Consider the following 107,271-nt stretch of genomic DNA (forward strand, 5'->3'; position numbering starts at 1 on the left):
AATGATTTTTTTGAGTTCTTCCGGTGTTTTACCGGTGATTTCGTCTACCTCAACGCCGCGTTCACGGAAAACCGCCGCCGCACGTGGATCCATCTTGTCGGAAATTAACACTCGGGTCATAACAGCATCTCCAGACAACCGTCTTTGCGCTTTTACGCGCAAGACGGGTCAGTATTTATTTTTAGGAAAAATCGGGCCAGTATCAGGGCTTAAAATCAGGCGTGGATTTGTGCCCATGCCCAATCGAGCCATGGCCCCAGCGCTGCAATATCAGACGCTTCTACCGTAGCACCGCACCATACGCGTAATCCCGGAGGCGCATCACGGTGACCTGCAATATCATAAGCCGCATTTTCAGCTTCCAATAAACCTGCCAGCTTTTTAACCAAAGCGGCTTTGGCATTGTCATCTAATCCGCTGACGGCTTTATCTGAAAATTTCAAACAGGGGCTGGTATTGGAACGGATTGCTGGATCAGCGACAAGATGCTCGATCCAGTCTGTTTTTCTAACCCATTCATCAAGGGTCGCTGCATTTTTATTACAGCGCGCCATCAATGCCGAGACACCGCCTAACTCTTCTGCCCATTCTAGTGCCCAGATATAATCTTCTACGGCTAAAAGAGAGGGAGTATTGATTGTGCTGCCCTTAAAAATACTCTCATCAAGTTTGCCGTTTTTCGTGAGACGGAAAATTTTAGGGAGCGGCCATGCAGGCGTATAGCTTTCCAAACGTTCTACTGCCCGCGGGCCAAGGATGATAATGCCATGCGCGGCTTCACCACCCAACACTTTCTGCCAAGAGAAAGTAACAACATCCAATTTTTCAAAAGGCAAAGGCTGTGCAAAACAAGCGGACGTAGCATCTGCAATCATCAGACCTTCATGATCAGGTTTTATCCAGTCCCCATTAGGGACTTTGACGCCTGAAGTCGTACCATTCCAGGTAAAGACTACATCTGTAGACTGATCGACCTTTGAAAGATCAGGCAATTCGCCATAGGGCGCTTTCAAAACTGTTGGATTGATCTTCAACTGTTTGACGGCATCGGTAATCCAGCCGAGACCAAAACTTTCCCATCCCAAGACGGTTGCAGGTCTTGCCCCTAACAGTGACCACATTGCCATTTCTACCGCGCCCGTATCAGAAGCAGGTACGATGCCAATACGGTGGCTATCAGGTACTTCTAAGATTTTACGAGTCAGTTCAATTGCATATTGAAGGCGGCTTTTACCAATACTGCCGCGATGCGAACGTCCTAGTGAACCCAAAGGTAATTTTTCAGGTGCCCAGCCTGGTGGCTTGGCACAAGGACCCGATGAAAATTGAGGGCGGATCGGTTTTACGGTCGGTCGAATAGAATAATCAGTCATAGTCTTTAAGACTCTCCTTACAGAGAGCTCGCGCCGCGTTGGGACGGCGTGGCCCGCTGTCCTTTCTAGGGGCATTTGTTTTCAGGTCAATTGAGATTGCGAAGAGAACCCTCAAAAGGAGAGTGATTTTCTCCGTCATAGAAATCAATTTAATGACTATTAGGGCTGGTGATAGGTTTATTGATGGTAAACAAATTTATATTAAAGATGATGTTTATAATTACCAATAGTTTTTCTTAAAGATGTTTTTTTAAGGCTAGTCTTTCAGCATAAACTGAGGTTAAATTGAAAAGGCTATGTCTTATTCCCGTTTTATTCTCTGTTTTGCTTTCTTTATTTTAGCTTCCTGTTCCGGCTCCTCTTCGGATAAACGAAAAACAGCCAATCATGCTTCTAAGTATGTAAACACGCCAGTTTCTTCTGAGAGTTTTTCTCAGTGCCTAAAGACGCTTAATAGAGAAGGGGTGCATTACCAATTAGCACCCGAACGCCAGTTTAATAATGGCTGTTATATTCATCAGGCCGTTGTAATAAGCGCCGCACAGATACCCATTACCCATTTAGGCCCTTTACAATGTCATGCTGCCGAAGCTTTGGCTTTTTGGGTGGATGATGCAGTACAAAAATCGGCTAAAGTCTGGTTGGGCAGCGCAGTGATCAAAGTAGAAACTTTTGGCAGTTATAATTGTCGCACCCGCAACAGCCAGAGCGGGGCCAAAATATCAGAACATGCCCATGCTAATGCGGTTGATATTGCCGCTTTCGATCTGGCTAATGGCAGACGGATTACGATAAAAAACGACTGGCACGAAGGTGACCATCAGACAAAAGATTTCCTTCATGCTGTTTTTCGTGCCGCATGCCGTCGTTTTTCTGGTGTTATTAGTCCCGATGGGGATAACTATCATCAGGACCATCTGCACATGGATTTAGGCGCCAGCCATTATTGTCACTAAATTTCTTGCGTTAAGAAAGCGCTTGTTCGACACTTTTTTTTATGTCGTAAACATAGGTTTTATTTTTAGAGATTAATATATTCTCATCCTTGCCGGACATTTTGAAAACCAGCGTATATCTAGGATGGTGATCCATGCAAAAAGCGGTACCGCCGAGGATAACAAAAACGATAGCGGTTGTATAATAAGCAAATATTGAAAAGATAACCGCGATTATTACAAATATAATAGACAAATATAATGTTAATTCATTTTTTGTTTTTTCTATAGAAACATGACTGATATTTTTTAATAAATAGGGCGTACTATTTATTTTTATCGTGGATTCGTCTATTTCTATTTCGTCCCTAATGAAATCAAGATCTTTCGTTATAAAATGCACTTTTAATCCTATAATAGTTTTTGGTATTAAAGCTTATAATCATATTTATACGAATTTTATTATATTTTATTGCATTTTGTTCAAAAAATTATGCTCTATAGCGTTTTAATACCCGGTTTTTTAGAGAGAATAATTTTTCTTAATTTTAATAAATAGTTTTTTCTCGAAGAAAAAAGCGCCATCTCCTCACCTTTCGGTATAAGAAAAGTAAGAATATATCCAGGCATGAATACAAGGATAATATAGGCTGTCATTACTAAAAAGGCGATCACTCCCAGAATTTTAATTAATAAAGACGTAAAAACAAATAATATTATAGATAATATTCCAGCAATAACAGCACATTTTATATATTTTGATCTGGGTTGAAGACGGACAGATACCTGCTCTATTTCATTTATAGAATAGGTATGGGCTTTTGTTTTTACTAAATGATCTGTTATTGTAATATTTTTATCCTGAAAAACAATCTCGGTCATAATAATCACCTATGCCTTTTATAAGGTAATATTGACGCTATTATTTTTATTTTGTCATAAAGTTATTCGCTGGTATCAGGCGCGTACCTCAAAATTCAAAAATTTTTAAAAACGCTTTCTCAATTTAAAACGAACAAGTTCGGAAAGGTTTCTATTTTTCTTTTTTGAGGCACCCTTTTTGTCTGACTGTTACTTTAAAGGCATTAGCCATGGCTCAACGTAAAATTACTCCTGACGCCCGCGATGACGCAATCAACGCAAGCCATGTGCGTAAAACACCTCAGACAACGAATCCTTCTTTTCGGCTGGCTTTTCAGGATCCTGATTTCCTGTTGCGAGAGGATTTGCGTCCGGTCAGGTTTCAGCTTGAACTTTTAAAGCCTGACTTAATCCTGAAAGAGGCAGGGATAGAATCCACTTTTGTATTTTATGGCTCCGCCCGCATTCCTTCTCCTGAAGAAACAACCGCAATAATCGCCGCTGCTAAAGATGAAGAATCCTATGGTATTGCCAAGCGGCTGGCAGATCATAGCCGTTATTATAATGAAGCCCGAAAACTAGCCCAACTTGCTAGCCAAATTCCGCAGGATGAGGCGGGTAAGCGTCATTTTGTTGTCTGCTCTGGCGGCGGGCCTTCCATTATGGAAGCTGCGAATAGAGGCGCTGCCGATGTTGATGCGCCCTCCATTGGCTTTGGTATTGTATTACCTTTTGAAACAGCGCCCAATCCTTACATCACCCCTGAGTTCTCATTCCAGTTTCATTATTTTGCGCTCAGAAAAACACATCTGATGTTAAGGGCGCAGGCTTTTGCTATTTTCCCGGGAGGCTTTGGAACATTAGACGAAGTATTTGAACTGTTGACCTTGATTCATACGAAAAGAATCGAACCCGTGCCTATTTTATTTTATGGGCGCGCCTTCTGGGAAAAAATCGTCAATTTTGAAGCCTTGGCAGAAGAAGGGATGATTTCCAAAAAAGATTTGGATTTCTTTCAGTTTGTCGAGACTGCCGAAGAAGGATGGGAAATTATTCGTAATTTTTGGAAAAATGACCAAACGGGCAGGGTTCATTTAACTTTTTAATGCCACCGTGACGGTTGAAGTAGGAAATTTTTACTGAAGATAGAGTCTGAAGAGGTCTTTTTTAGGTCACCTGACAAAATTTTATCGTGCAATTCTATAAATTTCGGCCTTCCCTTACTTGCGATCAGGGAATCCTACGTTTAATCACCAAAAAATGATGGACGATTATTCCCCGTCTGCACAGGCGTTAGTAGCCGAAATGCAGGCTAAAGCGGCGTTGTCACCGGCTAAAGCGATTTCCTTCCAAGGCGCGCCCGGTTGTAACTCGCATCTTGCGATACTTGATCTTTTTCCAGATAGTCTACCGCTTCCTTGTTTTAGTTTTGCGGATGCCTTGGCTGCGGTGAAAGAAGGCCGTGCCGGACGGGCGATGATCCCGATTGAAAATTCCTTGAATGGCCGCGTGGCTGATATGCATTTTTTGCTGCCAGAATCCGGTCTTACCATTCAGGCTGAATATTTCTTACCCATTCACCATTGCTTGTTAGCCCCCAAGGGCGCAGGAAAAATAACGCGTGTTCTCAGTCATCCTCAGGCGTTGGGACAATGTCGTCATTGGCTTCATGCGCATAATATTCGGGCATTGGCACATGCGGATACCGCAGGTGCCGCAGCAGAAGTCGCTGACCTTAATCAACACGGTCTTGCTTCCTTGTCACCGGCTCTTGCTGCTAAACTATATGGTCTTGAAATATTAGAAGAAGGTATCGCCGACGGTGAAGTTAACATTACGCGCTTTGTGGTGTTAGCCGAAGCTGAAGGTTCTTTTTTTCGGGAAGAATTACCGCCTATTTCGCAGCCTTCCTCTGGCAAGATGATGACGAGTCTTCTTTTTACCGTCAAAAATATTCCTTCTGCACTGTTCAATGCCATTCAAGGTTTTGGTGAAAACAAGGTCAATATGACTAAGCTTGAAAGCTATCAGCATGGTGCCAGTTTTGCTGCCACACAATTTTACGCTGATATAGAAGGGCAACCTTCTGAACCCAAGGTGCGTGAGGCTATGACGACCTTGAAAAAGAATAGTTATGATCTCAGAATTTTAGGAATCTATCCACAGGCTAGACCGCGTTTATAGAGGATAAGAGAAGTAACCTCCTGATCAGGAGGTTACCTAATTTTCAGGTTAGGGCTGTCCTTTTAAAATTTGTTTGACGGCTTTTGCAAAAACCGTAGGCAGCCCCGCCGCCTTGATATTGTTTAAAGCCCACCATTCGCCTTTACTTTCTATCTTCTCAATATCTGCTGATAAAATATTCAATTTTAATGAAAAATGAGTAAAGATATGGCCAATATCGCCGCGTTCCTGCCATGAGATCATCTGTAAGGCTTTCTGGATTTCGGGATTAAAATCGCCAAAAGCTTCTTGTTGTGCTTGCGCGATTACGGCCTTTTTATCGTGAGAGTTTATCGCCTCCTTGGGTATCCATGTACCACTTGGCAACGCCCGCATGCCTCCTAATAAACCTTTATCGGGTCGTTTAATTAATAAAATCTGATTCTGATGGCAGAGTGCAAAAACATAGCCGATCCGTTGAGGTCTAATTTTTTTAGGCATTTTTACAGGAAAATGGGCCGGATCTCCGGTTTTTTGTCCACAGCAAAAGGCAAGTAATGGGCAAATGCCACAAGCGGGTTGCCGATTGACACAGATTGTTGCTCCCATATCCATCATCGCCTGTGCAAAATCACCCGCCGCTATATCTGGTGTCAGGAGGTCAGTTTCTTCTGCAATAAGAGGGCGACTAGCGGGAAGAGGCGTTTCTATCGCAAAAAGTCGGCTAACCACCCGTTCTACATTGGCATCCACCACAACCGCTCTTTTCCCAAAAGCAATCGCTGTGATGGCGGCGGCTGTATAGCGTCCAATACCAGGCAGCGCCTGTAAGGCTGGTTCATTATCGGGAAAAACCCCGCCAGCCTCGGCGACATGTTTTGCACAAAGAATAAGATTACGAGCGCGGCTGTAATACCCTAATCCCGCCCATGCTGCCATGACATCGGCTTCGGCAGCTGAAGCTAAATCTTCTACGGTTGGCCAACGCTCTATAAATTTTTGATAATAGGGTACCACATGCGTGGTGGTTGTCTGCTGTAACATCACTTCAGATAACCACACCCGATAAGGATCCATGACGTCATCTCTAGAAGTTGCGCGCCATGGTAAAATACGGGCATGTTGCTGATACCATTCAAGAAGCGTAGCAGTTATTGCAGAATAAATAGTGGATTTTGACATTTCACTCTATCGACGGCTGAGGACGGTTTGTGGCATGACCTGTGTTATGAGCAAAGGCAACCCATCTTTCGGTGCTAATCCTGCTGCAAAGGGAAACGATTCCTCTGCATCAATGGGAAAAAAGCCCGTGCGCAAAAATACAAAAAAGACAACGAAAACAGCGGTAAAAGACAAAAAATCTTTTCAGAAACGATCCTGTTCAGTCAGATCAATTGGTGAAATTTTACCGGATATAGGCGGCCCCATTTTCCGGCGTTTTGGTTTCCTTCATTCCACTATCGTTAGCCGTTGGTCTTATATTGTGGGAGAAAAATATGCGCGTTTTTCTCTACCTGAATCTATTCGTTTTTCCCGTGGAAAAACACTGGATGGGACGCTGAGTATTGTTGCCGAAGGTGGAATTGCTACTCAAATGCAGCATATTAATCCTGCTATTATAGAGCGCGTTAATCGTTTCTTTGGATATTCTGCTGTTGCTCAAGTGAAATTTCGACAAGGGCGTGTCCTTGATCATAAGAACAAAAATAAAAAAAACGTGCCTTCACCCCCGACTGAATTTCTTCAATCTTACCTTGCAGAAGAAGATATTAAGCTAGTTCAGAATGTTCACAATTCTGACTTACAAACGAGTTTGATACGATTAGGCGGTTATGTTTCCCTCGCCTCGAAGATCGCCACTTCTGAAGCCAATGGAGAAAGAGAGAAAGACAAAACATGAATGATCATTCGTCTTCAAAAAGAGGATACCGAGGCTATTCTTTGTTCCCGTTGTTAAGCACAGCTTCTGCTCTGACGATGCTGTTTACTGTCCCTGTCTTCTCGGCATCTCCCATTAAATCTCGACCCTCTCTTCAATTAACGCATAATATACAACCTGATAGGGCTAAGGATTGGGGACAGAGGGTATCTGAAACCAGCTTTGGCAGTTATGTTATTGGTAATCCCGATGCCCCTGTTAAGCTTTTGGAATATCTTTCGTTAACCTGTCCGCATTGTGCTGAACTTACACGGGAAAGCCTTCAGCCCTTAATGCACCACTATATTTCAAAAGGGCTAGTGAGCCTTGAAATACGGCATGCGGTGCGTGATGCTTTTGATGCGACCGCAACTTTGTTAGTTCGCTGTGGTGATCGCCAACATTATATAGACAGAGTAGAACAGATTTTTAATAATCAGAACCGTTGGATGGATAGTGCCATAGAATTTAGCCAGAAACAGGCAAAAGTAAGGGATAATATCTCTTACGAAGCCTTTTTTCAAAAGGCGGCCACTGACACAGGGCTGATTGAGATGATGAAGCCTGTCGGTTTGACCTCTGATCAAAGTCTTCTTTGTCTCAAAGATCCTGTTGCTCTTGATCTTTTGAAGAGACAATCTGTCGAGATTATAGAAAAAAGTAAAATTCCCGGAACGCCTTACTTACTTCTTAATGGTCGTCCCATAACGGATAGTCGCACCAAACCCGACTGGGCTATCATTGACAGCAAAATCAAGGCAGCCCTTCAAAAAAAGAATTAGTCTCCGTGAAAAACGCCACAAAATTAGTAATAGAAAGTTAAAAGATAATGAAAAAAATAAAGGCCGGTCTGGGCATCATGCTTCTGCTTTCAGGTGTTTCCTTCTTTGAATCGGCTTGTCATAAAACCGAGAAGGATAACGCTGAAAGCAGTGCTACAATAGCGCTTCCTCCGGCTATTCCTGCGCCTAATGGAAGCAATTGGACAGAAGTCGTTACCACTTCGCCCGAAGGTGGTTTTGTTATGGGCAATCCTAAGGCTCCCGTGTCATTGGTTGAATATGCGTCTTTCACCTGTCCTCATTGCGCCGAATTCGCCAAAGAGAGTATGCCTAAATTGCGGGACGAATATATTGCCAAGGGCTTGGTAAAATTCGAATTCCGTAATCTGGTCCGTGATCCTTTTGATATTGCGCTTACACTTTTGGCCCGTTGTCGGGGCGCTCAAACTTTTTTCCCGATTTCTGATCAGCTTTTTCAGGAACAAGGCCCTATGTTTGAACGTATTCAAAAGGTTGATAAGACGGAATTACAACGCGTTTCAAGCCTTCCCCAAGATGAACAGATGAAAGCCTATATTCGGTTAACGGGTATGAGTCCTTTTTTTGGTAATCGCGGTTTGCCAGAAGGGGCTCAGGGGAAATGTCTGATTGATCAAACAGCGATCAAAAATCTAATGGATATTCGTACCTTAGCTGATAAGCAAAATGTGACGGGTACGCCTATGTTCGTGATCAATGGCACAGTGTTGGAAATGGGTATGACAAGTCCGATCTGGGACCAGTTGGAACCCGCTTTACGCGGCGCTTTCCACTGATCGGTATTTTATGACAACAGTGATTTTTTAAACAAGCTTGGCAACGTCAATCTCCGAGCGCAAAGCAAAATAGCTGAGAAAAAACCATAAGAATTATTCAAAATGAATAAATCCTATGCGCTATTTTCTCCGGTAAAACGGATTATAGCCGGTTCTAGGAATCGGCTTATTCGATATCAAGAGATAGGAGCCATTTATGGTGCCAGTAGAAAGTGTTGTGCTTAATGACGGCCACAACATGCCTAAAATTGGACAAGGTGTCTATCAGCTTACCTCTGATCAGGCTGAAAGCATGGTCAAATTGGGTTATGACCTTGGATACCGCGCTGTTGATACCGCCGCATGGTATGATAATGAGCAGGGCGTAGGAGACGGCCTAAGGTCCATTCATGCGCGCAGTTTTCTTACGACGAAGTTAATGCCTGTCGATATGGGACGCATAAACAGTTTTGTCGCCCTTGATCGTAGTATCCGCAATTTAGGCGTTACCAATATTGATCTTTACCTGATTCACTGGCCAGGACGGGATCGGAAACGCTATGAGGAGACATGGCAGACTTTCATTGAAATTCGCGCGATTGGTAAAGCCAGTTCTGTCGGAGTTTCCAATTTTACCATCGACAATCTCGATCATATTATTGAGGCTTCAGGCGTTGTGCCCGCGGTTAATCAGATCGAACTTCATCCTTATTTTCAACAAAAAGAGCTTCGGGCCTATCATGCCGAGCGCGGTATTATTACGACCAGTTGGTCCCCTTTAGGAAGAGGGGCTCCCTTAGACGATCCTGTCATTCGTGCTATTGCTTTAAAACATGGACGGACACCAGCACAGGTTGTCTTGAATTGGCACCTGAGGCTAGGTCTTACGGTTATCCCGAAAGCCTCTAGTAAAGCGCGTCTGCAAGAAAATTTAGCGTCTACTGAATTTTCACTTGATGAAGAAGATATGAAGCAAATTGAAGCGCTTGATCGACCTGATGGACGGCAAGGGATGGATCCTGCTGTTTTTGATTTTTAGATATTTCTATTCAGGGTTTTTCGAAGCCGGTATCCTCTTATACCGCCTCCGAAAAACCTGAATATTCCGTATTTATGGCTAATTTTCATCGCCATATTCGGCCTTTTTACGTTGTTCGCGTTCAGCGCGGGCATCCATAATAAATTGATGATAACAGCCGCTTAGGCCATTAGAATTCGACGTGGTGCAACTTGTCGGTAGCCCTATTGAAGTTGTGCGTTCTAAGTCAGCAACCTTAGTGCTCCACGCACCATTCGAAAATTTTTGTTTTTGCTGATCCCGAAATCTTTTGGGGAGACGGTATCGTTCATTTTCAGGCCGTCTTGCACAAATAATAATTTCATCACCCTTGCCCTTAGGGCAAAGATCATTACCATAAATAACCAAGGACTGCACCTTTTCCGGTGAGCCTCCCGCATTCGCAGCCTGTTGTTCTTCTGGGGATAAAGCGTCCCACATCATCGTTTCCTGCGCCACAGCCGGAGCAGCCGATAGAGAACAGCTCACCATTAGCAAGGTTATTACCGGCCATGAAAATGCAGTTGCCTTCATTATTTTTCCCTGATTTCCATCATCCGGTAAAATTATAACAGTGTGTCACCCACCTGATGTAACTTTAAAATAAAATTTATTGGCTTACGCATGGCTGAATAATCCGTCCCTCCCCATTATTGGGGGACGGTTTCTTTATCCCATTGCCTTATTCAACTTTATCACTTTGCTTATTTTAAAGTCTCGGATGCCCATAGCGGCAGAATATTCAACAAAGATTTGGCGTTATGGCCCAAGTTATTGCGGCATGGCGCTATTTTTTAGGCGTTCTTTAGCGGCTCGTCTTTCTGCTACATCATTATGGGCGGCAACCCGTCCACATCCCATTTCTGAACCTGAACCGGAAGTCGTGCAGCTACCCGCACCTTGTGCCCCCGCACCTTGAAAGATTTGCTGCCGCGCAGCCCAACTCTGCTGATCTGGCTTATCTCTTTCTTCATCCCGTAATTCTTCGGGAACGCGATATTTATCGCCTGCTGGTTTGGTAACGCAGATATACCCCGCAGGGCAGGATTCATTCCCATAGACCGTCATCGTAGGCGGTCTAGCTGTTGATGGTGCTAAAAAGGCCAGACCTGTCAGAGAAAAAGCTGCAGCACAAAATAAAGAAATTCGGACACTTATTCTCATCGGGTCATCCACCGGCTATTCAATAATATAATAATATTATTATGACAGAAATTAGAGAATCTGCAAATCACGATTTTATTACTATTTTTCTTATATTTATGGCGTCTATTTATTCGATAGAACAAAAGCGGAATAATTTTTAAAAAGAAATCAATCGCCTTTAAACGGATTATTCATATCGGGTGCCGACAGTAATCCCATATCCTGAACACGTTGCGCCCAACTGCGATGGACACGTTTGTCTTCTTCTTCTTTTATCTGACGATCTTCTTCTCTCATAGCGACTGGAATGCGATAACGTTCACTTTCAGGTAAACGTCGACAGACGATAATAGTCTCTTCATCGGGTGACTTCGGGCAGCTTTCATTCCCGAAAATAACGATTTGTTTCGGCATACCATCGCTTGCCTTGACTGGCGGCATAATAGAAATTGCGACCCCCTTGGGTAAGTCACTCCATTTCCGATTTCCCAGAGCCTCATTTTTATCATGACGGGCATAGACAGAGGTTTCTATACAGGCGGTAAAAGGCAAAATAACTGCCAAAATAACGAAAAATCGTCTGATGCCCCAAAAAGAGGAAAGACCCATAAACATCAAAAGCGCTTCGATAATGCGATGGCGGCTTTGCATCCTAATCGAATAAGGCCATACACTAGAGGATAAGCGGGGATTTGTTCCGCCCCTTCATCAAGGGCATGTTGTCGATGCTCTAGTTCCTCGTCGCGATATTCGGAAATCATCCCTTTTAAGGCATGATCTTCTTGCCCTAACTGATCCATTTGGCTTTTGTAATGCTGATCAATTTCACTTTCGACCGCAGCAGTGCAGGCCATCGCTGTTTTTGGCCCAACAAGAGCGGTTGCTGCGCCTAGAGCAAAACCGGCTATTTTCCAAAGTGGCTGTAATGCGGTAGGTCGGACATGGCGTTCTTGTACTAATTTATCAAAGCCTGCAAAATGCCGTTCTTCTTGTGCCGCCATTTTACTGATCAAGGCCGACAACCGTCCTGTCCGATCGCCCATGATAGCAAGCTGACCGGCATAGATTCGAATGGCGCCATATTCTCCAGCGTGATCGACGCGGATCATGGAATCCCGCTCTTCTTTCGTCAGAGACGGCATTAGCGGCGTTTGGGAAGATAATTTAGACATAAAAGCGTAATAACAACTCCGCCCCCGATCGAAAATATAGCATTAAAACCCGCTAAGGAAATACCAAAAAATGTCCACGCGGGAATATCACAGCGCACAAAAGGCGCTTTCATAATAGCGTTGAACATTTCTTGCGTATTGTTTCCCGAAATCGGCAAGGAACAGGTCGTGATACCCTGCCACCAGTGATATTCTACACCCGCATGAAAGGCACCGATCACCCCACTTACAGCGATTGAAAAGGCCGCTAACAAGGTAAAAATTTTTTTGGAAGGCGTTATATAAGGCCGTAAAGACTCTTTTTTTGAAAAGACAAAAGATAAAGCGAAAGAAAACAGCATCAACCCAATGGCAATATAATGGGGTTTTCGCTGCCACAAACACATTTCACAAGGGTAAAGATGACCGATATACTCTGATCCCAAAGCGCTTATCATCGAAATAGTTGGGTATAAAAAGGCAATCCAACGGGCAAAGGTCAATCTTTGCTGAGCCGTTGTATTAAGTGCCCAATCTTTTAATTCTATCCATAAAGGCTTTTTAGTAGCGGGCGCGGTGCTGGGTGCCATAATCCGGTCCTTATGTATAAAAATTTACAGTCGCGGTCAGAGAATACATCCTGAAATATATTCTCAATTTATAGCGTCATTTTTTATTTTGAAGAGGATGCCTGGATACGGTCGCGATAGATTTATTATCCTGCACCGTTTTATCGGACGGCATAGCGATTCGCCTAAGCGTTTTTATCGCATAATCCAGTTGGAAATCGGTTATATGCGCTTTTTTCAGGCTTTCAGGCGTTTCGGTAAACTGAGGATCAGTTTTTCCGTTATCATCCTCTAATAAACTGTTATCTGTATTAGACTGATTTATCAAATGGCGCAACAAATCCGCTTCGCGCAAATGGGGACGATTTTTGTAATCAGGATCAGATAATTGCGGTACAATAATATCCGGTTGAATACCGCCTTCCTGAACCGAACGACCTGAAGGTGTATAATAGCGCGCTGTTGTCAGTCTAAGAGCTGTATCATCCCCCAAAGGTAACAAGGTCTGAACCGATCCTTTTCCGAAGCTCTGGGTGCCCATAATCAAGGCACGATGCTGATCTTGCAAAGCCCCTGCTACGATTTCAGAAGCTGAAGCGGATCCCCCGTCCACCAAAACGATAACGGGCAGCCCATGCGCCAGATCACCCGATTTAGCGAAATAGCGCCGAATATCTGTTTTTTCTCGGCCTCTTTCAGAGACCACTTCGCCATGATCCAAGAAAATATCGCTTAATGCGACGGCTTGATCTAACAGACCGCCCGGGTTGGAGCGTAAATCGACGATGTAACCTAAAGGTTCTCCTTTATTCTGTTTTTCTATATCCGCGATAGCCTTGATAACATCGGGGCCGACATTATGGGAAAAAGAACTCACTGTTATGATGCCAATGTGGTCTTTAACTTCCCATTTTACCGACTGAACCTGAATGATTTCCCGTGTAATAGTAACATCAAATTCCTTGTCCCGTCCCGGGCGGACAATCGTCAATTTTACAGAGGTGCCAGGTGTGCCCCGCATCCGTGACACCGCATCATCCATGTTTGAACCATAGATAAATTGCCCATTTATATGGGTGATGTAATCTCCGGCTTTAATGCCAGCCTTCCATGAAGGGGTGTCCTTCATCGGACTAATGACTTTTAAAATACCATCTTGCGCCATAACCGTTAGACCCAAGCCACCGTAATTACCATCGGCCTGTGTTTTCAGATTAGCGAATTGATGAGCGTTCATATAAGAACTGTGGGGGTCAAGGCTGGACAACATTCCGTCGATAGCCCCTTGAATCAGTTTTTGATCGTCAACCTTGTCGACATAACTGCTTCTGACCTGTTCAAAAACCCGCATAAACTGGTCAAGCTGATGATAGGTATCCGTATTCTGACTATCGACCGCGGCCATAGAAGAGGTCAGGACAGGAATCAGCATGCCCGTGCTGACAAGGGCAATGAGGAGGGGCATCCGTAATTTTTTTATTTTCATCAGTCTTTACTTTGTCCATCCATGACAGGCACCACAGATTTTTACCCGTTTTTGCCTTGTAAACGCCGGGGCGATAGTAAAAATGAGCGTTATCTTATTTCAAAAACAGAAATTTCCAGCCATTATTAAAAGGTATAAGCCTTGCCATTTACAAGGCCTTTATTAGGAGGTTCTTTTCTGATTATAGTTTTCTTGTGGGGGTTCATTTATAAAATTGCAAGATAATCGGGAATTCCCCTGGTGAGAGAACTGATTTTTTGACGGCATTGCGACGGTTTCATCATTATGGCGAATCTGAAAACCTATCTCTGAATATCCCGTACCTACATAGCCTAAAGGTTGGTCTATTCTAACAGAGTCATTCGTTTTTACGATCAGTTTTGTAAGGCCTGTCAGCAAGGATGAAAAACCATTCTCATGGCGTAGGATAACGATTTGGCCATAACTTCTAAAATTACCGGCATAGAGGACGATCCCCGCTTTAGGGGGCATGATAACCATACCTTTTTCTGTTATAATCCGTAACTCGTTTTGGTCAGAGCTGGGGGCAAGATAGCCCTTGGCGGGAAGCTGCCAGCCGACAAAAGGTAGCTCGCAAACGGGCACTAAATCCTTGGGATTTTGACTATTTCTCAGCTTTTCGCGCGCCTCTTCCATGACAGCTATGGCTTTATCCTCTTGATACATGGCTTGGGATAATAAGGTATCGACCTGCTGTTGATCTTCATGGGCTAAATTAACGAAATACTGATGTTTTTGGTCTAATAACTGTTGCTCTTGTCTGATTTTATCAAGTTCTTGCTGTCTCATTTGATAGAGCAAATTTAGGGTATGAAGTCTGTTCATGCTTTCTATAGAACGCTGCCGAATGACAGGCGTCAGTGCTTTTATAACGCCTCTTATATGAACAATATCTGTCATAATATCGGGTTTCAGAATGGACAGGATCGAGAAATAATGGGATCTCTGTTCTAAGGCGGCAGCCATGCGGGTTAGGGGTTGTTTTTGTCTCGCTAACTCAGCCCTCTCATTGCGGCGCATAGTATCAATTTGAAGGAGATAGTGGCGTTCTATATCGATTTTTGTTTGCAATTTTTCAATATCAGCAGCGACATGCGCTGCCTCAATAAGCGCTTTTTGGGCTCTTTCTTTAATAAAAGCCGCATCCTTCTCTAATATTTTGGCCTTATTGCGCGATAAGGTAGCCTGTTGTTGCGCTTTTGTAAAAATAAAGGATTTTGGGGAATAATTTGGTTTTTCACTAGGAACCGCTGCAAAGCCATGATGCGATAGAAGGATTGATAACCATAAAAGCGTCAAAAATCGAATAATAGGGTATATTAATCCCTTATCTATTCCCAACATTAGCCTTCACGGTGATAGGGGTGGCGCGTTAAAATAGCGCTTGCTCGCCATAATTGTTCGGCTAGCATGGCACGCGCTAACATATGAGGCCAAGTAGCAGGCCCAAATGCAAAATACATATCAGCGGCTTTTCGTTCTTCTTCCCTCAAACCATCGGCGGCACCGATGAGGAAGCGAATTTCGGAACGCCCTTCATCCTGCCATTCGCCCATTTTGCGGGCAAAATCCAAGGAACGCCATGCTTTCCCCGTTTCATCCAAGGCAATGGTCATGGCATGAGAAGGTGCAGGCGGCAGAGACGCTGCACTTTCACGGTCAGGCAATTCTGTAATACGATAAGGCCATGAAAGCCGCTTCATATAACGTTCTACCAATTCACCTTCAGGTGAACGGCCGATACGTCCTCTAGCAATGATGTGAATCTTCATGGCCTTTTTTGACCACCTTATATTTAAACGCTGATACCCTGTTTTTAAAAGTCAGCGTTGGTTTTTAAGACACGACAGATTGTAAAACAGGGCTATCATTCTCGTCTCCAAATCCCCACATTCTTTCCAGATTGTAGAAACTCCGCACTTCTGGGCGGAAAAGATGAACAATAATATCACCAGCATCCAGAAGCACCCAATCCGCCGAAGGCAGACCTTCAATTCTGGTAATATGGCCAGTCGCAACCTTAATCCGTTCTGCCAATTTTTGGGCCATTGCGGTTACCTGACGCGAAGAACGTCCGCTGGCAATGACCATATAATCAGCTATGCTGGACTTTCCGGCTAAAGGTATAGAGATAATCTCAAGGGCTTGATCGTCATCAAGCGACTGCATGACCAGCTTTAAAAGCATTTCGGGATCAATTTCGACTTGGCCCTTACGGGTAGAAGAAGGGGCAGGCAATTTACCTCCTAGCTGATTGGTCGCCATGTTACAGCATCTCGTAACCCCCGACCTGAATATGTCTTGTGCCAGTCGGGTTGACGGGCACGCGTGACAGTCGCAGAAGAAGGGTCGGGACGAAAGCGCAACAGCACAAGCGCTGGCGGCCTCCAATCTGTCCAATAAAGTGACCGGCTTGCAGGTCGGACAAAACGCCGCAGCCAGCTCATCGCCCTCACGGCGTGAACTTTGTTATCATAACTCGGACGCGCAATGACCGCAATCACAACCATACGCGCAATTTGTTGCCAATTCTTCCATTGTTGAAATTGTTTCAGGTTATCCATCCCCATTAACCAAACAAAACGCCGGTTAGGATAACGCCGGATCAACCGTCGCAATGTATCAACGGTAAAGCGACAATGGAGATCTCTTTCAATGGCCGTTACCTTAATCGGGCTGTAACGGGTCATTCTACGCGCAGAGGCAAAACGCTGAGATAAGGAAGCCATATCCTTGGCTTGAGATTTTAAAGGGTTTCCGGGAGAAACCATCCACCATATTTCATCTAAGCCTAATGCTTTTTTTGCCAATAAAGAAATATGACGGTGCCCTTGATGCGCCGGATTAAAAGATCCCCCCAGTAAACCCGTTAATTTTTTCATAAAGGAATCAGCCTGTTTCCAAGGGCTTGTCCTATCATTTTTTTCTCTTTACTCTCTCGGTTCAAGGTCAAATACTGCGTCAGTAAAATTTCTATTTTACTTATAAAGGTCTTATCTGTCCTGTTCCGCGCACCTGCCATTTGTAGCTTGTCAAACCTTCCAGCGCGACGGGGCCTCGCGCATGAATCCGTCCGGTTGCGATTCCAATTTCTGCCCCCAAGCCGAATTCTCCACCATCGGAAAACTGTGTGGAAGCGTTCCACATAACAATAGCCGAGTCCACCTGGGCCAAGAAGGCTTCTGCAACGGTCTTATCTTCTGTAATAATCGCATCCGTATGCTGGGAACTATGGCGTGCAATATGCTCTAACGCTTGTTCTTCATTGTCAACAAAGCGTGCTGAGACGATAGAATCCAAATATTCAGTATCCCAGTCGGCTTCTTCCACCGACTCGACAGCCGCATCCAGAGCTTTGATTTCTTCTGTGCCGCGAACTGTACAATTTGCTGCTAACAAAGCCTGAATAAGTGCTTTTGCCGCTGGATAACGACGATCAATCAATAAGGTTTCGGTCGCCCCACAAATACCTGTTCGACGCATTTTAGCATTAACAACCACTTTTTCGACCATTTCGGGATCGGCCGCCGCATGCACATAGCTGTGATTGATACCATCAAGATGCGCTAAGACGGGGACACGGGCTTCTTGCTGCACCCGCGCCACCAAGGATTTACCGCCGCGCGGAATAACTAGATCAATCAAACCATTGGCTGACAGCATAGCGCCTACCAAGGCGCGATCTGTTGTCGGAATGAGTTGGGTTGCTGTTTCCGGCAATTCAGCATCTCTTAAGCCCTGTTGCATTGCCTGATAAAGTGCTTGATTACTATGTATAGCTTCTGACCCACCCCGCAAGATGGCAGCATTACCCGACATTAGGGTAAGGGCCGCGGCATCAATGGTGACGTTGGGACGGCTTTCATAGATAATGCCAATAACGCCAATCGGTACGCGGATACGTGTCAGATCCAACCCATTAGGACGTGTGCGTTTATCAATAATCTGACCCACCGGATCTTCTAAAACCGCAATAGCCTCCAATGCCTTGATCATACCTTCTAAACGCGCAGGGGTCAGGCGTAATCGATCAATCATGGCAGGTGTTAGATGACGGGCTTCCGCGGTCGCGATATCTTGCGCATTGGCAGCCAAAATATCGGTCGAATTTTCACGGAGTGCAGCAGCTGTTCCTAACAACGCTTTTGCTTTTTGCTGTGTCGGTGCTTGGGCTAAAATCGCGCTCGTCAAGCGCGCCTTTTTTGCCATAGCCTCAATTATCGTTGCCGGATCAACGGCATTATTGGTATTATTATCAGTCATGACCCGTCACCTGCTATGGTCTTAGCTTAGAAAAACATCCGTTTTTATAGCTAAAATGAAACGAAGAAAGCATTTTAGTGATTTTTAGAAAGAAGCAATAACATTATTACGGCATGGATAGCGGCTATTCATACCTTTGATATAAGCATCAATAACCGTGGTATTATTTCTATCTTTAGGCGGAATGGCTTTTAGAAAACCCATAAATTCGTCATCACCGATAGAAATATCTGTTGAGGGAGGGCAAGCTGGTTTTGGCTTTTTTGCAAGCTGTGCTTTCCATGCCTTATCAGACATTCTGCCGATGTCACTCAATAAATCATAATCTGGCGAAACGAGAGCAAAAGGCCCCTTACGCTTCAAGCTTTTCGCTTTATTAATAAATTCTTGGACGCTCATATTCTGCTGCGGTGCATCAGCCATTACCGGAGAAGTCAGAAAAAGAGCAGTTGCCATTATCGGCATACAAAAAAGAGAACGATACATAGTGGGTCTTTATATACCAAAGATTATGAAGAAATTACGGTCAAAATAGACTTTTATAAAAAAAAGCCCACTTTTTAATAAAGCAGGCTTTTAGTCATAAAATTTATAGAGATAAAAGCTAAGACCTAAGCGCCTTGAGGTGCTGCATTACCCCATCCGCCAAAAGGGGAACTTTTGGGAACACCAGAAGCGCCACCCGCTAAAGGAATGGTCACTTGAGGTTTCACATCCTGTATCGCGATAGTTTCACCCGCAATAGCGCGTTTGGCTTCAGCCCCCGTCAGACTCTCATATTCGATTAAAGCATTAGCAAGGCGATGCAATTCCTCGATATGTTCGGTTAAAACCTGACGCGCTCGTGCTTCCCCTTCTTCGACCAAAACCCGAACTTCCTGATCAATCAGTTTCGCGGTTTCTTCAGAAATATTCTGTGAACGTGAAACACTATGGCCTAAAAATACTTCATCCTGATTTTCACGATAGCGAAGCCATCCCAGACGCGGCGACATACCATATTCTGTCACCATGGCGCGCGCCATATCGGTCGCTTGCTGAATATCGTTAGAAGCCCCCGTATTAAGAGAATCTTCGCCATAGATAAGCTGTTCTGCAATGCGTCCACCAAAGCACAAAGCTAATCTTGCCTTCATCTGCTTCATATTAACCGAAAGCTGATCGCGTTCAGGCAAATTCCACGTTACACCCAAAGCACGACCACGGGGAATAACGGTCACTTTATGCAATGGATCACAACCTGGGACATGCAAAGAAACCAAGGCATGACCCGCTTCATGATAAGCCGTCGAGCGCTTTTCTTCTTCAGTCATGATAACCGAACGCCGTTCCGCGCCCATCATAACTTTGTCTTTGGCTTCTTCAAATTCACTCATCGCAACCAAACGTTTGCCTTTTCGTGCGGCTAAAAGTGCCGCCTCATTGACAATATTGGCAAGGTCAGCTCCGGAAAATCCTGGCGTACCTCTGGCAATGGTTCTGACATCAACATCCGGTGCCAACGGGGTTTTCTTCATGTGTACCTGAAGAATTTTCAGACGGCCTTCAATGTCTGGACGCGGCACAATAACCTGCCGATCGAAACGACCGGGGCGAAGAAGGGCCGGATCTAAAACATCTGGACGATTGGTCGCTGCAACAATGATGATCCCTTCGTTGGCTTCGAAACCATCCATTTCTACCAGTAACTGGTTTAAGGTCTGTTCCCGTTCATCGTTACCGTTACCAAGCCCAGCACCCCGATGCCGTCCGACAGCATCGATTTCATCAATGAAAATAATGCAAGGGGCATTCTTCTTCGCTTGTTCAAACATGTCACGGACACGGCTGGCACCGACACCGACGAACATTTCGACAAAGTCAGAACCCGAAATCGCAAAAAAAGGCACGCCCGCTTCTCCAGCGATAGCACGTGCTAACAGGGTTTTCCCCGTTCCCGGAGGCCCCACCAACAAAGCCCCTTTAGGAATTTTACCGCCTAAGCGCGAAAAACGGGTCGGGTCTTTTAGAAAATCGACAATTTCTTCTAACTCTTCGCGGGCTTCTTCAATACCGGCAATATCGTTAAAAGTGACACGCCCTTGCTTTTCAGTCAAAAGACGCGCGCGTGACTTTCCAAAGCCCATAGCGCCGCCGCCGCCACTTTTTTGCATCTGGCGGACGAAGAGAAAGCCCAACCCCAAAAACAGAATGAAAGGCAATAAAAATTGTGACAGAAGAATTTGCCAAAAGCTAACCGTATCCTCTGGCAAAGCGCGGAAAGTAATATTTTTACTCTGTAAACGCTGAATCAATTGCGGGTCACTGGGCGCTACTGTCTTAAACGCGCTGTTATCGCTGAAATGGCCCGTTAATTCATCATGCCCAATAATGACATCTTTTACCGTATTGTTATCAACACGGTTCAAGAATTCAGAATAAGCTACATTACTGACGCTGCGTTCATGTCCGCTGCCGTCAAATAAGGTCACAGCAAAGGCAAGGGCGGCAATAACCGCACCACCAATAAGGATAGTTTTCATCCATGCATTGGTCTGTGGCCCTTGGGGTTTCTTATTATTGTCGTTCATAGCCATATACTATAGTAAGCCTTTCATCGGACATTTTGTCCGGCAGGGAAGTCCCTGTTAAAGGATCATGCAACAGCACTTTTTCTTAAGGACTGAAGACGACCGACGCCTCTAAATATATCCAACATAGGGGTTGATACGCTGATAACAATGACTGATTAGTTTATCTAATGTCATATCTGCTTATTTTTTCGAGGTGGTGCAGGATAAAAACGCCATAATACCCCACCTTCTCCGATAATTTCTGATAAACTGGCCTTTTTGCCTTGCTGCAAAAAACCAATAAAACGCGTAAGGTCTGTCCCACGGACTTGTTTTTTTTCACCTACGCGTTGAAGACACAATACTACTAAGCGCCGTAAAATTTCTATTGGTAAATCCTCTGGATCAAAGCGCACTCCTTTGCCCTGTAATCGAATCCTCGCCGCCGCCTCTTTTTGGGTAATCCAGTCCAATGCTTCTTCTGATTGCTGACAATATCGGGCAGTGTTAGCTAACTTTCGTCGGTCAATCCAAGGCGCTGCAATAAGTAAGCGTCGAAAATGAGTGCGGTCATAATGGGGGTTGTCATTGGATGGATCACTAACCGCTTTTAACCCTGCCTTTTCAACAATAGTGGCTAATTCCAGTCGTGAAAAATCGAGCAGGGGACGCAACAATCTTATAGTTTGTCCTTCTGCTGAAAAGAGGACATTAGGTCGGATAGCGGCAAGCCCCGCAATACCGCTGCCGTGTGCCGCCCGCATTAACAAAGTTTCAGCCTGATCATCCGCATGATGGGCGGTCATCAAAGCAGTAACCTGTCTTTCTTTGGCCCATTGTGCCATAAGCGCATAACGCCGAATACGTGCGGCGGCTTGAATACCTTCGCCTGTTGCTTCGATCTGGGTTGTCAAGATTTGATGCGGGATAGCAAGCTGCTGGCAAATCTGGGCGACAAAACGCGCTTCTTCAGCCGATTCCTGCCGTAAACTATGATCGACTGTTACGGCTTCAACGTCAAAACCACTGACATATCCCAATAACAGCAGCGCAAGGCTATCTCCACCACCCGAAACAGCAATGCCCAATTTCCCTAATTCAGAAACTGAGGCTGCATGCTGTAAAGCTAGATGAAAGCGATGGGCCTCTGTTTCAAGAAGGGTTTTTAAATTATTTTTCATGAAAACAGACTAAAAGATTACAGTTTAAAGCATAAGATAGAAACGACCTAGCACCCTAAATTAACGGCATTTGGCTTGGTCCTGCCCCTTTGTAATACGATCTTTCAAAGAATCGCCTAGCTTGTCACTGTAAACATCCAATAATTCGGCATATACTTTACATGCATCTTTAGGGCGGGGCGGTTTTAAAGCCATCAAGGATTGGCCTAAGAAATAGAGACTGTCGGGCGCACGTGCCCCCTGAGGAAGAGTCTGGTAATTAGCATAAAAAATTTCTGCAGCTTGGGCTGGTTGCCCAGAATCCAAATAAGCCCGTCCCATCAAATTACGGGCATAGCTGGCACGATGGTGATCTGGATATTTTGTAATAACTGATTTTAAAACCGTTTCCGCTTCTGGATAGCGCTTATCCATCCATAATTTATATCCCGCAAGATAGGCTTGTTCTGCCGGATCGCTATTAGAATCAGCATTTTCAGCGATCAAAGCTGTTACCGATTTATCGGCTGTGGTTTTTGTTGCGGGCCCTATAGGGGCAGGGGACGACGTTACTGTTTTTTTTGTATCCGTCATTTTATTAACAGATGATTTTACTGTATTATCGGCCTGATTTTTATCAGAGGTTGCCTTGGTAACAGGTGCTACCGTCGCTATCCCTTTTACGTCATCGCTCTTACTGACAAGCGGTGTATTATTTTTTATATTAGAGGCATTATTGGGCTTGGTCATATTATTTTGAACCGTATTGGATTGCCCATTATTGCTTGACTGTGGGGGCATATTTACCGGATCAGTATCACCGGTTACACCCGCTTCAGCCGGCGCTGTCAGTCGTGACTGCATTTCTGTTTTGAAATTTTCAAACTGCTGTTCCATTTGGCGCAGCCGATGACCATTTTCTTCTGTCTGTGCCGTCAACTGAGTCATTGATTGCTCAAGAGAATCCACCCGCGCACTTAATACAGTAAGAAGGGACGTATCAGGTTGATTAGGGGCCGCTTCTGTAGCGACAGGTGCCGTAATTTCTGGACTCACAATTTCATGATTTTTGCCATCCGGGAAAATTTTACGCTGAACAGCCCGCATTTGCCTTTGAAGCTGATCGACCTGTTGATTAAGCGTATCAGAGGTTGGCGTTGCTCCCCAAAGAGGAGCGCTTATAAAAGTGGACGATAAGCAGATAAGAAGCAGTTTGCGGTGTAATTTCATTTTCAATTCCATACTAGCCATGCATAAAAACCGCCTTCAACGGTACAAACCCCGACTATTGATAGCAGTCAGGGTATGACAGACGATGAACAGGCCAAAAAAGAAAAATGTCGTGTCGGGTTTTCTCTTTGATATTTTTATAGACTAGAGCACTAAGCAGAAAACAGGTCAATGTTTACCATTTCCCGCTTTATAATTCCTGTTTTAACAAAAAAATCATTCACTGCGGCTTCTTCGAAGATATATTCAAAGCTGTTTTCGTTATACCCATTCTAATTGCTACTTCCTGCTTGACTGGATGGGCTAATAGGTGCCGCCGTTAAAAGGCTATCTGGCTTTAGACTGAAATCTTTGACCTTTTTGGAGGGTAAAATAGAAGGGGGTAAATTTCTTGTCGCCACCATGACGGTAAGGGCTTCTGGGTGATTGGTTCTTAATAGAGGATCTTTTGCGGTGGCAGGAATTTCGAAATGATCACCCGTGTTTAAGGTCTTTTCAAATAAAACTGGGCCAGATTTTCCATCATAAACGCGTAACCATACCGGTTTTAAAGCGACTAAATTTACGGCAGCTTTGGGGGTATTTTCGATCGTCGCATCTGTAGCATTAGCTAAAAATGTATTTGTCATTGATGGCGAATAAATCGCCTGATTCTCGACTGCCGCAATAGCCGAGTTTTCCGTCTCGGCATTGATATTACTATTGTCATTGACATTACTACTGTCAGTTACAGTAGACAAATTTTGCGCATAAGGTACCGACGGCGTAGAGTGATGATTATTCCACAAAATACCGCCACCGATTATAATTACGCCTGCAATGACACAAGGCACGATTAACCGCCAAGGCGGCACGCGGGCCGGATCAGTCGGGGCATAGGGTTCAATAATGGGCTGTTGTTTTGTAGCTTCGCCCATAGTCTGACGGAAACGAGCCGCTAATGCCACTCCGTCTAATCCCAAGAGATTGGCATAAGTTTTGACAAAACCCGCACTATAGGTCGTAGCGGGTAACCCCTTACTAGACCCTTCTTCAATAGCTTCTAAATGACGAACAGGAATACGGGTCTGGCGAGAAACTTCATCCAGCGTCAGCTTTTGAGCGATACGGGTGCGCTGTAAAATTTCACCTACTTTTTCAGACATTTCCGAACGGTTATCCGTTGAGGTTGTCGGTTGGTCCTCTTTATTGCCCTTCATTATATCCCCGATCTCCTGTCATGAGCCTCAAGTTTATTTTGAGTAAAAAAATTGTGGTCAAAAGGCTCATTGTTTAATTGATATTGATTAGAACGAATGTTTATTAAATTTATATCCTACATTGCTTAAATATAATTGAATTATTTAAAATAAGACCCTTGAGGCCACTACCTCAATAAATCTGTACTGTTAGCTTAATGATATATTTACCGCTTGATTTTCTGGTTTTTTTGCCAATTTTTAATGACTTCCAGCGCTTTTATCATGTGACTGTCGGTATCTGAAGAAACATAAGTCAATAATATGCGGCGATCGGGTGCAATGACATAGGTCGTATTATTCTGAGGTGATAACGGGTTATTAAGAGCATAAAGGCGCGTTACGCTAGTATCAGCAATAGCCACGGGTAAACGGGATCGACATCCGGTCGTAAAGGGCATCGAATTTTTTATGACAGAAAAAGCGATTAGAAAAGCTCCATAGAGCCGTAGTTCAGAGGCTGATTTTATGAGGGGTTCTGCTTCCCTACTACAGGCGAAATCAGGGGATTCAGATGAAAAATAAAGCACAACAGGGCCATTTTTAAGCATCTGATCAAGGTCGAAATGAAAAGGCTGACCCATCGTTATGCCTGATACTTTAAAGGGAGGGGCATGAAAACCGCTCGATAAAGTGGCTTTGGCAGAAGACGGCCGTAAGGCTATGTTTGCTAACCCCAAGGTTAATAATGCGGCAATAATTTTAGATTTCAGAATGAATTTTTTTGAAAGAGCCATAGGGTTATACTTTTTTAAAAGAGCATTTATTCTAAGGGTATTAAGCGTATAAATTAAATATTATAGCAAAATAACATTTATAGTTTTGCGTTATTTTTTTGTGCTGTTAACAAATAATCGACAGCTTTATTTTCCGTTAAGATAAAGCCCCGTATGGGCGACCATATCAAACCCATAATATGGGTGATCCTAAGGCCTGCATTTTCCATAAAATGTTGGGTCTCTTCCGGTTTTAAAAAACGATTCCAGTCGTGGGTACCTGTAGGAATACCGCCCAAAGTTTCCCCAATATCAATAATCATCAAACGGGATAGTAAAGTGCGGTTAGGCGTAGATAGGATCAGCAAGCCATCTTCTTTTAATTTATCGGCTATCTCATTGATAAATTCTTGAGGGTCTGCGACATGTTCCAACACTTCCATCGCTGTAATAAGATCGAATCGTTCTCTGCCGAGTGATTCCATCCCTCCTGTAAGGTAATTTATTTTTAAATTCTGTTGATCTGCATGTTGCTTTGCGACCGCAATATTTTCAGCTGCCGCGTCCATTCCTGTCACATCAGCCCCTAATCGTGTCAAAGGTTCAGCTAACAATCCCGCCCCACAGCCAATATCGAGCGCTTTTTTCCCTGATAAAGGCTTAATATTGTCTATTACCCTTGAAAAATGCCGGTCAACAGCGCTTCTTATATAAGAAAGTCTAGCCGGATTCATTCTATGCAGCATGGCTGAACTGCCAAAAGGATTCCACCATTCCTCCGCCATTTTGCCAAAATGTTCCGCTTGATGACGATCAATAGTGGACATGCCTTCTTCATTTTTTTTATCGGTTAGTTGACCAACTGATGATAATGAATCTGACGCAGCGCTTGCTTTCATTATAATACATCCCTACAAAATCGCTTTTGCGTCTGCAAAGCTGGTTTTCTGCTACAATTTTTGAGCGTTTCTTTATGGCCCGTATCGTGATGAAGTTTGGTGGCACGTCGGTTGCAGGATTGGAAAGAATCCGCAATGTGGCCCGTCGTGTCCAAAAAGAGGTGGAGGCCGGCAACGAAGTTGCTGTCGTTGTTTCCGCAATGTCCGGAGAAACAGACCGTCTGGTTGGTTTCTGTCGTGAAGCGGCTCCCCTTTATGATCCCGCAGAATATGATGCGGTAGTTTCCTCTGGTGAACAAGTAACCAGTGGTCTTTTAGCTATTGTGCTAAAATCGATGGGATTAAAAGCCCGTAGCTGGTTTGGTTGGCAAATTCCGATCCACACAACCGATGCTTATGCGAATAGCCGCATTGAATCGATTGATACTGAACGCTTGACCAAGGCGATGAGTTCCGGAGAAGTGGCTGTTGTAGCTGGTTTTCAGGGTGTCAGTGATGAAGGTCGGGTAACAACCCTCGGCCGTGGCGGTTCCGATACCTCGGCGGTTGCCTTGGCGGCGGCTTTGGAAGCTGACCGTTGCGACATTTATACAGATGTCGATGGGGTTTATACCACAGATCCTCGCATTGTCTCTCGTGCCCGTCGCTTAGATCGGGTCACCTATGAGGAAATGTTGGAATTGGCTAGTGTTGGTGCCAAAGTCCTTCAGACGCGGTCTGTCGGTCTTGCGATGAAAGCACGAACCCGTCTTCGGGTGCTTTCATCCTTTGGAGATCCCGATTTACCACCAGACGGTGGAACCTTGATTGTTTCGGAAGACGAAATCAGAGAAAGCGATATGGAACGTCAGATCATTACCGGCATTGCTTATGATAAATCTGAAGCGAAAGTAACCTTAATGGGGGTACCGGATAAGCCCGGCGCCGTTGCTCAGATTTTTTCTCTATTAGCTACCGCCCATATCCATGTTGATATGATTGTGCAGAATGTTACCTATGATTCGCACACAACCGATGTCACTTTCACTGTGCCTAAAGCGCAGCTTTCTCATGTTCTTGATATTTTAGAGAAGGCAAAGTCCGAAATCGGTTTCGATCGCGTCATGAAAAATGACAATGTCTGTAAAGTCAGCATTGTCGGTGTGGGTATGCGCAGTCACCCGGGTGTTGCGGCGACCATGTTTAATTCTTTGGCCGATCGTGGCATAAACATTTTAGCAATCACGACTTCTGAAATTAAGGTTAGCGTTTTAATTGACGATGCCTACACTGAATTAGCCGTGCGGGTTTTACACACCGCTTATGGTTTGGATGCGGATATGCGTCCTGTCAATGAAGAGGCCGTTGCATGATAAATAGCGTCAGCAAGCAAGCTCAGGTTCTTCCTCAAGCCGATAATGATGATAAGTTGATACGAGGTCATAAGCTGCTTGAAAAGCTTATGACGAGGGGCGCAGATTTTTTAAATTGTCGCTATGCTATTATGGGCGGCGCGATGAGTTGGGTCAGCGAACGTCATCTTGTATCTGCTTTATCGAATGCGGGTGGGTTCGGGGTTCTTGCTTGCGGGGCTATGCCACCTGCTCTTTTAGATGAAGAAATTACCGCTACAAAACAGCTAACAGATCAATCTTTTGGCATCAATTTAATTACCATGCATCCGCAATTGGATCAACTGATTGATGTCTGCCTTAACCAGCATGTAAGCCATGTGGTTTTGGCAGGGGGATTGCCGACGACCGCCGCCATTGAAAAGCTGAAAAAGGGGGGCATAAAAGTTATTTGTTTTGCCCCTGCGCTTGTTCTTGGGCGTAAACTTCTAAGAGCGGGTGTTGATGCCTTAGTTATTGAAGGTATGGAAGCCGGTGGTCATATCGGGCCCGTCACTACGACGGTACTAGCACAGGAAATCTTGCCGACATTGTCCAAAAAGATTCCGGTTTTTGTCGCAGGCGGTATTGGCCGTGGTGAATCTATCGCGGCTTTTCTGGAAATGGGGGCTGCGGGCGTCCAGCTGGGAACCCGTTTTGTCTGTGCAACAGAATCTATTGCTCATCCACGCTTTAAACAAGCTTTTATTCGAGCATCAGCGCGTGATGCAATTACTTCGGTACAGATAGATTCGCGTTTACCTGTCATACCTGTCCGAGCTTTAAAAAATGCTACAACAGAAAATTTTATTGCTAAACAGCGTGAAGTAGCCAAAGCTTTGGATGATGGTGAATTAGCTTTGCCCGAAGCTCAGCTTATGATTGAGCATTATTGGGCAGGATCGTTACGACGCGCTGTCATTGAGGGTGATATTGAAAATGGGTCTGTCATGGCTGGACAATCGGTTGGCATGGTAAAGCAAGAAGAACCCGCAAGTGATATTATAAATCATTTGGTGGATGAAGCGGCTTTAGCACTCGCAGCCCGTGCTTTGGCTTGCTAATAACAGGATTATGTCTCCTTCCCAGCAGATAGCAACGATAGCAGCGCGTGAAATTTTAACGCGATTGCATGATGTTATGGCCTCCCGTTCTAATGCGCAGTCAAAATTAGATCAGGTCGTCCGGATTATCAGTACCGCTTTATGCAGCGACGTGTGTTCCATCTATTTACTGCGCGATGGGGTATTAGAACTTTTTGCAACCTATGGTTTAAAACAAGAAGCTGTCCATGTCACCAAGTTGGCATTAGGGCAGGGGCTTGTGGGCACAATCGCCCGTGACATGGCTATTCTCAATTTAAGTGAAGCTACTAGTCATCCAGATTTTGTGCACAACCCTGAAACGGGTGAAGATTTATTCCACAGTTTTGCGGGGGTTCCCATTGTCAGACGGGAACAATCCGTTGGGGTACTAGCTGTTCAAACTACGGATCCTCGTCGTTTCGCCGATATCGAAGTTGAGGCCTTACAGACGGTCGCTATGGTATTAGCTGAGCTGATATTTAGTGCCGGATTGATTGATGAAAATAGTCTGTCTAGTGGCGGTGTAAAAGACCAAGGATCTTTACGGTATAATGGTCTGAAACTGGTGGAAGGGATGGGACGTGGCTATGCTGTTTTCCATCAGCCCCGTATCACCATTGAATTCACCGTTGCTGAAGATGTGGAAGCAGAACGCCAAAGACTCAATGCGGCTTTCTCGCAGATGCGAGAACAGATCGAGAGGATGGCGCAGGATGTCGAGTTTTTTGGTAGTTCCAATGATCATCGGGAAGTTCTCGCTACTTATCGTATGTTTGCCTATGATGAGGGTTGGCGTCGCCGGATTGATGAAGCCATTGATAGTGGCCTGACAGCGGAAGCAGCTATTGAGCGGGTACAACAGCATAACCGAATGCGGATGCGGGAAATCGGCGATCCGTTGCTAGCTGAACGTTTGCATGATCTGGAAGATTTATCTAACCGCTTGCTGCGCTTGGTTTCCGGTCAACTTGGTACAGCCGCTCGATTAGGTCTTCATAGTGATGCTATTCTTATTGCCCGTAATATGGGGCCCGCTGAACTTTTAGAATATGATCGCCGTCGACTAAAAGGCATTGTACTAGAAGAAGGCTCATTGACCTCTCATGTGACTATTGTCGCCAAGGCCATGGGTATTCCCGTTTTGGGGCGGGTTAAGGAAATCCATCAGGGTGTTCGTGAAGGAGATCTCTTGCTGGTGGACAGCAATCAGGGGGCCGTATTTATTCGCCCAACCCCTGAAATTGAGGAAGCCTTTGCAACCCGTTTTGCACTCAGTCGTAAAAGACGGGCTGAATTTGCAGCGATGCGGGATTTACCCGCTATCACGCGAGACAATCATCGTATTGAATTAATGATTAATGCCGGATTGCGTGATGATGTGGCCGCATTGGATGCAACCGGTGCCGATGGTATTGGTCTTTTTAGAACAGAATTTGAATTTTTGGTTTCTTCTACCCTGCCCCAAAGAGAAAGGCAGCTTCGTCTCTATCGCGATGTCTTAGATGCCGCAGGTAATCGACCTGTTATCTTTCGAACAGTGGATATTGGTAATGATAAAACATTACCCTATATCAACAACAGTGAAGATGAAAACGAAGAAAATCCAGCCCTCGGCTGGCGTGCTATTCGTTTAGCGCTCGAAAGAAAAGCGCTTTTGAAAGTGCAGGCGCGGGCGCTTATCGAGGGCGCTGCAGATCGTCATCTTTACGTGATGTTTCCGATGATCGCAGAGCCATGGGAATATGATCAAGCACAGACGCTGTTTGAAAGTCAGAATAAATGGCTGATTAAACATAACAAGCCACGAGCTAAAGTCATTCACTATGGCTCAATGCTGGAAGTACCTTCTTTGGCCGAGAGTCTTGATATTCTGTTGCCGAAGCTCGATTTTTTATCGATTGGCACAAATGATCTCATTCAGTTCTTTTTTGCCGCAGATCGTGCGCATCCCAAGCTGGCAGAAAGATATGACTGGTTATCTCCGGCTTTATTGCGCTTTTTAGCGCGTATTATTGATCAGGCTAATGCTGCCGGTTGTAAAGTAGGATTATGTGGTGAGATGGGCGGTCGATCGCTGACAGCCATGGCCTTGATCGGATTAGGGCTAAAACGCCTCTCTATTACACCTGTTGCCATCGGGCCTATTAAGGCAATGATCCGATCTTTGGATCGTGATGCTTTTGCACCTTTTTTGCGCGATTTATTAGCCCGTGGAGTCAGTAATATTGGCGAGCATTTGGAAAAATGGGCTGATAAACATGGAGTGATTATCAACTAATCAATTCACTTTGAATATTTTTTGATCTTATTCAGATGAGGAGAAGGGAAAGTTTTTTGCGTGTTTAAAAGACACTCTTAGGCTTTCCCTTTTTTAACTATCCAGATGCTGGTAAATAGCTTCTGTGATCTGTTGTGGTAATTGTCCTGCCATGCCTTCAAAGGTCGTATTGGTTAATATAACAGCGGTTATACTCTGTTGACGATCAATAAACCATCTATGCCCATAAACACCACCCCATTGTAGGGTGTTTTTTGATTGACCTGTCCCTACAATTTGGGGGTCTATAATGAGAGACCCCCCATAGCCAAAACCAAAACCGGGTTTTTGGGAGGCCATTTTTGCCCCGACATGATTGGTAAACATACGGTCTACACTACTCTTTTTCAGCAAGCTGTCCCCGTTCAAACGAATTATTTCTAAAAAACGCAGAATATCGGGTGCATTACCTACCATGCCGGCACCCCCTGAAGGGTAGGCTGTTTTTTCTTCGGCACGCCTGGGTGAAAAGATGATTGCCCCTTTCTCATCAGGTGAGAGAATCTCTTCAATGCGCATTCTTTTAGGCATAGGGTCGGCATTATAATAAGGGGTCGCCAAAACGTCTGATGTCCCCCAAAATCGGCATGATTCGAGCCCTAAAGGCGCAGTAATATATTTCTCGATAATATTGGGTAAGGGGCGGTCACAGATATTTTCAAGCATGGCGCCGACAACATCAATAGCTAAAGAATAATCCCATTTCTCTTCGGGTGAATAGAATAAAGGCGCTAACGCCAGTCGTCGCATGTTTTCATCTAAAGTAAGCGTTGGGCAGTAATCAATACCATCAGAAATGCCTAAACGATGATAGATAGAATCTTTGGGTAAGGCGAATCCGTAACTTAAACCAGCCTGATGGGTTAGCAAATGGTGCAGGGTAATAACCGGATGTTCCCCTGTTTCGGGTAAGGTCGGTTTGAAATAAGGGAGCCAACGCGTTACGGGCGTATCAAGGGAGATAACGCCTTGTTCTACCAATTTTAAAGCAGCCACTGTTACAAAAGGCTTGGTCACTGAAGAGAGACGAAAGGCTGTCTCTAGATGCATAGCCTTTTGTGCTTCACGATCTTTCCATCCAACAGCTTTTTCATAAATCAGACGGCCTTTATGGGCAATCAGAATAACCCCGCCCACTAAACGCTGATTTGCTAAAGACTGCGCAATGACTTTATCAAGCGTTTCTGACAAATTGGTTGCCATAAGGCTGTCTTTCTCTTCAACAAAACCCGTATATTAGAACCAATAAGCACAAAAATAACGCATTGCCTAGAAATCTATTTTATTGTTGAAAGAAAATTAAACTGACAAAGTTAATCGACAATGGAAAGAATATTCTCCTTTCATCAAGGATAAAAGCTGATTATTTTTAGAAATTTTTTAAATAAAAGGGATAATAACCTTTAAAAAATTTCTAAAAACAATCAGCTCTGTTTTTTTAATTAAAAAGTATTCAGATCTAGATTAAGCGATTTTGCCTTTGGGCATCCTCTTCTAATACATCGCTTTGATAATCAGATCTGTTACTTCTATCTTGCATCTTCTATCTGGCTAGCTTGTTGCTCTTATTCCAGACAGATAATTCCACGTTTTTAACCAAAAGTTTTGGTACGGACGCGCAAGATATTATGACATGCCGAGATGAAAAGCGTTTGACCCTGTTCACCAAAGCAGCAATTTGAAAGCGCCTGCCCTGGTTCGCCAGCGATCAACCCTAAACATTCACCATCGGGGGCAAAGATATAAAGACCGCCCGAAGCAGAAGCAAAAAGATTGCCTTGTTTATCGATGTTCATACCATCAGGTAAACCCGGGAGACCCTGATCAAAATATTCTTTACGGAAATTGCGCAAAAGCGTGCGACCCGTTGGTAAACCGTCGGTACCCATGGAATAAACCCAGATATTAGGGCTGGCACGATCAGAATTCGAAACGTAAAGCTTGGTTTCATCTGGTGAGAGCGCTAATCCGTTCGGACGGCTAAGACCGGCTTCGATGAGATCAAGTTTCCCATCTGGGGAAAGGCGGAATACACCGTTATAGTTCATTTCCTTGATGTCAGATTCATCAAGATTGGTCAGACCATATGGCGGATCGGTGAAGTAAACCGCACCTGATTTAGAAATAATAAGATCATTCGGGCTATTGAAACGCTTGCCCTTATAATTATCAACCACCACGGTACGCTGACGTGTTACCGGATCGAGTTTCATAATTGCACGGGAGCCACTATCTGCAATCCAGACTTTACCGTCAGGGCCAACTTTCATGCCATTTGAGCCCGGTTCGCGGAATTGACCAGCGGGAACAGGTTCAACATGCCCTGAAGGCTTTAGAAAGATACTGGTACCGCCATCAGCCGTCCATTTACGCATGATGTTAGCGGGGGGGTCGCTGAACAGCAGATAGCTGCCATTTTTGATCCAGACAGGTCCTTCAGACCATTGAATATTGGAAGAAATTACCTCGATAGGGGTTGAAACATCCAAAATGGAGTCAAGACGAGGTGAAAATTTAGTAATTTTACCGATAATTGATCCGTTCATAACATTTTTTGCAGCCTGGGCTGCCCCTGTAATTGAAGCTGTTACTGTCATAGCGGCAATAGGTACCACAACAGCTGCGGAAAGGCATTCACGACGAGACATACGACCAGTGGTCATTTAACGACTCCTGCAACTAATCGGGTCTTTATTCAAAAAAGGTCACAAAAAGTCTTGTTATTTCTCTGAAAAATTTAAGAAAAAATCCTGATAGAACGCGCTCTAAAAAATACGTTTGAAATAAAATTCATTTATCGCTACTAATAAAAGCAATTCCATACGCCATGGTAAACGTTGTCATAAATGATGCGTATTTTATTTTTCCCAAAATATTAATTTTATTCCATCTATAATAAAGAAACGTTTTCTCGCTACTAGCAATAATATGTCATAATTTTTTTGAAGATAGCCTGAAACATATCAGGCGTCAGGCGTTTTGTATTCTGATTATAACGGGAACAATGATAACTATCGATCAGACGTAATCCTGAAGGTAGTGGATATTCAGCACCATGTTTAAAAGGCATTTCTGCCAAACGAATATTAAAATGCCGCAAAATAGTCTGATGGGCGATCTGTCCCAGCGCTAAAATTATCTTTAAATGAGAAAAATTCTGAAGTGTAGCCTGCAAAAAAGGGCGGCAGGTTGTTATTTCAAGAGGTGTCGGCTTGTTAGCGGGGGGCAAACATCGGACTGCATTAAGAACTGAAACCCCTTTTAACTGAAGACTATCATCAATTTTTTCTTCGTAAGTGCCGGTGGCCAATCCGAAATGAATAAGGGTTTCATAAAGAAGGATACCGGCGAAATCGCCTGTAAAAGGGCGACCTGTTCGATTGGCACCTCGCATCCCCGGAGCCAGTCCGATAATGGCCAACCATGGATCGGGATCACCAAAAGGCGGAACCGGTGCATTAAACCAAGCTGGATGAGATAACTGTAGCGCATGTCGAAAATCAGCCAAACGGGGACATAGCGGACAATCAGGGTCAGGACGCAAGGGAGAATTTGAAAAAATCGGTGTTTTTAAAGCGGGTAAAGGGTTCCTTTTTTTATGAGGACTTAATTTTTTTGTCTTTGATATAGGCCGAGAGATAGTCATGGAAAAGCGATAGAATATTTTTGAAAAAGGATAAACTGCTGACATATCTTCAGAAAGAATTCCCTTTTCGTTAAAAAAACGTGTTTTAGATTTTTAAAAAGAGCATTTGATTTTTTTCTTTTTTAAAGCTTCCCGGCCAGTTTCCATTGCCTCATTTTCGTTTCAGGATATATAATAATGTTATACGCGCTCGCATTAGGGTCTAATCGGTGGCATGGCCGCTATGGAGCACCAAAAGCGGTTATAGACGCCGCTATTGCCGATTTAAGCGCCCAAGGGCTTACTATCAAAGCACAAGCCACTATCTTTGAAACACAGGCTGTAGGGCCAGCAGGGCGACGTTTCGCCAATACGGCTATTATTGTTCAAACTACGTTGTTGCCCCTATCTTTATTGGCGCTTTGTAAAAAAACGGAACAGCTCTTTGGAAGACGGGCAGGGCGGCGATGGGGCGCCCGTGTTCTTGATATTGATATTCTGCTATGGGAAAAAGGGCGTTGGCCACAAAAAAAACAACCTCTATTACGGTATCGCCCCGGCCTAACGTCGAATAAACCGCCTGCCTTATGGCCAACACTGCATATTCCCCATCTAGAAATTAGCCGCCGTGATTTTGTGCTAAAACCTTTAACCGAGATAGCTGGAAATTGGCGTGTTTTTGAAAAAAATAGGTTTTTTACCGTTAAACAGCTTTATTTTCGTTATAAGTGCTTGACCCCTAAGCAATAAGTCCCTAGGGAAGCACTCCCAGACGGGGAGTTGATTCAACGTCTTTCAAAAATTAGGTCTTCATGAATATTTTATAATATTTCTGATGATAGACCTTGGTTGGGTCCGTAGCTCAGTTGGTAGAGCAAGCGACTTTTAATCGAGAGGTCCCGGGTTCGAATCCCGGCGGACCCACCACCTCTCTCCTTATTTTTATCGCCAAAAATGACAAAGCCGGATGGCTGTTACCGCCGTTACGGGAAGTCGACTTTTTTTAAAGCCTGCGTCAGAGTATTTCTGTCTTTCCCCTATCAAAAAAGCTAAAAGCTATTCCCGAAAGACTTCGGTAATTTTGTCTTTCTAAAAGAATAGCTTTTAGTAGGGCGTTATCCGGCCAAGGCGACTTTCGCTAATCCTCGAGAAAGTTGTACTAATCCGTTTAATCTTGATTTTTGGTCAGGCCAGTTGCGCTGGATAACCAGTTTTTGATCTGGTCTTAATTTAGCGGTGCCTTTTAATTTCTGAATGTAATTCAGTAATCCGGTTACATTCGGAAAATTATCGTTGTTAAAAGAGATTAACGCACCTCGGGGGCCGCCATCTAAGCGGATAATATGCGCTTGCCGACAATTCGTTTTGATTTCGATAATAGCCATCAGATTTTTCGTTTCCTGAGGCAAAGAACCAAAACGATCAATCAATTCAGCCGCAAACGCATCAATATCTTCCCGATTTTTAATGTCACTCATCCGGCGATAAAGCGCCATACGTAAATTGAGATCGGGGACATAACTTTCAGGAATTAAAATCGGGGCATCAATTGTTATTTGCGGTGAAAATTCATCCTGTTCTTTTGCGGCTGTAAGATCCCCTGATTTTGCTTCTAAAATCGCATCTTCCAGCATGGATTGATAAAGCTCAAAGCCTACTTCCTTGATATGTCCGGATTGTTCATCCCCTAAAAGATTACCGGCACCACGAATATCAAGATCATGACTGGCTAATTGGAAACCTGCCCCCAAAGAATCCAAGGTTGACAGAATATGCAATCTTTTTTCAGCCGTTTCACTGATAGCGTGATTGATGGGGGTCGTCATATACGCATAAGCACGGGTTTTGGACCGCCCTACGCGTCCTCTAATTTGATAAAGCTGTGACAAGCCAAAGCGATCGGCACGATAGACAATCATCGTATTAGCACTTGGAATATCAAGACCCGATTCAACAATTGTGGTGGACAGTAATACATCAAAACGTTTGTCGTAAAAGGCGGCCATGCGTTCTTCAACTTCTGATGCCGCCATTTGTCCATGGGCTATAACAAAACGGACTTCTGGCACTTGATCGGTCAAGAATTTTTCAAGATCAACCAAGTCAGAAATACGCGGCACCACAATGAAGCTTTGTCCGCCCCGATAATGTTCACGCAGCAAGGCTTCCCGAATAGCAACGGGGTCCCAAGGCATGACATAACTACGAACAGCCAGTCTATCGATAGGCGGCGTCTGGATAACCGATAATTCACGCAAACCAGACATTGCCATCTGTAAAGTGCGGGGAATAGGTGTTGCGGTCAGGGTTAATTGATGAACATCATTTTTTAAGGCTTTCAATCTTTCTTTGTGGACAACGCCGAAATGCTGTTCCTCATCGACGATGACCAACCCTAATCGTTTAAATTGGATAGTTTTTGATAAAACTGCATGGGTGCCAATAACTATATCCATCGTCCCTTCGGCCAATTCCTGACGACAAATTTTTGCTTCTTTAGCGGGTACCAGCCTTGAAAGACGGCCAATTTTTAAAGGAAAACCTTCAAAACGTTCTATAAAATTGCTGTAGTGCTGACGGGCTAGCAATGTCGTCGGGCATACCAAAACAACCTGAAAACCAGCCATTGCGGCTATAAAAGCGGCCCGTAAGGCCACCTCTGTTTTACCAAAACCGACATCGCCACAGATCAGACGATCCATCGGTTTACCCTTGGCCAGATCTTCGATAACGTCGCTGATCGCCCGTTCTTGATCATCTGTTTCTTGATAGGGGAAACGATCAACAAAAAGCGGGTAACTAGCTGGATCGGCCAAGGCAACCGGCCCAGAGCGTAGAACTCTTTGCGCGGCTGTTGCCATTAACTGACCAGCAATAGCGCGGATGCGCTCTTTCATTTTTGATTTGCGGGTCTGCCATGCGACGCCGCCTAATTTATCAAGAACGGTATTTTCATGGGCATTGCCATACCGACTGAGCGTATCAATATTTTCAACCGGCACATAAAGTTTATCGCCGCCCTGATAGCTTAACGCAACACAGTCATGCGGCGCACTGCCGACAGGGATGGACGTTAACCCTTCATAACAACCTATTCCATGATCGCTGTGAACGACCAGATCACCGGGGGTCAGACTCGCCAGTTCAGCCATGAAAGCATCGGCTGATTTTCTCCTTTTGGCGCGTCTGACCAGACGATCCCCTAAAATATCCTGTTCGCTTAAAAGGGCGATGTCCGTTGTAAGAAAACCATGATCAATCGGTAACACCATCAAAGCGGCACCAGAAATCTTTGATCGACTAATATCGGCGGCACCCAGTGCTTCTTGCCATGTGTCTGCTTCTATAACGCGTTTCAGACCATGATCGGATAAAAGCCCCGCTAATCTTTCGCGTGAGCCTTTAGAATAGCTTGCCAGAATAACGCGCTTGTTCTGATTATTGAGTGCACCAATATAATCCACGACCGCTTCATAAATATTACCGCCTTGACTACGTTCAGGTGCGAAATCACGCGGGGCGGCAATTTCCAGATCAATAACATGCGGGGCAGGGGGATGATGAAAAGCGGTAATCTGATGCGCTGGCCAGCTTTCCAGATTTTGCAGCCAGTTTTCCCGATTCAAATAAAGCATATCCGGTTTTAACGGTCGGTAACTTCCGGCATCCTGACTTTGATGATCTTTGCGATGGCCGTAATAATCAAGGATAGCTTCAAAACGTTGTTCGGCGGCCTTGATGCAACCCTGATCATAAAAAATGGCATCATCGGTGGAGAGATGATCAAATACGGTTACCAATTTTTCTTCAAACAGGGGTAACCAATGCTCCATACCGGACAGGCGGCGGCCTTCTGATATAGCCTGATAAAGGGGATCAGTCGTCGCTGTTGCGCCGAATAAATCGCGATAACCACTTCGAAAACGTTTGATATTGTCGGGATCTAACAACGCTTCCGAGGCAGGTAATAAGGTAAAACTTTCAATATTGCTGATGCTACGTTGGTCTACCGGATCAAATTGGCGTAGACTTTCAATTTCATCACCGAAAAAATCAAGCCGCAAAGCATAGGGCAAGCCTGATGGCCATAAATCGATCAGGCCGCCCCGAATGGCATAATCACCGGCATGGCTAACCGTATCGCTTTGTTGATAGCCATGGGCCCGTAATAAAGTGACCAGTTGATCTCGATCAATACGCGCATTGGGGGCTAAATACTGGCTCAGCTGACGCAACCGGAACGGCGTTAAAACCCGTTGTGTCGCGGCCTCAATTGTCGTCACGACTAGTTGCGCTGTTTTAGGGCACCTCTGAAGGTCATAAAGTGTAGCAATACGATTTGCTGAAACGGAGAGTGACGGCGATGCCCGATCATAAGGGAGACAATCCCATGCCGGAAAAAATAAGGTTTCTAACTCAGGCGTGAAATAAGGGGCTGTCTCAATAATTGCACGCGCAGCCTGATCATCAGGGGCTATATAAAATAATCGGCCCCCTTTTCCTTTGCGAACGAAGGCACGGGCAATATCGCCTAGCAATAAAGGCTGGAAGCCATTTTCTACGCCTGCCAGAGTCAGGGGCTGCGCCGCTTTTAAAATCTGACTAAGGTCTAAAAACATGCTCGTCCTTTTACGCTCAATATGTATAGTGGTACCCAGCTTGATCCGGTCTGCCACTTGTTCACTATAGAATCTAATCTCGGCAGACAGCCCATTGTTGTTCCATAACAGTTGAAAAATGGATTATCCTGTCTGAAGGATCGGAAGGCCTTTTTACAGATTTCTACCTACAAAAAAATAACAACCGTGTATTGAACTCTGTTTTTGACAGGCTATGCCTTATAAATATGCGTCCTGAAATTCTGAACCCGCTATTTGCTGAAACGGAATCCCTAAAGGGGATTGGCCCAGCGCTTGCAAAACCTTTAAAAAAACTAAATCTGACCCGCATCAGGGATTTGCTTTTCTATCTTCCCTCCGGCCAGTTGACCCGTATTAAAACTGATCATGCCACCGCAAAAGACGTCGGGGCTTCGGTTATTTTGACCTTAACAGCGCGGGAATATCGTTCTTCAACTGGACGAGGGCCTTTTCGTGTTATCGCCACTGATGGTCAGAATGGGGTTATTCATCTGTTATGGTTTGGTAACAATAGTAGTTGGGCCAGAAAGCTGATGCCCCTTGGTGAAACCCGCATAGTCACAGGTAAGCTTGATATTTATCAAGATCAGCTTCAAATTGTCCATCCTACGGAAATTCTGCCGCTTTCTGAAGGGAATAGTATTCCAATAAAGGAAACCCTGTACCCGTTATCAGACGGGTTAACCCATCGCCGACTTTCCCACCTCATTCAACAAGGAATGGAACGCGCACCGGATTTACCGGAATGGATTGAACCCACTTTATTACAAAAAAATCAATGGCCCTCATGGCGTCAGGCAATCGAAAGATTGCATAAAAACCCTGATGATCGTGACGCAAAAATGCGGATTAGTTATGATGAGCTTTTTGCCAATCAATTGGCTTTAAAACTTATTCGTGCTGCCAATCGCAAAAAGCGGGGCTTTCCCTTAAAAGGCAATGGGCATTTACGCGATGCTTTGACTTTACCTTTTAAACCGACAGGAGCACAAAGCCGCGCCATGTTGGAAATCGAAGGGGATATGCAGCAATCTTCTCCCATGCTGCGGTTGTTACAAGGGGATGTTGGATCAGGTAAGACGTTAGTAGCACTGAATAGTCTTTTGATTGCGGTCGAGGCCGGTTATCAGGCGGCTTTTTTGGCCCCTACTGAAATCTTGGCGCGGCAGCATTTTGAAACGCTTAGCCAGCAATTAGCGGGCCTTCCTGTTAATATCGCCCTTTTGACCGGGCGCGATAAAGGTAAATTACGGGAATCTATCCTGATGGGATTGGCTGATGGTTCTATCCATATCTTGGTTGGCACCCACGCCATCTTTCAGGAAAAGGTCAGCTATAAAAATTTGGGGCTGGCCGTCATTGATGAACAGCATCGTTTTGGGGTAGCACAACGTATGATGCTGGCTGAAAAAGCAGAACATACGCCTCATCTGCTTGTTATGACGGCCACGCCTATTCCACGTAGTCTGATGCTGACAGCGCATGGTGAAATGGATGTCAGCCGCTTGGATGAAATGCCCCCCGGTCGTCAACCCATTGAAACGCGCGTTATTGCTGTGCAAAGAATAGCCGATGTTATCGCTTCTCTTGGTCGTCATATCGCGCAAGGCGGCCAAGCCTATTGGGTATGCCCGTTAGTGGGTGAATCTGAAAACGATCTCGATTTTTCTTCTGAAATAGCCTCTGCCGAGCAGCGCTATACGTTATTACAGCAATATTTCGGCGATAAAGTCGGTTTAGTGCATGGTCGAATGAAAGGCCCGGAAAAAGATAAAGTGATGACAGCTTTTTCCAAAGGGGAAATCGCTGTGCTTGTGGCTACCACGGTTATTGAAGTCGGCGTTAATGTGCCTAATGCAACATTAATGATTATTGATCATGCCGAACGGTTCGGGTTAGCACAGCTTCATCAATTAAGAGGCCGTGTAGGACGGGGAAGTGACCGTTCAGTTTGTTTATTGTTGCGTGGTTCTGAATTGAGCCATGTTGCTCGTGAAAGACTAGCCCTTATTCGTGGCTGTCATGACGGTTTTCGTTTGGCTGAGGAAGATTTGCGTCTACGCGGCAGCGGTGAAATTTTAGGCACGCGTCAATCTGGCGAAAATGGTTTTCAATTGGCTTCTCCCGAAGATATTTCAGCCCTTTTGCCTATCGCTAATGATGACGCCCGTTTACTGGTAGATCGTGATGGTGGCCTTTCAGCAGAACGAGGGCAAGCTGCCCGTAATGCGCTTTATCTTTTTGAACGGGATGCCGCTGTCAGTTTTCTTCGTTCTGGCTGACATCCACTCCGTCCCAAAGGCGCGAATAATAGCAGACTTATCCTTCACTCTATCTTTCAAGCGCTTCAATAGGTTTAGTCTGTTTCTCCATATTTTTTGTATGATAGTTTTAAATCTTCCTCTCAATAACAAAACAGACCCTTTAACGCCTTCACTCCAACCCTAAACGAGGGCGTTTTCAGCTTATGATTTTGATAAAGTCATAGAAGCTGTAAAATGGCCTTAACAAAAGAAAGCCTCAGAAAATGATTCTGAGGCTTCCTGGCCTTGAATAGAGGGGCTCTATCCGAAAAGATTATCTTTCTAGTTGTAAGACGCCATGGGCTTTTTTACCCGCAGAAATACGCACAGCTTCTGCTCCTACTGTGATGATCGCTTTTTCATCCAAAGCTTTTTCACCATCAATGCGCGCACCGCCGCCGCGTATCATGCGGCGGGCTTCGGCTTTGGAAGAAACCAGATTTAATCCGACCAAAGCATCAATCAGGCTAATTTCTGTTTTACTTATTGTCATAACAGGTAAGGCATCGCCTGCCACACCTTCTTCAAAGGTACGTTTAGCCGTTTCGGCAGCTTCAAGTGCTGCCTTTTCACCATGCGCCATTTTGGTCGCTTCATTAGCCAGAATTTTTTTCGCCTCGTTAATCTCGCTGCCTTCAAGGGCGGATAATTTTGCGATTTCATCTAAGGATAAATCAGTAAACAGCTTTAAGAATCGTTCAACATCTGCATCATGGGTATTACGCCAAAATTGCCAGTAATCATAAGGCGAACACATATCACCATTAAGCCAGACAGCGCCTCCAACGGTCTTTCCCATTTTGACGCCGTCGGCTGTGGTCATTAAGGGGCTGGTCAGTCCAAAGACTTCTTTACTGTCCATACGGCGCGCTAATTCAATACCGTTGACAATATTACCCCATTGATCTGATCCGCCTAATTGTAGGGTGACGTCCAATCGACGGGACAGTTCAAGAAAATCATAGGCCTGTAAAATCATATAATTGAATTCGAGGAAGCTTAATGACTGCTCCCGATCCAACCGCAATTTGACTGAATCAAAACTTAACATTCGGTTGACTGAAAAATGGCGTCCTACATCGCGTAAAAAAGGAATATACTCAAGCCGGTCTAACCATTCAGCATTATTCACCATGACAGCATCTGTCGGTCCATTGCCAAAATGCAAGAAATGCTCAAAAACACGCCGAATAGAGGCGACATTGTTTTTGATGGTATCATCATTCAGTAATTGACGGGCTTCGTCTTTAAAGGAAGGATCACCGATTTTACCTGTTCCGCCTCCCATCAAAACAACCGGCTTATGACCGCTTTGCTGAAGCCGCCGCAACATCATAATCTGTAATAAACTGCCAACATGCAGCGAAGGCGCGGTAGGATCAAAGCCTATATAGGCTGTAATAATGCCTTCTGATGCGCGTTTATCTAACGCTTCTGCATCGGTAATCTGATGAATATACCCTCGTGTCTCAAGCAAACGCAGAAAGTCAGAACGGAATTGTGCCATAATGTGCCTATTATGAATAATCGCTGTAAAAACCAACAGCCGTTAAGAAATGCAGATTGCTGTTTAAGGGATTAAAGGATTAAAGTCGAATAAACAGCTTCCTATGGTTTTCAGCTTATGATGAAAAGAGCAAAGGGCTGGAAAATAAGATCGAGGAAAAACGGATGCTGGCAATCGGACTCATGTCCGGCACGTCTTTAGATGGTGTGGATGTTGCTTTAATTGAAACCAACGGCGAAAAACGGGTGCGCCCTTTAGATTTTTCTTTCTACCCTTATAGCGAGGCTGATAAGGATTGTCTGCGCGCGGCTGCTAGATATGCGCTTACGCTTGCTGCCCCTTGTCCGGTACAGGATAAGGCGATTCTTCATCAGGCGGAAGTAATCGTAACCCAACGTCATATCGAAGCTGTTGAGGATTTCTTAAAAAAACATAAAGTTGAAGCTACAGCTGTAAAAGTCATTGGTTTCCATGGTCAGACTATTGCGCATCGGCCCGATTTAGGATGGACGTGGCAAATTGGAAATGGTGCTGCTTTAGCGCAAGCCACTAGAATCAGCGTTGTTGATGATTTTCGGTCCCATGACGTGCAAGCAGGCGGAGAGGGCGCACCACTTATTCCGATTTATCATTGGGCTCTGTTTGCTAACGCACCCCATCCTTTAGCTGTTTTGAATTTAGGCGGAATCGCTAATATCACATGGATAGGGGATAATGAAAATGATTTGATCGCCTGTGACACAGGTCCGGCTAATGGGCTTATTGATGATTGGGTTAAGGCTAAGGCCAATCTTCATTATGATAAAGATGGTGCTATTGCAGCCCGAGGTAAGGTACATCAAAATATTATTGATGCCATGATGCATAATGATTTCTTTTTGCTGCCGCCTCCTAAATCATTGGATAGAGAAGATTTTTCAATATCTCCCGTAGCGCGTTTATCCCTTGAGGATGGCGCTGCTACATTAACAGCCTTTACGGCTGAAACGGTAGCGTATGCATTAAGATTTTTTCCCAAAAAACCACAACGTATTATTGTCGCAGGGGGCGGACGGCACAATAAGACTATGATAGCTATGCTTAAAGCAAGCTGTGATCTGCCTATCGAAATGATTGATGACTGGCACTTTAACGGCGATGCTACCGAAGCTGAAGGCTTTGCTTATCTTGCCGTGAGAAGAGTTTTCAATCGTCCTATCAGTTTTCCTAAAACAACAGGGGTTTCTCAGCCGATGACGGGAGGGCGTATTCACTATATTTGAGGCCATAGAGCAAACATAGAAACAAAATTGCTACAAAGTCTAGATTTGACTTATTAATTAGATACTACTGTCGAACGACAGCCCGTATTTTTGTCCATAGGGCTGTCGTTTATAAGACATCGCAATATTAGGCCTATTCTTGAACCTTGCAATATTGAATAAGCACAATAATATTATCTCATTAAAGTGCGTTAATAGTTTTTTATATCGAATTTTTATTGTGATACTTCTTCATAAAGAGGTAGAACTTTTCTACTATAGGCAGAGATAGCTTCAAAAGAAGAGTTCCTCTCGGCAATTTTAAAACGATATCCATCTTTGATTAAATCGTTAAGATAAAGCCTGTTGTAGATAAAAGGCCAGACCAAGCAGGATAAACCAAGCGTCGCTATCGCAGTGAGAAACATCAAAAGTGCAAATTTCCAACTACCTCTAAAAATAGCAGGCCATATTCCAAAAAAGAAAGTGGTCCATGAAAATCCAATAGGCGCATAACGCGTTTTACCATTGTATGGATTAGCCATGACTAAACGATCAAAGGCCATTATTCCCCCTGTAATATTTATTATTATTTTTAATCTATAAAATAATATTAAGGGGAAAATAAACCTTATATTTTATTTTAGAATAAATTGAATGTGCGTTAGCTTATCAATAATTTTAGCTATTATTTTTCACGCTTCCGTCTCAGAATAACATATAAAGCACCGGCCCCTCCATGTTTGGGATGGGCATTTCTAACCGCTGCAATATGGCTGGCATAAGGGGAAAAACTAAGCCAGTCCCCAATAGCGCCTCTAATTAATCCTCTTGTGATAATTCCTTGATCATTTCGACGGGGAGGACGGCCCGTGATAATCAATAACACCCTAATACCCTGCATAATCGCTTTTGAAAGCGCCATCTCCAAGACGCGATGGGCGCTAGTCATCGTATAACCGTGAAGATCAATGCTTCGTTCGGGTTCGACACTGCCTTTACTCAGGCGGCGATCCCATGAACCATCAAGCGTATCTGGGTTATTTTTCGATGAGGCGAGCGGCGTTGGGGGTGGCGACAGCATTTTTTGTCGCTCACGCATCCGTTTTGTAACGGCCGCTATCGAAGGTATTTTCTGGGGTAATCGAATATCTTCAACAAGAAGATCTTCAAAAGATTGATAACGATCCAGATCAAGCGGCTTTACAGTAGAAGCTACTTTTCGCCATAAGATCAAATCTTCAGAAGAAAGCCGGTCTCGGTTGAATTTAAGCGTAGCAAGAGAGGAGGGGGAATCCTGAAAATCTCCCCTTTTATTTTTTATCTGATCCGGTGCTACCGGATATTTTAGTCCCCTCTTGCGCTTTGTCATGTTTTTCAGAGCCGATTCGCGCGGCTACCCCTTTTGGTAATAAAAGCCATGCAGAACCATGGCTTGCAAGACCACCGGCGATATGCTCCGCTTTGGCTCCATATCCCCAATAGCTATCAAAACGATTAAGCCCTTTAATAGCGCCTCCTTTGTCTTGTGCAATCCAAACACCATTAACAAATGGAGAATCACCTCCATGCTTGGTATCGAGCATCAAAACAACGGGGGCACCCAGAGGAATATAGGCGGGATCAACGGCTAAAGAGGTCTCTGCTATGACAGGAATACCTATGGCACCCAGCGGATTTCGATCACCTCGCTCGCGAAAGAAGACATAGCTGGGATTGTTTTCCATGATACCGACGGCTTCAGTCGGATGAGAATGCAACCAATCCGTAATACCTGACATGGTTGCTTGGCTGTTTTCAAGCGCGCCTTTTTGTACCAGAAGGCGTCCTATAGCTTTATAATCATGCCCGTTCTGTCCATCATATTCGACAGGGATAACACGGCCATCCTCTAAAGCAAGACGACCAGACCCTTGAATTTGCAAAAAGAATAAAGCCACCGGATCGGCTGCCCAGGCTATTTCAAGATGACGGTTGCTCAAAGCCCCTTTATCAATAGCTGCCCGATCAAAATAAGGTACAAGCTGACCTTTTTCTACTCTGCCGCGTACGGATCGGCCTTTAAGGGTGCTTTGGAAATCGCCTAGATGCACTTCAATTAAATCGGCAGGACGACGATAAATAGGCGTATTATAGTTGGTTTTGGGTTGTGAAGAGGCCAAAATTTGAGGTTCGTAATAGCCAGTAACAAAAGCTTTTCCGTCCCCCACTACGACGGGTTCAAAGTAGCGGTCAAAAAATGCTATCGCCTGCCCACTGCTGTTATTGCCTGTCATAGCTTGTGCGGCACTGCAAGGCGTCGACCAATCCTCTTTCTCTGTCAGTCCACTTTTATCGGTATGCGATATTAAAAACGGACAGGATTGCTGGAAAGCCGCTAAAGCGGAGGCAGCTTTCTCATTCGTCATGCCAACCCAGCTGACTGAAAAATTCTGTGGGCGAATACCCGCTTGTTTCGCATTTTCTGGCTGTTTATTGTTATTGGAAGGCGCCACCGGCTTGTTTTTTTCCGCTGATGGCGGTGCTGGCTGGGGTGCCGGTTCTATATGCGGGGGATGAAGCGTCGAACAAGCCGATAAGCTTAACCCAAGACTAAGGAATACAGCGGATAACCGCCTTGCTGAAAAACTGGTATCTTTTTTAAACACAACAGAATTCACATAATCTTAAGAAGCGGCCAATGTTTCCACTAAAAGCCAACTTGTTTTCGGTTCTTGGCGGATATTACGACTAAAAGTCCATACATCATGCGTGGGAAGCGCATCTGCCGAAGAGCCTGCTACCATGATACCCTCTTGATTACGGACTATAGTCGAAATCCATGCATCATAACTGACCGTAATGATAGCATTATCGCCATCAACACCCGCTTTTTGCACTACCGCTTTATCAATATTAATCAAGCGATTTTCAAGACTATGCCCTTCTGTCTCACGGTTTTTTATAACATGTTCAAAAGCTTCCATGACATCCTTGCTGATCATGTCAGAAAGTTTAAGACGATCACCCTGCCAAAAAGCATCTAGGATTTTACCGTAAGCCGTTTTTGCCCCTTCGATAAAGGCGGTAAGATCAAAATGGGAATCGCGACTGACAATACGACGGATGCCGTCCCATGCCTCAGGCAATACGATTTCATCGCGTTTTTTTTCTTCAGAAGCAGGCCGCTCAAGCTGTCCACTTGGCTGTGCGACAACAGCGGGTGATGCTTCTACCGGTTTTGTAAAACTCTGTTCATGGCCGGTACGGCTTCCAAGGACATTGTAAAGCCACACGCAAAGCATAGCAGCCACTACCACCAGAACTACAATTTCGACCACCATGCCTCCAAATGCAAAAAGCAACAGAATTCTATTTCTGTTGAAGTATTTTATCCTCTATATATAGGCAAGATATATTAGGCTTTCAAACGCCATATATCTAATCTTTATAGGATGGTTCTTTTTTTACGAAAATAAAAATAAGAAATACGGTAAAAATATGGAAATTAAACTATATTTTCACTGAAAAAATCAGAAAATTATCTCTTTCCTTATCAAAGACAGACTTTTGATGTTGGATTTTATCTGAAAAATAATTCCCAGCTAAAATAGCGGCTTGGATATATTTTGTATCTTCAATAGCTATAGCATAATAAATTTGATATCGATTGGTATTATTCTTTATAATGAAGCATTTATACCTTTGGCATCCTATTTCTGTTTCGTGTGTTTTAACTTTTAATATATCCCTTAAAAGAGGGTATCTTTTTCATAAGCAGACAATAACATCTTAATTTCAAAGGCTGTTGTTAAACCTAGCTAAAGGAGGCTTTTATGTCTGGAAACAAATTTAATTCTGCCCAAGACAATAATGATAATAACGTGCCCCAAGTGAATATTCTTGCCCAGTATATCAAGGATCTCTCTTTTGAGAATCCTAATGCACCGGCGGTTTATCAATGGCAGACACAGCCCCATATTGAAGTGCAATTTAATATTGGTACGCAAGCCATGGCACAGGATGTCTATGAAGTTGCCTTAAAAATAGATGTCTCTGCCAAAACCGACGATGGTATCGTTTTTCATATTGAATTAGTTTACAGTGGCTTGTTTGCGATCAAGAACGTTCCTGCTGATCAGATTCAACCTTTCCTTTATATTGAAGCACCACGGATTCTTTTCCCCTTCGTTCGTCGTATTTTAGCCGATTGTGTCCGTGACGGTAATTTCCCGCCTTTAATGTTAGAACCCCTCGATTTTGCAGCCCTTTATATGCAGCAAGCCGAACAGCAGGACATGCTTTCCAATGCGGAACCAGCAGGTCAGGCCTAAAAATTAAGCGCTATTTTATAGCCAAAGACAAGGAAAGCCGCTTACAAGCGGCTTTCTTTATATTGTTTATATTATCCAGATCGCGATATGACGAAAACACCGCAGAGCCTGCCTGGGAAAGTCCATCTTTTAAAAGCTACCGCTACGATCGGTGGTCTAACGTTAATCAGTCGTATTTTAGGTTTTGTCCGCGATACTCTTGGTGCGCAATATCTGGGAGCAGGGCCTGCTAATGATGCTTTTTTAATCGCTTGGCGACTTCCTAATCTATTTCGGGCTCTTTTTGCAGAAGGGGCCTTTGCCTCTGCTTTTGTGCCAATGTTTAATCGCACCATTAGTGAAGCGGAAAAAAAAGGTCAGGATGGCATGGCGGCAGGGCTACGCTTTGCCAGTGATGTTTTATCGGTGTTATTGCCGTTGTTACTTTTTTTTGAAGTCGGGATGATAGCGGCTGCTGAGCCTATTGTGGAAATTATGACAGGTGGCTTTCCGGCAGGAACCGCCGGTGAATTCCAGTTAGCCGTTTTTTTAACCCGCCTTACGATGCCTTATCTGGCTCTGATTTCTATTGTTACCCTTTTAGGCGGAATTCTTAACTCGCTTCATCGTTTTTGGGTGAATGCCGCCGCCCCCATTCTTTTGAATGTCGGCTTGATTATCGGTTTGATCTTTTTTCGAAGTTCTAACTCTTTTATGACCGCTCAAACGCAAGCCTTAGCCGTCAGCCTATCGGGTGTTTTACAACTAGGCTGGTTGTTATGGGCTTGTCATCAAGCTGGTATCCATCTTTATCCCCATTGGCCTAAGTTCACCCCTGCGGTAAAAAAAATGCTGAGTATTACATGGCCCGCAGCCCTAGGAGCTGGCGCCGTTCAGTTTAATCTTTTGATCTCTACCGCCTTAGCTGCGCGTTATCTTCCCGAAGGGGCGGTTTCTTATCTCTATTATGCCGATCGCCTTAATCAACTGCCTTTAGGCTTGGTCGGTATCGGCATCGGGACGGCGATTCTGCCTGCTCTATCTCGTCAGCTGGCGACCAATGATAAGGATGCGGCTATTCACACTCAAAATCGTGCGATTGAATTAGCGCTTTTTTTGACATTACCGGCGACTTTTGGGCTGATAGTTACGGCAGGCCCTTTAATTCGGGCTTTATTGCAGCATGGCGCTTTTTCCGCCGTAGATAGTCTTAATTCCGCCCGTGCCTTATCCGCGTTTTCGCTAGGATTACCGGCTTATGTGCTGATCAAGATTCTGACGCCTGGTTTTCACGCACGTACAGATACGCGCACGCCTGTTCGGATCGCTATCCTTGCCATGCTTCTTAATTTAATACTTAATCTTCTTTTACTTCATCCGTTAGGGCATGTCGGGTTAGCTCTTTCGACGGCGATTTCTGCATGGGCCAATGTTGTCATGCTGTATATTTTACTACGCCGCCGTCGTCATTTCTACTGTGATGGGCCATTACTTCGCCGTAGTCCACGCATGGTAATCGCCGGTGGGATTATGGCCCTTGGATTATGGCCTTTCATCGGATGGTTTAATCAGCTAGCCATCGGCCATATTATGCACAGAATAACAGCGCTTATCTTATTATTATTGTTAGGATCAGTTTTATATTTTGGTTCGGCCGTCTTAATCGGTGCATTTCCATGGAAAGAAGTCCGCCGTTTTTTACGCCGTCGTTAAAAGTAGCCTTTTGAATAGGTAACAGGAAAATTATGACTGACAAGAAACGTATCGTCTCCGGTATTCAGCCGACTGGCAATCTTCACCTTGGTAACTATCTTGGGGCTATTCGTAATTGGGTAGACATGCAAAATGCTATGGCTGCCGGTGACAGCTGCATCTTTTTTCTTGCTGATTTACACGCCGTCACCATGCCTCAGGAACCGGATATATTGGCCGCTAATATACGGTCTATGGCAGCAACCTTATTGGCCGCTGGCGTTGATCCAGAGCGTTCTGTTTTATTTGCTCAGTCCGATGTTGCTGCCCATTCCGAATTAAGCTGGTTGCTCAATTGTGTTGCCCGCATTGGCTGGCTTAACCGCATGACTCAGTTTAAAGAAAAATCAGGCAAGAACCGTGAAGGTGCCTCAGTTGGTCTCTATACCTACCCTGTTTTACAGGCAGCGGATGTCATGCTGTATCAGGCCACGCATGTTCCTGTTGGCGAAGATCAAAAACAGCATTTAGAATTAGCGCGTGATATCGCTACAAAATTTAATAACGATTATCAAAGCGAGGTTTTTACTTTACCCCAACCTATTATCCAAAAGACAGCTGCTCGTGTAATGTCATTGCGCAACGGTAGCGCAAAAATGTCCAAATCTGATCCTTCTGATCTCAGCCGGATTAACCTTACCGATAGTAATGATGACATCACCCAAAAAATCCGCAAAGCCAAGACGGATCCAGATCCTATTCCAGATAACGAGGCTGCGCTTACAGAGCGTCCAGAAGCGCGCAATTTATTAACTATTTATAGTGCTTTAAGTGGGAAAGCGGTTCCAGAAATCTTGAATCAGTTTGCGGGGCAAGGTTTTGGACAGTTTAAACCTATTCTTTCTGATCTAATGATTAGTATTATTGGGCCCATACGTGATAGACTATTTTCCTTCCAAAGTGATCCGGCTGAAATTGATCGTTTATTATTGCAAGGCGCTAAAAAGGCAGAAACGCTGGCTGCTGTAACTTTAGAAAAAGCTTACTATGCAATGGGATTACGGCGACGGAATTAATGATTTCATTCATCTTTGGTTCAATCAGAATAGACAAATTTTATTATAATGGGCATGTCTTATTTTTTCGGAAATATCAGGCATAAATATTAAACGGGAAAGGGTACAGGCATGCGACAGAGTATAACTATAAAGATAGTCTTATCGTCTTTGTCCATTATTTCTCTGTCCGCCTGTGAATCGCCTTTTCGGGCCGATGTTGCACGGTTCCAGATGATGCCAGCACCAGCTGGTCAAACTTTTACTATTGAAGCTATAGATCCTCAGGATAAAGGCGGTCTCGAATTTGGACATTACGCCAATATAGTTGCTCATGAATTATATGCTCAAGGGTATCAACCTGCGCCTTCTGAAGGTACGGCGACGCTGATCGTTAAGCTGGATTACGGCATTGATAATGGTCAGCAGAAAGTCACTTCCACTTCTTATGGATATGGTGGTTGGGGCGGCCCATGGGGTGGTTGGGGCGGCTGGGGCGGTGGCTGGGGCGGCTGGGGTGGATACGGCGGTTGGGGCGGCCCATGGGGTGGCGGCTGGGGCGGCGGCTGGGGCGGCACAGACGTTTACAGCTACACCGTTTACAGCCCCTTCTTTAAAATGGAAATTGATCGTGTCAGCGATGGACAGCGTGTCTTTGAAGGTCGCGCCCGTGCTCATGTTACAACCGATAACATGACACAATTAGTGCCGGATTTAATCCGTGCCATGTTTGTTAATTTCCCTGGTCATTCAGGGGAAAATATTGAAATTAAATTGACAGACGATAAGAAGAAACAGAAATAAAGCCCAAAACGCCCTCTCCGATGATATTATTGTCACCGGAGAGAACGCACTATCTGAATAGAAGTATCGATTAGCCTTTAAATCGGCGCTTTTTTTCCAGAAGATATTTTGAGCATTTTTAGCCCAAAAAAGCTTTAATAATATCCTCATCAATACGGCTTAATTGTTGAATATCGGCTACTGCGGCTTGCTCATCGACCTTATGCATCGTAGCATTGACTAAACCAAATTCAATTACTGGACAAATATGCGTCAAGAAACGGGCATCCGACGTCCCGCCGCTTGTAGAAAGGGTAGGGGTGATTCCGGTATTTTTAGCTACTGCAGCACTTACTTTTTTAGTAAGGACCCCTTCTTCTGTAACAAAGGCTTCCCCAGAAATAGTAGCCTTCAATCGGGCATCAGGCGCAATAGCGTTCACCCGATTTCGGACAGTTTCTATTAACTGAGCACCTTTTTGTAATGCATTAAAGCGAATATTAAGTTGGGCTTTTGCTATAGAAGGGATAACATTCGTTGCCTTGTTATCGCATTCAATGGCTGTAATTTCGAGATTGGAAGGCTGAAACCATTGGTCCCCTTCATCAATAATCCAGTTTTCTAAATCCTCGATTATGCGCGCCAAAATCGGAATCGGGTTTTTTGCTCGGTCGGGATAGGCGACATGGCCTTGTATGCCTGGTACCTCGATCCACATATTAACTGAACCGCGCCGACCATTTTTGATAGTATCCCCTAGGGTATCAATAGAGGTAGGCTCGCCCACAACACAGTAATCCAATTTAATATCATGTTCCAGCAACCATGCAATGATGGCCGGTGTGCCATAGGTGGCGGGGCCTTCCTCGTCGCCTGTAATCAAAAAAGACAAGGTACCTTTGTGATGGCGATAGCGGGCTGCGGCGGCAATAAAGGCCGCGACAGAACTTTTCATATCGACTGCCCCACGTCCGACCAAATAGCCGTCCTTTAAGGTGGGTGTAAAGGGATCTGAAGACCATCCCTGACCGGCTGGGACTACATCACTATGCCCTGCAAAGGCTAAATGGGGATGACCTTCGCCCCGAAAAGCTATTAAATTGGTGACAGGGCCATCAGGGGCTTGACCTTGCGTTAATAAATGAACTTTGAAACCAGCGGCTTTCAAAGCGTCGCCCATCACGCTCATGGCACCATCATCAGTCGGCGTTACTGATTTGCAGGCAATCAAGCGGGCAGCAAGTTCAACAGCGTCAGGGGCAGCAGTCATTCAATCACCAGAAATAAGAGAAGGAAAAATATCCAGCTAAAAACCGGAACATTCAATAAAAGTATCTGTGTTATCTTATAATAGGACGATAAGAAGCTTGTCAGCTATCTAAATAATTAAAACAACCGTATTTTTACTATCGTAACGATGTTTAAAGGCGTTCAACCGCGGTAAGAGATTGCACTTAAACAGCCGTTTTTATGGTCAAATATTTGTAAAAATACTTCTAATTTAATATAGAGAGGCCATAGGCCTTTGCACAAAATTAGACCAAGCCTCTTTGGAAGCGGTCCTATCAACGCCTTTATCGATTATGGGGACTAAACAGAATAATCATCGCGCCTACCAGACAGATGGATGCCCCTAAAATATCCCAATGATCGGGCTTTTTACCTTCGACGACGCCCATCCAGACCAAGGACATGACAATATAAATACCGCCATAAGTAGCGAAACTACGACCTGCATCATCGGGGCTCGTTTTTGTTAACAGATAAGCAAAAAGCGCTAAGGATACTGCCCCTGGGAATAACCAAAGAGGTGATTTATTTAATTTTAACCATGCCCAAAATGAGAAGCAGCCACCAATTTCAGCCAAAGCCGCGGGCACATAGAATAAAAAATCTCTCATAAATTTTTGTACCATAATTATGAAATTATGGAATTAAACTTATTTTTTCTACTATTGAACCACTAAATAAGGCGGGGGGATAAATTGCTCCCCCGAAAAAGAATAAGATCTTTTTGCGCTGCCCTAAAAAATATTAGATAATCGCATCATAAACAGCCGCTCTTAATTCAGGAAGGCCAGTATTTTTTTCACTAGAAGTAATAATGATTTCTGGAAAAGCGGCTGGATGCTGCCGTATTTCTGTTGTGATAGCGTCGGTGACCTTCTTTAATGCTTCGGCTTTGATTTTATCAGATTTCGTTAGCACCATGCGATAAGAGATGGCAGCGTCATCCAACATTTTCATTAATTCACGGTCAACATCTTTCAGACCATGCCGACTATCCACTAAAATCAGGGTACGCCGTAAAACAGCCCGTCCCCGTAGATAATCATTGATAAGCCATTTCCAACGTTTCACCATATCTTTGGGCGCTTTGGCAAAGCCATAACCCGGCATGTCAACCAGCCGCATTTGTAACGGCTCACCAACATCGAAAAAATTCAGTTCTTGCGTCCGCCCCGGTGTAGTGGACGCCCGCGCCAGGCTGTTTCGATTAGTCAAGGCGTTGATCAGTGAAGATTTACCAACATTTGATCGCCCTGCAAAGGCTACTTCCGGCACTGAGGCATCGGGTAAAAACTCAAGGGCGGGGGCGGATTTTAAAAAATTAACCGCCCCTGCAAAAAGTTTTCGTCCCGCTTCCATTCTGGCGTCTTTTTCAGGGGTCATAGCGTCTTATTTGGCTTTCTTTTTAGAAAGGCGTTTCTTTTCCGCCCTGTCTTGCCGTTCTTCTGGTGTCGCATGGCGATGCTGAAGCCATGTCATCTGTGCCAAGGAAACAAGGTTATTAAAGATATAATATACCTGTAAACCTGCGGCTAAAGGCGCCATGAAAATCACCGAAACCAACGGCAAGAAACTCATGATTTGCTGTTGCGTAGGATCAAGTTGCTGTGGACTTGCCCGAAACTGGAGCCACATCGTAATCCCCAGAATAATAGGCAGTACCCCAATCATCAAGAAATGCGGTGGCGTGAAAGGCAACAATCCAAAGAGATTGAAGGGGGTTAAAGGATCGGGTGCCGATAAATCTTTGATCCAACCGATAAAGGGTTGATGGCGGCTTTCAATCGTTACCAACAAGGTTTTATAAAGCGCAATAAAAATGGGAAACTGAATAAACATCGGAAGACAACCCGCAAAAGGATTGACCTTTTCCTTCTGATATAAGGTAACCAGTTCCTGACGCATTTTTGCATCATCATTTTTATAACGTTCGCGTACAGCCTGCATTTTAGGCTGTAAACGCCGCATGGAAGCCATCGAAGCATATTGCTTATTGGCAATAGGAAAGATCAAGGCACGGATGGTAAACACCATCAAAATAATGGCTAGCCCATAGTTACCAACATGCAAGAATAACCAATCGAGATAATAGAAAAATACTTTCTCGATGATAGCAAACCAACCCCAGTCAATCGCTTTATCAAAATGCGGCAAACGCAGATGATCACGATAGCGGTCAAGAATGCGCACTTCCTTGGCCCCCGCGAATACGTCAACACTCAGACTGGCGGTTTTTCCTGCGGGGACAACCACAGGGGCAACTGTGAAATCAGCCTGATAATGCTGGTTAGCGCCGCTACGGAAATTAGTATCAATCGCCATATTTTGATTATGGGGCGCTAAAGCGGATAACCAATATTTATCCGAAAAACCGATCCAGCCGCCTTGCGTGTTATTTTGAAGTCCATTGCCATTGGCTTTATCGAGATCGGAAAAAGCAATATGATAGTTAACCGAACCATTAAACACACCGATTGGGCCCGTGTGTAAAGTCCATGAACTGGGGGTTTTAAAGACGCCTTGGCGATTGGTCAGCACATAGGGACGGATAATAATCGGATTATTGCTGTGGTTAATCACACTTTCTGTTGCATTGAACATATAGTCATGATCGACCGATAAAGTGAGGCGGAAAATCTGACCTTGATGGTTATCCCAATAAAAATTAACCGGATGTTCCGAGGTCAATTTATCGCTATCGGCCTTCCAAAGGCTATCAGCCCCCGGCAAAGTAACATTTTCACCGCTCCAGCCAAAACCCGTAAACCAAGCATCTTGGGTGCCGGCGGGTGAAAAAAGACGAACGGCCGGTGAATTACGGGCCAAGGTTTCACGATGCCGAATCAAGGTCAGATCATCGAGCCTTAAGCCTTTTAAATTAATAGAACCTTCAAGGCTTGCGGTTGAAATGGGCAGACGAGGGGTTTCTGCCAGCACCTGATTAACAGGTCTTAAAACAGTATCGGCTGCGACATCAGGTGCCAATTCCGATTTTGGTTGCGGTTTTGCCTGATGGGTTGGTGGGGGTGTGGTGGGTAACCAATACTTCGTAATGAAGCTCCAACCAAACAACACAACTGCCGAGAGAATCGTAACAATAATCAGGTTACGCTGCTGGTGCTGATCACCCATGTCTTTGAATTACCCTTTCAAGGCACCGGGTCATGACCGCAACCTCCCCAAGGATGGCAACGGGCCAGACGTTTTATAGCAAGCCAACTTCCTTTAATCGCCCCATAACGTCGCCATGCTGTGATAGCATAAGCCGAACAGCTAGGCGTAAAACGACAGGAAGGCGGCATAAAGCGGGACGGGCCCCATTGCCACAGGCGCGCTAAAAAAACGAGCGTATGGACGATCATCGTCGCATACGCGCTAAAGCTTTTGACAACTGACGCATAAGATCGTCATAATTGCCATTATAGGCAGCACGCCGACCAATCAATATATGATCAGCGCCTGCAATACCACCCTTAGGCAGCAGCGACCGAACTAAAGCCCGAAAGCGCCGCTTGATCCGGTTGCGAACAACCGCATTACCCGTTTTTTTTGTTACCGTATAACCAACGCGCATGGCAGAGTTGCCATCATTGCGGGCATAAACCAACAGAATAAAACCGGGCATCGGCACGCGTTTTCCGCGATTTGCCGCAAGAAAATCAGCGCGGCGCTTAAGAACGCTTATGCAGACAGTTTCTTGCGGCTGCGAGCCCGACGGGCTGCCAGAATTTTGCGGCCACCCGGGGTCGCAGACCGGGTACGAAATCCGTGCCGGCGTTTGCGCACGAGATTGCTCGGCTGAAAGGTGCGCTTCATCGCTCATTCCTCAACAATATTTCTTGATTGTTAAAAAAGGCCGCCGAACGCACGGCAGCCATATCTAAAGGGCGTGAATAGGGAATAAAGAACGAAAAGTCAACGCTGCTTAAAAAGCAATTTCAAGCATCTAGCTTGCCTTTCTAGAAAATAAAAGAATATCTTGTTTTTAAGTTATTTTAGCCAATAATAAAATATTTCTTTTAGCTTCTATCTTTTTTGTGCCATGAACAGCCTCATGATCATTAGAATAACAAAATTATAATATTAGTAACAAGGCATGTATTATTATGGTTACTTGTGTTGCCAGTCTCGCTTTTTTAGGGCTGGAAGCACGTCCTATTGAAGTTCAGGTACAACTTTCTTCGGGGGTGCCTGCTTTTACCATTGTAGGATTACCCGATAAAGCCGTTTCAGAGAGTCGCGAAAGGGTAAGATCAGCCCTTTCGGCTATTGGGCTGGCACTTCCGCCCAAGCGAATTACGGTGAATCTCTCCCCAGCTGATCTTCCCAAGGAAGGTTCTCATTACGATTTGCCGATTGCATTGGGGCTATTGGGGGCTATGGGCGTCTTGGATAACGAAAGCTTAAGTCAATATCTGGTACTGGGGGAATTAGGATTAGATGGGCGTCTTATGGCCTCACCGGGGGCTTTACCGGCAGCCATCCATGCGTCATCTTGTCATTTGGGGTTAATCTGTGCTCAACTTCTGGGGGCAGAAGCCGCATGGTCAGATCTTGATGAGATTATAGCGGCACCTGATCTTTTGATGCTGATTCAGCATTTAAAAGGTAAAATGACCTTACCTCAGCCACAACGAAGCCCCTTTAATGATCCTATTTCCGGGCCAGATTTATCAGCTGTAAAAGGACAGGAACAGGCTAGACGCGCTTTGGAAATAGCTGCCGCCGGAGGGCATAATATGCTGATGTGCGGCCCGCCTGGTGCTGGTAAATCGCTACTTGCCGCTTGTTTACCGAGTATCCTGCCGCCCTTGGATGCGCGTGAAGCCCTAGAAGTTTCTATGATCGCTTCAGTCGCCGGTATGCTTGATCAGGGGCGTCTTATTCAACAGCGCCCTTTTCGTGCACCTCACCATTCTGCCTCTATGGCGGCCTTAGTGGGCGGCGGGTATCATATAAAACCGGGTGAAGTAAGTTTAGCCCATTTGGGTGTGTTGTTTTTAGATGAGTTGCCGGAATTTAAAAGGCCAGCCTTGGACTCGCTTAGACAGCCTTTGGAAAGTGGTGAAGTTTCTATCGCCCGTGCTAATGGTCATGTTCATTTTCCGGCCAGAGTGCAACTTATTGCCGCGATGAATCCTTGTCGTTGTGGTCATCTTGACGATGCTGCTTTAGCCTGTTCACGTGCACCGAAATGCGCTGTAGAATATCAAAATCGTATTTCCGGCCCTTTACTTGATCGTATCGACATTCACCTTGATATGCCGCCGGTAGGGGCAAGAGAATTGTTGTTACCGGCTGGTGAAAATTCAGCCGCGGTCAAACAACGCGTCATAGCTGCGCGTGCCCTTCAACAGGCCCGTTATAAATCTTATAAAAATGGCACGATCCGTTGCAATGCAGAAGCCGATGGTGCGCTTATTGAAAAGCTGGCCCCTATGGATGATGCGGGTCAAAAGCTTTTGATAGAAGCCGTTGAAAAAATGCATCTTTCAGCGCGCAGCTATTATCGCCTTTTAAAAATAGCCCGTACTATTGCCGATATGGCAGGATCAGAAAATCTTACACGCCTCCATATAGCGGAAGCGCTCAGTTATCGTCGTCGTCTTCCTGTTGCATAAGGCGTGATAGATATTACGCATGAGATAATGAATATTTTATCTATTTTAGATACGCATGGTAAACATAAAATATTTTAATGTGGAAGGCTATGTAGGCCATAGTCTGACCTATGAAAATATTACGCCGATCGCAAGGGATGCCAGAAATTGCAGAATTGATTTCGACTATTAGAGAAACTCTATACTAGGCAGATAAAAGGGTTTTTGCCTAGGTCATTCTGCTAGAAGAACGGGATGTTTTTAATGGCGACTAAAAATATTACTGTAACACCTATTGGGCATGTGCGTTCACTACGGAAGGACATCACGGACGATAACTGGGGTGGGGTTATCTCTACAATAGTCATTGATTCTGAAGTATTACCCTGTGAAGCCCTTCTAGGATTAGACCAGTTTAGTCATATCGAGGTTATATTTTACTTCGATCGTGTTCCCCTTCAAAAGATTCAGTATGGGACGCGCCGTCCACGCGGCCGTTCTGACTGGCCCGAAGTAGGGATTCTAGCGCAACGAGGAAAAGGTAGGCCGAACCTTATGGGTGTATCCCGTTGCCAATTGCTATCAGTTGAAGCGTTTAGCCTCAAAGTACGTGGGCTAGATGCCATAGATGGTACACCCATCATTGATATTAAACCTTACATGGCAGAGTTCGGTCCTATTGGAACGGTGATACAACCCGAATGGAGTCATGAAGTAATGAAAGACTATTATCTTACTATACCCGAATAGCGAGGGTTGTTTTATACAGTCGCAGCAATGCCAGAAAGCACAGAGTTAAATATCAGTCATTTTCTTATAGGTAAGGCCGTTTTTGTCAAATTATCAATATTAAACGGATACGTTATTTATCAGCATTTATCCGCCGATTTTTAATAATTTTTGCTTCATACAAAAAAGGCGTCCTCATTAAAAGAACGCCTTTTTACTTTAAAATGTTTAAATTCTAGTGGTCAAGAAAACTCCGCATCTTCCGTGAACGGGAAGGATGCTTCAATTTCCGCAAAGCTTTTGCTTCAATCTGTCGAATACGTTCACGCGTCACCGAGAATTGTTGACCCACTTCTTCCAACGTATGATCTGTATTCATACCGATACCAAAACGCATCCGCAAAACGCGTTCTTCACGAGGCGTCAAGCTGGCAAGAACACGGGTTACCGTTTCCTTCAGATTGGCCTGAATGGCAGCATCAACCGGAATAATAGCATTCTTGTCTTCGATAAAGTCACCAAGATGGCTATCTTCTTCGTCACCAATCGGGGTTTCAAGACTGATCGGCTCTTTGGCAATTTTCATCACTTTGCGCACTTTTTCAAGCGGCATCGATAGACGTTCTGCCAATTCTTCCGGCGTGGGTTCACGACCGATTTCATGTAGAATCTGACGACTGGTGCGCACCAGTTTATTGATAGTCTCGATCATATGCACCGGAATACGGATGGTTCTTGCCTGATCTGCAATAGAACGGGTAATCGCCTGCCGAATCCACCATGTGGCATAGGTTGAAAATTTATAACCGCGCCGATATTCGAATTTATCGACTGCCTTCATCAAACCGATGTTACCTTCCTGAATAAGATCCAGAAATTGCAAACCGCGGTTGGTGTATTTTTTGGCAATCGAGATCACAAGACGAAGATTGGCTTCCACCATTTCGGTTTTTGCGATACGCGCTTCTCTTTCGCCTTTTTGCACCATAGTGACAATCCGGCGCAGTTCTTTCAGCGTCATACCGGTTATTTGGGCAATATCAGCGACTTCAGAACGTATCTGTTCGATATGTTCTACTTCATTGGCGGTAAAATTAGCCCATTTCTTGTCAATTTTTGTGACCCGATCAATCCAGCCTTCTTCCATTTCATGGCCAAGATAGGCATTCAAGAAAGAATCACGGGGCACTTTATAGCGTTCAGCCAAACGAAGCATTTGACCGTTCAAGGTGCGTAAACGGCTGTTGAAGGTATAGAGCTGTTCCACCAAAAATTCGATTTTGGCATTATGGAATTTAACGCTTTCGACCTCAGCCGTTAATTCTTCCCTTAACTGCTGATAAGCATTTTCTTTATCGGTGGGGAAATCCTCATTCACGCTAAGCGCCTTCATGCGCTCGCTTTGTAAGGTAGAAAACTGGCGATAAAGATCCGTAATTTTTGAGAATTTTTCTAAAGAGGCAGGCTTTAGCTGTTCTTCCATCTGCGCAAGAGATAAGGTATTTTCATCCTCATCATCTATCGATTCACGGTGAATACGCTGACCGTTTTCGTCTAATTCGCCTTCTTCTTCATCCTCATCATCTTCTTTAAAGGTGGGGCCTGCGTTACGTTCAGAAATTTCATTATCGTTATCATCGTCCTCATCCTCGAATTGTTCAGGAGAAGGTCCTTGAGACAACATGGCATCAAGATCGATAATCTCGCGGAGTTGAAGGGTGCCTTCATTCAAGGCATCAGACCACTCAATAATGGCATCAAAGGTAATCGGGCTTTCACATAGTCCCAAGATCATCGTATCGCGACCGGCTTCAATCCGTTTGGCAATCGCAATTTCGCCTTCACGGCTTAATAACTCAACCGCGCCCATTTCGCGAAGATACATACGGACAGGATCATCCGTGCGATCACTGGTTTCCTTTTTGACTACGGTTGCAGGGGCAGGTGTACCTTCATCCCCCTGTAGTTCTTCGGCACCTTCTTCTTCAGACTGACCATCTTCACCGGCGTCTTCATTTTCAACAATATTAACGCCCATTTCGGAAAGCGCCGACATAATGTCTTCAATCTGCTCCGAAGACATCTGATCCTGTGGAAGAGCCTCGTTTAGCTGATCATAAGTAACATAGCCTCGTTTTTTCGCCTGTGTTACGAATTTACGGATCGATGCTTCATTCAAATCGATCAGCGGCGCATCACTGGCATTCTTTTTTGCTTCAGCCGTAGTCGTCTCTGCCATCTAGCCTTCATCCACCCTTGTTCTAAGCTCGAACTGCACGCCGAGCATATAACGTCGTTCCTGATAATCAGCACGCCGCTTGCGTAGCGAAGCGGCGACTGCCTCTAATTTTTCATAATCAGCCAGCAGACATTTTCCTGAAAACGCCTGTTTAAGCTGCCTTTCCTCGGTCGCCAAATCCTGTTCTTCGATCATAAGATCAATTAGGGCGACCAAACTTTCGACTGCTAATGCTGGTTCAATACCTGGCCGCATAAAGGGAAAGCGTATATCTTTCGCTATATCCCAACTATCCGCCGGAAAGCCGTGATCTTTTCTCAATATGGCCTTGATCGCGGCGCTATCAAGATCTGGTTGATCAAGGATGACGGTTATTAATAATTCGCGCCATCTTGTTAGAACAGGATCTTTGATAGAGAGCTTACTCAGCCTTTCGAGGCGCTCTGTAACGGCTTTTGGGTAAAAAGTCAGCCCGATTAGCATTTGCCGCAGATATTGATATTCGAGATCAATCTCTGCGGTCGAAATCTGTGATACAAGAACAGGAGGAGGAGATATCTCATGTCTTTTTTTTCCCTTCCATCCAAAATTGTCAAAGAAGAAGTTCCGTAAACTCTGGCGATATTCACGAGCGATAGCCGTATTACGGCAAGAGGCCGCTAGACTGTCCAGTCTTTCTAACAATCCCACGCGTGCTTCTGGCGCATTCGGATCTATTTTTGCTGCTTCATGTCGATACAGCAACGCACCTAGAGAAAACGGGTTTTTTATTAAGGCTTCAAAGCCATCCTTACCTTTTTCCTTTACTATATCATCCGGATCCTGACCGGCGGGTAAGGTAACAAAGGCCAGCGTTTTTCCGGGACGCGCTTGAATAAGAGCCCGCTCAGCTGCTCTTACCGCCGCTTTTTGACCCGCCTGATCTCCATCAAAGCAGAGCAGGGGGTGGTCATCCATCCGCCAAAGTCTTTCAATTTGGGCTTCCGTTAGTGCGGTTCCCAGAGGGGCAACGGCTTCATAAATGCCCGCTTCTGCTAATCCGATAACATCTAAATATCCTTCCACGACAATCAAACGTTGTTGCTGACGAGAAGACTGGCTAGCCATATCCAAATTGTAAAGGGTATGTCCCTTATCAAAAAGGGATGTTTCCGGTGAGTTAAGATATTTTGGGCCTGCATCCGGTGAGATATTCAAGCCGCTTAAACCCTCTAACCGTCGCCCTCCAAAGGCAATTGTCCGAGAACGTTGATCCCGGATAGGAATCATTAAGCGTCCTCTGAAACGGTCATAAGGTTCGCGCCCTTCCACCGAGATCAAGAGACCTGTTTCAATCAGTTTTTCAAGGCCGTGGTGGGCTAAAGCATTTTTTAACCGCCCCCGAGCATTAGGGGCAAAGCCCAATCCAAAACGGGCAGCGGTCGCCGGAGATATGCCGCGTTCCTGTAAATAAGCCCTGACAGGCGTACCTTCAATACCGTGAAGCTGTGCTGTAAACCATTCGGCGGCTTCTGCCATCACATCATAAAGGGTAGCTGCCCGTTTTGCTTGTTGAATCGCTCTTGGATCGGGTTCGGGAATATCCATCCCCACTTGCGCTGCTAATTCTTTTACCGCTTCTATGAAGGGTAAGCCACGCGTTTCGGTCAGAAATCGGATAGCATCGCCATGGGCACCGCACCCGAAGCAATGATAAAATCCTTTTTCATCATTGACATAGAAACTTGGGGTTTTTTCGTTATGGAAAGGGCAACAAGCGCGAAATTCTCTTCCGGCGCGCGTCAGCTTGACGCTGCGGCCGATTAGAGTAGACAACGTTATCCGTTGACGTAACTCGTCTAGAAATTCAGGTGGAAGAAAGTGACCAGTGGTCATTACTATCCCATCAGACCCTAAAGCAGAAAAACGGATAATGCGGGGGAAATTATCGTTGCCGACAGCCCACAAATTCAGAACTTTTTGTAAGATATGGGTATGATTGCTGACCCATTTTAGCATCAGGAAAATATTGGCCTGATGCGTATCCTATCTAACGATACCGTCCCGGACAAAAGGGATAGAATTAGGATATAAAAAAACGGGTAGAAGCAAAATACCGAATCACCCCGTAATTATACCCCTCTATCAGAAGAAAAATTATTTTTCTAGATGAAAAGATGGTTCAAAGCTTATCAGATATATCCCAAAAATAAGGGAAATCTTAATATCTCAAAGGGTAAAGATAGGGCCTTTTCGACAGCCTATTTTCAGATCCTTATCCTAAAAAATGAGAAATAAGAACAAGCGTTCCTAACGAGATAGCTGTTGTCAGAACTATGGCTCGAGAGCAAATTGTATCATCTGCGCCGTATTCTAACGCCAATAAGGCGGTAATATTGCCGACCGGCATAGCGATCATAAGGATAATCAGCTTAGATACCCTATCATTCCAGCCTATTATTCTAAAAATACCTAGTAATAGAAGCGGTAATACAATCATTTTCAGGAGAGAAAATGTTAAAATTCGACGATTAGTGATAATATCAAGAAGGCGATGCTGAGCAATAGATACCCCGATTAAAAACATGGCTAGCACAACTGCGCAACGCCCCATTTCTAAGGTCATATTATTTATAAATTTGGGTAATTTGATACCTGTGGCCAAGACAAGAATAAGTGCGAGACAGGCCATAAATCCGGGATTGAGCAGCTTTTTTAAAGTGGCAAGATTTAAATGCGTAACCGTCTGATCGCTGGCCGATTGAACGATATAGACGCCATAGGTATAAATCAGGATATTATAAACAAGGATATAAATTGAGACATCAATAACAATGGATGGCCCAAAAATAGATTGCGCTACGGGAATGCCCATAAAACCGACATTGGGGAATACAGTGAGCAAAGCGTAAAGGGGCCGTTGATCTTTCAAAGTACGGGAAATATTGTTATAAAGATAGGCGACAAAGATTAAGCCTATAAACACTAGTGAAGCGATGACAAAGTTAAGGATAATGCCATCTAAATTAGTTTCTTTGGCCGCATACCCTGCACCCGATAGAATAAGGGCCGGATTAAATACATTGACGACAAGGCGCGAAAGTTCTGCCGCGCCTTTATGGGATATCCAACTAATCCGATGGCATATTGCGCCTAAAGTGATAATGGCCGCTAATACGAGCATTTGATCTAACATTTTATGCGCTCGCTAGCCCAAAATATTTAAGATTTATAATCGGAGTAAACGGTACAATTTCTTTTAAAAAAGAATTATTCTTAAAATAAGACATATGTTGTATGACATTATATTGAATCATAGATAATAATATCTTTTAATGTAAAAATATTGAAATAAAAAGGCAGATAGTTACGCTCTATCTGCCTTTTTATTTATAGTTTATTGGTATGTGAATTTAATTATTATTTAATAATGATTTTACTAAAGGACCTGCTTTGCTCATATCCATTTCGCTAGCATAGCGCTCTTTTATAAGTGCCATCACTTTACCCATATCTTTGATAGAGCTCGCTGAAGTTTCCGCAATCAAACCCGTAATAGCGACTTTGGCTTCTTCTTCGCTCATTTGTTTGGGTAAAAAGCTATTAATCGTTTTTAATTCGGCCTCTTCTTTAGCTGCCAATTCTGGCCGACCGCCTTTTTCATACATATCAATTGATTCGCGGCGTTGCTTAGCCATTTTTAACAATACTTCGATAACAAGCTTATCATCATCAATGGTATCATTGCCGGTGCGTTCTTCAATATCACGATACCGGATAGCCGCCTGAATCAGGCGAAGCGCGGCGGTGGTTTCGCTATCGCGCGCTTTCATAGCCGTAATTAATGCGGCTTTGACATCATCTCTTATCATAAAAACTGCCTTTATTTTGGGAATTAGGGGGATTCATCTCTGTTATTGGGTAAAAAAACAACCATATATAAAACGGATATCAGACCGGGAAACAGGGTAATTATCCGAGAAATAAACGGGGGAAAGAAAGAAAGCGGGTAAAATAGCGCATATTTGTTCATTTTAATAGATTGACCAGATAAACCGCCCCCCTTACTGATGCGCCGTTTATCTATTTCCCGCCAGCATGAAAAGGAGCTCCATAGGTGGCCGATCCCATATCTGCACGCCCCCCGGAAGGCGCAACCGGGGTTTTGGTCTTAGCCGACGGTAAAATGATATGGGGCCGTGGTTTTGGTGCTACCGGCGCAAAAGTAGGCGAAGTCTGTTTCCATACCGCTATGACCGGTTATGAAGAAATCATGACGGACCCTAGTTTTGCCAGCCAGATCATCAATTTCACTTTTCCCCATATCGGTAATGTCGGTGCTAATAGAGAGGATGTCGAAGCAAATACCCTGCATGCTCTTGGTTGTGTAGTCCGGGATGATGTCACAGCGCCTTCTAACTTTCGTAGTTTATGGCGTTTTGATACGTGGTTAAAAAATCACGATCGCATCGGCCTATCCGGAGTAGATACCCGTGCCTTAACTAGTTTATTGCGTATGGGTGGGGCTCAAAATGCTGTCATCGCCCATAATCCAGAGGGTATCTTTGACATTGCCGCGCTAATTGAAACCGCACGTTCATGGCCTGGTTTAAAGGGTATGGATCTTGCAAAAGAGGTCTCTACCCATCAGAGCTATCAGTGGGATGAGGGGGTATGGTCCTTACAAGAAGGCTATGCTTCACATGTCCAAAATGCTGGTGGCCCCCATGTTGTGGCAATTGATTATGGATTAAAATATAATATCCTTCGAAATTTAGTCAGTGCTGGCGCGCGGGTTACTGTTGTCAAAGCGACGGCTAACTTTGATGAGGTCATGGCTTATAAGCCCGATGGCGTTTTCCTCTCGAATGGACCGGGTGATCCGGCGGCAACCGCAGAATATGCAGTGCCGTTGATTAAGCAGTTGTTAGATATTAAAATGCCGTTATTTGGTATCTGCTTGGGTCATCAACTTCTGGCGTTAGCTGTTGGCGCTTCTACCTACAAAATGCATCAGGGACATCGCGGCGCTAATCATCCCGTCAAAAGATTAGGGGATGGTAAAGTCGAAATTACCTCTATGAATCATGGTTTTGCGGTAGATACAAAAAGTTTACCATCCTGTGCCCGCCAGACGCATGTTTCGCTCTTTGATGGTTCTCTTGCCGGTATCGAGCTAACAGATCGGCCTGCTTTTTCGGTGCAATATCACCCTGAGGCCAGCCCTGGCCCACAAGACAGTCATTATCTGTTTTCTAAATTCGTCGATCTTATTAAGAGGGAACAATAAAATGCGGGTTCTCCGCATTTCCTCTTCGTTTCTTTTCCTTTCTTCTTTCCCGCTAAGGTTTTTGTGATGCCTAAAAGAACCGATCTTCAATCGATTATGATTATCGGCGCTGGCCCGATCGTCATTGGTCAGGCCTGTGAGTTCGATTATTCCGGTACACAGGCGTGTAAAGCCCTGCGGGAAGAGGGCTATCGGGTTATTCTGGTCAATTCCAATCCGGCCACCATTATGACCGATCCCGATATGGCGGATGCAACCTACATCGAACCCATTACACCCGAAGTTGTTGCCCGTATTATTGAAAAAGAACGCCCCGATGCGTTGTTGCCTACCATGGGGGGGCAGACCGCTTTAAATACCGCTTTAGCCTTGGCGCGTGATGGGACGTTAGAGAAGTACGGCTGTGAAATGATAGGCGCGGATGCGACTGCCATTGATAAGGCAGAAGACCGCTTAAAATTTCGTCAGGCGATGGATAAAATTGGACTTGAAAGTCCGCGTTCTTCTGTCGCGCATTCATTGGAAGAGGCCTTGGATGGCCTTGCCCATGTGGGTTTACCTACCATTATTCGGCCTTCTTTTACTATGGGCGGAACGGGTGGCGGGGTCGCCTATAATAAAGAAGAATTTATCGATATTGTTTCCGGCGGTTTAGCGGCTTCTCCCACGCGTGAAGTGCTGATCGAAGAATCAGTCATTGGTTGGAAAGAATACGAAATGGAGGTCGTTCGCGACCGCCATGATAACTGTATCATCATTTGTTCGATTGAAAATATCGACCCTATGGGGGTGCATACCGGAGATTCTATCACAGTTGCGCCTGCATTAACCATGACTGATAAAGAATATCAGATTATGCGAAATGCCGCGATCGCAGTATTACGGGAAATCGGGGTTGAAACGGGTGGCTCAAATGTGCAGTTTGCCTTAAATCCTGAAAATGGCCGACTAGTGGTGATCGAGATGAATCCACGGGTTAGCCGTTCTTCTGCGCTTGCCTCCAAAGCAACGGGATTTCCTATTGCCAAAGTGGCTACTAAATTAGCCGTAGGCTATACCCTTGATGAAATTACTAATGATATAACGGGGGCAACGCCGGCTAGTTTTGAGCCGACAATTGACTATATCGTTACAAAAATACCGCGTTTCGCCTTTGAAAAATTTAAAAATGCAAAACCCTTACTGACAACCGCTATGAAGTCGGTTGGCGAAGTGATGGCGATTGGTCGTTCCTTCCCTGAAAGTCTGCAAAAGGCGTTACGGGGACTTGAAAGCGGTCTTTCGGGTCTCGATCCGGTTGAAAATTTAGTAGGCGCCAATCACTCTGTTATTGAGGCTGAATTAGCCAAGCCGACGCCTGATCGCTTATTAGTAGCCGCGCAAGCCTTACGGGAAGGCATGACCGTTGCTGAAATCTGCCATATTACGGCTTATGATCCATGGTTTATCGAAAGATTAGCCGAAATCATTACTGCTGAAAATCAGATTATCAAAAATGGCCTGCCTTTGGATGCGGAAGCCTTTCGTCAGTTGAAATCGCTCGGCTTCTCTGACCAACGCCTTGCTAAACTGGCGCTCGAATCCTCGAATATCCGTGGATTGGGGCAGGCGCAGGCGGCGGGCTCGGGTATTGTTCACGACGCTCTGACGGCCATGACAGGCGGTATTACAGAACAAGAAGTGCGTGCACTCCGTCACAGTCTGAATATCCGACCCGTCTTTAAGCGTATTGATAGTTGCGCTGCCGAATTTGAAGCCAAAACGCCCTATATGTATTCCACTTATGAAGCGCCTTTCTTTGGCGAAGCGATATGCGAATCGCAACCGACAGATAGAAAGAAGGTCGTTATTTTGGGGGGCGGTCCCAACCGAATTGGGCAGGGCTTAGAATTTGATTATTGCTGTTGTCATGCCTGTTTTGCCTTGGAAGCGGTGGGTTATGAGACAATCATGATCAACTGTAATCCAGAAACGGTTTCAACTGATTACGACACCTCCGACCGCTTGTACTTTGAGCCATTAACGGGCGAAGATGTGCTAGAAATCCTGTATAAAGAACAGCAAAAAGGTACCCTTGCTGGTGTTATTGTGCAGTTTGGAGGCCAGACGCCTTTGAAATTGGCGGCTGAAATCGAAAAGGCCGGTATTACTATCTTGGGCACTAGCCCTGATGCGATTGATCTGGCCGAAGATCGTGAACGCTTTTCAGCCTTGGTAACTCAGTTAGGGCTGTTACAACCTGCCAATGGCATCGCGCGGAGCCGTGATGAAGCGATTACGGTTGCTGAACGTATCGGTTATCCGATTTTAATCCGACCTTCCTATGTTTTAGGGGGGCGCGCGATGGAAATCATTGATAGCCCTCGTCAGCTTGACGACTACATTCATACAGCGGTTAAGGTATCGGGAGAATCTCCGGTACTTATTGATCAATATCTTCGCGATGCTATCGAAGTTGATGTTGATGCTATTGCTGACGGGGATGATGTCGTTGTCGCAGGCATTCTTCAACATATTGAAGAAGCGGGTATCCATTCAGGCGATAGCGCCTGTTCTATTCCGCCTTATAGCCTGCCTGAAAATATTATTGCCGAGATTAAAACTCAAACTGATAAGTTAGCGCGCGCTTTAAAGGTGCAAGGGCTAATGAATGTTCAATTTGCAGTTAAGGATGGTCAGGTTTACCTTATCGAGGTTAATCCCCGAGCCAGCCGTACGGTACCTTTTGTTGCGAAAGCCGATGGCCGACCTGTTGCACAGGTGGCTGCACGGGTCATGGCAGGTGAGAAATTACGCAATTTGCCGGAAATCAGTTGGCCCAAAGGCTATACCGCCGTCAAAGAAGCGGTTTTCCCTTGGGCGCGTTTCCCTGGGGTTGATCCTGTATTATCCCCGGAAATGAAATCCACGGGTGAAGTCATGGGAATCGATATAGATTTCCCGATGGCTTTTGCCAAAGCACAGCTGGCTGCCGGTAATGCTTTACCACGCTCAGGAACTTTCTTTATTTCAGTAAAAGATAGTGACAAAGCCCAGATTGTGGAATCTTTACGGGCTTTAACCGATTTGGGTATTAAATTGGTTGCTACTGATGGCACAGCCAACTACCTAAAAGAGCAGGGTGTTCCCGTAGATCGGGTTAATAAAGTACGGCAAGGTAGACCCCATATTGTGGATCTTATCAAAGATGGTGCTATTGCTTTAGTGGTCAATACAACAGAAGGATGGCAGTCGCTTCAGGATTCGGCCTCTATCCGCTCTTCGGTTGTTTTAGCACCTGTGCCTTATTTCACGACAGCCGCTGCGGCTGTGATCGCCGCTGAAGCTATTGTCGCAATTAAAGCGCGAAAGCTTGAAGTCCGCTCTTTACAATCCTATCATGCCTTGATGCACGTCTGATCCCAGCCATTTGTTGAGTGCTAATGGGGTTATATTTAGCCCTTTATGGGATTTACTTTTATCGTTTAGGGGATATTGCCTATGGCAGCCCAAGAAAAAATACCAATGCTTATTGAAGGTCATCATATGTTGACCGAGGAGCTGGCTCGATTACAGGCTGAAAGGCCTAAAATCATCGACGCGATCGAAGAAGCGCGCGCGCATGGTGACTTGTCTGAAAATGCAGAATATCATGCTGCCAAAGAACGGCAAGGACAAGTCGAAGCGATGGTTGCCGATATTGAAGGCAAACTGAGTCGCGCACTTATCATCGATCCCAAGACGCTATCAGGTGATAAAGTCATCTTCGGGGCGACCGTGCATCTCTTAGATGAAGATGATAAACCGGTTAAATATCAAATCGTCGGTCAGACCGAAGCAAACGCCAAAAGTGGTCGAATTTCTTATAATTCACCCCTTGGACGCGCTTTAATTGGCCGTAAAGTTGATGATGAAATCGAGGTGACTGTACCTTCAGGTGACCGCTATTATCTGATTTCCAAAATTGAATTTATTTAAGCTTGGATTTTAGGGCGTGAGGCTGCCTCCTGCTCGCGCAACCATTGGATTGGTTATTATAACCTCTGGTTTTTGGCTTGCGTCGATACTGACTCATCATCAGGATTTATGGGCTATGGCGGCTGGTTTTATACCAGCTCGTCTAAATGGCTGGCATTCTGGTATCCCTTCATTGCCGTTTTGGCTGACACCCCTTTCAGCTACGGTGGTACATGAAGGGATATTGCATCTTGGTTTCAACATGTTGATGCTGGCTTTTTGTGGCCGCTATGTTGAAATGGTAATTGGCAGCGGCAATTTTGTTTTTCTTTATATCGTCGGCGCTTATGTCTCGGCCTTTTCGCAATATTGGATTAACCCAACCAGTTATTATCCAATGATAGGGGCTAGTGGGGCTATATCGGCTTTATTTGGGGCATATGCGCTTTTATTTGGCCAAGAGCGCCAGTTTTTTTCTTATCGTTGGTTAAACCATCTTATTCATATTTTCTGGTTGGCTAGTGCTTGGATTATTATTCAAACCCTGATCGGTTTTAGCGAAAGCAATGATATTTCGATTGCGACTCCTGCTCATATCGGGGGATTTTTAATTGGTCTTCTTCTCATTCGTCCGTTGCTACGTTTCCATTATCATAAAAGATTTATTAATTTTTAAAAATTGGATCTTTATAAAAAAGACCAAAAACGGCGACGGCGATTAGTCCTTATTTTTTAACCTACACATATTTTATTCAGCACGCGCCTGAAGCATGGCTACTAATGCATCAAAACCTTTATGTTCTACCACTGAATCAAAATCTGCACGTTGTGTTATCAAAAGATTAATACCAGCTACCGTCATATTGCTGACTTTATAGCCGTCCGCTGTTTTATCCAGCGTCCAAATGACATTGACGGGCTGTGCCCCTGTTTTAGTGACTTGGGATAAAACCGCCGCCCCATCACCAGCCGGAATAATACGAATAATTTTAACTTTGGCAGAAGTATAATCCGAGATGCGATTCGCATAAGTGTTAATAATAAAATTAGGTAAGGCCTTTTGATACGCTGCTAGTTGCTCTGAGGTTATCTGGGGTTTCCAGCGCCGAATCAGACTATCGCCGATTTGGTCAACTTCAAAATATTGTCCTAATAAAGTTCTGAATTTTTGGCGCGCATGGGATTGATCATTGGATTTTGCAATGGTCAAACCTTCATCTATCAGCCCATTGATTAAACCCGAAGGCGTCTGGCTATCAATAGCCGCTACTACTGGTGCTGCCATGGAAACAAAAATAGCGGGAATAGTAAAGTTTTTCAGGATGCTTTTCATAATTCTCCTTTCTCGGACTAATGTCGGAGAAGTCGGTTTTCAAAGCGGAAGCCATATTTTGGCATCTTGCTGATTCGACCGATGTTCAGAAGTAAGGAGAATGACCTGTGGGAGCCCAGATATTTCTCTACGGTTATTTCGGGCGAATCAATAATACTAGTCAGTACAAAAAATATACTATGGCGTATATATAAAATCATACTGACCAGTACAGCCTACAAATCGTTATCTGAACCGTGATTGAATTCTTTTCTTTTTAGGAAGGGTTGGGCTCATTCTTCTTAAAGAAAGAAAAGATAAGTCGGATAACCATTCCTCCAAGAGAGGAACGCCACAGGAAGAAAAAACCAAGACCACTAGCGGCGGCTACGGCCACAATAGGACGTTGCTGGGCTTCTTGATTAAGGCGATTAACCGTTTTTTTTCCGGTTTTTACGACTGATTTGACAAGACTACGCGCAATTGATCCTGGACGTAGATGATTGGTAACATCATCCAGCGAAACCATAAGCTTCATACGCGCTTGTTCTGCCTCAGCTTTTTTTCGATTAATTTTAGAAGTATGGAGCATCATATCCTTGCCTTGTTTCAGGCAGTTTCCTTTCAGAATCACAGCCTTTGGGTGAAACGGAAACCTATTGCGATGGATTCACAAGCCAATGACGCGCTACCAATACTAAAACCACCGCAACCGGTAAGGCGACACCAGCATAAATCAGACCTGCTCCCAAAGCCCCAACAACGTGGATAAGAGCAATGAAAATACCTACCAGAAGACCAATCAAACCCACTATCGCTAAAGCCACGGCTAATACCAATGCAGCAGCAGCCTTAGCGATACGTTTGACGCGTACGACGATAATCTCGCGACAAAGGTCTATTTCACGATCGAAAAAGTCTCTTCCTGCCTGAATTAAATTTTGGAAGGACTGAAAAATACCTGTATCTTCATAGATCAAATCATTTTCATCAGCCGCTTCTTGTTCTAATTCATCTTCCTCTAAATTCGCTTCTGCGCGTGCAACCGCTGCTTCGTCATCCTCTAATCCCATAGCGACTTTTTCTGCCGCTACGGGATCAATTTCAGCATGAGACAAAGCCGTAGCAATATCTTCGGAAGTTTGAAGGTCTTTTTCGCTTGGGTTATGAAGCGTCAATGTTAGGAATCCTGCTGGCTACTGTCAGAAGAAGGGGCACTGCTTTCCTGATGATTACAGTGGTGATTTTCTTCACATTTACGCTTTCTGTGGCTGACAAAGCGATAAAGAGCGTATCCCATGGCAGCCGCGACACCCGCTGAGACAACAGGATTACGGCGGATGATACCGTGGCCGCCTTTTGTCAGATCAGCTAATTTTTTATTTTTAATGGTTTGCGACAATTTTCCGATATGCTTTGAAGCTTTATGCATATAATCGCCATAAGAACTACCAAAGTTTTCAGCAACTAATTCTGCTGTCTGATCGACAATTTTGGCGACATTGTTAACAGCCTCAATGGCTTTATGACGACCATCTTCGCCAATTTCATGAAGTTTACCATTCGTAAAATGGTGATCATGCAACAAATGATGAAGCTTACTTTCTTTTTTTTCAGTATGATCTTTAGCATCGGATAAGTGTGACATCACCTTACCTGCAACATGAGAAGCCGATTTTGCTAAGGGATGACCTGTCTCATGAGCCTGTTCTTTAACGGCCTTAACGCCCTTTTCTGCCTGATTTTCGGCATTTTTTGCAGATGATTCTACATCTGACGTGGTTTTATTTTCGGCCATTGTCTATCTCCAGTCACTCAATACGGAAAAAATAATCACTCTCTTCTGATTATAGAATCGCATGAGAAGCGATAACGTTTCACCATAAGCAATATAATCATTGCAACAGTACAATTGCCATATGCGCCAAGGAAGGATAGATCATTCGCGGACAGGGTTCAAAAGAGACTCGTCTAAAGAATTTAAGAAAGGTTTCGATATGACAGCTATTGTCAATATCCATGGACGTCAGATTGTCGACAGCCGTGGTAACCCAACCGTTGAAGTTGATGTTACGCTTGAAGATGGCAGCTTTGGCCGCGCCGCTGTACCGTCAGGTGCTTCCACCGGTGTTCACGAAGCTGTTGAACTTCGTGATGGTGATAAAACCCGTTGGGGTGGTAAAGGCGTAACGAAAGCCGTTCACGCTGTTAACAACGAAATCGCAAAAGCCATTGTTGGTCTTGATGCTGAAGATCAGGAACTGATCGACCAGACGATGATCAAGCTCGATGGTACCCCGAACAAGGGTAAATTCGGCGCTAACGCTATCCTCGGTGTCAGCTTGGCTGTTGCTCAGGCTGCTGCTGATGCACGTGGCCTTCCGCTTTACCGTTATGTTGGTGGTACGGCTGCTCACGTTCTTCCGGTTCCGATGATGAACATCGTAAACGGTGGTATGCATGCCGATAACCCCATCGATTTTCAGGAATTCATGATTGCGCCGGTTGGTGCAAGCTCGATTCATGAAGCGGTTCGTATCGGTACGGAAGTTTTCCATACCCTGAAAAAAGAGCTGGCTGCCAAGGGCATGAACACCAACGTCGGTGACGAAGGTGGTTTCGCTCCTAGCTTGGACAGTGCCTCTTCAGCGCTTGACTTCATCGTCGATTCCATCTCCAAAGCTGGTTACAAGCCAGGTGAAGATGTATTCATCGCTCTTGATGCTGCTTCTTCCGAGTTCTACAACAAAGAAAAGAACATCTACGATCTTAAGGGTGAAGGCCGCGTCCTGACCTCTGCACAGCTCGTCGATTATTATGTCGAACTTTGTGGTAAATATCCGATCTATTCCATCGAAGATGGTTTGGCCGAAGATGACTTCGAAGGCTGGAAGGTTCTTACCGAAAAGCTCGGTAACAAGATCCAGTTGGTCGGCGATGATCTGTTCGTGACCAACGTGAAGCGTCTTGCTGATGGTATCGAACGCGGTATTGCTAATTCACTGCTCGTGAAGTTCAACCAGATCGGTTCTCTGTCTGAAACGCTCGCTGCTGTTAACATGGCAAACGACGCTTCTTACACGGCTGTTATGTCTCACCGTTCTGGTGAAACCGAAGACACCACGATTGCTGATCTTGCAGTTGCCACCAACTGTGGCCAGATTAAGACTGGTAGCCTTTGCCGTTCAGAACGTATCGCTAAATACAACCAGCTGATGCGGATTGAAGAAGAATTAGGTTCGGTCGCAAAATATGCAGGTCGTTCTGTTCTTAAAAAAGCAAAGTAAGAATCGCAGCTAGAATCGGTTTTTAAACGGCTCTAACTGAATGGGGACATTGAGCCTTGATTTATCGCTTAAAGCGGTAATTATAGGCTTCATGTCCCTGATTCGTTCAAAAAATAGCCTTTTTCGTGCCGCGATTGGTCCCGCCCTTATGTTGCTTGTGCTGGGGGTTTTTATCGGTAATGCCCTTGTCGGGGTAAATGGTCTGTTTTCTCTTGATGGATATCGTCAGAAGCTTGCTATCCGAAAAACGGAATTAGCGGCTTTGGAAGCACAGAAAAACCAGCTTGCCAATCGAATTGCGCTCCTTAATCCTAAGGCTACTGATCCTGATTATGCTGATGAATTAGTCCGCAAAGAAACCCGTCAAATTAGACCTGATGAGGTTTTGATTCTGGATAATCAGAAGTAATTTTTACGATTTCTTGCTATTTTTATAAAAAATCAGGGTATTTTTCACCTTAGAAAAAAATACCCTGTGCCTTTCAGTATAATTTCATTCTAAATAGACAATTTTTTCTGTTCTATGGGCGGAATCTATTTTGATTAGAAAATATTCTGTCCATTTTGTTTTTAGCAGATTTAGTTCTTTATTTCTCCGAAATGTCCGCTGTTAAAATCACGGACAGCTTGCTTTATTTCTTCTTGGCTGTTCATTACAAAGGGGCCATAGCCAACGACCTCTTCTTTGATAGGCTCACCACTTAATAACAAGAAGGTGCTCTCTTCTTCGGCAGTTATGCTGAGACTATCGCCTTCTGCGCTCGCTGTGACAACATCCGCTTGTCGTAAGGTAGTTTCGCTATTTACTCGCAGCAGCCCCTTTACAGCGATTAAATGTGTTGTCCGCCCTTCTTTTAGCGGTAGTTTAACGGTTTTCCCTTGATGAATATGGACGTCCCAAACATCCATCGGGGTGAACGTTTTGGCTGCCCCCTTCTGTCCCTCATAATCACCTGCGATAATTCTTAATGCGCCGCTGTTTTCTGGCAAAGATACTGTGGGTATTTTTTCCTTCACAATCGCCTGATAATGAGGGGATGTCATTTTATCTTTAGCAGGTAGATTTACCCACAGTTGAATCATCTGAAGCCGACCCCCTTTTTTTGTGAAAGCCTCAGAATGAAATTCTTCGTGTAAAATACCAGAACCCGCAGTCATCCATTGAACATCGCCGACCCCGATAACCCCGCCTTTGCCACTTGAATCGCGATGAGCGACTTCTCCTTCATAGACAATAGTAACGGTTTCAAAACCCCGATGGGGATGTTGGCCAACACCTCTTTGATGCTGACTTGGTTCAAAATCCACAGGCCCCGCAAAATCCAGCAATAAAAAAGGACTAAACTGAGCATTATGATCACGATAGGAAAATAATGTCTGTACGGGAAAACCATCCCCGACCCAATGACTATCCGTTTTGCTCGTAAAATTTAAAAGCTTTTTCATAACAAGGCCTTTTCAGCGCTTTGATGCTTATGACAGAGAAGGTAATAAAAGCTTATTGTTTCAGTAGCCGTCTTTTTTGACTTCACTGTTCTATTATAAGAACAATACACGCAGTCTTTTTGTTGCCTTTTATAAATTGATTATGAAAATAGTCCGTTATGGCAATGTATAATTTAAACGATATTTATTACTATGTTCAGGTGGTCGAACATGGCGGATTTACACAGGCCAGCCGTGCAACAGGTATTCCCAAATCAAAACTAAGCCGAAGAATAACCGAGCTTGAAAACCGCCTCGGCGTCCGATTATTACAACGCTCCACCCGTCATTTTTCGGTAACGGAGATTGGAAGAATTTATTTTGATCATTGTCAAACGGTTATTTTTGAAGCCGAAAATGCTGAAAAAGCTATTGAAGAAACGCATCAAGAACCTTGCGGTTTAGTGCGGCTTTCTTGTCCTATTGCCCTGCTTCACGCAACGCTTAGTCCGATATTAGCGGCATTTTTGGCGCGTTATCCTAAAGTAAAACTACAAATGGAAGCTACGAATCGTTCTGTAAATCCTATCAGCGATGCTATCGACCTTGCTATCCGTGTTCGTCCCCTGCCTTTTGAAGATAGCGACTTGACCATGCGTCAGTTAACAAGCCGAAAACAGATACTCGTGGCTAGTCCTAATTTGATTAGGCAATATGCCCCCTTAGAAAAGCCAGAAGATCTTAGTCATTGGCCTGCTTTTGCGAATGCCACGCTCCTTAAAAGTTATAGCTGGCAGTTATTTGGTCCCAGCGATGAAATTGTTACCATCAACTATGAGCCCCGCTTCGTCACAACTGATATGTTTGCTTTACAAGAAGCCGCTATAGCGGGTCTGGGTGTGGTTCATTTGCCTTTTATGATAGTTCGTCAGGCTTTGGAACGAGGACAATTGATAGAATTACTTCCAAACTGGTCATTAAAGCCCGAAATTATTCATGTCGTCTATCCTACGCGGCGCGGTTTATTACCTTCTGTTCGGGCGTTGCTTAATATGTTGATTGAACATTTTAAAAATTTGAATGACGAGTAAATTAGTCATTTTTCTTTTTAAGGTTATCCCATCGGGCTTTATCTTTTTTATTTCTGTTATCTTAAAGATAGGCTGATCGTTTCAATTCAGTATAATAATAGGAATAGTTTATCGTAAAAATAATTTATCTGCATAAAGGATAGTCAGATCGCTTGTTGTCACCAAGATATTCTATTACCTTAAAAATTATTAAGAGAAGAATTTCGGCTGCTATCAAATCTTCAAAACTTCTATAGAAAATTCCTTTCTTATAAAAGCAGGCTATGATTTATAGATTATAAGAGACAGAAGGGCTGATATTGGCTAAGCCCAAAACCCACTTTTCATAGAACCCGCGCTGTCAGGGCAGGGGTAAGACCCAAATACTGCTTTATCCTGTCCGTCAGAGCTTTTAGTCTTTTTTGACAGGAGGCCTCACTTCATGGCCAGAGCAACTCAGGATTCTGGTAAGCATCCAAAAAACGATGCGGTACCCACTATTCCCAATCATGATCTGCCACCGATTCCCGGTCGCTATCAGGCTGACCGTGAGGAGATGCTCGAATTTTACCGGCGAATGCTCCTTATCCGTCGCTTTGAAGAGCGTTGTGGACAGCTATATGGCCTTGGTCTCATTGCTGGTTTTTGTCATCTATATATTGGGCAAGAGGCGGTTGCTGTGGGTTTACAGGCAGCCTTAAAGCCCGGTCGAGATAGTGTTATTACAGGCTATCGTGAACATGGCCATATGCTGGCTTATGGCATTGATCCCAAAATTGTCATGGCAGAATTAACTGGCCGTGCTGCCGGCATCTCGCATGGTAAGGGGGGCTCCATGCACATGTTTTCCACAGAACATAAATTTTTTGGTGGAAATGGTATTGTCGGGGCACAGGTTCCCTTAGGGGCAGGTTTGGCCTTTGCTCATAAATACCGCGATGATGGGGGATGCGCCGCCGCCTATTTTGGTGACGGTTCAGCTAATCAAGGGCAGGTTTACGAAGCTTTTAATATGGCGGCCTTGTGGAAATTGCCGGTTATCTTTGTCATTGAAAATAATGGCTATGCTATGGGAACCAGTATCCAACGCGCTAATGCCCACACGGCTTTATCGGAACGGGGACAGGGTTTTGGTATTCCGGCCCTTGTCGTTGATGGCATGGATGTGCTGGACGTACGGGGTGCCTCAGAGGTTGCTGTTAACTGGGTACAATCTGGAAAAGGCCCCATTATTGTTGAAATGAAAACCTATCGGTATCGGGGCCATTCAATGTCTGATCCGGCGCGTTATCGCAGCCGTGAAGAAGTGAATGAAATGAAAGACTATCATGACCCGATAGAGGCCTTGAAAAAAGACCTCCTTAAGGCGGGTGTGGAAGAAAATACGCTGACCCAAATTGATGATGACATCCGTCAACAGGTTAAAGACGCAGCTGAATTTGCAGAAAAGGCACCGTTACCGGAGCCTGAAGAATTATATACCGATATTTTGGTAGGGAAATACTGATATGGCCATAGAGCTTAAGATGCCTGCTCTGTCCCCCACTATGGAAGAGGGAACGCTTACCAAATGGCTGGTTAAAGAAGGGGACGCTATTAAAGCAGGTGATATCCTTGCTGAAATTGAAACAGACAAGGCCATTATGGAATTTGAGGCTGTGGATGAAGGCATCCTCACTAAAATTTTGGTCCCAGAAGGGAGCACAGATGTAAAAGTCGGTACGCCTATCGCTTATTTAGGGCAAGATGCCCAAGATGTTCATATATCTGCTTCTGATAAACCGTCTTTGGCTTCTGATACAGTGTCGGAAACTACATCTGTGGCGATAGATAAAACGGTCACGCTTCCTTCTGAACAAGTTGAAAAACAACGCACAGTAGGTGCGGAAATACCTGAAGGTACTCAATTTTTTCAACAGACGCTTCGAGAAGCACTACGTGACGCCATGGCTGAGGAAATGCGGCGCGATGATCGCGTTTTTGTCATGGGTGAAGAAGTCGCAGAATACCAAGGCGCTTATAAGGTAACACAGGGCTTGCTTGATGAATTCGGCCCTAGACGCGTGGTTGATACGCCTATTTCGGAATATGGTTTTACCGGTATTGGTGTCGGGGCCGCAATGGAAGGCTTGCGTCCTATTATCGAATTTATGACCATGAATTTTTCGATGCAAGCTATCGACCATATCATCAATTCGGCGGCTAAAACGCATTATATGTCCGGTGGCCAAGTACGCTGTCCCATCGTTTTTCGTGGGCCGAATGGCGCTGCGCCACGCGTGGGGGCACAGCATACTCAAAATTTTGGGCCATGGTATGCTGCTGTTCCCGGGCTTATCGTGCTGGCACCTTATGATGCGATTGATGCCAAAGGCTTGTTAAAAGCCGCTATCCGTTCAGAAGATCCGGTGGTCTTTTTAGAATGTGAATTACTTTATGGTAAAAGCTTTGATGTCCCTGAAATAGAGGATTTTGTGCTTCCTATCGGAAAGGCGCGTATTATCCGGGAAGGAAAAGACGTCACAATTGTCAGCTATTCTATCGGTGTTTCTTTTGCCTTGGAAGCGGCTGAAAAATTAGCGCAAGAAGGTATTAATGCCGAAGTAATCGATTTGCGGACATTGCGGCCTCTCGATAAAGAAGCCATTCTAAAAAGTTTGGCTAAAACTAATCGGATGGTAACTGTGGAAGATGGTTGGCCCACCTGTTCTATTTCTTCTGAAATTGCAGCCATTGCCATGGATGAAGGCTTTGATAACCTTGATGCGCCCGTTTTAAGGGTTACCAATGCGGATACGCCAACACCTTACGCCGTTAATCTTGAAAAAATGGCGTTGGTCAGTGCTGAGGCTGTCATAAAAGCTGTACATAAGGTTTGCTATCGCAAATAACCGTTGGTTTTTGGGATATAAGGATTGCAGCATGGCAGCAAAAGATTACAGGAAAATTCAATTTAATCCTATTATTTCAGCTATTTTTTGTATTCTTTTGCTTTTTATCCTGTCGGTTCCAGCCTTTTTATCCGACAGGGCCGTAGCGGCTTCTTCGTATCCTAAAAACAAAACACCGCTTATTCTGATTTCAATTGATGGTTTTCGTGCTGATTATATCAAAAGAGGGGTGACGCCTCATCTGTTAGCCTTAGCGAATAACGGTACTTATGCCAAAATTATGCACCCCTCTTTTCCATCTATTACCTTTCCCAATCATTATACCTTGGTAACGGGACTTTATCCCGATCATCATGGCATCGTGGGAAATACAATGGATGATATGGCCATTAAACCAGATGATCATTTTAAAATGTCCGACCATCAAGCAGTCGTAGATCATCGATGGTGGGATGAAGCCGAACCTTTATGGGTGACCGCTGAGAAACAAGGTATTGTCTCGGCTACTATGTTCTGGCCAGGCTCCGAAGCGGATATTCATGGTATCCGACCTGAAATGTGGCGCCGTTTTAATGGGCATGTACCTTTTTCAGAAAGAGTAGATCAGGTTATCTCCTGGCTTGACTATCCCTCTTCTCATCGTCCTCAATTCGTTACACTCTATTTTGAAAATGTTGATCATATAGGCCATGTCTATGGCCCAGACTCACCAGAAATGAATGAAAATCTGACTAAAGTCGATCAGGCTATTGGTCAGTTGGTACAAGAATTAACCCATCGCCATATTAATGCTAATTTAGTGATTGTTTCCGATCATGGTATGGCAGCAACGGCCTCTGATCGAGCGATTATCTTGAATAAGGTTATTCCATCAAGCCGTTATCGCCTTATTACTAGTGGCGCTTATGCTGGGATCGAACCCGCCGCGGGACAAGATATTTCTGCTTTATTCCGTCATCATGATCACATGCAATGCTGGCCTAAAAACCAAATTCCGCCTTATCTTCATTATGGGCATAATCCACGCGTGCCGAGTGTAATTTGTATAGCGGATGTCGGCTGGTCTATTATTGGCAGTGAAAATGCTATGGGGCATATTCATCGTGGTAATCATGGTTACGATAATATGACCCCAGAAATGGGGGCTTTATTTATAGCTAATGGCCCCGCTTTCAAAAGACATGCCGTTATTGATACTATGGATAATATTGATGTTCAGCCTTTGGTAGCCCATGTTTTAGGGGTGAAAATTGCGAAAGGGGACAGCAATATCACTCCTAAGGACATGGATGCCCGCTTTCTTATTCACTGAAGATTTTTTTTAATGCCTAACTCTATTCAGGTAAATATTTTAAGGGGCGGCCTCTGAAAAAAGGCTGTCTTTTGATTGGATAATTTATTTATGGGTTTTTGCCAAATTGTCGACCATCGGCATAATGGGGGTTAAATCATATCCTGCATTGGCTGCCTCGGCAAAGATAACATCCGGTTCTGATTCTCCTAAAGCCGCCGTCGATAAGGCCCATAAAAAAGCAGAACGGGTACCCGTTCGACAATAGGCTAGGATCGGCCCTTCTGCTTGTTGCAAAGCTTCTGTCATCGCGACCAAGGCAGATTCATCTAGCCCGCCCGGTTTCACCGGAATAGCGGTATATCCCAAGCCAGCCGCTTTCGCTGCCGCTTCGATTGTTCGGCCTTTTGGTTGGCCGGATTCTTCCCCGTCAGGGCGATTATTGATGATATGGCGGAACCCGTCACGGGCAGCTTCTTCTACATCGGTAACGGTTATCTGCGCACTAAGCGCCATGGTATGATTTAAACGCTTAAACTGAGCCATAGCTTTTCCTGTCTTTTATGATGCTCTCTATCATGCCATGAAAGCGTCCCGACGAGAGACCAAAAAAACGATAACAATAAATGACAAGGCCAATTAACAAGGCCACTTAAGACCCTTTTCATAAATCTTTTGGCTATCTTAGCGGTCAGATTATAAAGGGATATTATCTCTATAATAAGGCCTAATCCAAACGACGATAAAGGGAAGGGGCAGATCACCTTCGCCTTACAGGAAAACAATATGACAGTAACAACCCTTGATCCTAAAACAGCGCTTATTCTTATTGATCTTCAAAAAGGCATTCTTTCCTATCCTACTGTGCATCCGACAGAAGAAGTCGTTAAGCGTTCTCGCGCTTTGGCCGAGGCCTTCCGCCGTCACAACCTTCCCGTTGTCCTTGTTAATGTCGCAGGTGTTTCGCCCGTTCGAACGGAGCAGTCTTTTAAGCAAGATCCATTACCTGAAGGTTGGACAGAATTAACGCCCGAGCTCAATGGGCAGCCTAGTGACTACAGAGTGACTAAATATACATGGGGTGCCTTCACTCATACAGATTTGGAAGCTTATCTTAGAAAATATGGGATTACCCAAGTAGTGATTGCAGGGGTTGCAACCAGTTTTGGTGTCGAATCCACAGCGCGTTCCGCCTATGAATTAGGTTTTAATATTACCCTAGCGATTGATGCGATGACAGATATGACGTTAGAGGCGCATAACAATAGTCTTACGCGGATATTTCCAAGACTAGGGGAAACAGGCCAGACGACAGAAATAATCGCTTTGCTCGACAAGAGACTGAAACAAGCGTGATATTTCTGAGAGTTATAGCCCTGATTGCTGGAGGAAAAGTGTTGTTTTCTTAGCTATCAGGAGCACAAGATAACGGTGATATGGCGTTTGTTAGAATGCACTTATACGCAAAATTATAATAGTGTCTGGACGCTAATTTAAAGGCCACTATAGGAGTGGCCTTCTTTAAATTTTCATAGCTATCGCTGCATCGCTGGCAAGTTGATCCGCGCGTTCATTGTCAGGATGACCAGCGTGACCTTTAACCCATTTCCATTTGATTTCGTGGTCTTTTGTGGCTTCCAGTAATTGTTTCCACAGTTCAGCATTTTTGACTGGCTTTTTGGCCGCAGTTTTCCAACCGTTCTTTTGCCAGCCATGAATCCAGCGTGTCAGGCCATCCATCACATATTTGCTATCGATGGATAATTCTATCCTACAAGGCCGTTTCAGACAAGCTAGGGCTTCGATGACAGCTTGCAATTCCATACGATTATTGGTTGTAGGATTTTCACCGCCTGAAAGCTCTTTTTCATGGCCTTTACACCGTAATAGCGCCCCCCAGCCACCCGGGCCGGGGTTTCCTTTACAAGCGCCATCTGTTGCGATCATAACAAAAGGGCGATCTTCGTTGATTTCTGACATTGGAAATCAAAAACCTAGTGCCGTTAAATCAGCCTGACGATAATGAAGCATCCGTTTAAAGAAATCACGAGGATCTTTCGGTACGACTAAAGCCTCTTTTGGGGTATTGAGCCAATCCCACGCGCGCGTCAGCAAAAACCGTAAAGCAGCCCCACGTAACAAGACTGGAAAAGCAGCCCGTTCTTCTTCTGAAAGGGTGAAAGTCTGATGATAGCCTTTTATCAAAGCATGAGCATGCTCTGGTAAAAAGCGATTATCGCTATCAAAACACCAAGCGCTATAGGTGATGGCTAAATCCCACGCCCGAATTTCGGTGCAGGCAAAATAGAAATCAATAACGCCCTTTAGTCTTTCACCTTCAAATAAAACATTATCTGGAAATAAATCAGCATGGATAACGGAATGAGGCAGATCTTTCGGCCAGAATTGATCGAGATAGGCCAATTCTTGCTTAACCTCGTCACCCATTCCCGCCTCAATGCTATTAAGCGCTTCAATACCACAGCGGTGAAACAATTCGTGCCAGCTCGGTAAATCAAGGCTGTTTTTACGATTGAGATTAAAATGCGCCAAACTGTTATGCATTTTGCCCAGCATTTCGCCGGTAGCCTGAGTCTGGGCAGGCGAAGGCGAAGGCGTCCAGCGGCCTTGTAAAAATTCGATTAAACAAGCAGGGCGACCCGCTAAAGTCTGAATCTGTTTACCGTCTCGACTGCGCCATGCTTTGGGTACAGGCAAATTTTCAGCCGCTAAATGATCTGTTAGCGCCATGAAAAAAGGTAACTCTTCTGGATTAACCCGTTTTTCATATAGCGTCAGAATATAAGCGCGACGATCTGTCGTAATCAGATAATTGCTGTTTTCTACACCCTCCGTAATGCCTTTTACGGAAAGTAACCGGCCAGATTCCGGATAGAGCGCCAAAAATGAAGAGACTTCATCATTACTGACCGAAGTATACACAGCCATGCAATCTTTATTCCTGCTTTGTCGGCGGGATAAAATACCGAAAACCTTGATTTTGGTTTTTTCCCGCTAAAATCAGATTGGGTATTTTTAGATACCCGCCTTTATCCGACCCTTGTTACGCCTAGCCTGTTTTTTATCAAGACAGGCGATGACGCTATTTGCCGATAAGCAAGGCTATAATTGGGCAAATCAGATAAAAATTATATTTTTTTAAGCCTTATCAGTAGGTTTCGACGCTTCCTTTGCTTTGTTTTCTTTGCTGCCTAATAAGGCAGGTTCAAAAATCAGTGCACAAATCAAGGTCCAGACTAAAGACAGCATAAGGATTTTTCCCATACTGGCTGTCCCTGGATGGGAGGATAACCACAGACTACCAAAAGCCGTTCCGGTTGCCATGGCAGAGAAGAAAACGGCATGGGCCAAGCTGGATTGTAAAAGGTTTCTTTCTCCATGACGCCAAGCCATCACGAAATAGATATGAAAAGCGACGCCTACCCCGAATAATAAAGGAAACGCGATAATATTGGCAAAGTTGATTGGCTGCCTAATCAAAACACAGCTGGCAAGCGTAAGGAAAATAGAAAGAATAATCGGCGCTAAGGTAAAGGCCACTTCACGAATGTTGCGGAGCACCAGAAAGAGCAGCAAACAGACCGTGATGAAGGCTAAAATACCAGCCTGAATAAAGGCTTTTGCGATAGTATAGGCAGCGGCTTGGGTAGAAATGGGCATACCCGAGGCGCTGGGAACAATCTGTTGGACGGCCTTTGCAAAGCGGATTAAATTTTTGTTATCGTTGCTATCACCTGATGGAAATACTTCGATGCGGATGCGACCATCTTTTGCAATCCAGTCATTCTTTAAATTTTGTGGCAGGCCCTCTCTATCTACGGCTTCAGCCTGTAACATCGCCCGCATTTGGTTAAGCATGACCTCCAAAGGCATGCTAAAAAGCTGATTAGCCGCTTGGCGCATATCGGGTGAACTGGCTGCTAATCTATCCAGGGAATCAGCTAAATGGCGCGCATCCGTGGCGGCCTCAGCCGTACCCGTTCCTGCGGCTTCCCGTAAAGAAGTTGCTGTCTGACGTAAAGATAATGTGACTTCGGCATCGCTAGGTGCTGGCAGTGTTTCAATCGGATTAATAGTCGAATCCAAAATTATACTGGCATCAGAAATAACCGCTAATTTAGGGGCCTGATCTTGAGGAACAAAGCTATCAATTGTAACCGCTTGCGCCACTTCCGGTAATTTCGACAGGCGACTGACCCAATCCGCCGCCGTTTTGGTATCCGGGGCGACAATATCAATAGTATTCGGGGTTTGATTGGGGTCTTTCATCAAAGAAAGTAAGGTTGCCATCGCTTCTCCCTTGGGATTTCTGAGATGAAGCGGATTAAAGTCAAACTGAACCCAGGGCAGGGATATAATACTAATCAGGGTTAATCCCAGAAAACTACCAATAACCCAGCGCCGTTCTCTGACCAAAAAGCGATCGACGGGGGCCAGATTGCGCCAGCCGACATGATGTCGCGGGGGTTTCGGGCGAAACAACATTAAAAGAGCGGGCATCATAGTGATCGAGAACAATAATGCGATCAAGATGCCAACACCGGCAATTAAACCTAATTCCGAAATACCGATATAAGCCGTCGGTAAAAAAGATAAGAAACCAAGGCATACCGCGCCAGCGGCTAACAAAAGGGAATGACCTAACGCATTAGCTGCATTGATTAAGGCTTTCTGGGGATTGGGTTCGGTTTCCAATTCCGCAAGAAAGCGAACAGAAAGCTGAATCCCAAAATCGACCCCTAATCCGACAAACAACGGAATAAAGGCAACTGATATAAGGTTAAAGCGCCCGACGGTTATTAACCCTACCGCTGCGGTAACAATTAATCCGGCAATCGTCGTCATCATAATAGCCGCAACAATCGCCGGTGATCGTACAGCTAACCAAAGGGTAATCAGCATAGCGCCAATCATGGCACCCGCTACTAACCATATTTTATCAGCCAGCGAGGCAAATTCTTCGTCGGATAGTGGGACTGCGCCGGTTAAACGGATATTAACACCATGGGCGGCATCTAATTGTAAATCAGCCGCAGCTTTATGGATGGCTTCACTCGCCTCAAGGCCGGGCATAAGCGCGCTTAGATTCAAAATGGGACGTGCCAAAATTAAGCGTTTTAAGGGCGGCTGCATGCTCGGATTATGGGCAGAAAACAGGCGTTGCCATGAAAACCATGTTGGTTTCCCATTCATCTGATCGGTAAGGGCCGCATTTATCGAACGGATGGGAGTTTGGAGTTGATCAAGCGATGCCATATTGCGCGTAATACCCATCAGCATTGTATTCAGCGCATTATCAATACCCCGTAAAGATGGATCGGATGCCAACGGCCCAAGAAAGGGCTGAGCAGAAATCATCTGCTTAGTGGTATCTTGCACATCCTCTAATTTACCAAAAAGAATCCCTTCACGGGCAAAAAAATCACCTCCATCGGGGCGGGAAACGTCCACAAAATGTTTTTTATCCTGTGCCAATCGTTCGGCTAATTTGGCAGCCCCCGCTTCTGCTAATTCTGGCGTCTGACCTTCTACAACGACTAAGGTCGCGTCTCCAGCCGAAGGAAACGCCTCTGCAAATTTGTCTTCATTAACACGATACGTCACTTTTGGTGAAATCAGCGTCGCTGTATCCGTCGTAATTTGAAAATGGGTCGCAGCAAAACCCGTCGCCATTACCGTGACAAGAAGGGTAAGCGCTAAAACAGTACGGGGAAAGCGGCAGCTTATGTCCGCCAGACGCGTTACGAAAAAGCGATGCATGATGTATCCGATGTCATGATATCAGTCCGCATAATGAACTACTGTTTAAATTCAGTAGTTATAGCGGGATAATCCAGGAAAAAAGTAACCTTTTTCATAAGGTCATATCTTCTGCTACTTTTGCTGTAATCTCAACGAGTTCGACAGGTTTAGCATTGCGATGTAATGCAGAGATAACGGCGGCGACAATACCATCGGCATCAAGACCGGCTTCGGCATATTGGATTTCGGGTTTATCCTGAGGTTGGAAGCGATCAGGTAACCGCAGGGTTCTGATTTTAAGGCCTTCATCCATCAAACCTTCATCGGAAGCCATAGTGAGGACTTGGGTAGCGAAGCCGCCAAGAGCGCCCTCTTCAACTGTAACGATGACCTTATGGGTTTTCAGGAGATGACGGGTAAGGGTTTCATCCAAGGGTTTGGCAAAGCGCATATCTGCAACAGAGGTAGAAAGGCCTTGTGCATCAAGGCGATCAGCCGCTTTCAAAGATTCTTCAAGACGGGTGCCCAAGGATAAGATGGCGACCGTTTTACCGCGACGGAGCAGACGTCCCTTACCAATGGTAAGCGTTTCTGGATTTTCCGGTAAGGTCACCCCGATACCGTTTCCGCGCGGGTAACGAACAGAGATGGGGCCTTTGTCATATTGTGCCATGGTATGAACCATACTGGAAAGTTCGGCTTCATCGGAAGGGGCCATTACCACCATATTGGGAAGATTGACCATAAAGGCGAGATCAAAACTTCCGGCATGGGTCGCGCCATCAGCCCCAACCAAGCCCGCCCGATCCACCGCAAAGCGCACTGGGAGGTTCTGGATCGCTACGTCATGCACCAGCTGATCATAACCCCGTTGCAGGAAGGTCGAATACAAACAACAAAAAGGCTTATAATGGGCAGCCGCCAGACCGGCCGCAAAGGTGACGGCATGTTGTTCGGCAATACCGACATCAAACATCCGTTCGGGGAAATATTGTTGGAAGCGATCGAGACCCGTGCCGGTTGGCATCGCAGCCGTGATAGCTACAATCTTATCATCTGCTTGGGCTTCTTTGATAAGGCGTTCTGCAAACACTGAAGTATAGCTGGGAGGCCCCGGAGGCGCCTTGGCCTGCTTACCGGAAACGACATCCAACCGTTGCACCGCATGATATTTATCTTCGGCGGCTTCCGCTGGCGCATAACCTTGCCCTTTTCTTGTCACGACATGGACTAAAATAGGGCCATCCTTGGCATCGCGCACATTTTCAAGAACCGGAATAAGCTGATCCAGATTATGACCATCTACCGGCCCAACATAATAAAAACCTAGCTCTTCAAACAGGGTGCCGCCGGTTGCCATACCCCGCGCGTATTCATCCGCTTTACGGGCGGCTATCGCCAGCCCTTTCGGCATCCGGTTCACCACCCCTCGCATAATATCCCGCAGGTTCATAAAGGGACGAGAGGAAATCAAACGGCTTAAATAAGAAGAAAGCGCACCAACGGGCGGGGAAATCGACATCTCATTGTCGTTCAAAATGACAATCAGACGCTCTCCGGCTGCCTTGGCGTTATTCATCGCCTCATACGCCATGCCCGCTGTCATCGAACCATCACCGATGATCGCAACCGCTTTATCCTTTTTATGGGATAACTTGCTGGCCATCGCAAAACCTAACGCCGCAGAAATAGAGGTCGAACTATGCGCGGCCCCAAACGCATCATATTCGCTTTCTGCCCGCTGCGTGAAACCCGATAACCCGTCCCGTTGCCTCAGCGTGCGTATGCGATCCCGACGCCCTGTCAGTATCTTATGCGGATATGTCTGATGACCCACATCCCATACTAAAGCATCTTTGGGCGTATCAAAAACATAATGCAGCGCTATCGTCAGTTCGATAACACCCAAGCCTGAACCCAAATGTCCACCCGTTACACCGACAGCGGATATTGTTTCTTTCCTTAACTCATCCGCCAATTGCCTCAGCTCCATGCGCTCTAAATGACGCAAGTCTGAAGGCGTCTTTATGGTATCAAGCAATGGCGTTTTTTTGTTTGGAAACATAGGCCTGAAACAAACTCTACATTACGCGCTCACCACTTTTTTAAACATGGAATGTTTTAGGGTGGTAGGGCTCATCTGAAAATCTTTTTGTTGCCGGATAGGCAAACGCGGCTTTGCTGTACACTTCCGAGGCTTGATTGTAAAAATAATAAAGCAACCCAGAAATCATTCATTTTTGATTTAGGCAGTCGAAAGCCCTTGCGTATTAGCGCATTTTTTCTAGCTTATTCTATATAAAGCTTATGTTTACAGGTTATTTATGACGGTAAGCTTAATAACATTTAAAAACATATGAATAAAAATAGCCGTTTGTAACAAAATTTTTTACAAAAAAATCAGCTTAAAAAACAAAAGTCCCCCGTTTTAAAACGGGAGACCTCTGTTTAAAGCTTGCAATCAGATAAAGATTTATCTGTTTTGCAAAAAGAATTAGAAAGCGCTCAAGAAGAGTTCTTCAACTTCTTTCTGACTACCCTGACGTGGGTTGGTCAGAGCACAAGCGTCTTTCAGGGCGTGATCGGCGAGAATCGGAACATCTTCCTTCTTCGCACCCAGTTCGGTCAGATTGGCAGGAATACCAATAGAAGCGGCCAGATCACGAACAGCCTGAATGGTCACTTTTGCGCCTTCATCATCGCTTAATTTAGCGACATCAAGACCCATAGCCGCACCAACGTCTTTCAGACGACCTGCAACGACCTTGGCGTTATAAGCCAGAACATGCGGCAACAGAACAGCGTTACAGACACCATGCGGCAGATTGTAATAACCGCCCAACTGATGGGCCATAGCATGCACATAACCAAGGGAGGCGTTATTGAATGCCATACCAGCCAAGAATTCAGCATAGGCCATTCCCTCACGGGCAGCCATGTCTTTGCCGTTTGCACAAGCTGCAGGCAGGCTCTTGGAGATCAATTCAGCTGCTTTTAAAGCACAAGCATCGGTGATCGGAGTAGCCGCCGTTGAAGAATAAGCTTCAAAAGCATGCGTCAGAGCATCCATACCGGTTGCAGCGGTCAGGCCTTTTGGCATACCAACCATCAATAACGGATCATTGACGGAAACCATCGGGGTGACGTGGCGATCAACAATAGCCATTTTGACGTGACGGACTTCATCGGTAATGATGCAGAAACGCGTCATTTCAGAAGCCGTACCAGCCGTGGTATTGATAGAAATCAAAGGCAGCGCAGGTTTTTTCGACTTATCGATACCTTCGTAATCTTTGATTTCGCCGCCATTGGAAGCGACCAGAGCAATAGCCTTCGCACAGTCATGGGGTGAACCACCACCAAGCGATACGACGAGGTCGGATTTGTGCTGTTTCAGGATGTCGAGACCGGCCAGAACTGCGCTAACAGTCGGGTTCGGCATAACGCCATCATAAACCGAAGAAGCAATACCCTGTGCTGACAACAGGTCAGCAACCTGCTTTACAACACCGGACTTGTTCATGAAAGCATCAGAAACGATAAGAGCGTGTTTGAAACCGCTACCGTTAAGATCTTTGATTGCTTTTTCAAGCGAACCTTCGCCCATTTCGTTGACGAAAGGAATGTAAAAAGTCGAAGAAGCCATAGCTACACTTAACCCTGCATATTAGTTAAAGTAGTTCGCGAAAATATTATTTTTACGACTACTTTCTATTACTTTTGCGTTCTTTTGGCTCTATTCTTAAGGTCCTTAAAAAGGATCTTTGATGTTGAGGAATATAAGATATTAATCTTATATTCCTTCAATAACCGGAAGCCGCAATAGCAATATGTCTATCAGTTTTATCAGATCAAGAGGGCTCACTTTAAATTTTCAGCATAAAGCTATTCTAGTGAAGCTTACTCTGTCTCTGAACAAGCCAACATTTCCCTACTCGTCCTAATGGCTGTCGGCAAGGCGGTTAGCTATTTATAAATATGCATTTTTTATATCAATACTTATGCAAATTATGAAAAAGTTTGTTTTCTTTTATTAAGATTATTTAAACAATAGGAAGGGAATTCTTTTCTATTGATAAAGTTACAAATCGCTCTCTTTGTAATAATATTTTAATTTTTATAATAATTTAAAGTTTTTAATTATAATTAAATTTTTCAAAAAGATTGTTTTAAAACAGAAAGGTTTTCTACCTTTCTCACCAAGGCGAAATTACAGAAAATTTTTTCTCCATAACGGTTCTAAGTCAACAAGACTTTTTTAGGATATTGCCCTTAAGATTAATCCCATAAGATTTTGGTTTTATACCGGTTCCGTTTTTCTAATGAAGGGCACAATTATCCCTTAATCCTTAATTTTAGGGCAGATTGAAGGCTATAGAATTGGGTAAGATAATGAACTGACATTACGGTTATTAAATTTTGATACCGTTTAACGGTCAGTTTGAAACATTACTTTTATATTAAAGGGAAGATGCGGGGTAGCGGTAGCTTGAGGAGGAGGGGGGGAAGTGCTACCGCCACCCGCTCTGTCGAAATAGGCATATTCCGCTCTAATAAAAATAGAAAAATAAGAAAATTATCGTTTCCATTTTTGATATGATAATTTTTTATGGTCTCGAAAAAATAATTTTATATTTTTTGTTTTTTGCATGATAGTAAAAAAAAATTTGTAAAAATTTTTCTTTATTTTTTCATATGCTGAAAAATAAATCGCTACATTCAGATAAAAACAAATAATTAATCAAATATCGCGCTTTTATCATAGATTTATATCTAATCCCCCATTACGATTTTTGAGGAAGGCTATTTTTTGACAACACAAAAACGCTCAAAAAATAGTATTGTTTTGGAAACAATGATCCAACAGGGGGGATCCGTTTTTATGAAATATCATCTGTCACTTTTAGCAATAGCAACGGTACTTGCGGGGCACGTTCAAGCCGCCCCGGCAACTAATAGTGCGCCGCAACCTACCGCGATTGTAGACACTATCCCATCCCCGATTGATAAGCCCTATCTCGGCGTCATTAATCTTAATGTCGATGCAATAGATACGCATCGGGGTATTTTTCGAGTGACGGAAACTTTGCCAGTCCAGACGGGTCCCTTGACTTTACTTTATCCAGAATGGCTGCCGGGGCATCATAGCCCATCAGGCCCGATTGAAATGTTAGCGGGTTTAGTCGTTATCGCTCATAATCAGGTCATTCCATGGCAGCGTGATCCAGTGGATGTCTATGCTTTCCATTTGAATATTCCTGAAGGCGTTACCCAGATTACGGCAGAGTATCAATATCTTTCCCCGACGGCTCAAAATCAAGGTCGGATTCAGTCCACGCCAGAAATGGCTAACCTCCAATGGAATACGCTTGCGCTTTATCCTGCGGGTTATTTTACGCGTCAGATACAGTTTCAGGCTACCGTTACTTATCCGACGGGCTGGAAGACCGCGAGCGCTTTGGAAATCAAAGGCCTTACGCCTGATGGGCAGTCGCCTAATATTATCCAATATCAGCCCACGGATCTGGATACCTTGATTGATTCCCCTGTTATGGCAGGGCGTTACACCCATACTGAAACCCTTGCGCCCGGTGTGCGTCTCAATCTTATTGCGGATAAGCCTGAAGATATGGCGATAACCGATAAGCAATTAGCGGCTCATCGCAATTTGATAACCCAAGCGGTCAAACTTTACGGGGCGCAACATTATAGCCATTATGATTTTTTACTGGCTTTGTCTGACAAGCTTGGGGGCATCGGCCTTGAACATCATCAGTCTTCAGAAGATGGGGAAGGACCGGATTATTTCACTAAATGGGATAAATCGGCGGTTGGTCGGGATTTACTTGCGCATGAATATAATCACAGTTGGAATGGTAAATTCCGGCGTCCGGCTGATCTTTGGACACCAGATTATAGAACCCCCATGCGTGATAGTCTGCTTTGGGTCTATGAAGGACAGACTCAATTCTGGGGTTATGTTCTTGCCGCGCGCTCTGGCTTATGGCAGCAAAAAGATGCCTTGGAAGCGTTGGCGTTAGTCGCTGCGACCTATGATAATCGCGCTGGTCGACGTTGGCGTCCTGTAGAAGATACAACCAATGATCCGATCATCTCGCAACGCCGCCCTAAAGCGTGGTTAAGCTGGCAACGTTCAGAGGATTACTATAGCGAAGGCCAGTTAATTTGGTTGGATGTTGATAGCCTGCTTCGCCAGCAAACGCATGGCAAACATTCTCTTGATGATTTCGCCAAAGCTTTTTTCGGTATGCGTGATCGTGACTGGGGCCAATTAACCTATAATTTTGATGATGTCGTCAAGACCCTGAATGATATTATGCCCTATGATTGGGCTTCCTTCTTTAATCATCGTTTAAACGAGCGTTCTACTCATGCACCCTTAGATTGGATCGCACGGGGTGGGTATCAATTAGTCTATAAGGATGAAGCGACAGATTGGATAAAGGGGGTCGAAAGTGCTCGTCATGCCACCGACTTATCTTTTTCGTTGGGTCTGACCGCTTCGGATAAAGGTAAAATATCGGGCGTGATGTGGGATAGTCCAGCCTTTAACGCAGGCCTTACTGTCGGCAGTGAATTAGTAGCGGTAGATGAACACGCTTTTTCAGCGGATCTTTTAAAAACCGCGATTAAAAATGCTAAGTCAACAAAAACCCCTATCAAATTGCTGGTTAAACAGGATGACAATTATCGGGAGGTTTCTATCCCTTATTATGAAGGTTTACGTTATCCTCATCTTGAGAAAATCGGTAAAGGCGATAGCAGTCTAGAGGCTCTGTTAGCGCCTAAAGCCTGATCGCGGCATAAATATCGGTATTTTAAAATAAAAGGCAGTTAGGCAAAACAGCGTTATTCCGATGCTTGCCTGACTGCTTTTTCAGTCTTATTAAAATGATGTGAATGGCTCTTCTTCTCTTCGTCTGTATTTAGACATTTCCGCATTAGTCGGTAACTGGAATGTCCTTAACCGGATAACAGCTGGTGCTTGTGGTGCCGCTATTAAGGCCAACGGATATGGTCTGGGTGCCCAATCTGTTAAAACATATTTAGCGCAAGCCGGTTGTCGTGATTTTTTCGTTTCTAGTTGGGATGAAGTCCGCAGACTGGGGTCATTGGACTCTGGACTTTCTCTATCCGTTCTTCATGGTCTGCGGGAAGAAGATTTAAGCTACGCTTTATCTGTCAATGCACGTCCTGTTTTATGTAGCCCTTCTATGATTCAGCGTTGGAAAAACTATGCCGCAGATCGTCCCTGCGATGTCATGGTTGATACGGGCATGAATCGGTTGGGTTTGACCATGGAACAAGCCGCTTCAGGCCTATTGGAAGGTTTGAAAATTGAAAATATGCTTAGCCATCTGGCCTGTGCTGACGAACCCGATCACCCGCTTAATCAGAAGCAATTAATCCAGTTTCAGATTCTTTTCACCAAAAAGCAGGCTAAGCGCTATAGTCTGGCTAATTCAGCCGGTCTTTTTTTAGATTCAGCTTATCATTTTGATTTAGCCCGTCCGGGTCTTGCGCTTTATGGTGGTATCCCGTCTCCCAAAGCCGAGGGCGTCATAAAGCCGGTCGTCAGTTTGTCAGCGCAAGTTATTCAGGTTAAAGACGTAACAAAAGGCGACAGTATCGGATATGGGGCTTGTTTCACCGCTTCTGAAAAGATGCGCGTTGCGATTTTACATATTGGCTATGCTGATGGTTATTGGCGGGCTTTTTTTCAAAAAGGACAAGCTGTAAAAGAGGGGGTTCCTTGTCCAGTTGTAGGGCGGATTTCAATGGATATGATTACTGTAGCGCTCCCCGAAGGTCTGGCTGTACAAGAAGGGGACTGGTTCTCAGTCGATTTTGCCCTACAAAAGGCCGCTGAACAAACTGGTCTATCGCAATATGAATTGCTGACTAGCCTCGGTGATCGTTATCAATCTATTTGGCACCACCCATGACGCTGGAAACAGAAAATATACCCGTCCCTTCAAGGAGAAGAACAGCGTTGCTTTTTCCCATTCAAAGCCTTGCCGCCATTGGACGATTTTTTATCGGTCTTTTAGCAACTGTTGGGCGGGTAACCTACTTTGCTATCACCATCATTTTACGGGGATTATTGCCGCCCTATTATCCGGGCCGTTTTTTAAGCGAATTTTTTGAGATCGGTTGGAATTCTTTACCTGTTGTCGCTCTAACCGCTGTTTTTACCGGATCAGCCTTGGCACAACAGGTTTATTCTGCCGCTAGCCGTTTTTCTGCCCAATCCACCGTTCCGGCGGCAGTCGTCATTGGTATGGTTCGGGAATTAGGCCCTGTATTGGTAGGTTTAATGGTAGTAGGTCGGGTGACCTCTGCCATAGCCGCAGAAATAGGGGCCATGCGTGTTACTGAACAGATTGACGCGATGGAAACGCTTCACACCGATCCTTATCGTTATCTGTTAGCCCCTCGCTTATATGCTGCTGTTATTGCGCTTCCTTTTTTAGTGATGTTGGCGAATATCATTGGTATTTTTGGCGGCTATTTGTTGTCTATCGGCAAATTGGGATTCAATCCTGAAAATTATCTGAAGGTAACCCGTAATTTTCTAAAAGCCGAAGATATTCATATGGCGTTGGTCAAAGCCGCCGTATTCGGTTTTTTAATGGCCTTACTGGGATGCTATAACGGCTTTTTTGCGCGTGGTGGTGCTGTCGGGGTTGGACGGGCGACGACAAGAGCTGTGGTCAGTGCCTTTATTATGATCCTGTTTTCTAACCTTATGATTACCCTGTTCTTTTTCGGATAATAATTTTTATGGATAACGCACATCCCCTGATCCGAATTCGTGGACTGAAGAAAGCTTTTGGTGATCATGCAGTGTTGCGAGGGATAGATCTTGACGTAGAAGCTCGTCAGTCCGTTGCCATTATCGGCCAGTCAGGCAGCGGAAAATCCGTAATGCTCAAAAATATATTGGGCTTGCTTACCCCTGACAGTGGTTCGATCGAGATTGCTGGGCAAGAAATTCAAAATATGTCCCCGCGTCAGCTTTCCGAAATGCGGTCGCGGATTGGGATGCTCTTTCAAGGGGGTGCATTATTTGATTCCTTACCTGTCTGGCGCAATATTACTTTTGCTATTACACGCGGGCATTGGCGAGAAACGGCCAAAATGCAAAAATTGGCCGCCAGCTATCTAGAACGCGTGGGGCTGGATGATCGAATTTTGAACTTGCGTTCTGGTGAATTATCGGGGGGAATGCAAAAACGGGTTGCTATTGCGCGGGCTATAGCTTCCAAGCCAGAAATTTTGCTTTTTGATGAGCCGACTTCAGGCCTTGATCCGATCCGATCTGATGTGATTGATGATCTTACCCTCAGCCTGGTAAAAGAAAATGGTATGACTGCCGTTACGATTACCCATGATATGGCATCAGTTTGTAAAATTGCTGATAAAGTGGCGTTCTTACATGAAGGGCGTATAATCTGGATGGGGACAACACAAGATTTACGGACAACGAGTAATCCCTATGTCCGTCAGTTTTTTGATCGTAAAGCCGAAGGGCCTTTACACTAAACCCCTTAAAAACGTCATAGGCTTGCCCTTAAAGCTATTTTGAAAATACCTTACATTAAGGACAAGCCTTTTGCGGTTAGGCTTTTACTAGCATGCGTTTTAAATATCGTCCGGTATAGCTTCGGGATTCTTGGGCTACTTTTTCAGGTGTGCCCACCGCTACAATTTCACCCCCGCCGGTGCCGCCTTCCGGCCCAAGGTCGATCAACCAATCGGCGGTCTTGATGACATCTAAATTATGCTCAATTACGACAACACTATTGCCTTGGTCGACCAAGGCATTCAGCACTTCCAGTAATTTTCGGACATCTTCAAAATGAAGACCTGTGGTCGGTTCATCTAGAATATAAAGCGTGCGTCCGGTCGCGCGTTTCGATAATTCTTTGGCTAGTTTTACGCGCTGGGCTTCCCCCCCTGAAAGGGTTGTCGCTTGCTGCCCTACTTTAATATAACCAAGTCCCACCCGTGCTAACATCGCCATTTTGTCACGGATAGCAGGCACTGCATCAAAGAATTCGACCGCCTGATCTACTGTCATGTCAAGCACATCCGCAATAGATTTGCCTTTAAATTTAATCTCTTGGGTTTCGCGGTTATAGCGCGCGCCATGGCACACATCACAAGTAACATAGACATCTGGCAGAAAATGCATTTCGATTTTCTTGACACCATCCCCTTGGCAGGCCTCGCACCGCCCGCCTTTAACATTAAAGCTAAAGCGACCCGGCTTATAACCGCGTGCCTGCGCTTCGGGCAGATGGGCAAACCATTCCCGAATAGATGTAAACGCACCCGTATAGGTCGCCGGATTAGAGCGGGGCGTGCGCCCGATTGGGGATTGATCAATATCAATAACCTTATCGAGCTGATCTAACCCTGTGATTCCTTTGTAAGGGCCGCTAACTAACCGGGCGCCGTTCAATTCACGCGCCGCCGCGGTATAGAGTGTATCCAACGTCAGACTGGATTTTCCTGATCCAGAAACCCCTGTAATGCAGGTAAAGGTTCCCAGAGGAATAGCGGCAGTCACATTCTGAAGGTTATTGGCAGTTGCACCCTTAATGGTCAATTTATGCCCATTACCCTTACGCCGTTTTTCCGGTACGGCGATTTCGCGCCGACCTGATAAATAAGCCCCTGTTAGACTGCGTTTACACTCGATAATATCTTGTGGCGTTCCGGCGGCAATAATATCCCCACCATGTTCACCGGCACCCGGCCCCATATCAACCACATAGTCCGCCAGACGGATCGCATCTTCGTCATGTTCGACCACTACAACCGAGTTTCCGAGATCGCGTAGTCTTTTTAAGGTTTCCAGCAAGCGGTCATTATCGCGTTGATGTAACCCGATTGAAGGTTCATCTAAGACATACAGCACACCCGAAAGGCCGGAACCGATCTGGCTCGCCAGACGAATACGCTGGCTTTCTCCGCCAGATAAAGTGCCAGAAGCACGATCAAGACTTAGATAATCGAGCCCGACGTTATCTAAAAATCCTAACCGCTCAATAATTTCTTTTAAAATGCGTTCTGCAATTTGGTTTTGGGAAGCGGTTAACTTTTCGGGTAATTGCCGGAAAAAATCTAACGCCGGTTTGACCGTCAATCGAGTGACGTCATAAATATTATGCCGATCAATCAGCACCGCGAGGGCTTCGGGACGCAACCTTGCCCCATGACAGACTTCACAAGGGGCCGCTGATTGATAACGGCTGATATCCTCGCGCACGCTTTCACTGTCGGTTGAGGCAATCCGTTTTTCTAAATGACGAATAACCCCATCAAACGGCTTATTAATTTCATAAAGCTGTGTGCCTTCCATAAAACGCAATTTAACAGCTTCACCTTCACTGCCGTAAAGGATGATATTTTGCACTTTCTCGGGCAGATTTTTCCAAGGTGTATCCAGCGAGAAATTATAATGCCGAGCTAAGCTGGCTAAGATTTCCATGTAATAAGGGCTGGGCGGTGTGCTTCTTGCCCAAGGCATAATTGCGCCTTTTTTGAGAGACAAGGATTCATTTGGAACGATCAACCGCACATCAAAATAAGGTTTTTCACCTAAACCGTCACAAGCCGGACAAGCGCCTTGCGGGGAATTAAAAGAAAAGAGGCGTGGTTCTATCTCGGGGATTGTAAAGCCGGAAACGGGGCAAGAAAAATGCTCTGAAAATAACAAAGCTTCAAAACCACCCCCGTCCGCCGGTTCAATAACAGCAATACCGTCTGCTAGTTTTAAAGCCGTTTCTAAAGATTGAGCCAAGCGCGTTTCAAGGCCTTCCCGTATAACTAAACGATCAACAACGACGTCTAGGCTGTGCTTGCGCTTCTTATCAAGTTTTGGAGTCTCTTCGATCAGATAATATTCACCATCAATGCGAAGCCGCGTAAAACCGGATTTTTGCCATTCGGCAATTTCTTTACGGTATTCTCCTTTCCGTCCTCGAATAACGGGGGCCAGCAAATGCAACCGGCTTCCTTCGGGTAAAGCCATTACACGATCAACCATCTGACTGACGGTTTGGGCGGTGATCGGTAATCCTGTGGTGGGGGAATGGGGAATCCCAACTCGCGCCCATAACAAGCGCATATAATCATAAATTTCAGTGACGGTTGCGACTGTAGAACGCGGATTTTTGCTGGTCGTTTTTTGTTCAATAGAAATGGCAGGGGATAAGCCTTCGATGTGATCGACATCAGGCTTTTGCATCATTTCCAGAAACTGGCGAGCATAAGCGGACAGCGATTCTACATAACGCCGCTGCCCTTCAGCATAAATCGTATCAAAGGCTAAACTAGATTTCCCAGATCCTGAAAGACCTGTCATGACTACTAGTTTATTCCGTGGAATATCAATCGAGATATTTTTGAGGTTATGTTCGCGGGCGCCACGAATAGAAATAGTAGAGAGCATGACGGGCAATGATCCTATGGTTTAAGGAATCCTGTCCGGTAATACCGGTATAAATCAGGCATGGGAAAAGAAGAAATGGATATTCACCCTTTGTTCTACAAGAGGCATTCTTTATTCAACAGAAGCTATAGAGAAGAGATAAATCCAGAGTGAAATTTTATTCCAAATATTAAAAAGGAAAGACTTTATCTGGGGGTATATTGGTTTCTATTGGCAGAATAAGAATGCCAAGGATAAGACGGATAGAAAAACTGTTTATCTAAATGATTGTAATCATGATTATATCGGAAGGGGTTATGATTATACGGATTATAGCCATGGTTATAGCCGGTATAACTATAATGCGGTGTATAGCCTGATCGGTTATAATGAGAACTATATCCAGAACGGCTATAACCGCGTACATAGCCGGAAGAGGCATAGTTACGCATGATACCCGATCTTCTATAGCGGTAAGAAGAATGGGCAGACGCCTCAATCTGAAAAGAAGTGATCATAGCGGCAATCAGTGAAATGCCGGACACCCATATTTTAAGCATTTCATCTTCTTATTTTTGATTCTTTTTTTTGATAAAAACAGGGATTAAGCGGCACTTAAATACTTGTTTAAAAGCTTTTAATAGAGCCGTTTAATCCCTATATTTATAATTAAGCCGGATCGGAATTAAGCTGAATATAGCGATCAAGCCCCATAAGTTTAATCAAATTCAGTTGTGTTTTGAGGAAATCGATATGATTTTCTTCGGAAACCAGAATTTTTAGGAATAAGTCACGTGAGACAAAATCCTGAATGGTTTCAGCATAAGAAATAGCTTCCCGTAGATCGCTGACAGCTTTTTCTTCCATTTTTAGGTCATTTTGTAAAACAGCTTCGACCGTATCGCTGACAAAAATGGTGTCATAACGCTGTAAATTAGGTATGCCTTCCAGATAAAAGATACGCTCGATTAACCAGTCTGCGTGGGTTCTTTCTTCGACTGATTCTTCAGCTTCTTTTCTGGCTAATACCGAAACGCCCCAATGCTCTAAGGTGCGTGCATGCAGAAAATACTGATTGATGACCGTTAATTCATTCGTCAGCTGGCGATTAAGATAATCGATAATTTTAGGATCTGTAGCCATAGACTTTGCCTTCCTTAAACTTATTTATTAAACAATAGAGTTTGGTTAGCTTATTATATTAATATTTTTTTGGAAATATTATTATTTTATACTTTTAGTGATCTCTGTAACGGTCAGGATTTCTGAAACTTTTTAGGATTTTAGGTGATTATATCCCGTCTTTCTCTTACTAATTTCCGATCTCACGCGCATACAACGGTCGAAATGGGTGCCGGATTAGTCATTCTGACAGGCGAAAACGGGGCTGGAAAAACCAATATTCTGGAGGCTATTTCTTTGCTGTCACCGGGACGAGGTTTGCGGGGAAGTGCCCTTTCTGATCTTATCCGTCGGGAAGGGGATGGCGGATTTGCTATATCGGCCCACATCCAAAGCGAAACGTCTGCCTTGACCACAGAACCTATTACTATAGGGGTTGGATTACCCACAGAATTACCTCAAAACCGCCGTATCAGAATCAATGGTGTGCCGACTTCGGCTAATCGTTTATCGGAATGGCTGGGGATATTATGGCTTACTCCTGCTATGGATAGGCTTTTGGTCGAGGGCGCTTCAGGACGTCGTCGTTTTCTGGATCGATTAACCCTTACCCTTTTTCCGGCTCATGCGCGTTCCTATACACGGTATGAAGCGGCCATGCGTCAACGTAATCGTCTGTTAGCGGATGAAAAAGGCTATGACCCGTTATGGCTTGACGGATTAGAGCTGGCCATGGCCGAGCCGGCTGCCGCTATTATAGAAGCCCGTCACCGATGGATGACGGAGTTGACAGAAAAAATAGCCACACAACAAAGCGGGCCCTTTGCACGCGCCTTATTAACGCTACAGCATGGATTACCAGAGGAAGCTGGGCTTGAAAATGAAGGTTTTTTTGAAAATAAGGCTGACTTAACGGCTTACTTACAAAAGATATGGCAACAAAGTCGGGCCCGTGATGCCACTATAGGACGCAGCTTCTATGGCCCCCATCGGGCAGAAATGATCGTTACACATCATGCCAAAAATATGCCCGCTTCTCAAACATCAACTGGGGAACAAAAGGCATTATTAATTGGGCTTATTTTGGCACAAACCGCGCTGGTAACTGAAAAAAACGGTCAGCCGCCGATATTGCTGTTAGATGAGGTCGCTGCTCATCTTGATCCTTCACGCCGAGAAATCTTATTTGATCGTCTAAGGGATATTGGCGGCCAAGTATGGATGAGCGGAACCGAATCATCTCTTTTTGAAAAGGCAGGTAACACAGCTCATTATTTTCATCTGACAGGACAGAATATTATCACACGGTAAAGTCGGATAAACACGGCGACCTTCCCGAAAGTATAGCTGTTTTTGTTTAGGCTTTTATAAAACAGCCTTTTCCCTTTAAAAACAGCTGGCTTTTGCTTGGGTTATTAACAACGGACAGCTATAAGAAGATATGGCAACATCAACACAGAATAACGATTATGATGCAGGCTCTATCAAGATTCTGCGTGGGCTCGATGCCGTCCGCAAACGGCCCGGTATGTATATTGGCGATACTGACGACGGATCAGGCTTGCACCACATGGTGTTTGAAGTATCCGATAATGCTATAGATGAGGCATTAGCCGATTATTGTGATTTGATAAAAATCACTATTTATAATGACGGTTCCGTATCGGTTGAAGATAATGGACGGGGCATTCCAACAGGTATTCATCCAGAAGAGGGCGTTTCGGCGGCGGAAGTCATTATGACCCAACTTCATGCCGGTGGTAAATTCGATAACAATACCAATAGTAATGCCTATAAAGTGTCGGGCGGTCTCCATGGGGTCGGGGTTTCCGTTGTTAATGCGCTTAGTGAATATCTTGAATTAACGGTTTGGCGGGATGGTTTTGAGCATAGTATGCGTTTTGAGCATGGTGTGGCTGTCAAACCCTTGGAAATTGTTGGCGAAGCAGCCGGTAAACGGGGCACTAAGGTGCGTTTTTTACCTTCACCTGCGACCTTTAAAATTACCGAATTTGATTTCAGTAAATTAGAGCATCGTTATCGGGAACTTGCCTTTTTGAACTCGGGTGTTCGGTTACAACTGACCGATACGAGACCAGAAGAGCCTAAGACAGTCGAGCTTTTCTATGAAGGCGGTATCGCCGCTTTTGTGAAATGGTTGGATCGGGCAAAAACAGCTTTAATTCCTGAACCTGTCGCTATTCAAGGTGACCGTGACGATGTCGGTATCGAAGTTGCCCTTGAATGGAACGACAGTTATTACGAACAAGTGCTGTGCTTCACTAATAACATCCCCCAGCGGGACGGCGGTACGCATCTTGCCGCTTTCCGTGCAGCGTTAACCCGCACTTTGAATAACTATGCTGAAAAATCGGGCTTTTTGAAAAAAGAGAAGGTTCAGCTGACCGGCGACGACATGCGGGAAGGGCTGACGGCTATTATTTCGGTCAAGTTACCCGATCCGAAATTTTCTAGCCAAACGAAGGATAAGTTGGTTTCTTCCGAAGTCCGTCAACCGCTTGAAAGTTTGATGGCGGATAAGCTGGCCGAATGGTTGGAAGAAAATCCGGCCCATGCCAAAACGATCGTGCAAAAGATCATTGATGCCGCGGCGGCGCGTGAGGCGGCCAAGCGTGCCCGTGAATTAACGCGTCGTAAAGGGGTTATGGATATTGCATCCTTACCCGGAAAATTGGCAGATTGTCAGGAACGCGATCCGACAAAATCAGAATTATTTATTGTGGAAGGGGATTCGGCAGGCGGTTCCGCTAAACAAGGCCGTAACCGTCACAATCAGGCGATTTTACCATTAAAAGGTAAAATTCTGAATACGGAACGCTCCCGTCTCGATCGTATGTTGTCTTCTAAAGAAGTCGGCACGCTTATTCAGGCGCTTGGAACGGGTATTCGAGATGAATTTAATCTTGAAAAGCTCCGCTATCATAAAATCGTCATTATGACGGATGCCGATGTTGATGGGGCGCATATCCGAACCTTGTTGTTGACCTTTTTCTATCGTCACATGGCACCCATTATTGAAAATGGTCATCTTTATATCGCGCAACCTCCACTCTTTAAGGTAGCCCGTGGTCGTTCTGAAGTTTATCTGAAGGATGAGGCTGCGCTTGATAGCTATCTGATGGAAGGTGGCATCAGCAGTATGATGCTTCACACTGGTGAAGGTGACCGTTCTGGAAATGATCTTCAAAAGCTGGTCGAACATGCGCGCCGGATGCGATTATTAATGGGATACGTCTCCAATCGCTATGATACGACGGTTGTCGAAATGGCCGCTTTATCGGATGCGCTCAATCCGGCTCTTTCTGAAGATGCTCGCACCGAAGCGATGCAGAAAACAGCAACCCTGCTTGAACGAAGCGATGCTGAAGGTCGGGAATCTCGCTGGTCAGTAGAGGCTATTCCAGAAGGTTACTTGTTCCGGCGTTTATGGCGTGGTGTTACCGATGCGCATCTTTTGGATTGGAATTTCATTCATTCCTCCGAAGCCATAAAAATGCATGGTCTAGCTTTGGAACAAGCCGAAACCTATGCAAAGCCAGCCCGCTTGGTCGCGTTAACAGCGCAAACTGATCCATTGGCTGGACGGGACATCTTCCGCCCTTCTCAACTTTTTGATGCTATCTTGGCGATTGGCCGTAAAGGTCTGACGATTTCCCGTTATAAAGGGCTGGGCGAAATGAATGCCGAGCAATTATGGGAAACCACGTTAGATCCTGCCAACCGTTCGATGTTAAAGGTTGAGGTCGCACAGGCCGATGTCGCGGATGAAATTTTCTCGCGGTTGATGGGGGATGTTGTCGAACCTCGCCGAGATTTTATTCAGCAAAATGCGCTCTCAGTGGCTAACCTCGACGTTTAAAATCAGATAATTTTTCAAATGTGAAAAGCCGATCTCACACCAGATCGGCTTTTTTTATTATTTCGCTTTTATGGCAATGAGATGAAACATGAATTTATCCTCTGATCCATTATTAAGCTGTTTTGTGCCCGTTATTGATGCCGAAACCGAATTGTTGATTTTGGGTAGTTTACCGGGAGAAGCCTCCCTAAAACGGGGGCAATATTATGGTCATCCTCGCAATCAATTCTGGCGCTTAACAGGCGACATCCTCGGTTGTAACTTGGTTGATCTTCCTTATGAGGCGCGCTTAATGACGCTTCTTAAACATCATATCGGTCTTTGGGACGTTATTGCGACGGCTAAAAGACAGGGTAGTCTTGATGGTGCCATTCGGGAAGCTACCCCCAATCCTTTGGTCTCGCTTATAGAACGCTTACCACAGCTTAAACTTATTGCGTTTAATGGTCAGAAAGCCGCTTCTCTGGGACAAAAGACATTGCAAAAAGCCAATATGGCAGCGCTGCCTTGCAGTGTTCTTCCCTCTAGCAGTCCTGCCCATGCCATCGCCTATGAACGTAAAAAAGAAGTATGGCTAAGGGCCGGTGCTTTCGTTTTTGATCGGGGAAAACAAAAAGGCAGCATCTGAATGAAAATGCTGCCTTTTTTATAGAGATTTTCGAGAGTGCGCTTTAAGCTAAACTTTTTTCTGTAAGACATTCTAAGAAGACAACGTCCAGACCATCGCTGATCGGCTCAAGATCATGAACCAGCTTTTGGAAATGGGGAGTCGCACCATGTTCACCAATCGCAGCGTTGTTAGCCCAACGTTCGATAAAGACGAAATGACCTTTATGTTGAAGGTCTTTGTGAACGTCATATTTCACATTACCCGCCTCAGCACGAGAAGGGGGTACCGCCGCCTTCATGATTTTTTCGACCTCGGCCTCATGGCCTTCTTTCGCCTGCACGGAAGCAACAATATCTATTGCATTTGTCATCGTATTTTCCTTCAATAACAAGGACGCTTTACCATAAAAGCTGTCCTAAACTCTAAACTTTATTGTAAATAAGGCGCTAATAAAGACAAATCAGCAGGCGACAAACGGTCTTTAGCGGTTTTTGCCTGATGCCAGAAAGGATAGGGCAATGGCTGTTGACTGACCTTATCCAAGCAAGCCTTTTCGTCATTAGAAAGCTTTACCTCAGCCGCTTTTAAATTAGAGTTTAACTGCTCATCCGTTCTTGCGCCAATAATGACAGAAGTCACCGCAGGATTAGATAACAACCATGCCAAGGAAATTTCAGCGGGTGAAAGCTTCCGTTCTTCTGCAATTTTTACCAATACTTCGACGATGTCGTACAATTTTTCCTGATCATATACCGGCGGCTCACCCCATTTGGTCAGTTGGCGGCTACCTTCAGGCGGCTTTTGGTCTCGACGGTATTTTCCGCTTAAAAGCCCTCCAGCTAGTGGGCTCCAGATCAATAAGCCTAAACC

Annotated in this window: 96 protein-coding genes and 1 tRNA gene (2 of these 97 running past the window's edge); 38 read left to right on the forward strand and 59 right to left on the reverse strand. The window is 44.8% G+C overall.

Going from position 1 to position 107,271, the window contains the following annotated elements:
- Positions 1 to 120, reverse strand: the 5' end (the start) of a protein-coding gene (gene serA, locus ZYMOP_RS07430) for a phosphoglycerate dehydrogenase (RefSeq protein ID WP_013934710.1). The gene continues 1,464 nt to the left of window position 1, outside the view; only the first 120 of its 1,584 coding nucleotides appear in the window; its start codon is at positions 118 to 120; its stop codon lies off the left edge, out of view.
- 95 nt (positions 121 to 215) lie between these two features.
- Positions 216 to 1,373, reverse strand: coding sequence for a phosphoserine transaminase (locus ZYMOP_RS07435; protein WP_013934711.1), 1,158 nt, complete (start codon positions 1,371 to 1,373; stop codon positions 216 to 218).
- Between the two features lie 296 nt (positions 1,374 to 1,669).
- Here ZYMOP_RS07435 and ZYMOP_RS07440 point away from each other — a divergent pair, with 296 nt between their 5' ends.
- Positions 1,670 to 2,329 carry an extensin-like domain-containing protein gene (locus tag ZYMOP_RS07440; RefSeq protein WP_013934712.1) on the forward strand — a complete coding sequence of 220 codons (660 nt, stop codon included), beginning with the start codon at positions 1,670 to 1,672 and terminating at the stop codon, positions 2,327 to 2,329.
- A 10-nt stretch (positions 2,330 to 2,339) separates the two neighbouring features.
- Here ZYMOP_RS07440 and ZYMOP_RS07445 read toward each other — a convergent pair whose 3' ends face one another.
- Both ZYMOP_RS07445 and ZYMOP_RS07450 read right to left on the reverse strand, forming a co-directional pair.
- Positions 2,340 to 2,711, reverse strand: coding sequence for a DUF6232 family protein (locus ZYMOP_RS07445; RefSeq protein WP_013934713.1), 372 nt, complete (start codon positions 2,709 to 2,711; stop codon positions 2,340 to 2,342).
- A gap of 95 nt (positions 2,712 to 2,806) precedes the next feature.
- Entirely contained in the window at positions 2,807 to 3,190 is a 384-nt protein-coding gene (locus ZYMOP_RS07450) for a DUF6232 family protein (RefSeq protein ID WP_013934714.1), read from the reverse strand.
- Positions 3,191 to 3,399: 209 nt separating this feature from the next.
- Here ZYMOP_RS07450 and ZYMOP_RS07455 point away from each other — a divergent pair, with 209 nt between their 5' ends.
- Entirely contained in the window at positions 3,400 to 4,275 is an 876-nt protein-coding gene (locus ZYMOP_RS07455) for an LOG family protein (protein WP_013934715.1), read from the forward strand.
- 157 nt (positions 4,276 to 4,432) lie between these two features.
- Positions 4,433 to 5,353 carry a prephenate dehydratase gene (locus ZYMOP_RS07460; RefSeq protein WP_041582151.1) on the forward strand — a complete coding sequence of 307 codons (921 nt, stop codon included), beginning with the start codon at positions 4,433 to 4,435 and terminating at the stop codon, positions 5,351 to 5,353.
- Between the two features lie 48 nt (positions 5,354 to 5,401).
- Here the strand turns inward: ZYMOP_RS07460 and mutY are convergent, their stop codons facing one another.
- Complete coding sequence (gene mutY, locus ZYMOP_RS07465; RefSeq protein ID WP_013934717.1) at positions 5,402 to 6,514, reverse strand: A/G-specific adenine glycosylase; 1,113 nt, start codon at positions 6,512 to 6,514, stop codon at positions 5,402 to 5,404.
- A 34-nt stretch (positions 6,515 to 6,548) separates the two neighbouring features.
- On the opposite strand from mutY, the gene ZYMOP_RS09240 reads away from it, so the two are divergent.
- The 4 genes from ZYMOP_RS09240 (at position 6,549) to ZYMOP_RS07485 (ending at position 9,865) form a co-directional block, all read left to right on the forward strand.
- Positions 6,549 to 7,232 (forward strand): DUF721 domain-containing protein, encoded by a 684-nt coding sequence (locus ZYMOP_RS09240; RefSeq protein WP_013934718.1) that lies wholly within the window; start codon positions 6,549 to 6,551, stop codon positions 7,230 to 7,232.
- Positions 7,229 to 8,032, forward strand: coding sequence for a DsbA family protein (locus ZYMOP_RS09245; protein ID WP_013934719.1), 804 nt, complete (start codon positions 7,229 to 7,231; stop codon positions 8,030 to 8,032). Before ZYMOP_RS09240 ends, ZYMOP_RS09245 begins: the two co-directional genes overlap by 4 nt.
- Before the next feature lie 47 nt (positions 8,033 to 8,079).
- Entirely contained in the window at positions 8,080 to 8,847 is a 768-nt protein-coding gene (locus ZYMOP_RS07480) for a thioredoxin domain-containing protein (RefSeq protein WP_013934720.1), read from the forward strand.
- 196 nt (positions 8,848 to 9,043) lie between these two features.
- The gene (locus ZYMOP_RS07485; RefSeq protein ID WP_013934721.1) at positions 9,044 to 9,865 is read left to right on the forward strand and encodes an aldo/keto reductase; all 822 of its coding nucleotides are present in this window, start codon (positions 9,044 to 9,046) and stop codon (positions 9,863 to 9,865) included.
- 78 nt (positions 9,866 to 9,943) lie between these two features.
- Here ZYMOP_RS07485 and ZYMOP_RS07490 read toward each other — a convergent pair whose 3' ends face one another.
- From ZYMOP_RS07490 to ubiG, 18 genes are all read right to left on the reverse strand, one after another.
- Positions 9,944 to 10,417, reverse strand: coding sequence for a hypothetical protein (locus ZYMOP_RS07490; RefSeq protein ID WP_013934722.1), 474 nt, complete (start codon positions 10,415 to 10,417; stop codon positions 9,944 to 9,946).
- 237 nt (positions 10,418 to 10,654) lie between these two features.
- A complete protein-coding gene (locus tag ZYMOP_RS07495) occupies positions 10,655 to 11,047 on the reverse strand; it encodes a hypothetical protein (protein WP_013934723.1) in 393 nt (130 codons plus the stop codon).
- A gap of 150 nt (positions 11,048 to 11,197) precedes the next feature.
- Positions 11,198 to 11,680: a hypothetical protein gene (locus tag ZYMOP_RS07500; protein WP_252507413.1), complete on the reverse strand. Its 483-nt coding sequence runs from the start codon at positions 11,678 to 11,680 to the stop codon at positions 11,198 to 11,200.
- Positions 11,644 to 12,201 carry a demethoxyubiquinone hydroxylase family protein gene (locus ZYMOP_RS07505; protein WP_049778871.1) on the reverse strand — a complete coding sequence of 186 codons (558 nt, stop codon included), beginning with the start codon at positions 12,199 to 12,201 and terminating at the stop codon, positions 11,644 to 11,646. The genes ZYMOP_RS07500 and ZYMOP_RS07505 overlap by 37 nt, the downstream gene beginning before the upstream one ends.
- Positions 12,171 to 12,770, reverse strand: a complete 600-nt coding sequence (locus ZYMOP_RS07510; protein WP_013934726.1) for a disulfide bond formation protein B — start codon at positions 12,768 to 12,770, stop codon at positions 12,171 to 12,173. The genes ZYMOP_RS07505 and ZYMOP_RS07510 overlap by 31 nt, the downstream gene beginning before the upstream one ends.
- Before the next feature lie 76 nt (positions 12,771 to 12,846).
- Entirely contained in the window at positions 12,847 to 14,235 is a 1,389-nt protein-coding gene (locus ZYMOP_RS07515; protein ID WP_013934727.1) for a S41 family peptidase, read from the reverse strand.
- Between the two features lie 162 nt (positions 14,236 to 14,397).
- Positions 14,398 to 15,600: a murein hydrolase activator EnvC family protein gene (locus ZYMOP_RS07520; protein ID WP_013934728.1), complete on the reverse strand. Its 1,203-nt coding sequence runs from the start codon at positions 15,598 to 15,600 to the stop codon at positions 14,398 to 14,400.
- Positions 15,600 to 16,028 (reverse strand): 23S rRNA (pseudouridine(1915)-N(3))-methyltransferase RlmH, encoded by a 429-nt coding sequence (locus tag ZYMOP_RS07525; RefSeq protein ID WP_013934729.1) that lies wholly within the window; start codon positions 16,026 to 16,028, stop codon positions 15,600 to 15,602. The genes ZYMOP_RS07520 and ZYMOP_RS07525 overlap by 1 nt, the downstream gene beginning before the upstream one ends.
- Positions 16,029 to 16,092: 64 nt before the next feature.
- Positions 16,093 to 16,443, reverse strand: coding sequence for a ribosome silencing factor (rsfS, locus tag ZYMOP_RS07530; protein ID WP_371851888.1), 351 nt, complete (start codon positions 16,441 to 16,443; stop codon positions 16,093 to 16,095).
- Positions 16,444 to 16,502: 59 nt separating this feature from the next.
- On the reverse strand, positions 16,503 to 17,138 hold the full coding sequence (locus ZYMOP_RS07535; RefSeq protein ID WP_013934731.1) for a nicotinate-nucleotide adenylyltransferase: 636 nt from the start codon (positions 17,136 to 17,138) through the stop codon (positions 16,503 to 16,505).
- A gap of 100 nt (positions 17,139 to 17,238) precedes the next feature.
- Positions 17,239 to 18,519 carry a glutamate-5-semialdehyde dehydrogenase gene (locus ZYMOP_RS07540; RefSeq protein WP_013934732.1) on the reverse strand — a complete coding sequence of 427 codons (1,281 nt, stop codon included), beginning with the start codon at positions 18,517 to 18,519 and terminating at the stop codon, positions 17,239 to 17,241.
- Positions 18,520 to 18,603: 84 nt separating this feature from the next.
- Positions 18,604 to 19,005: a hypothetical protein gene (locus ZYMOP_RS07545; RefSeq protein WP_013934733.1), complete on the reverse strand. Its 402-nt coding sequence runs from the start codon at positions 19,003 to 19,005 to the stop codon at positions 18,604 to 18,606.
- A gap of 125 nt (positions 19,006 to 19,130) precedes the next feature.
- Positions 19,131 to 21,089: an ATP-dependent zinc metalloprotease FtsH gene (gene ftsH / locus ZYMOP_RS07550; RefSeq protein ID WP_041582163.1), complete on the reverse strand. Its 1,959-nt coding sequence runs from the start codon at positions 21,087 to 21,089 to the stop codon at positions 19,131 to 19,133.
- A 173-nt stretch (positions 21,090 to 21,262) separates the two neighbouring features.
- Entirely contained in the window at positions 21,263 to 22,252 is a 990-nt protein-coding gene (gene tilS, locus ZYMOP_RS07555; protein WP_013934735.1) for a tRNA lysidine(34) synthetase TilS, read from the reverse strand.
- A 60-nt stretch (positions 22,253 to 22,312) separates the two neighbouring features.
- Positions 22,313 to 23,482: a tetratricopeptide repeat protein gene (locus tag ZYMOP_RS07560; protein WP_013934736.1), complete on the reverse strand. Its 1,170-nt coding sequence runs from the start codon at positions 23,480 to 23,482 to the stop codon at positions 22,313 to 22,315.
- Positions 23,483 to 23,733: 251 nt separating this feature from the next.
- Positions 23,734 to 24,660, reverse strand: a complete 927-nt coding sequence (locus ZYMOP_RS07565; protein WP_013934737.1) for a helix-turn-helix domain-containing protein — start codon at positions 24,658 to 24,660, stop codon at positions 23,734 to 23,736.
- Between the two features lie 206 nt (positions 24,661 to 24,866).
- Positions 24,867 to 25,436, reverse strand: coding sequence for a peroxiredoxin (locus ZYMOP_RS07570; RefSeq protein ID WP_013934738.1), 570 nt, complete (start codon positions 25,434 to 25,436; stop codon positions 24,867 to 24,869).
- Positions 25,437 to 25,513: 77 nt separating this feature from the next.
- Positions 25,514 to 26,314, reverse strand: coding sequence for a bifunctional 2-polyprenyl-6-hydroxyphenol methylase/3-demethylubiquinol 3-O-methyltransferase UbiG (ubiG, locus tag ZYMOP_RS07575; RefSeq protein WP_013934739.1), 801 nt, complete (start codon positions 26,312 to 26,314; stop codon positions 25,514 to 25,516).
- Between the two features lie 74 nt (positions 26,315 to 26,388).
- Here ubiG and ZYMOP_RS07580 point away from each other — a divergent pair, with 74 nt between their 5' ends.
- The 3 genes from ZYMOP_RS07580 (at position 26,389) to ptsP (ending at position 31,047) form a co-directional block, all read left to right on the forward strand.
- Entirely contained in the window at positions 26,389 to 27,666 is a 1,278-nt protein-coding gene (locus tag ZYMOP_RS07580; RefSeq protein WP_013934740.1) for an aspartate kinase, read from the forward strand.
- 89 nt (positions 27,667 to 27,755) lie between these two features.
- A complete protein-coding gene (locus ZYMOP_RS07585; RefSeq protein WP_041582167.1) occupies positions 27,756 to 28,748 on the forward strand; it encodes an NAD(P)H-dependent flavin oxidoreductase in 993 nt (330 codons plus the stop codon).
- Positions 28,749 to 28,758: 10 nt separating this feature from the next.
- Positions 28,759 to 31,047, forward strand: coding sequence for a phosphoenolpyruvate--protein phosphotransferase (ptsP, locus tag ZYMOP_RS07590; protein WP_013934742.1), 2,289 nt, complete (start codon positions 28,759 to 28,761; stop codon positions 31,045 to 31,047).
- Positions 31,048 to 31,140: 93 nt separating this feature from the next.
- Here the strand turns inward: ptsP and ZYMOP_RS07595 are convergent, their stop codons facing one another.
- The 3 genes from ZYMOP_RS07595 to ZYMOP_RS07605 form a co-directional block, all read right to left on the reverse strand.
- Positions 31,141 to 32,289: a serine hydrolase domain-containing protein gene (locus ZYMOP_RS07595; protein ID WP_013934743.1), complete on the reverse strand. Its 1,149-nt coding sequence runs from the start codon at positions 32,287 to 32,289 to the stop codon at positions 31,141 to 31,143.
- Positions 32,290 to 32,678: 389 nt separating this feature from the next.
- A complete protein-coding gene (gnl, locus tag ZYMOP_RS07600; protein ID WP_013934744.1) occupies positions 32,679 to 33,749 on the reverse strand; it encodes a gluconolactonase in 1,071 nt (356 codons plus the stop codon).
- Positions 33,750 to 34,003: 254 nt separating this feature from the next.
- Positions 34,004 to 34,777, reverse strand: coding sequence for a uracil-DNA glycosylase (locus tag ZYMOP_RS07605; RefSeq protein ID WP_013934745.1), 774 nt, complete (start codon positions 34,775 to 34,777; stop codon positions 34,004 to 34,006).
- A 132-nt stretch (positions 34,778 to 34,909) separates the two neighbouring features.
- Between ZYMOP_RS07605 and folK the strand changes: the two genes are divergently transcribed.
- Positions 34,910 to 35,461 (forward strand): 2-amino-4-hydroxy-6-hydroxymethyldihydropteridine diphosphokinase, encoded by a 552-nt coding sequence (gene folK, locus ZYMOP_RS07610; RefSeq protein ID WP_013934746.1) that lies wholly within the window; start codon positions 34,910 to 34,912, stop codon positions 35,459 to 35,461.
- Positions 35,462 to 35,562: 101 nt separating this feature from the next.
- Positions 35,563 to 35,638 (forward strand) — tRNA-Lys (locus ZYMOP_RS07615).
- A gap of 188 nt (positions 35,639 to 35,826) precedes the next feature.
- Here ZYMOP_RS07615 and mfd read toward each other — a convergent pair.
- A complete protein-coding gene (gene mfd, locus ZYMOP_RS07620; RefSeq protein ID WP_013934747.1) occupies positions 35,827 to 39,330 on the reverse strand; it encodes a transcription-repair coupling factor in 3,504 nt (1,167 codons plus the stop codon).
- A gap of 227 nt (positions 39,331 to 39,557) precedes the next feature.
- On the opposite strand from mfd, the gene recG reads away from it, so the two are divergent.
- Complete coding sequence (gene recG, locus ZYMOP_RS07625; RefSeq protein WP_013934748.1) at positions 39,558 to 41,633, forward strand: ATP-dependent DNA helicase RecG; 2,076 nt, start codon at positions 39,558 to 39,560, stop codon at positions 41,631 to 41,633.
- 295 nt (positions 41,634 to 41,928) lie between these two features.
- Here recG and tyrS read toward each other — a convergent pair whose 3' ends face one another.
- Positions 41,929 to 43,161: a tyrosine--tRNA ligase gene (gene tyrS, locus ZYMOP_RS07630; RefSeq protein WP_013934749.1), complete on the reverse strand. Its 1,233-nt coding sequence runs from the start codon at positions 43,159 to 43,161 to the stop codon at positions 41,929 to 41,931.
- Positions 43,162 to 43,325: 164 nt separating this feature from the next.
- On the opposite strand from tyrS, the gene ZYMOP_RS07635 reads away from it, so the two are divergent.
- Positions 43,326 to 44,423 carry an anhydro-N-acetylmuramic acid kinase gene (locus tag ZYMOP_RS07635; RefSeq protein ID WP_013934750.1) on the forward strand — a complete coding sequence of 366 codons (1,098 nt, stop codon included), beginning with the start codon at positions 43,326 to 43,328 and terminating at the stop codon, positions 44,421 to 44,423.
- Positions 44,424 to 44,638: 215 nt separating this feature from the next.
- Here the strand turns inward: ZYMOP_RS07635 and ZYMOP_RS07640 are convergent, their stop codons facing one another.
- The 4 genes from ZYMOP_RS07640 to ZYMOP_RS07655 all read right to left on the reverse strand — a co-directional run bounded on the left by ZYMOP_RS07640 (position 44,639) and on the right by ZYMOP_RS07655 (position 47,725).
- Positions 44,639 to 44,968 (reverse strand): hypothetical protein, encoded by a 330-nt coding sequence (locus tag ZYMOP_RS07640; protein ID WP_013934751.1) that lies wholly within the window; start codon positions 44,966 to 44,968, stop codon positions 44,639 to 44,641.
- A 122-nt stretch (positions 44,969 to 45,090) separates the two neighbouring features.
- Complete coding sequence (locus tag ZYMOP_RS07645; RefSeq protein ID WP_013934752.1) at positions 45,091 to 45,774, reverse strand: Smr/MutS family protein; 684 nt, start codon at positions 45,772 to 45,774, stop codon at positions 45,091 to 45,093.
- Positions 45,716 to 47,050 carry a murein transglycosylase A gene (mltA, locus tag ZYMOP_RS07650; RefSeq protein WP_252507414.1) on the reverse strand — a complete coding sequence of 445 codons (1,335 nt, stop codon included), beginning with the start codon at positions 47,048 to 47,050 and terminating at the stop codon, positions 45,716 to 45,718. Before mltA ends, ZYMOP_RS07645 begins: the two co-directional genes overlap by 59 nt.
- An 18-nt stretch (positions 47,051 to 47,068) precedes the next feature.
- The gene (locus ZYMOP_RS07655) at positions 47,069 to 47,725 is read right to left on the reverse strand and encodes a Tim44/TimA family putative adaptor protein (protein WP_041581793.1); all 657 of its coding nucleotides are present in this window, start codon (positions 47,723 to 47,725) and stop codon (positions 47,069 to 47,071) included.
- Between the two features lie 492 nt (positions 47,726 to 48,217).
- On the opposite strand from ZYMOP_RS07655, the gene secB reads away from it, so the two are divergent.
- From secB to ZYMOP_RS07675, 4 genes are all read left to right on the forward strand, one after another.
- A complete protein-coding gene (gene secB / locus ZYMOP_RS07660) occupies positions 48,218 to 48,715 on the forward strand; it encodes a protein-export chaperone SecB (protein ID WP_013934755.1) in 498 nt (165 codons plus the stop codon).
- Positions 48,716 to 48,802: 87 nt separating this feature from the next.
- Positions 48,803 to 50,407 (forward strand): murein biosynthesis integral membrane protein MurJ, encoded by a 1,605-nt coding sequence (gene murJ / locus ZYMOP_RS07665; protein ID WP_013934756.1) that lies wholly within the window; start codon positions 48,803 to 48,805, stop codon positions 50,405 to 50,407.
- Positions 50,408 to 50,439: 32 nt separating this feature from the next.
- Entirely contained in the window at positions 50,440 to 51,462 is a 1,023-nt protein-coding gene (gene trpS / locus ZYMOP_RS07670) for a tryptophan--tRNA ligase (RefSeq protein ID WP_013934757.1), read from the forward strand.
- Between the two features lie 111 nt (positions 51,463 to 51,573).
- Positions 51,574 to 52,245, forward strand: coding sequence for a DUF4136 domain-containing protein (locus tag ZYMOP_RS07675; protein ID WP_013934758.1), 672 nt, complete (start codon positions 51,574 to 51,576; stop codon positions 52,243 to 52,245).
- Between the two features lie 118 nt (positions 52,246 to 52,363).
- On the opposite strand, the gene dapE is transcribed toward ZYMOP_RS07675, so the two are convergent.
- From dapE to rpmH, 7 genes are all read right to left on the reverse strand, one after another.
- Positions 52,364 to 53,494, reverse strand: coding sequence for a succinyl-diaminopimelate desuccinylase (gene dapE, locus ZYMOP_RS07680; RefSeq protein WP_013934759.1), 1,131 nt, complete (start codon positions 53,492 to 53,494; stop codon positions 52,364 to 52,366).
- A 304-nt stretch (positions 53,495 to 53,798) separates the two neighbouring features.
- Positions 53,799 to 54,140 carry a YnfA family protein gene (locus tag ZYMOP_RS07685; RefSeq protein ID WP_013934760.1) on the reverse strand — a complete coding sequence of 114 codons (342 nt, stop codon included), beginning with the start codon at positions 54,138 to 54,140 and terminating at the stop codon, positions 53,799 to 53,801.
- 118 nt (positions 54,141 to 54,258) lie between these two features.
- A complete protein-coding gene (gene yihA, locus ZYMOP_RS07690; RefSeq protein ID WP_013934761.1) occupies positions 54,259 to 54,897 on the reverse strand; it encodes a ribosome biogenesis GTP-binding protein YihA/YsxC in 639 nt (212 codons plus the stop codon).
- Positions 54,898 to 54,903: 6 nt separating this feature from the next.
- The gene (yidC, locus tag ZYMOP_RS07695; RefSeq protein WP_013934762.1) at positions 54,904 to 56,646 is read right to left on the reverse strand and encodes a membrane protein insertase YidC; all 1,743 of its coding nucleotides are present in this window, start codon (positions 56,644 to 56,646) and stop codon (positions 54,904 to 54,906) included.
- A 17-nt stretch (positions 56,647 to 56,663) separates the two neighbouring features.
- Entirely contained in the window at positions 56,664 to 56,876 is a 213-nt protein-coding gene (yidD, locus tag ZYMOP_RS07700; protein ID WP_013934763.1) for a membrane protein insertion efficiency factor YidD, read from the reverse strand.
- Positions 56,873 to 57,199, reverse strand: a complete 327-nt coding sequence (gene rnpA, locus ZYMOP_RS07705) for a ribonuclease P protein component (protein ID WP_080558589.1) — start codon at positions 57,197 to 57,199, stop codon at positions 56,873 to 56,875. Before rnpA ends, yidD begins: the two co-directional genes overlap by 4 nt.
- The gene (gene rpmH, locus ZYMOP_RS09345) at positions 57,196 to 57,330 is read right to left on the reverse strand and encodes a 50S ribosomal protein L34 (RefSeq protein WP_080502949.1); all 135 of its coding nucleotides are present in this window, start codon (positions 57,328 to 57,330) and stop codon (positions 57,196 to 57,198) included. Before rpmH ends, rnpA begins: the two co-directional genes overlap by 4 nt.
- A 290-nt stretch (positions 57,331 to 57,620) precedes the next feature.
- On the opposite strand from rpmH, the gene ZYMOP_RS07710 reads away from it, so the two are divergent.
- Both ZYMOP_RS07710 and ZYMOP_RS07715 read left to right on the forward strand, forming a co-directional pair.
- Positions 57,621 to 59,135 carry a YifB family Mg chelatase-like AAA ATPase gene (locus ZYMOP_RS07710; protein WP_013934765.1) on the forward strand — a complete coding sequence of 505 codons (1,515 nt, stop codon included), beginning with the start codon at positions 57,621 to 57,623 and terminating at the stop codon, positions 59,133 to 59,135.
- Between the two features lie 243 nt (positions 59,136 to 59,378).
- Entirely contained in the window at positions 59,379 to 59,864 is a 486-nt protein-coding gene (locus tag ZYMOP_RS07715) for an SAM-dependent methyltransferase (protein WP_013934766.1), read from the forward strand.
- A 214-nt stretch (positions 59,865 to 60,078) separates the two neighbouring features.
- Here ZYMOP_RS07715 and rpoD read toward each other — a convergent pair whose 3' ends face one another.
- The 4 genes from rpoD to ZYMOP_RS07735 all read right to left on the reverse strand — a co-directional run bounded on the left by rpoD (position 60,079) and on the right by ZYMOP_RS07735 (position 65,933).
- A complete protein-coding gene (rpoD, locus tag ZYMOP_RS07720) occupies positions 60,079 to 62,082 on the reverse strand; it encodes an RNA polymerase sigma factor RpoD (protein ID WP_013934767.1) in 2,004 nt (667 codons plus the stop codon).
- The gene (dnaG, locus tag ZYMOP_RS07725; RefSeq protein ID WP_013934768.1) at positions 62,083 to 63,957 is read right to left on the reverse strand and encodes a DNA primase; all 1,875 of its coding nucleotides are present in this window, start codon (positions 63,955 to 63,957) and stop codon (positions 62,083 to 62,085) included.
- Positions 63,958 to 64,336: 379 nt separating this feature from the next.
- Positions 64,337 to 65,257, reverse strand: a complete 921-nt coding sequence (locus ZYMOP_RS07730) for an AEC family transporter (RefSeq protein ID WP_013934769.1) — start codon at positions 65,255 to 65,257, stop codon at positions 64,337 to 64,339.
- Between the two features lie 217 nt (positions 65,258 to 65,474).
- Entirely contained in the window at positions 65,475 to 65,933 is a 459-nt protein-coding gene (locus tag ZYMOP_RS07735; RefSeq protein WP_013934770.1) for a GatB/YqeY domain-containing protein, read from the reverse strand.
- A 245-nt stretch (positions 65,934 to 66,178) separates the two neighbouring features.
- Between ZYMOP_RS07735 and carA the strand changes: the two genes are divergently transcribed.
- The 4 genes from carA to ZYMOP_RS07755 all read left to right on the forward strand — a co-directional run bounded on the left by carA (position 66,179) and on the right by ZYMOP_RS07755 (position 71,963).
- On the forward strand, positions 66,179 to 67,351 hold the full coding sequence (gene carA / locus ZYMOP_RS07740; protein WP_013934771.1) for a glutamine-hydrolyzing carbamoyl-phosphate synthase small subunit: 1,173 nt from the start codon (positions 66,179 to 66,181) through the stop codon (positions 67,349 to 67,351).
- Positions 67,352 to 67,417: 66 nt separating this feature from the next.
- Entirely contained in the window at positions 67,418 to 70,750 is a 3,333-nt protein-coding gene (gene carB, locus ZYMOP_RS07745) for a carbamoyl-phosphate synthase large subunit (protein WP_013934772.1), read from the forward strand.
- An 81-nt stretch (positions 70,751 to 70,831) separates the two neighbouring features.
- Positions 70,832 to 71,308: a transcription elongation factor GreA gene (gene greA / locus ZYMOP_RS07750; RefSeq protein WP_013934773.1), complete on the forward strand. Its 477-nt coding sequence runs from the start codon at positions 70,832 to 70,834 to the stop codon at positions 71,306 to 71,308.
- Between the two features lie 16 nt (positions 71,309 to 71,324).
- A complete protein-coding gene (locus tag ZYMOP_RS07755) occupies positions 71,325 to 71,963 on the forward strand; it encodes a rhomboid family intramembrane serine protease (protein WP_013934774.1) in 639 nt (212 codons plus the stop codon).
- A 72-nt stretch (positions 71,964 to 72,035) separates the two neighbouring features.
- Here ZYMOP_RS07755 and ZYMOP_RS07760 read toward each other — a convergent pair whose 3' ends face one another.
- The 4 genes from ZYMOP_RS07760 to ZYMOP_RS07775 form a co-directional block, all read right to left on the reverse strand.
- Positions 72,036 to 72,620, reverse strand: a complete 585-nt coding sequence (locus ZYMOP_RS07760) for an MlaC/ttg2D family ABC transporter substrate-binding protein (RefSeq protein ID WP_013934775.1) — start codon at positions 72,618 to 72,620, stop codon at positions 72,036 to 72,038.
- Positions 72,621 to 72,876: 256 nt separating this feature from the next.
- Complete coding sequence (locus tag ZYMOP_RS07765; RefSeq protein WP_013934776.1) at positions 72,877 to 73,194, reverse strand: hypothetical protein; 318 nt, start codon at positions 73,192 to 73,194, stop codon at positions 72,877 to 72,879.
- A 61-nt stretch (positions 73,195 to 73,255) separates the two neighbouring features.
- Complete coding sequence (locus ZYMOP_RS07770) at positions 73,256 to 73,777, reverse strand: phage holin family protein (protein WP_013934777.1); 522 nt, start codon at positions 73,775 to 73,777, stop codon at positions 73,256 to 73,258.
- 2 nt (positions 73,778 to 73,779) lie between these two features.
- Positions 73,780 to 74,397 (reverse strand): hypothetical protein, encoded by a 618-nt coding sequence (locus ZYMOP_RS07775; RefSeq protein WP_013934778.1) that lies wholly within the window; start codon positions 74,395 to 74,397, stop codon positions 73,780 to 73,782.
- A 199-nt stretch (positions 74,398 to 74,596) separates the two neighbouring features.
- On the opposite strand from ZYMOP_RS07775, the gene eno reads away from it, so the two are divergent.
- Both eno and ZYMOP_RS07785 read left to right on the forward strand, forming a co-directional pair.
- A complete protein-coding gene (gene eno, locus ZYMOP_RS07780; protein WP_013934779.1) occupies positions 74,597 to 75,886 on the forward strand; it encodes a phosphopyruvate hydratase in 1,290 nt (429 codons plus the stop codon).
- A gap of 40 nt (positions 75,887 to 75,926) precedes the next feature.
- Positions 75,927 to 76,295 carry an FtsB family cell division protein gene (locus ZYMOP_RS07785; protein WP_013934780.1) on the forward strand — a complete coding sequence of 123 codons (369 nt, stop codon included), beginning with the start codon at positions 75,927 to 75,929 and terminating at the stop codon, positions 76,293 to 76,295.
- Between the two features lie 170 nt (positions 76,296 to 76,465).
- Here the strand turns inward: ZYMOP_RS07785 and ZYMOP_RS07790 are convergent, their stop codons facing one another.
- Positions 76,466 to 77,332 (reverse strand): pirin family protein, encoded by an 867-nt coding sequence (locus ZYMOP_RS07790; protein WP_013934781.1) that lies wholly within the window; start codon positions 77,330 to 77,332, stop codon positions 76,466 to 76,468.
- A gap of 158 nt (positions 77,333 to 77,490) precedes the next feature.
- On the opposite strand from ZYMOP_RS07790, the gene ZYMOP_RS07795 reads away from it, so the two are divergent.
- The 4 genes from ZYMOP_RS07795 (at position 77,491) to ZYMOP_RS07810 (ending at position 82,584) form a co-directional block, all read left to right on the forward strand.
- Positions 77,491 to 78,402, forward strand: coding sequence for a LysR substrate-binding domain-containing protein (locus ZYMOP_RS07795; RefSeq protein WP_013934782.1), 912 nt, complete (start codon positions 77,491 to 77,493; stop codon positions 78,400 to 78,402).
- A 421-nt stretch (positions 78,403 to 78,823) separates the two neighbouring features.
- Positions 78,824 to 79,888: a pyruvate dehydrogenase (acetyl-transferring) E1 component subunit alpha gene (pdhA, locus tag ZYMOP_RS07800; RefSeq protein ID WP_013934783.1), complete on the forward strand. Its 1,065-nt coding sequence runs from the start codon at positions 78,824 to 78,826 to the stop codon at positions 79,886 to 79,888.
- 1 nt (position 79,889) lies between these two features.
- A complete protein-coding gene (locus ZYMOP_RS07805) occupies positions 79,890 to 81,272 on the forward strand; it encodes a pyruvate dehydrogenase complex E1 component subunit beta (RefSeq protein WP_013934784.1) in 1,383 nt (460 codons plus the stop codon).
- A gap of 31 nt (positions 81,273 to 81,303) precedes the next feature.
- Positions 81,304 to 82,584: an alkaline phosphatase family protein gene (locus ZYMOP_RS07810; RefSeq protein WP_013934785.1), complete on the forward strand. Its 1,281-nt coding sequence runs from the start codon at positions 81,304 to 81,306 to the stop codon at positions 82,582 to 82,584.
- 84 nt (positions 82,585 to 82,668) lie between these two features.
- Here the strand turns inward: ZYMOP_RS07810 and ZYMOP_RS07815 are convergent, their stop codons facing one another.
- Positions 82,669 to 83,109, reverse strand: a complete 441-nt coding sequence (locus ZYMOP_RS07815; RefSeq protein ID WP_013934786.1) for a protein tyrosine phosphatase family protein — start codon at positions 83,107 to 83,109, stop codon at positions 82,669 to 82,671.
- 240 nt (positions 83,110 to 83,349) lie between these two features.
- On the opposite strand from ZYMOP_RS07815, the gene ZYMOP_RS07820 reads away from it, so the two are divergent.
- Positions 83,350 to 83,919, forward strand: coding sequence for an isochorismatase family protein (locus ZYMOP_RS07820; protein ID WP_013934787.1), 570 nt, complete (start codon positions 83,350 to 83,352; stop codon positions 83,917 to 83,919).
- 165 nt (positions 83,920 to 84,084) lie between these two features.
- Here ZYMOP_RS07820 and rnhA read toward each other — a convergent pair whose 3' ends face one another.
- The 5 genes from rnhA to yiaY form a co-directional block, all read right to left on the reverse strand.
- On the reverse strand, positions 84,085 to 84,543 hold the full coding sequence (gene rnhA / locus ZYMOP_RS07825) for a ribonuclease HI (RefSeq protein ID WP_013934788.1): 459 nt from the start codon (positions 84,541 to 84,543) through the stop codon (positions 84,085 to 84,087).
- A 6-nt stretch (positions 84,544 to 84,549) separates the two neighbouring features.
- Positions 84,550 to 85,512: a homoserine kinase gene (gene thrB / locus ZYMOP_RS07830; protein WP_013934789.1), complete on the reverse strand. Its 963-nt coding sequence runs from the start codon at positions 85,510 to 85,512 to the stop codon at positions 84,550 to 84,552.
- Positions 85,513 to 85,722: 210 nt separating this feature from the next.
- Complete coding sequence (locus tag ZYMOP_RS07835) at positions 85,723 to 88,344, reverse strand: MMPL family transporter (protein ID WP_013934790.1); 2,622 nt, start codon at positions 88,342 to 88,344, stop codon at positions 85,723 to 85,725.
- A gap of 94 nt (positions 88,345 to 88,438) precedes the next feature.
- Positions 88,439 to 90,391 (reverse strand): 1-deoxy-D-xylulose-5-phosphate synthase, encoded by a 1,953-nt coding sequence (gene dxs / locus ZYMOP_RS07840; RefSeq protein ID WP_013934791.1) that lies wholly within the window; start codon positions 90,389 to 90,391, stop codon positions 88,439 to 88,441.
- Positions 90,392 to 90,820: 429 nt separating this feature from the next.
- A complete protein-coding gene (gene yiaY, locus ZYMOP_RS07845) occupies positions 90,821 to 91,972 on the reverse strand; it encodes an L-threonine dehydrogenase (protein WP_013934792.1) in 1,152 nt (383 codons plus the stop codon).
- 1,236 nt (positions 91,973 to 93,208) lie between these two features.
- Here yiaY and ZYMOP_RS07850 point away from each other — a divergent pair.
- The 4 genes from ZYMOP_RS07850 (at position 93,209) to ZYMOP_RS07865 (ending at position 97,893) form a co-directional block, all read left to right on the forward strand.
- The gene (locus tag ZYMOP_RS07850) at positions 93,209 to 95,143 is read left to right on the forward strand and encodes a M61 family metallopeptidase (RefSeq protein ID WP_041582181.1); all 1,935 of its coding nucleotides are present in this window, start codon (positions 93,209 to 93,211) and stop codon (positions 95,141 to 95,143) included.
- Positions 95,144 to 95,243: 100 nt separating this feature from the next.
- A complete protein-coding gene (gene alr / locus ZYMOP_RS07855; RefSeq protein ID WP_013934794.1) occupies positions 95,244 to 96,293 on the forward strand; it encodes an alanine racemase in 1,050 nt (349 codons plus the stop codon).
- The gene (locus ZYMOP_RS07860; RefSeq protein ID WP_013934795.1) at positions 96,290 to 97,123 is read left to right on the forward strand and encodes an MlaE family ABC transporter permease; all 834 of its coding nucleotides are present in this window, start codon (positions 96,290 to 96,292) and stop codon (positions 97,121 to 97,123) included. Before alr ends, ZYMOP_RS07860 begins: the two co-directional genes overlap by 4 nt.
- 8 nt (positions 97,124 to 97,131) lie before the next feature.
- Positions 97,132 to 97,893: an ABC transporter ATP-binding protein gene (locus tag ZYMOP_RS07865; protein ID WP_013934796.1), complete on the forward strand. Its 762-nt coding sequence runs from the start codon at positions 97,132 to 97,134 to the stop codon at positions 97,891 to 97,893.
- A gap of 76 nt (positions 97,894 to 97,969) precedes the next feature.
- On the opposite strand, the gene uvrA is transcribed toward ZYMOP_RS07865, so the two are convergent.
- From uvrA to bfr, 3 genes are all read right to left on the reverse strand, one after another.
- Entirely contained in the window at positions 97,970 to 100,810 is a 2,841-nt protein-coding gene (gene uvrA / locus ZYMOP_RS07870) for an excinuclease ABC subunit UvrA (RefSeq protein ID WP_013934797.1), read from the reverse strand.
- Positions 100,811 to 100,995: 185 nt separating this feature from the next.
- On the reverse strand, positions 100,996 to 101,349 hold the full coding sequence (locus ZYMOP_RS07875) for a hypothetical protein (protein WP_013934798.1): 354 nt from the start codon (positions 101,347 to 101,349) through the stop codon (positions 100,996 to 100,998).
- A 109-nt stretch (positions 101,350 to 101,458) separates the two neighbouring features.
- Positions 101,459 to 101,932, reverse strand: coding sequence for a bacterioferritin (bfr, locus tag ZYMOP_RS07880; protein WP_013934799.1), 474 nt, complete (start codon positions 101,930 to 101,932; stop codon positions 101,459 to 101,461).
- Between the two features lie 144 nt (positions 101,933 to 102,076).
- Between bfr and recF the strand changes: the two genes are divergently transcribed.
- From recF to ZYMOP_RS07895, 3 genes are all read left to right on the forward strand, one after another.
- Entirely contained in the window at positions 102,077 to 103,222 is a 1,146-nt protein-coding gene (gene recF / locus ZYMOP_RS07885; protein ID WP_013934800.1) for a DNA replication/repair protein RecF, read from the forward strand.
- 130 nt (positions 103,223 to 103,352) lie between these two features.
- Complete coding sequence (gene gyrB / locus ZYMOP_RS07890) at positions 103,353 to 105,791, forward strand: DNA topoisomerase (ATP-hydrolyzing) subunit B (protein WP_013934801.1); 2,439 nt, start codon at positions 103,353 to 103,355, stop codon at positions 105,789 to 105,791.
- A gap of 88 nt (positions 105,792 to 105,879) precedes the next feature.
- A complete protein-coding gene (locus ZYMOP_RS07895) occupies positions 105,880 to 106,419 on the forward strand; it encodes a DNA-deoxyinosine glycosylase (RefSeq protein WP_013934802.1) in 540 nt (179 codons plus the stop codon).
- Positions 106,420 to 106,462: 43 nt separating this feature from the next.
- Here the strand turns inward: ZYMOP_RS07895 and ZYMOP_RS07900 are convergent, their stop codons facing one another.
- Together ZYMOP_RS07900 and ZYMOP_RS07905 are read right to left on the reverse strand one after the other, a co-directional pair.
- The gene (locus ZYMOP_RS07900) at positions 106,463 to 106,771 is read right to left on the reverse strand and encodes a putative quinol monooxygenase (protein WP_013934803.1); all 309 of its coding nucleotides are present in this window, start codon (positions 106,769 to 106,771) and stop codon (positions 106,463 to 106,465) included.
- Between the two features lie 59 nt (positions 106,772 to 106,830).
- Positions 106,831 to 107,271: the 3' end of an aldo/keto reductase gene (locus tag ZYMOP_RS07905; protein ID WP_013934804.1), read on the reverse strand. Its footprint extends 612 nt past the window's final position; the window shows 441 of its 1,053 coding nt (coding positions 613-1,053); its start codon lies off the right edge, out of view — the gene reads right to left on this strand; the stop codon is at positions 106,831 to 106,833.

Source organism: Zymomonas mobilis subsp. pomaceae ATCC 29192 (assembly GCF_000218875.1).
Lineage (GTDB): Bacteria > Pseudomonadota > Alphaproteobacteria > Sphingomonadales > Sphingomonadaceae > Zymomonas > Zymomonas pomaceae.

Excerpts from the sequence above, each read along its gene's own strand:
- ZYMOP_RS07435 (WP_013934711.1), bottom strand. The coding sequence starts at position 1,373 with ATGACTGATTATTCTATTCGACCGACCGTAAAACCGATCCGCCCTCAA.
- ZYMOP_RS07440 (WP_013934712.1), top strand. The coding sequence starts at position 1,670 with ATGTCTTATTCCCGTTTTATTCTCTGTTTTGCTTTCTTTATTTTAGCT.
- ZYMOP_RS07450 (WP_013934714.1), bottom strand. The coding sequence starts at position 3,190 with ATGACCGAGATTGTTTTTCAGGATAAAAATATTACAATAACAGATCAT.
- ZYMOP_RS07455 (WP_013934715.1), top strand. The coding sequence starts at position 3,400 with ATGGCTCAACGTAAAATTACTCCTGACGCCCGCGATGACGCAATCAAC.
- ZYMOP_RS07460 (WP_041582151.1), top strand. The coding sequence starts at position 4,433 with ATGGACGATTATTCCCCGTCTGCACAGGCGTTAGTAGCCGAAATGCAG.
- mutY (WP_013934717.1), bottom strand. The coding sequence starts at position 6,514 with ATGTCAAAATCCACTATTTATTCTGCAATAACTGCTACGCTTCTTGAA.
- ZYMOP_RS09240 (WP_013934718.1), top strand. The coding sequence starts at position 6,549 with ATGACCTGTGTTATGAGCAAAGGCAACCCATCTTTCGGTGCTAATCCT.
- ZYMOP_RS09245 (WP_013934719.1), top strand. The coding sequence starts at position 7,229 with ATGAATGATCATTCGTCTTCAAAAAGAGGATACCGAGGCTATTCTTTG.
- ZYMOP_RS07480 (WP_013934720.1), top strand. The coding sequence starts at position 8,080 with ATGAAAAAAATAAAGGCCGGTCTGGGCATCATGCTTCTGCTTTCAGGT.
- ZYMOP_RS07485 (WP_013934721.1), top strand. The coding sequence starts at position 9,044 with ATGGTGCCAGTAGAAAGTGTTGTGCTTAATGACGGCCACAACATGCCT.
- ZYMOP_RS07490 (WP_013934722.1), bottom strand. The coding sequence starts at position 10,417 with ATGAAGGCAACTGCATTTTCATGGCCGGTAATAACCTTGCTAATGGTG.
- ZYMOP_RS07495 (WP_013934723.1), bottom strand. The coding sequence starts at position 11,047 with ATGAGAATAAGTGTCCGAATTTCTTTATTTTGTGCTGCAGCTTTTTCT.
- ZYMOP_RS07500 (WP_252507413.1), bottom strand. The coding sequence starts at position 11,680 with ATGCAAAGCCGCCATCGCATTATCGAAGCGCTTTTGATGTTTATGGGT.
- ZYMOP_RS07505 (WP_049778871.1), bottom strand. The coding sequence starts at position 12,201 with ATGTCTAAATTATCTTCCCAAACGCCGCTAATGCCGTCTCTGACGAAA.
- ZYMOP_RS07510 (WP_013934726.1), bottom strand. The coding sequence starts at position 12,770 with ATGGCACCCAGCACCGCGCCCGCTACTAAAAAGCCTTTATGGATAGAA.
- ZYMOP_RS07515 (WP_013934727.1), bottom strand. The coding sequence starts at position 14,235 with ATGAAAATAAAAAAATTACGGATGCCCCTCCTCATTGCCCTTGTCAGC.
- ZYMOP_RS07520 (WP_013934728.1), bottom strand. The coding sequence starts at position 15,600 with ATGTTGGGAATAGATAAGGGATTAATATACCCTATTATTCGATTTTTG.
- ZYMOP_RS07525 (WP_013934729.1), bottom strand. The coding sequence starts at position 16,028 with ATGAAGATTCACATCATTGCTAGAGGACGTATCGGCCGTTCACCTGAA.
- rsfS (WP_371851888.1), bottom strand. The coding sequence starts at position 16,443 with ATGCTTTTAAAGCTGGTCATGCAGTCGCTTGATGACGATCAAGCCCTT.
- ZYMOP_RS07535 (WP_013934731.1), bottom strand. The coding sequence starts at position 17,138 with ATGAAAAAATTAACGGGTTTACTGGGGGGATCTTTTAATCCGGCGCAT.
- ZYMOP_RS07540 (WP_013934732.1), bottom strand. The coding sequence starts at position 18,519 with ATGACTGATAATAATACCAATAATGCCGTTGATCCGGCAACGATAATT.
- ZYMOP_RS07545 (WP_013934733.1), bottom strand. The coding sequence starts at position 19,005 with ATGTATCGTTCTCTTTTTTGTATGCCGATAATGGCAACTGCTCTTTTT.
- ftsH (WP_041582163.1), bottom strand. The coding sequence starts at position 21,089 with ATGAACGACAATAATAAGAAACCCCAAGGGCCACAGACCAATGCATGG.
- tilS (WP_013934735.1), bottom strand. The coding sequence starts at position 22,252 with ATGAAAAATAATTTAAAAACCCTTCTTGAAACAGAGGCCCATCGCTTT.
- ZYMOP_RS07560 (WP_013934736.1), bottom strand. The coding sequence starts at position 23,482 with ATGGCTAGTATGGAATTGAAAATGAAATTACACCGCAAACTGCTTCTT.
- ZYMOP_RS07565 (WP_013934737.1), bottom strand. The coding sequence starts at position 24,660 with ATGAAGGGCAATAAAGAGGACCAACCGACAACCTCAACGGATAACCGT.
- ZYMOP_RS07570 (WP_013934738.1), bottom strand. The coding sequence starts at position 25,436 with ATGGCTCTTTCAAAAAAATTCATTCTGAAATCTAAAATTATTGCCGCA.
- ubiG (WP_013934739.1), bottom strand. The coding sequence starts at position 26,314 with ATGAAAGCAAGCGCTGCGTCAGATTCATTATCATCAGTTGGTCAACTA.
- ZYMOP_RS07580 (WP_013934740.1), top strand. The coding sequence starts at position 26,389 with ATGGCCCGTATCGTGATGAAGTTTGGTGGCACGTCGGTTGCAGGATTG.
- ZYMOP_RS07585 (WP_041582167.1), top strand. The coding sequence starts at position 27,756 with ATGACGAGGGGCGCAGATTTTTTAAATTGTCGCTATGCTATTATGGGC.
- ptsP (WP_013934742.1), top strand. The coding sequence starts at position 28,759 with ATGTCTCCTTCCCAGCAGATAGCAACGATAGCAGCGCGTGAAATTTTA.
- ZYMOP_RS07595 (WP_013934743.1), bottom strand. The coding sequence starts at position 32,289 with ATGGCAACCAATTTGTCAGAAACGCTTGATAAAGTCATTGCGCAGTCT.
- gnl (WP_013934744.1), bottom strand. The coding sequence starts at position 33,749 with ATGACCACTGGTCGTATGTCTCGTCGTGAATGCCTTTCCGCAGCTGTT.
- ZYMOP_RS07605 (WP_013934745.1), bottom strand. The coding sequence starts at position 34,777 with ATGTCAGCAGTTTATCCTTTTTCAAAAATATTCTATCGCTTTTCCATG.
- folK (WP_013934746.1), top strand. The coding sequence starts at position 34,910 with ATGTTATACGCGCTCGCATTAGGGTCTAATCGGTGGCATGGCCGCTAT.
- mfd (WP_013934747.1), bottom strand. The coding sequence starts at position 39,330 with ATGTTTTTAGACCTTAGTCAGATTTTAAAAGCGGCGCAGCCCCTGACT.
- recG (WP_013934748.1), top strand. The coding sequence starts at position 39,558 with ATGCGTCCTGAAATTCTGAACCCGCTATTTGCTGAAACGGAATCCCTA.
- tyrS (WP_013934749.1), bottom strand. The coding sequence starts at position 43,161 with ATGGCACAATTCCGTTCTGACTTTCTGCGTTTGCTTGAGACACGAGGG.
- ZYMOP_RS07635 (WP_013934750.1), top strand. The coding sequence starts at position 43,326 with ATGCTGGCAATCGGACTCATGTCCGGCACGTCTTTAGATGGTGTGGAT.
- ZYMOP_RS07640 (WP_013934751.1), bottom strand. The coding sequence starts at position 44,968 with ATGGCCTTTGATCGTTTAGTCATGGCTAATCCATACAATGGTAAAACG.
- ZYMOP_RS07645 (WP_013934752.1), bottom strand. The coding sequence starts at position 45,774 with ATGACAAAGCGCAAGAGGGGACTAAAATATCCGGTAGCACCGGATCAG.
- ZYMOP_RS07655 (WP_041581793.1), bottom strand. The coding sequence starts at position 47,725 with ATGGTGGTCGAAATTGTAGTTCTGGTGGTAGTGGCTGCTATGCTTTGC.
- secB (WP_013934755.1), top strand. The coding sequence starts at position 48,218 with ATGTCTGGAAACAAATTTAATTCTGCCCAAGACAATAATGATAATAAC.
- murJ (WP_013934756.1), top strand. The coding sequence starts at position 48,803 with ATGACGAAAACACCGCAGAGCCTGCCTGGGAAAGTCCATCTTTTAAAA.
- trpS (WP_013934757.1), top strand. The coding sequence starts at position 50,440 with ATGACTGACAAGAAACGTATCGTCTCCGGTATTCAGCCGACTGGCAAT.
- ZYMOP_RS07675 (WP_013934758.1), top strand. The coding sequence starts at position 51,574 with ATGCGACAGAGTATAACTATAAAGATAGTCTTATCGTCTTTGTCCATT.
- dapE (WP_013934759.1), bottom strand. The coding sequence starts at position 53,494 with ATGACTGCTGCCCCTGACGCTGTTGAACTTGCTGCCCGCTTGATTGCC.
- ZYMOP_RS07685 (WP_013934760.1), bottom strand. The coding sequence starts at position 54,140 with ATGGTACAAAAATTTATGAGAGATTTTTTATTCTATGTGCCCGCGGCT.
- yihA (WP_013934761.1), bottom strand. The coding sequence starts at position 54,897 with ATGACCCCTGAAAAAGACGCCAGAATGGAAGCGGGACGAAAACTTTTT.
- yidC (WP_013934762.1), bottom strand. The coding sequence starts at position 56,646 with ATGGGTGATCAGCACCAGCAGCGTAACCTGATTATTGTTACGATTCTC.
- yidD (WP_013934763.1), bottom strand. The coding sequence starts at position 56,876 with ATGATCGTCCATACGCTCGTTTTTTTAGCGCGCCTGTGGCAATGGGGC.
- rpmH (WP_080502949.1), bottom strand. The coding sequence starts at position 57,330 with ATGAAGCGCACCTTTCAGCCGAGCAATCTCGTGCGCAAACGCCGGCAC.
- ZYMOP_RS07710 (WP_013934765.1), top strand. The coding sequence starts at position 57,621 with ATGGTTACTTGTGTTGCCAGTCTCGCTTTTTTAGGGCTGGAAGCACGT.
- ZYMOP_RS07715 (WP_013934766.1), top strand. The coding sequence starts at position 59,379 with ATGGCGACTAAAAATATTACTGTAACACCTATTGGGCATGTGCGTTCA.
- rpoD (WP_013934767.1), bottom strand. The coding sequence starts at position 62,082 with ATGGCAGAGACGACTACGGCTGAAGCAAAAAAGAATGCCAGTGATGCG.
- dnaG (WP_013934768.1), bottom strand. The coding sequence starts at position 63,957 with ATGACCACTGGTCACTTTCTTCCACCTGAATTTCTAGACGAGTTACGT.
- ZYMOP_RS07730 (WP_013934769.1), bottom strand. The coding sequence starts at position 65,257 with ATGTTAGATCAAATGCTCGTATTAGCGGCCATTATCACTTTAGGCGCA.
- ZYMOP_RS07735 (WP_013934770.1), bottom strand. The coding sequence starts at position 65,933 with ATGATAAGAGATGATGTCAAAGCCGCATTAATTACGGCTATGAAAGCG.
- carB (WP_013934772.1), top strand. The coding sequence starts at position 67,418 with ATGCCTAAAAGAACCGATCTTCAATCGATTATGATTATCGGCGCTGGC.
- greA (WP_013934773.1), top strand. The coding sequence starts at position 70,832 with ATGGCAGCCCAAGAAAAAATACCAATGCTTATTGAAGGTCATCATATG.
- ZYMOP_RS07760 (WP_013934775.1), bottom strand. The coding sequence starts at position 72,620 with ATGAAAAGCATCCTGAAAAACTTTACTATTCCCGCTATTTTTGTTTCC.
- ZYMOP_RS07765 (WP_013934776.1), bottom strand. The coding sequence starts at position 73,194 with ATGATGCTCCATACTTCTAAAATTAATCGAAAAAAAGCTGAGGCAGAA.
- ZYMOP_RS07775 (WP_013934778.1), bottom strand. The coding sequence starts at position 74,397 with ATGGCCGAAAATAAAACCACGTCAGATGTAGAATCATCTGCAAAAAAT.
- eno (WP_013934779.1), top strand. The coding sequence starts at position 74,597 with ATGACAGCTATTGTCAATATCCATGGACGTCAGATTGTCGACAGCCGT.
- ZYMOP_RS07785 (WP_013934780.1), top strand. The coding sequence starts at position 75,927 with ATGGGGACATTGAGCCTTGATTTATCGCTTAAAGCGGTAATTATAGGC.
- ZYMOP_RS07790 (WP_013934781.1), bottom strand. The coding sequence starts at position 77,332 with ATGAAAAAGCTTTTAAATTTTACGAGCAAAACGGATAGTCATTGGGTC.
- ZYMOP_RS07795 (WP_013934782.1), top strand. The coding sequence starts at position 77,491 with ATGGCAATGTATAATTTAAACGATATTTATTACTATGTTCAGGTGGTC.
- pdhA (WP_013934783.1), top strand. The coding sequence starts at position 78,824 with ATGGCCAGAGCAACTCAGGATTCTGGTAAGCATCCAAAAAACGATGCG.
- ZYMOP_RS07805 (WP_013934784.1), top strand. The coding sequence starts at position 79,890 with ATGGCCATAGAGCTTAAGATGCCTGCTCTGTCCCCCACTATGGAAGAG.
- ZYMOP_RS07810 (WP_013934785.1), top strand. The coding sequence starts at position 81,304 with ATGGCAGCAAAAGATTACAGGAAAATTCAATTTAATCCTATTATTTCA.
- ZYMOP_RS07815 (WP_013934786.1), bottom strand. The coding sequence starts at position 83,109 with ATGGCTCAGTTTAAGCGTTTAAATCATACCATGGCGCTTAGTGCGCAG.
- ZYMOP_RS07820 (WP_013934787.1), top strand. The coding sequence starts at position 83,350 with ATGACAGTAACAACCCTTGATCCTAAAACAGCGCTTATTCTTATTGAT.
- rnhA (WP_013934788.1), bottom strand. The coding sequence starts at position 84,543 with ATGTCAGAAATCAACGAAGATCGCCCTTTTGTTATGATCGCAACAGAT.
- thrB (WP_013934789.1), bottom strand. The coding sequence starts at position 85,512 with ATGGCTGTGTATACTTCGGTCAGTAATGATGAAGTCTCTTCATTTTTG.
- ZYMOP_RS07835 (WP_013934790.1), bottom strand. The coding sequence starts at position 88,344 with ATGCATCGCTTTTTCGTAACGCGTCTGGCGGACATAAGCTGCCGCTTT.
- dxs (WP_013934791.1), bottom strand. The coding sequence starts at position 90,391 with ATGTTTCCAAACAAAAAAACGCCATTGCTTGATACCATAAAGACGCCT.
- yiaY (WP_013934792.1), bottom strand. The coding sequence starts at position 91,972 with ATGGCTTCTTCGACTTTTTACATTCCTTTCGTCAACGAAATGGGCGAA.
- ZYMOP_RS07850 (WP_041582181.1), top strand. The coding sequence starts at position 93,209 with ATGAAATATCATCTGTCACTTTTAGCAATAGCAACGGTACTTGCGGGG.
- ZYMOP_RS07860 (WP_013934795.1), top strand. The coding sequence starts at position 96,290 with ATGACGCTGGAAACAGAAAATATACCCGTCCCTTCAAGGAGAAGAACA.
- ZYMOP_RS07865 (WP_013934796.1), top strand. The coding sequence starts at position 97,132 with ATGGATAACGCACATCCCCTGATCCGAATTCGTGGACTGAAGAAAGCT.
- uvrA (WP_013934797.1), bottom strand. The coding sequence starts at position 100,810 with ATGCTCTCTACTATTTCTATTCGTGGCGCCCGCGAACATAACCTCAAA.
- ZYMOP_RS07875 (WP_013934798.1), bottom strand. The coding sequence starts at position 101,349 with ATGCTTAAAATATGGGTGTCCGGCATTTCACTGATTGCCGCTATGATC.
- bfr (WP_013934799.1), bottom strand. The coding sequence starts at position 101,932 with ATGGCTACAGATCCTAAAATTATCGATTATCTTAATCGCCAGCTGACG.
- gyrB (WP_013934801.1), top strand. The coding sequence starts at position 103,353 with ATGGCAACATCAACACAGAATAACGATTATGATGCAGGCTCTATCAAG.
- ZYMOP_RS07895 (WP_013934802.1), top strand. The coding sequence starts at position 105,880 with ATGAATTTATCCTCTGATCCATTATTAAGCTGTTTTGTGCCCGTTATT.
- ZYMOP_RS07900 (WP_013934803.1), bottom strand. The coding sequence starts at position 106,771 with ATGACAAATGCAATAGATATTGTTGCTTCCGTGCAGGCGAAAGAAGGC.